The organism is Rubellimicrobium arenae, from assembly GCF_017916275.1.
Classification (GTDB): domain Bacteria; phylum Pseudomonadota; class Alphaproteobacteria; order Rhodobacterales; family Rhodobacteraceae; genus Rubellimicrobium; species Rubellimicrobium arenae.
Genome location: NZ_JAFMST010000003.1, coordinates 170,792 through 280,398, shown reverse-complemented (window position 1 = coordinate 280,398; position 109,607 = coordinate 170,792). Strand labels below are relative to the sequence as shown.

At 69.1% G+C, this 109,607-nt stretch carries 113 protein-coding genes and 2 tRNA genes (2 of these 115 running past the window's edge); 37 read left to right on the top strand and 78 right to left on the bottom strand.

Features of this window, described 5'->3' with window-relative positions; translation table 11 throughout:
• From J3P31_RS06125 to fabD, 20 genes are all read right to left on the bottom strand, one after another.
• On the bottom strand, window positions 1-269 hold the beginning of the coding sequence (locus tag J3P31_RS06125) for an RcGTA-type gene transfer agent tail tape measure protein (RefSeq protein ID WP_210527519.1). The gene continues 382 nt to the left of window position 1, outside the view; 269 of the gene's 651 nt are visible here — the first part of the coding sequence; its start codon is at window positions 267-269; the stop codon falls past the left edge of the window.
• A 2-nt stretch (window positions 270-271) separates the two neighbouring features.
• Window positions 272-472: a rcc01693 family protein gene (locus tag J3P31_RS06120; protein WP_210527518.1), complete on the bottom strand. Its 201-nt coding sequence runs from the start codon at window positions 470-472 to the stop codon at window positions 272-274.
• Window positions 469-783: a gene transfer agent family protein gene (locus tag J3P31_RS06115; RefSeq protein WP_210527683.1), complete on the bottom strand. Its 315-nt coding sequence runs from the start codon at window positions 781-783 to the stop codon at window positions 469-471. The genes J3P31_RS06120 and J3P31_RS06115 overlap by 4 nt, the downstream gene beginning before the upstream one ends.
• Window positions 783-1,199, bottom strand: a complete 417-nt coding sequence (locus tag J3P31_RS06110; RefSeq protein WP_210527517.1) for a phage major tail protein, TP901-1 family — start codon at window positions 1,197-1,199, stop codon at window positions 783-785. The genes J3P31_RS06115 and J3P31_RS06110 overlap by 1 nt, the downstream gene beginning before the upstream one ends.
• A 12-nt stretch (window positions 1,200-1,211) precedes the next feature.
• Window positions 1,212-1,637: a DUF3168 domain-containing protein gene (locus J3P31_RS06105; RefSeq protein WP_210527516.1), complete on the bottom strand. Its 426-nt coding sequence runs from the start codon at window positions 1,635-1,637 to the stop codon at window positions 1,212-1,214.
• Window positions 1,634-1,972 (bottom strand): head-tail adaptor protein, encoded by a 339-nt coding sequence (locus tag J3P31_RS06100; RefSeq protein ID WP_210527515.1) that lies wholly within the window; start codon window positions 1,970-1,972, stop codon window positions 1,634-1,636. Before J3P31_RS06100 ends, J3P31_RS06105 begins: the two co-directional genes overlap by 4 nt.
• Complete coding sequence (locus tag J3P31_RS06095) at window positions 1,969-2,565, bottom strand: head-tail connector protein (RefSeq protein ID WP_210527514.1); 597 nt, start codon at window positions 2,563-2,565, stop codon at window positions 1,969-1,971. Before J3P31_RS06095 ends, J3P31_RS06100 begins: the two co-directional genes overlap by 4 nt.
• 63 nt (window positions 2,566-2,628) lie before the next feature.
• Entirely contained in the window at window positions 2,629-3,813 is a 1,185-nt protein-coding gene (locus J3P31_RS06090) for a phage major capsid protein (protein WP_210527513.1), read from the bottom strand.
• A gap of 35 nt (window positions 3,814-3,848) precedes the next feature.
• Entirely contained in the window at window positions 3,849-4,394 is a 546-nt protein-coding gene (locus J3P31_RS06085) for an HK97 family phage prohead protease (protein ID WP_210527512.1), read from the bottom strand.
• Window positions 4,391-4,609, bottom strand: a complete 219-nt coding sequence (locus J3P31_RS06080; RefSeq protein WP_210527511.1) for a GTA head formation protein, RCAP_rcc01685 family — start codon at window positions 4,607-4,609, stop codon at window positions 4,391-4,393. The genes J3P31_RS06085 and J3P31_RS06080 overlap by 4 nt, the downstream gene beginning before the upstream one ends.
• Window positions 4,599-5,804, bottom strand: a complete 1,206-nt coding sequence (locus J3P31_RS06075; RefSeq protein WP_210527510.1) for a phage portal protein — start codon at window positions 5,802-5,804, stop codon at window positions 4,599-4,601. Before J3P31_RS06075 ends, J3P31_RS06080 begins: the two co-directional genes overlap by 11 nt.
• Window positions 5,805-5,918: 114 nt before the next feature.
• A complete protein-coding gene (locus J3P31_RS06070; RefSeq protein WP_210527509.1) occupies window positions 5,919-7,346 on the bottom strand; it encodes a DNA-packaging protein in 1,428 nt (475 codons plus the stop codon).
• Window positions 7,339-7,674 (bottom strand): hypothetical protein, encoded by a 336-nt coding sequence (locus J3P31_RS06065; RefSeq protein ID WP_210527508.1) that lies wholly within the window; start codon window positions 7,672-7,674, stop codon window positions 7,339-7,341. Before J3P31_RS06065 ends, J3P31_RS06070 begins: the two co-directional genes overlap by 8 nt.
• Before the next feature lie 221 nt (window positions 7,675-7,895).
• Window positions 7,896-9,101 (bottom strand): endolytic transglycosylase MltG, encoded by a 1,206-nt coding sequence (gene mltG / locus J3P31_RS06060; protein WP_210527507.1) that lies wholly within the window; start codon window positions 9,099-9,101, stop codon window positions 7,896-7,898.
• Between the two features lie 16 nt (window positions 9,102-9,117).
• Window positions 9,118-10,377 (bottom strand): beta-ketoacyl-ACP synthase II, encoded by a 1,260-nt coding sequence (gene fabF, locus J3P31_RS06055; RefSeq protein ID WP_210527506.1) that lies wholly within the window; start codon window positions 10,375-10,377, stop codon window positions 9,118-9,120.
• Between the two features lie 104 nt (window positions 10,378-10,481).
• Window positions 10,482-13,124: an AMP-binding protein gene (locus tag J3P31_RS06050; protein ID WP_210527505.1), complete on the bottom strand. Its 2,643-nt coding sequence runs from the start codon at window positions 13,122-13,124 to the stop codon at window positions 10,482-10,484.
• A gap of 202 nt (window positions 13,125-13,326) precedes the next feature.
• The gene (locus tag J3P31_RS06045) at window positions 13,327-14,241 is read right to left on the bottom strand and encodes an arginase family protein (protein WP_210527504.1); all 915 of its coding nucleotides are present in this window, start codon (window positions 14,239-14,241) and stop codon (window positions 13,327-13,329) included.
• A 159-nt stretch (window positions 14,242-14,400) separates the two neighbouring features.
• Window positions 14,401-14,634 (bottom strand): acyl carrier protein, encoded by a 234-nt coding sequence (locus J3P31_RS06040; RefSeq protein ID WP_086450334.1) that lies wholly within the window; start codon window positions 14,632-14,634, stop codon window positions 14,401-14,403.
• Window positions 14,635-14,839: 205 nt separating this feature from the next.
• Complete coding sequence (fabG, locus tag J3P31_RS06035) at window positions 14,840-15,577, bottom strand: 3-oxoacyl-[acyl-carrier-protein] reductase (RefSeq protein WP_210527503.1); 738 nt, start codon at window positions 15,575-15,577, stop codon at window positions 14,840-14,842.
• A 13-nt stretch (window positions 15,578-15,590) separates the two neighbouring features.
• Window positions 15,591-16,532 carry an ACP S-malonyltransferase gene (gene fabD / locus J3P31_RS06030; RefSeq protein ID WP_210527502.1) on the bottom strand — a complete coding sequence of 314 codons (942 nt, stop codon included), beginning with the start codon at window positions 16,530-16,532 and terminating at the stop codon, window positions 15,591-15,593.
• 223 nt (window positions 16,533-16,755) lie between these two features.
• Between fabD and rpsF the strand changes: the two genes are divergently transcribed.
• The 4 genes from rpsF to J3P31_RS06010 all read left to right on the top strand — a co-directional run bounded on the left by rpsF (window position 16,756) and on the right by J3P31_RS06010 (window position 20,149).
• Entirely contained in the window at window positions 16,756-17,181 is a 426-nt protein-coding gene (rpsF, locus tag J3P31_RS06025; RefSeq protein WP_210527501.1) for a 30S ribosomal protein S6, read from the top strand.
• Between the two features lie 20 nt (window positions 17,182-17,201).
• A complete protein-coding gene (rpsR, locus tag J3P31_RS06020) occupies window positions 17,202-17,429 on the top strand; it encodes a 30S ribosomal protein S18 (RefSeq protein ID WP_037279554.1) in 228 nt (75 codons plus the stop codon).
• Between the two features lie 10 nt (window positions 17,430-17,439).
• Window positions 17,440-18,009, top strand: coding sequence for a 50S ribosomal protein L9 (rplI, locus tag J3P31_RS06015; RefSeq protein WP_210527500.1), 570 nt, complete (start codon window positions 17,440-17,442; stop codon window positions 18,007-18,009).
• A gap of 181 nt (window positions 18,010-18,190) precedes the next feature.
• Window positions 18,191-20,149: a bifunctional 2',3'-cyclic-nucleotide 2'-phosphodiesterase/3'-nucleotidase gene (locus J3P31_RS06010; protein ID WP_210527499.1), complete on the top strand. Its 1,959-nt coding sequence runs from the start codon at window positions 18,191-18,193 to the stop codon at window positions 20,147-20,149.
• Window positions 20,150-20,187: 38 nt separating this feature from the next.
• On the opposite strand, the gene J3P31_RS06005 is transcribed toward J3P31_RS06010, so the two are convergent.
• The 4 genes from J3P31_RS06005 to J3P31_RS05990 form a co-directional block, all read right to left on the bottom strand.
• A complete protein-coding gene (locus tag J3P31_RS06005; RefSeq protein ID WP_210527498.1) occupies window positions 20,188-20,781 on the bottom strand; it encodes a GNAT family N-acetyltransferase in 594 nt (197 codons plus the stop codon).
• 134 nt (window positions 20,782-20,915) lie between these two features.
• A complete protein-coding gene (tig, locus tag J3P31_RS06000; protein ID WP_210527497.1) occupies window positions 20,916-22,241 on the bottom strand; it encodes a trigger factor in 1,326 nt (441 codons plus the stop codon).
• An 18-nt stretch (window positions 22,242-22,259) separates the two neighbouring features.
• A tRNA-Leu gene (locus J3P31_RS05995) sits at window positions 22,260-22,344 on the bottom strand.
• A 103-nt stretch (window positions 22,345-22,447) separates the two neighbouring features.
• Window positions 22,448-24,124: an NAD(P)H-hydrate dehydratase gene (locus J3P31_RS05990; RefSeq protein WP_368373031.1), complete on the bottom strand. Its 1,677-nt coding sequence runs from the start codon at window positions 24,122-24,124 to the stop codon at window positions 22,448-22,450.
• Between the two features lie 198 nt (window positions 24,125-24,322).
• On the opposite strand from J3P31_RS05990, the gene J3P31_RS05985 reads away from it, so the two are divergent.
• The 3 genes from J3P31_RS05985 (at window position 24,323) to J3P31_RS05975 (ending at window position 27,225) form a co-directional block, all read left to right on the top strand.
• Window positions 24,323-24,661, top strand: coding sequence for a P-II family nitrogen regulator (locus J3P31_RS05985; RefSeq protein WP_210527495.1), 339 nt, complete (start codon window positions 24,323-24,325; stop codon window positions 24,659-24,661).
• 88 nt (window positions 24,662-24,749) lie between these two features.
• The gene (gene glnA / locus J3P31_RS05980) at window positions 24,750-26,153 is read left to right on the top strand and encodes a type I glutamate--ammonia ligase (RefSeq protein WP_210527494.1); all 1,404 of its coding nucleotides are present in this window, start codon (window positions 24,750-24,752) and stop codon (window positions 26,151-26,153) included.
• 289 nt (window positions 26,154-26,442) lie between these two features.
• Window positions 26,443-27,225, top strand: coding sequence for a hypothetical protein (locus J3P31_RS05975; RefSeq protein WP_210527493.1), 783 nt, complete (start codon window positions 26,443-26,445; stop codon window positions 27,223-27,225).
• A gap of 178 nt (window positions 27,226-27,403) precedes the next feature.
• Here J3P31_RS05975 and J3P31_RS05970 read toward each other — a convergent pair whose 3' ends face one another.
• Window positions 27,404-28,051 (bottom strand): biotin transporter BioY, encoded by a 648-nt coding sequence (locus tag J3P31_RS05970; RefSeq protein ID WP_210527492.1) that lies wholly within the window; start codon window positions 28,049-28,051, stop codon window positions 27,404-27,406.
• A 51-nt stretch (window positions 28,052-28,102) separates the two neighbouring features.
• A complete protein-coding gene (locus tag J3P31_RS05965) occupies window positions 28,103-28,531 on the bottom strand; it encodes a DUF6314 family protein (protein ID WP_210527491.1) in 429 nt (142 codons plus the stop codon).
• An 89-nt stretch (window positions 28,532-28,620) separates the two neighbouring features.
• Here J3P31_RS05965 and purB point away from each other — a divergent pair, with 89 nt between their 5' ends.
• The 4 genes from purB to J3P31_RS05945 all read left to right on the top strand — a co-directional run bounded on the left by purB (window position 28,621) and on the right by J3P31_RS05945 (window position 32,423).
• The gene (gene purB / locus J3P31_RS05960) at window positions 28,621-29,928 is read left to right on the top strand and encodes an adenylosuccinate lyase (protein ID WP_210527490.1); all 1,308 of its coding nucleotides are present in this window, start codon (window positions 28,621-28,623) and stop codon (window positions 29,926-29,928) included.
• A gap of 225 nt (window positions 29,929-30,153) precedes the next feature.
• Entirely contained in the window at window positions 30,154-30,306 is a 153-nt protein-coding gene (locus tag J3P31_RS05955; protein WP_210527489.1) for a hypothetical protein, read from the top strand.
• Between the two features lie 74 nt (window positions 30,307-30,380).
• Window positions 30,381-31,430, top strand: coding sequence for a FliG C-terminal domain-containing protein (locus J3P31_RS05950; protein ID WP_246849306.1), 1,050 nt, complete (start codon window positions 30,381-30,383; stop codon window positions 31,428-31,430).
• 93 nt (window positions 31,431-31,523) lie between these two features.
• Window positions 31,524-32,423 (top strand): lysophospholipid acyltransferase family protein, encoded by a 900-nt coding sequence (locus tag J3P31_RS05945; RefSeq protein ID WP_210527487.1) that lies wholly within the window; start codon window positions 31,524-31,526, stop codon window positions 32,421-32,423.
• On the opposite strand, the gene J3P31_RS05940 is transcribed toward J3P31_RS05945, so the two are convergent.
• The gene (locus J3P31_RS05940; RefSeq protein ID WP_210527486.1) at window positions 32,420-33,124 is read right to left on the bottom strand and encodes a DUF1223 domain-containing protein; all 705 of its coding nucleotides are present in this window, start codon (window positions 33,122-33,124) and stop codon (window positions 32,420-32,422) included. The genes J3P31_RS05945 and J3P31_RS05940 overlap by 4 nt on opposite strands.
• A gap of 223 nt (window positions 33,125-33,347) precedes the next feature.
• Here J3P31_RS05940 and acnA point away from each other — a divergent pair, with 223 nt between their 5' ends.
• A complete protein-coding gene (gene acnA, locus J3P31_RS05935) occupies window positions 33,348-36,041 on the top strand; it encodes an aconitate hydratase AcnA (RefSeq protein WP_246849307.1) in 2,694 nt (897 codons plus the stop codon).
• A 376-nt stretch (window positions 36,042-36,417) separates the two neighbouring features.
• Here the strand turns inward: acnA and J3P31_RS05930 are convergent, their stop codons facing one another.
• The 10 genes from J3P31_RS05930 to yajC form a co-directional block, all read right to left on the bottom strand.
• A complete protein-coding gene (locus tag J3P31_RS05930; protein WP_210527485.1) occupies window positions 36,418-37,785 on the bottom strand; it encodes a phosphohexomutase domain-containing protein in 1,368 nt (455 codons plus the stop codon).
• A complete protein-coding gene (locus J3P31_RS05925) occupies window positions 37,782-38,327 on the bottom strand; it encodes a DsbE family thiol:disulfide interchange protein (protein WP_210527484.1) in 546 nt (181 codons plus the stop codon). Before J3P31_RS05925 ends, J3P31_RS05930 begins: the two co-directional genes overlap by 4 nt.
• On the bottom strand, window positions 38,320-38,472 hold the full coding sequence (gene ccmD / locus J3P31_RS05920) for a heme exporter protein CcmD (RefSeq protein ID WP_368373026.1): 153 nt from the start codon (window positions 38,470-38,472) through the stop codon (window positions 38,320-38,322). The genes J3P31_RS05925 and ccmD overlap by 8 nt, the downstream gene beginning before the upstream one ends.
• Window positions 38,469-39,203 (bottom strand): heme ABC transporter permease, encoded by a 735-nt coding sequence (locus J3P31_RS05915; protein ID WP_210527483.1) that lies wholly within the window; start codon window positions 39,201-39,203, stop codon window positions 38,469-38,471. Before J3P31_RS05915 ends, ccmD begins: the two co-directional genes overlap by 4 nt.
• A 43-nt stretch (window positions 39,204-39,246) precedes the next feature.
• On the bottom strand, window positions 39,247-39,903 hold the full coding sequence (ccmB, locus tag J3P31_RS05910; RefSeq protein WP_210527482.1) for a heme exporter protein CcmB: 657 nt from the start codon (window positions 39,901-39,903) through the stop codon (window positions 39,247-39,249).
• 79 nt (window positions 39,904-39,982) lie between these two features.
• Window positions 39,983-40,603, bottom strand: coding sequence for a heme ABC exporter ATP-binding protein CcmA (gene ccmA, locus J3P31_RS05905; protein WP_210527481.1), 621 nt, complete (start codon window positions 40,601-40,603; stop codon window positions 39,983-39,985).
• Window positions 40,600-40,956, bottom strand: a complete 357-nt coding sequence (locus J3P31_RS05900) for an Mth938-like domain-containing protein (RefSeq protein WP_210527480.1) — start codon at window positions 40,954-40,956, stop codon at window positions 40,600-40,602. Before J3P31_RS05900 ends, ccmA begins: the two co-directional genes overlap by 4 nt.
• Before the next feature lie 4 nt (window positions 40,957-40,960).
• Complete coding sequence (gene secF / locus J3P31_RS05895) at window positions 40,961-41,932, bottom strand: protein translocase subunit SecF (RefSeq protein ID WP_210527479.1); 972 nt, start codon at window positions 41,930-41,932, stop codon at window positions 40,961-40,963.
• A 12-nt stretch (window positions 41,933-41,944) separates the two neighbouring features.
• Window positions 41,945-43,606 (bottom strand): protein translocase subunit SecD, encoded by a 1,662-nt coding sequence (secD, locus tag J3P31_RS05890; protein WP_210527478.1) that lies wholly within the window; start codon window positions 43,604-43,606, stop codon window positions 41,945-41,947.
• 1 nt (window position 43,607) lies between these two features.
• Entirely contained in the window at window positions 43,608-43,892 is a 285-nt protein-coding gene (gene yajC / locus J3P31_RS05885) for a preprotein translocase subunit YajC (protein WP_210527477.1), read from the bottom strand.
• 208 nt (window positions 43,893-44,100) lie between these two features.
• On the opposite strand from yajC, the gene serS reads away from it, so the two are divergent.
• Complete coding sequence (serS, locus tag J3P31_RS05880; RefSeq protein WP_210527476.1) at window positions 44,101-45,393, top strand: serine--tRNA ligase; 1,293 nt, start codon at window positions 44,101-44,103, stop codon at window positions 45,391-45,393.
• Between the two features lie 303 nt (window positions 45,394-45,696).
• Here the strand turns inward: serS and der are convergent, their stop codons facing one another.
• From der to J3P31_RS05850, 6 genes are all read right to left on the bottom strand, one after another.
• A complete protein-coding gene (der, locus tag J3P31_RS05875; protein WP_210527475.1) occupies window positions 45,697-47,184 on the bottom strand; it encodes a ribosome biogenesis GTPase Der in 1,488 nt (495 codons plus the stop codon).
• Window positions 47,185-47,193: 9 nt separating this feature from the next.
• The gene (locus J3P31_RS05870; protein WP_210527474.1) at window positions 47,194-48,489 is read right to left on the bottom strand and encodes a PQQ-binding-like beta-propeller repeat protein; all 1,296 of its coding nucleotides are present in this window, start codon (window positions 48,487-48,489) and stop codon (window positions 47,194-47,196) included.
• 3 nt (window positions 48,490-48,492) lie between these two features.
• Complete coding sequence (locus J3P31_RS05865) at window positions 48,493-49,173, bottom strand: tetratricopeptide repeat protein (RefSeq protein ID WP_210527473.1); 681 nt, start codon at window positions 49,171-49,173, stop codon at window positions 48,493-48,495.
• A 108-nt stretch (window positions 49,174-49,281) separates the two neighbouring features.
• Window positions 49,282-50,487 (bottom strand): multidrug effflux MFS transporter, encoded by a 1,206-nt coding sequence (locus tag J3P31_RS05860; protein WP_210527472.1) that lies wholly within the window; start codon window positions 50,485-50,487, stop codon window positions 49,282-49,284.
• A 137-nt stretch (window positions 50,488-50,624) separates the two neighbouring features.
• A complete protein-coding gene (locus J3P31_RS05855) occupies window positions 50,625-52,451 on the bottom strand; it encodes an ABCB family ABC transporter ATP-binding protein/permease (RefSeq protein ID WP_210527471.1) in 1,827 nt (608 codons plus the stop codon).
• 93 nt (window positions 52,452-52,544) lie between these two features.
• Window positions 52,545-53,735 carry an Ig-like domain-containing protein gene (locus J3P31_RS05850; protein WP_210527470.1) on the bottom strand — a complete coding sequence of 397 codons (1,191 nt, stop codon included), beginning with the start codon at window positions 53,733-53,735 and terminating at the stop codon, window positions 52,545-52,547.
• A gap of 206 nt (window positions 53,736-53,941) precedes the next feature.
• Between J3P31_RS05850 and J3P31_RS05845 the strand changes: the two genes are divergently transcribed.
• The gene (locus J3P31_RS05845; RefSeq protein WP_210527469.1) at window positions 53,942-54,490 is read left to right on the top strand and encodes an LOG family protein; all 549 of its coding nucleotides are present in this window, start codon (window positions 53,942-53,944) and stop codon (window positions 54,488-54,490) included.
• On the opposite strand, the gene J3P31_RS05840 is transcribed toward J3P31_RS05845, so the two are convergent.
• The 7 genes from J3P31_RS05840 to J3P31_RS05810 form a co-directional block, all read right to left on the bottom strand.
• Window positions 54,491-54,922, bottom strand: a complete 432-nt coding sequence (locus J3P31_RS05840) for a host attachment family protein (RefSeq protein ID WP_210527468.1) — start codon at window positions 54,920-54,922, stop codon at window positions 54,491-54,493. It lies immediately after the preceding gene.
• Between the two features lie 113 nt (window positions 54,923-55,035).
• On the bottom strand, window positions 55,036-55,635 hold the full coding sequence (locus tag J3P31_RS05835) for a superoxide dismutase (RefSeq protein WP_210527467.1): 600 nt from the start codon (window positions 55,633-55,635) through the stop codon (window positions 55,036-55,038).
• Between the two features lie 333 nt (window positions 55,636-55,968).
• Entirely contained in the window at window positions 55,969-56,487 is a 519-nt protein-coding gene (locus J3P31_RS05830; protein ID WP_210527466.1) for a sarcosine oxidase subunit gamma, read from the bottom strand.
• Window positions 56,480-59,467, bottom strand: a complete 2,988-nt coding sequence (locus tag J3P31_RS05825) for a sarcosine oxidase subunit alpha family protein (protein ID WP_210527465.1) — start codon at window positions 59,465-59,467, stop codon at window positions 56,480-56,482. Before J3P31_RS05825 ends, J3P31_RS05830 begins: the two co-directional genes overlap by 8 nt.
• Window positions 59,464-59,802 (bottom strand): sarcosine oxidase subunit delta, encoded by a 339-nt coding sequence (locus tag J3P31_RS05820; protein WP_210527464.1) that lies wholly within the window; start codon window positions 59,800-59,802, stop codon window positions 59,464-59,466. Before J3P31_RS05820 ends, J3P31_RS05825 begins: the two co-directional genes overlap by 4 nt.
• Window positions 59,803-59,937: 135 nt before the next feature.
• Window positions 59,938-60,567 carry a hypothetical protein gene (locus J3P31_RS05815; RefSeq protein ID WP_210527463.1) on the bottom strand — a complete coding sequence of 210 codons (630 nt, stop codon included), beginning with the start codon at window positions 60,565-60,567 and terminating at the stop codon, window positions 59,938-59,940.
• 82 nt (window positions 60,568-60,649) lie between these two features.
• Complete coding sequence (locus tag J3P31_RS05810) at window positions 60,650-61,897, bottom strand: sarcosine oxidase subunit beta family protein (RefSeq protein ID WP_210527462.1); 1,248 nt, start codon at window positions 61,895-61,897, stop codon at window positions 60,650-60,652.
• A gap of 174 nt (window positions 61,898-62,071) precedes the next feature.
• On the opposite strand from J3P31_RS05810, the gene ccmI reads away from it, so the two are divergent.
• From ccmI to J3P31_RS05795, 3 genes are read left to right on the top strand one after another with little or no spacing between them, the layout of a single operon-like run.
• Window positions 62,072-63,289 carry a c-type cytochrome biogenesis protein CcmI gene (gene ccmI / locus J3P31_RS05805; protein WP_210527461.1) on the top strand — a complete coding sequence of 406 codons (1,218 nt, stop codon included), beginning with the start codon at window positions 62,072-62,074 and terminating at the stop codon, window positions 63,287-63,289.
• Entirely contained in the window at window positions 63,286-63,765 is a 480-nt protein-coding gene (ruvX, locus tag J3P31_RS05800) for a Holliday junction resolvase RuvX (protein WP_210527460.1), read from the top strand. Before ccmI ends, ruvX begins: the two co-directional genes overlap by 4 nt.
• Window positions 63,758-63,988: a DUF1289 domain-containing protein gene (locus J3P31_RS05795; RefSeq protein ID WP_210527459.1), complete on the top strand. Its 231-nt coding sequence runs from the start codon at window positions 63,758-63,760 to the stop codon at window positions 63,986-63,988. Before ruvX ends, J3P31_RS05795 begins: the two co-directional genes overlap by 8 nt.
• A 27-nt stretch (window positions 63,989-64,015) precedes the next feature.
• Here the strand turns inward: J3P31_RS05795 and J3P31_RS05790 are convergent, their stop codons facing one another.
• Window positions 64,016-64,318, bottom strand: a complete 303-nt coding sequence (locus J3P31_RS05790; RefSeq protein ID WP_210527458.1) for a hypothetical protein — start codon at window positions 64,316-64,318, stop codon at window positions 64,016-64,018.
• 111 nt (window positions 64,319-64,429) lie between these two features.
• On the opposite strand from J3P31_RS05790, the gene J3P31_RS05785 reads away from it, so the two are divergent.
• The 8 genes from J3P31_RS05785 (at window position 64,430) to J3P31_RS05750 (ending at window position 70,420) form a co-directional block, all read left to right on the top strand.
• Entirely contained in the window at window positions 64,430-65,011 is a 582-nt protein-coding gene (locus J3P31_RS05785; RefSeq protein ID WP_210527457.1) for an anthranilate synthase component II, read from the top strand.
• On the top strand, window positions 65,008-66,024 hold the full coding sequence (gene trpD / locus J3P31_RS05780) for an anthranilate phosphoribosyltransferase (RefSeq protein WP_210527456.1): 1,017 nt from the start codon (window positions 65,008-65,010) through the stop codon (window positions 66,022-66,024). Before J3P31_RS05785 ends, trpD begins: the two co-directional genes overlap by 4 nt.
• 55 nt (window positions 66,025-66,079) lie before the next feature.
• Window positions 66,080-66,772, top strand: coding sequence for a uracil-DNA glycosylase (locus tag J3P31_RS05775; RefSeq protein WP_210527455.1), 693 nt, complete (start codon window positions 66,080-66,082; stop codon window positions 66,770-66,772).
• A gap of 178 nt (window positions 66,773-66,950) precedes the next feature.
• Window positions 66,951-67,760 carry an indole-3-glycerol phosphate synthase TrpC gene (gene trpC, locus J3P31_RS05770; RefSeq protein ID WP_210527454.1) on the top strand — a complete coding sequence of 270 codons (810 nt, stop codon included), beginning with the start codon at window positions 66,951-66,953 and terminating at the stop codon, window positions 67,758-67,760.
• Window positions 67,757-68,230, top strand: coding sequence for a cyclic pyranopterin monophosphate synthase MoaC (gene moaC, locus J3P31_RS05765; RefSeq protein ID WP_210527453.1), 474 nt, complete (start codon window positions 67,757-67,759; stop codon window positions 68,228-68,230). Before trpC ends, moaC begins: the two co-directional genes overlap by 4 nt.
• Entirely contained in the window at window positions 68,227-69,405 is a 1,179-nt protein-coding gene (locus tag J3P31_RS05760; protein ID WP_210527452.1) for a molybdopterin molybdotransferase MoeA, read from the top strand. The genes moaC and J3P31_RS05760 overlap by 4 nt, the downstream gene beginning before the upstream one ends.
• Before the next feature lie 64 nt (window positions 69,406-69,469).
• The gene (lexA, locus tag J3P31_RS05755; protein WP_210527451.1) at window positions 69,470-70,171 is read left to right on the top strand and encodes a transcriptional repressor LexA; all 702 of its coding nucleotides are present in this window, start codon (window positions 69,470-69,472) and stop codon (window positions 70,169-70,171) included.
• Window positions 70,172-70,240: 69 nt separating this feature from the next.
• Window positions 70,241-70,420: a hypothetical protein gene (locus J3P31_RS05750; protein ID WP_210527450.1), complete on the top strand. Its 180-nt coding sequence runs from the start codon at window positions 70,241-70,243 to the stop codon at window positions 70,418-70,420.
• A 286-nt stretch (window positions 70,421-70,706) separates the two neighbouring features.
• Here J3P31_RS05750 and J3P31_RS05745 read toward each other — a convergent pair whose 3' ends face one another.
• On the bottom strand, window positions 70,707-71,648 hold the full coding sequence (locus J3P31_RS05745) for a substrate-binding domain-containing protein (protein WP_210527449.1): 942 nt from the start codon (window positions 71,646-71,648) through the stop codon (window positions 70,707-70,709).
• Window positions 71,649-72,799: 1,151 nt separating this feature from the next.
• Between J3P31_RS05745 and J3P31_RS05740 the strand changes: the two genes are divergently transcribed.
• The 3 genes from J3P31_RS05740 to J3P31_RS05730 all read left to right on the top strand — a co-directional run bounded on the left by J3P31_RS05740 (window position 72,800) and on the right by J3P31_RS05730 (window position 75,560).
• Window positions 72,800-73,576 carry a helix-turn-helix transcriptional regulator gene (locus J3P31_RS05740; protein ID WP_210527448.1) on the top strand — a complete coding sequence of 259 codons (777 nt, stop codon included), beginning with the start codon at window positions 72,800-72,802 and terminating at the stop codon, window positions 73,574-73,576.
• Window positions 73,577-73,610: 34 nt separating this feature from the next.
• On the top strand, window positions 73,611-74,543 hold the full coding sequence (locus tag J3P31_RS05735) for a DMT family transporter (RefSeq protein WP_210527447.1): 933 nt from the start codon (window positions 73,611-73,613) through the stop codon (window positions 74,541-74,543).
• Window positions 74,544-74,636: 93 nt separating this feature from the next.
• On the top strand, window positions 74,637-75,560 hold the full coding sequence (locus tag J3P31_RS05730) for a DMT family transporter (RefSeq protein WP_210527446.1): 924 nt from the start codon (window positions 74,637-74,639) through the stop codon (window positions 75,558-75,560).
• A gap of 99 nt (window positions 75,561-75,659) precedes the next feature.
• Here the strand turns inward: J3P31_RS05730 and J3P31_RS05725 are convergent, their stop codons facing one another.
• Window positions 75,660-77,384 carry a sensor histidine kinase gene (locus J3P31_RS05725; protein WP_210527445.1) on the bottom strand — a complete coding sequence of 575 codons (1,725 nt, stop codon included), beginning with the start codon at window positions 77,382-77,384 and terminating at the stop codon, window positions 75,660-75,662.
• Between the two features lie 762 nt (window positions 77,385-78,146).
• Window positions 78,147-79,769, bottom strand: coding sequence for a CHASE domain-containing protein (locus tag J3P31_RS05720; RefSeq protein WP_210527444.1), 1,623 nt, complete (start codon window positions 79,767-79,769; stop codon window positions 78,147-78,149).
• A gap of 336 nt (window positions 79,770-80,105) precedes the next feature.
• On the opposite strand from J3P31_RS05720, the gene J3P31_RS05715 reads away from it, so the two are divergent.
• Window positions 80,106-80,393 carry a hypothetical protein gene (locus J3P31_RS05715; protein WP_210527443.1) on the top strand — a complete coding sequence of 96 codons (288 nt, stop codon included), beginning with the start codon at window positions 80,106-80,108 and terminating at the stop codon, window positions 80,391-80,393.
• Between the two features lie 102 nt (window positions 80,394-80,495).
• On the opposite strand, the gene J3P31_RS05710 is transcribed toward J3P31_RS05715, so the two are convergent.
• From J3P31_RS05710 to J3P31_RS05670, 9 genes are all read right to left on the bottom strand, one after another.
• Complete coding sequence (locus J3P31_RS05710) at window positions 80,496-82,655, bottom strand: calcium-binding protein (RefSeq protein ID WP_210527442.1); 2,160 nt, start codon at window positions 82,653-82,655, stop codon at window positions 80,496-80,498.
• Window positions 82,656-82,888: 233 nt separating this feature from the next.
• Window positions 82,889-83,830, bottom strand: a complete 942-nt coding sequence (locus J3P31_RS05705) for an ABC transporter permease (RefSeq protein WP_210527441.1) — start codon at window positions 83,828-83,830, stop codon at window positions 82,889-82,891.
• Complete coding sequence (locus J3P31_RS05700) at window positions 83,827-84,750, bottom strand: ABC transporter permease (protein WP_210527440.1); 924 nt, start codon at window positions 84,748-84,750, stop codon at window positions 83,827-83,829. The genes J3P31_RS05705 and J3P31_RS05700 overlap by 4 nt, the downstream gene beginning before the upstream one ends.
• The gene (locus J3P31_RS05695; protein ID WP_246849308.1) at window positions 84,747-86,183 is read right to left on the bottom strand and encodes a sugar ABC transporter ATP-binding protein; all 1,437 of its coding nucleotides are present in this window, start codon (window positions 86,181-86,183) and stop codon (window positions 84,747-84,749) included. The genes J3P31_RS05700 and J3P31_RS05695 overlap by 4 nt, the downstream gene beginning before the upstream one ends.
• 23 nt (window positions 86,184-86,206) lie before the next feature.
• Window positions 86,207-87,208 carry an ABC transporter substrate-binding protein gene (locus J3P31_RS05690; RefSeq protein ID WP_246849309.1) on the bottom strand — a complete coding sequence of 334 codons (1,002 nt, stop codon included), beginning with the start codon at window positions 87,206-87,208 and terminating at the stop codon, window positions 86,207-86,209.
• 513 nt (window positions 87,209-87,721) lie between these two features.
• Window positions 87,722-87,797, bottom strand: a tRNA-Thr gene (locus J3P31_RS05685).
• 157 nt (window positions 87,798-87,954) lie between these two features.
• On the bottom strand, window positions 87,955-89,613 hold the full coding sequence (locus J3P31_RS05680; RefSeq protein WP_210527438.1) for an ABC transporter permease: 1,659 nt from the start codon (window positions 89,611-89,613) through the stop codon (window positions 87,955-87,957).
• 105 nt (window positions 89,614-89,718) lie between these two features.
• Window positions 89,719-90,039: a quaternary ammonium compound efflux SMR transporter SugE gene (gene sugE, locus J3P31_RS05675; protein WP_210527437.1), complete on the bottom strand. Its 321-nt coding sequence runs from the start codon at window positions 90,037-90,039 to the stop codon at window positions 89,719-89,721.
• 18 nt (window positions 90,040-90,057) lie between these two features.
• Window positions 90,058-90,318, bottom strand: a complete 261-nt coding sequence (locus tag J3P31_RS05670) for a DUF2312 domain-containing protein (protein ID WP_210527436.1) — start codon at window positions 90,316-90,318, stop codon at window positions 90,058-90,060.
• A gap of 129 nt (window positions 90,319-90,447) precedes the next feature.
• Between J3P31_RS05670 and J3P31_RS05665 the strand changes: the two genes are divergently transcribed.
• The 3 genes from J3P31_RS05665 to J3P31_RS05655 all read left to right on the top strand — a co-directional run bounded on the left by J3P31_RS05665 (window position 90,448) and on the right by J3P31_RS05655 (window position 91,751).
• Window positions 90,448-90,663, top strand: coding sequence for a hypothetical protein (locus tag J3P31_RS05665; protein ID WP_210527435.1), 216 nt, complete (start codon window positions 90,448-90,450; stop codon window positions 90,661-90,663).
• Window positions 90,664-90,704: 41 nt separating this feature from the next.
• Window positions 90,705-91,121, top strand: a complete 417-nt coding sequence (locus tag J3P31_RS05660; RefSeq protein WP_210527434.1) for a protein tyrosine phosphatase family protein — start codon at window positions 90,705-90,707, stop codon at window positions 91,119-91,121.
• A gap of 81 nt (window positions 91,122-91,202) precedes the next feature.
• Entirely contained in the window at window positions 91,203-91,751 is a 549-nt protein-coding gene (locus J3P31_RS05655; RefSeq protein ID WP_210527433.1) for a DUF892 family protein, read from the top strand.
• A gap of 62 nt (window positions 91,752-91,813) precedes the next feature.
• On the opposite strand, the gene J3P31_RS21830 is transcribed toward J3P31_RS05655, so the two are convergent.
• The 5 genes from J3P31_RS21830 to J3P31_RS05630 form a co-directional block, all read right to left on the bottom strand.
• Window positions 91,814-92,746, bottom strand: coding sequence for a FliM/FliN family flagellar motor switch protein (locus J3P31_RS21830; RefSeq protein WP_210527432.1), 933 nt, complete (start codon window positions 92,744-92,746; stop codon window positions 91,814-91,816).
• A gap of 82 nt (window positions 92,747-92,828) precedes the next feature.
• Window positions 92,829-95,513, bottom strand: a complete 2,685-nt coding sequence (locus J3P31_RS05645; RefSeq protein ID WP_210527679.1) for an ATP-binding protein — start codon at window positions 95,511-95,513, stop codon at window positions 92,829-92,831.
• Window positions 95,513-95,788 carry a hypothetical protein gene (locus tag J3P31_RS05640; RefSeq protein WP_210527431.1) on the bottom strand — a complete coding sequence of 92 codons (276 nt, stop codon included), beginning with the start codon at window positions 95,786-95,788 and terminating at the stop codon, window positions 95,513-95,515. The genes J3P31_RS05645 and J3P31_RS05640 overlap by 1 nt, the downstream gene beginning before the upstream one ends.
• A 1-nt stretch (window position 95,789) precedes the next feature.
• Entirely contained in the window at window positions 95,790-96,158 is a 369-nt protein-coding gene (locus tag J3P31_RS05635) for a response regulator transcription factor (RefSeq protein WP_210527430.1), read from the bottom strand.
• Between the two features lie 68 nt (window positions 96,159-96,226).
• Window positions 96,227-97,501, bottom strand: coding sequence for a helix-turn-helix domain-containing protein (locus tag J3P31_RS05630; RefSeq protein ID WP_210527429.1), 1,275 nt, complete (start codon window positions 97,499-97,501; stop codon window positions 96,227-96,229).
• Window positions 97,502-97,659: 158 nt separating this feature from the next.
• Between J3P31_RS05630 and J3P31_RS05625 the strand changes: the two genes are divergently transcribed.
• From J3P31_RS05625 to aat, 4 genes are all read left to right on the top strand, one after another.
• Window positions 97,660-98,070: a hypothetical protein gene (locus tag J3P31_RS05625; RefSeq protein ID WP_210527428.1), complete on the top strand. Its 411-nt coding sequence runs from the start codon at window positions 97,660-97,662 to the stop codon at window positions 98,068-98,070.
• Window positions 98,071-98,272: 202 nt separating this feature from the next.
• A complete protein-coding gene (gene accB / locus J3P31_RS05620) occupies window positions 98,273-98,779 on the top strand; it encodes an acetyl-CoA carboxylase biotin carboxyl carrier protein (protein ID WP_210527427.1) in 507 nt (168 codons plus the stop codon).
• A gap of 5 nt (window positions 98,780-98,784) precedes the next feature.
• The gene (gene accC / locus J3P31_RS05615; RefSeq protein ID WP_210527426.1) at window positions 98,785-100,140 is read left to right on the top strand and encodes an acetyl-CoA carboxylase biotin carboxylase subunit; all 1,356 of its coding nucleotides are present in this window, start codon (window positions 98,785-98,787) and stop codon (window positions 100,138-100,140) included.
• The gene (gene aat, locus J3P31_RS05610) at window positions 100,137-100,730 is read left to right on the top strand and encodes a leucyl/phenylalanyl-tRNA--protein transferase (protein ID WP_210527425.1); all 594 of its coding nucleotides are present in this window, start codon (window positions 100,137-100,139) and stop codon (window positions 100,728-100,730) included. The genes accC and aat overlap by 4 nt, the downstream gene beginning before the upstream one ends.
• Before the next feature lie 172 nt (window positions 100,731-100,902).
• On the opposite strand, the gene J3P31_RS21825 is transcribed toward aat, so the two are convergent.
• From J3P31_RS21825 to J3P31_RS05565, 9 genes are all read right to left on the bottom strand, one after another.
• Window positions 100,903-101,172, bottom strand: coding sequence for a DUF2155 domain-containing protein (locus J3P31_RS21825; protein ID WP_368373025.1), 270 nt, complete (start codon window positions 101,170-101,172; stop codon window positions 100,903-100,905).
• Window positions 101,173-101,324: 152 nt separating this feature from the next.
• Window positions 101,325-101,780, bottom strand: coding sequence for an outer membrane lipid asymmetry maintenance protein MlaD (gene mlaD / locus J3P31_RS05600; RefSeq protein ID WP_210527678.1), 456 nt, complete (start codon window positions 101,778-101,780; stop codon window positions 101,325-101,327).
• Window positions 101,780-102,163 (bottom strand): NADH:ubiquinone oxidoreductase subunit NDUFA12, encoded by a 384-nt coding sequence (locus J3P31_RS05595; protein ID WP_210527423.1) that lies wholly within the window; start codon window positions 102,161-102,163, stop codon window positions 101,780-101,782. Before J3P31_RS05595 ends, mlaD begins: the two co-directional genes overlap by 1 nt.
• A 212-nt stretch (window positions 102,164-102,375) precedes the next feature.
• The gene (locus J3P31_RS05590) at window positions 102,376-102,906 is read right to left on the bottom strand and encodes a VPLPA-CTERM sorting domain-containing protein (protein WP_210527422.1); all 531 of its coding nucleotides are present in this window, start codon (window positions 102,904-102,906) and stop codon (window positions 102,376-102,378) included.
• Between the two features lie 507 nt (window positions 102,907-103,413).
• Window positions 103,414-104,685, bottom strand: coding sequence for an ATP-dependent Clp protease ATP-binding subunit ClpX (gene clpX / locus J3P31_RS05585; RefSeq protein WP_210527421.1), 1,272 nt, complete (start codon window positions 104,683-104,685; stop codon window positions 103,414-103,416).
• Between the two features lie 158 nt (window positions 104,686-104,843).
• Window positions 104,844-105,482, bottom strand: a complete 639-nt coding sequence (locus J3P31_RS05580) for an ATP-dependent Clp protease proteolytic subunit (RefSeq protein ID WP_210527420.1) — start codon at window positions 105,480-105,482, stop codon at window positions 104,844-104,846.
• A gap of 116 nt (window positions 105,483-105,598) precedes the next feature.
• The gene (locus J3P31_RS21820; RefSeq protein ID WP_210527419.1) at window positions 105,599-107,341 is read right to left on the bottom strand and encodes a sensor histidine kinase; all 1,743 of its coding nucleotides are present in this window, start codon (window positions 107,339-107,341) and stop codon (window positions 105,599-105,601) included.
• The gene (locus J3P31_RS05570; RefSeq protein WP_368373024.1) at window positions 107,338-107,979 is read right to left on the bottom strand and encodes an RNA polymerase sigma factor; all 642 of its coding nucleotides are present in this window, start codon (window positions 107,977-107,979) and stop codon (window positions 107,338-107,340) included. Before J3P31_RS05570 ends, J3P31_RS21820 begins: the two co-directional genes overlap by 4 nt.
• An 8-nt stretch (window positions 107,980-107,987) precedes the next feature.
• Window positions 107,988-108,170 (bottom strand): hypothetical protein, encoded by a 183-nt coding sequence (locus J3P31_RS05565; RefSeq protein ID WP_210527417.1) that lies wholly within the window; start codon window positions 108,168-108,170, stop codon window positions 107,988-107,990.
• 90 nt (window positions 108,171-108,260) lie between these two features.
• Here J3P31_RS05565 and J3P31_RS05560 point away from each other — a divergent pair, with 90 nt between their 5' ends.
• Window positions 108,261-109,070 carry a response regulator gene (locus J3P31_RS05560; protein WP_210527416.1) on the top strand — a complete coding sequence of 270 codons (810 nt, stop codon included), beginning with the start codon at window positions 108,261-108,263 and terminating at the stop codon, window positions 109,068-109,070.
• Window positions 109,071-109,149: 79 nt separating this feature from the next.
• Here J3P31_RS05560 and J3P31_RS21815 read toward each other — a convergent pair whose 3' ends face one another.
• Window positions 109,150-109,607, bottom strand: partial view of a D-galactarate dehydratase gene (locus tag J3P31_RS21815; protein ID WP_210527415.1) — the 3' portion only. The gene runs 64 nt beyond the window's last position; 458 of the gene's 522 nt are visible here — the last part of the coding sequence; its start codon lies off the right edge, out of view — the gene reads right to left on this strand; it ends in the stop codon at window positions 109,150-109,152.

Genomic DNA, 109,607 nt, shown 5'->3' with positions numbered 1-109,607 from the left:
ATGGCGGAGCGGTAGACGGTGTCGACCATCGCCTTGCCGACGTGCCCCAGCGCCTGGGACAGGCGGTCGCCATCGATCACGAGGCCGTCGATGGCGCGGCGCAGCCCGCCGGCAAAGCCCCGTTCGATCGCACCGAAGTCGCGCGTCGTGTCCTCGAGCGAATCCCGGACGCGGGACAGCTCGGCCGAGAAGGCGGCGGCGACCCGGCCCGCGTCCCCGAGGCGGGTCTCGAGGCCGCCCACCTCCTCGTCGAAGTCGAACAGGCTCATGGTCATGCTCCGGTGGCAGGGGTGTCGGGATGCGCTGCGGCGAGCGCGAGGAAGCGGGCGCGGCCCATGGGCGCGGACTGGTCGCCAAGGCCCAGCATCAGCGACAGCTCGGCGGGGGTGAGATCCCAGAAGTCGCGCGGGAACAGGCGGAGGACCTGGAGCCCCGCGCGCAGCAGCGCGGGCCAGTCGAGGGCGGGGCTCATGCGGGCACCGCGAAGGCGCGGGCCAGGAGCTCGGCCGCGGTGCGGACGGCCCCCAGGGGACCGCCGGCTATCTCGGAGGCCAGGAGGTCGGCGGCGGTGATCCGCCAGCCGCCCCCGCGCAGGCCTGCAACAAGGAGGGCCATCACCTCGCGGGAGGAGATGTCGCCGGATTCGAAGCGGCCCACGAGCGCGACAAGGGTGTCGTCGCCCAGCCCCGCCTCCAGCTCGGCCAGCGCGCCGAGCGTCAGGCGGGCGGTCCGCGGGATGCCGTCGACCATGACCTCCACCTCTCCGGCATGGGGGTTCGCCATCATGCCAGCCCCGCGAAGCTGATGGCCCCCGCCGAAGCGAGCGAGACCTCGAAGGTCGCCTCGCCGTCATGGGTGCCCGCGTATTCGATCGAGCCGATCTGGAACGCGCCCTGGAGGATCCCGAAGCTCGGGATGACGACCTGGCACGAGGGATGCTCCCCCGCGAAGAAGAGCGCGCGCATCCGGGCGTCCGAGGCGGCGTCCTTGAAGACGCCGTTCCCCGAGAGCGCCGCCGACCGCAGGCCCGCGCCCGCCAGCAATTCGCGCCAGCCGCCGGGGGAGTCGAGGGAGGTCACGTCCACGGTCTCGGCGTTGAGCGAGATGCGCGTGGCGCGCAGGCCCGCGACGGTCTCGAACTGGCCTTGGCCGTTCATGTCGATCTTGATGAGGAGGTCCTTGCCGGCTTGGGCAGCCATGATGAGGGGTCCTTATGGGTTGGAGGTCGCGTCGTCCTCGACGCGGAGACGGAAGATGAGGTCGATCTGGCGCGTCTCGCCCGCACCCTTCCGGAGGGCCTGCGCCCGCAGGAAGCGGAGCCAGACGACCCGGCCACGGTCGAGCGCGAGATCAGGGCCGAGCATCGCGTCGGACACCGCGGCTGCGGCGGCCTTGGCGGCCGAGAAGCCCGCCCCGTCGCAGACGACGGACACGGCCACGTCGTGCTCGGTCCCACGCCCGGTCTGGTCCGAGCGGTCCCGGGCGACCTCGGGCCCCAGCGCGACATAGAGCGTCGGCAGGAAGCCCGGCGGCACCTGGTCGTAGACGTCGTCGCCGACCAGCGCCCGGAGCGCCGCGTCCGAGGTCAGGCGCCGGAAGATCGCGGCCTGGATTCCCTGAGCGAGGGCGTAGGTCACAGCGCGGCCTCCTCGTGGGACAGGCAGAGCAGGAAGCGGCCGCCGAGGTCGGATTCGTTGACCGAGTCGATCGCGTAGATCCGGGCTCCGTCGCGGAAGCGCTGGCCCGCCACGGGGCGGGACGGGGCGCCCACCGGCGCGCCGCGCAGCGTGATCCGCAACGGAAGACGCGCCTCGGCCAGCCCGGGCTGGGCCGTGACGCGGGGGGTCCCGGGCGCGACCTCGGCCCAAAGGGCGCCAAGGGCGGTCCAGCCGCGGGTGAAGCCGCCCGCGCCGTCCGGCTGCCGGGTCGGCGCCTTGAGGATGAGCCTGCGGCTGAGGCGCGGCGCGGTCATGGACGCTCTCCCGACAGGCGGATCGGCCGGTAGCGCTCGATGAGGGCGGTGACGCCGAAGGGCATGCAGCCGGCGCCGAATGCCGTCTCGTGGCGGTAGTCGTGGTAATGGGCGGCAAGCAGCATGACCGCCTGGGCCAGGTCGGCGGGGACCGCGTCCCACGACGGCCCGAAGCCGGCTTCGAAGGCGATGCGGGCCTGCCCCCCGGTCGGGATGGACGGCAGCAGGCCGCCCAGGGCGCCAAGGCAGGGGCGCTGGGCATCCTGGTCGAGCCGGAAGCCGGCCAGGGAGACCGGCGTCCCGGTCCCGTCGGGCGCGACCAGGGTGAACGAGGTGACCGCCGCCACCGGCGCGACCATCAGGGGCTGCCGGTCGGGGAAGCGCCAGCTCGCGACCGACAGGGCAAAGCCGCGCCGCAGCAGGGCCTTGCCGGTGCGCCCCTCGACCGCCGCGATGGCGGCCCGCAGGAAGCCGGCCAGAAGGGTGTCCTGCACGTCGTCGTCCGAGAACCCCGTCCCGAGGCGCAGGTGCTCCTTCAGGCGGGCGACAGGAAGCGCGGCGTCGGGCACCTCCGTCAATTCGACCAGATTCATCGCGAAACCTTTCGCTCACAGGGCTGGGTCGGGGCCGCCCGGATGGACGGCCCCGGCGGAGGCTCAGCTCGCCGCGAACTTGAGGAGCTTGATGGCCGCGAAGTCCGTGACGCCGCCGCCCACGCGCTTGGTCGCGTAGAAGAGGACGTGGGGCTTGGCGCTGTAGGGGTCGCGCAGGACGCGGAGGTCGGGGCGCTCGGCGATGGTGTAGCCGGACTCGAAGTCGCCGAAGGCGATCGAGAAGGAGCTGGCGGCGATGTCGGGCATGTCCTCGCAGATCAGGACCTTGTAGCCCATCAGCCGCGCCGGCTCGCCCGCCACCATGCCGTCCGACCACAGGAAGCGGCCGTCCGAGTCCTTGAGCTTGCGGAGCACGCCGGTAGTGCGCGAGTTCATCACGAAGGTGGCGCGGGCCCGGTACTGGGCGGGGAGCGCGTAGACCAGGTCCACGAGCGGGTCGATCGAGGTCAGCGCGCCGGCCCCGCCGCTTGCCACGTAGCCGAGGTTGCCCCAGGTCCAGCCGCTGTTGGCGACGGCCGGGTAGCTCAGGACGCCCTTGGGCTTGTCCACGCCGTTGCCCGACACGAAGGCCGCCGATTCGGAGCGGGCGAACTTCTCGGCGATGCGGCCGGCGAGCCAGGTCTCCACATCGAAGGCCGCGTCATCGAGGAGCCGCTGCGACGCCTTGGGCTGGGCGGCGAGCTCGTAGAGCGGGATGTTGATCTTCTCGAGGATGCCGGTCGAGGATTCGGCGGCGGCGCCCGTCTCGGTGGCCCATCCGGCGCTGACCTCGCCCCGGTCGATCAGGATGTCGAGGCTGCCGTTCTCGACGGCGACGACGCTGGCGATGGACCGGATCGAGGCGGTGGACACGAGGATCTGGCGGATGGATTCGGCCGCCTGGGGCGACACGAGCACGCCGCCGTCGGCGGCGACGGCGCTGGACATCGCCTTGCCCTCATAGGCCAGGGACCGGAAGCCCGCGTCGTCCCCCGAGCGGACATAGGCGTCGAAGGCCTTCTGGTGGGGCGCCTCGAGGCCGGCCTGGGCGGCGAGCATGGGGCGGTGGGCGGCGTGGGTCATCTTGCGGTCGAGCTTGGTCATGCGATCCTCGTGGTGTTGCAGCCGGGTGGAAACTTCGGCGGTGAAGGAATTGAACTCGTTCAGGAAAGCGCCCATGGCGGCCTTCACTTCGTGGGTCGGGGACAGATCTTCCCCGTCCCGGGAATAGATCTCGGGGTCGGTCATGGTTGGTCCTTTCGGTCGGGGTTGGAGGTTGGGCGTCAGCCCATGAGGCGGGCGCGGGCCTGGGCCATCGCCGCCGTCATGTCGTGCAAGAGCACGGCCGGCGCGCCCTTGGCCGCGAGGCGCGCCTCGCGGAGCATCGGGAAGGTCACGAGCGACACCTCCCAGAGATCGACCTCGGCCAGGTGCCGCCGGCCGCGGCTGTCCTTGGTCGAGCGGAGCGTCCGGTAGCCGATGGAAAGGCCATCGATGGCTCCGGCGCGGATCAGGGCAGCGGCCTCGCGGCCCCGGGCGACCTCGGGGAGGATGCGACCGCGCACCCAAAGGCCGCGGGAGTCCTCGTGAACCGTGTCCCAGATCCCGATGGGTTCGGACGGGTCGTGCTGCCAGAGCATCTTGACGGAGTTGCCGCCCTGGACGAGCCGCCTGAGGGACGCGGCGTAGGCGCCGGGCTCCACGATGTCGCCGCCCTGGTCCTCGGCGCCGAACAGCGAGGCATAGCCTTCGATGCGCGTGCCATCCGAGCCGACGGCGATCCCCGTCAGGGGCTGGGTGAACTTGCGTTCCATGGTCAGGTCCTTCATGGCAGGTGCCCCAGGATCGACTGGACCGTTTGGGCCAGGATCACGGCCACCACCCCGTAGACGGTGAGCCAGAGGCGTTTCTCGAGACGCTCCATCATGCTTTCGATCTTTTCGAGCGCGGTGTTGAGCTGGGCGAACTGGAGCTCGGCCAGCCGTTCCTGCGACTCGATCCGGAGACCGGGGGCGCAAAGGAAGGAGCGGGGTTCATGGCCCATCGGGGGCCTCCAGGCGCGGGAGCCCAAGAAGCTGCCGCTTCTCGGACTGGGTGAGGAAGGCCGCGGCGGCGATGCGGCGCCACTGGGCCTCGCGCTCGGCGGCGAGCGCCGGGATCTGGTCGAGGTCGGGCGACAGGGTGATCCGCTCGCCGGTGAAGTCGGACAGCCAGTCGCTGATCGCCGAGGCGACCCGCGTGGCAAGCGGCAGCACCGTGAGCCGGTAGAAGGCGCGGTTGGCCTCCTGGTAGTTGGCGTAGGTCGCGTCGCCGGGGATGCCGAGGATCATCGGCGGCACGCCGAAGGCGACGGCGATCTCGCGGGCGGCGGCCTCCTTGGTCTTCTGGAACTCCATGTCCGATGGCGAAAAGCCCATGGGCTTCCAGTCGAGGCCGCCCTCGAGCAGCATCGGGCGGCCGGCGTTGCGCGCGCCCTGATGCTGGGTTTCCATCTCGGCCAGGAGCCGGTCGAACTGGTCCTGCGACATCGTCGCGCCGTTCGGGCCATTGTAGACGATGGCGCCCGAGGGGCGGGCGGCGTTCTCGAGGAGCGCGAGGCTCCAGCGGGAGGCGCCGTTGTGCACCTCGATGGCGCTGGCGGCCGCCTGGAGCGCGCTCAGGCCGTAATGGTCGTCCTGCGGATGGAAGCTCTTGACGTGGCAGATGGCGGAGGTGTCGCCCACCGCGAACCGATGGCGGCGCGCGCCCACGATGTAGTCGTAGGCCACCGGCCAGCCGTCGTCGCCCGGGACCACGGCCATGCGGTCCGAGCGCAGGACGTGAAGCTCCTGCGGGAGACCCTCCTCGCCCACGGCTTCGACGAAGCCGTTGCCGGTCAGGAGAAGCTGGCCGTAGAGCGCCTCGAGCAGCTCCGCCCGGCCCTGGGCGGGGTTCGGGCGCGCCATGAGGTCGAGCACCGGATGCTCGCTGTAGCGCTGGCGCGCGTCCTGCAGGACCAGGGGCAGCGCGGCGGCGGCCTCGGCGATGAGGCGGACCGCGCGGAAGCCCACCGGGTTGCGGGCAAAGCCGGCCTGCGTGAGCTGGGCCGTGTCGCGGGGGGCGACGACCGCGCGGCCCGCCACCCCCGGCAGGGGGATCAGCCGACCCGCGGCCGAGGCCTTGACCTCGGGCACGGCGGCGGGGACCGGAACGGCCCCGGCTGGGGTCCCCATGTCCTTTCGTTTCAGGAAGTCGAACATCTGTTTCCTTCTCCTCGGGCCGGGTTCGCGGTCCGTGCGATTGAATTTGCCAAGAGTTGGTTAATGAGGTCCGACAGCACCGAACGGTGGGTGCGGCCGGACGCAACGCCCCTGTCAGAGGCCCCGAATCCGGGGATCCCGGCGCTGGGCCGAGGGGGCAAGGATGGAGTCGTGGACCGCCCAGACCAGCGCATCGAGGCGGTCGGGCGAGCCTTTCCCGCGATAGCCGGTCACGGTCATGCGGGTCATTTGGTCCTCGAGCAGGCGCAGGTCGGCGCCGGCCAGGTGATGGACGCGGCCCTGTTCATAAAGGGCGGCGACGGGTTCGGCGCGGATCCCCTTGCCTTCCCGCGCATGAACGCGCGTGACCGGGAGGTTGGGGTCGATCTGGCGCAGGATCGTCTCGACCATGGCGCCGCCCTGGTTGACCTCGGCGATCACACGGGACGCGCCGTGACGGCGGCTGGCCTGCACGACCGCACGGCCCCATTCGTCCGGCGAGGCGCCCTGGACGGTGGCATCCTCCAAGACGAAGGCGCGCCAGTCCTTCACCTCGCCCCGGGTGACGGCGCCGACGACGACGATCCCCGTCGAATCGGAGGACTTGCCGGTCGACACGGCCGGGTCCACGGCCACGACCACGCGGTCGAACCGGGGGGCGAAGGCCGCGCGCGCCGCGTCGATCAGGGCCGGGGTCCAGAGCGCCCCGTCCACGTCGTCCATCAGGACGCCATCGAGCTCCTGCCGTCCCAGGCGCGTGCCGCCGTAAAGGCGCTGCACCTCGTCGAGGAAGCCGGGGGCGAGGTTGGCCCGATTGGCACGGGTCGGCGCATGGGTCGTGACCGTGCCCGGCCGGTCGAGCAGCGCGAGCAGCGCGGGCGCGCTCCGGGGCGTGGTGGTGACGACGCAGCGCGGGTCCGTCCCGAGCCGGAGCGCGAACTGGAGCTGGTCCCAGGTCTCCTCGCCCTTCTTCCACTTGGCCAGCTCGTCCGCCCAGGCGGCGTCGAACTGCGGGCCGCGCAGCGCCTCGGGCTCGTGGGCCGAGAAGAGCTGGGCGGTGGCGCCGTTCGGCCATTCGAGCATCCGCCGCGTGGCGTGCCAGTGCGGGCGACGGTCGGGCGGGGAACAGGCCATGATGCCCGAATCCCCGAAGACCATGACCTCGCGCGCCTGGTCGAGCGTTTCGGCCAGCAGGGCCACGCGGCGGGCGCGGCCGGCGTCGCGGGGGCGCGGCCCCTCGACCATGGAGCGGACCCATTCCGAGCCCGCGCGCGTCTTGCCCGCGCCACGGCCGCCCAGGATCACCCAGGTCCGCCAGTCGCCCTGGGGCGGAAGCTGGTGGGGGTGCGCCCAGAAGTCGAACAGGAAGGGCAGGCCCGCGACCTCGCGGTCGGAAAAGCCCTGGAGCGTGTAGCGGACGAGGTCCGGGTCCTGCCGGGCCAGCCAGCCCGCGCCATAGGGCGTGGGCGCCGCGTCGCGGGGGTCCGGGGCGCCGGAGGTCGACGGCCCGGGGGAACAGGTGCGGTCGGGGGCGTCATGCATCCTCGCAGCACTCCCTCAGCCGGGCGAGCCGGCAGGCCAGCTCCTCCCGCAGGGTGTCGAAGTCGATCTCGCAGGCGTTCGTCACGCCCGAGTGCCGTTCGTGCCAGGCGTTGTACTTCTCCTCGGCCTCGAAGGCCCGCTTGAGGGCGGTCTCGAGCTCGGACTGCTTGAGGCCGATGTCCTTGAGGAGGCCCGGCTCGTCGTCGCTGACGCGGTCGAGGAGGTCCGACAGGGTGCGCCGGACGGACCGGAGCAGCGTGAGGGCGTCGCGGAAGTTGAGCTCGATATCCTCCTGCGTCAGGAGGGTGGAGCCGCGCGATCGGGTCATGGTGGGTGGCCTTTCCTGCTCTTGTTGTTGACGCGGCCGGGGAAGGTCCCGGTCGTGAACCCAAGGTGCAGGAAAAGAGCGAACGATTGGTTGGAGCACCGCGCGCCGGGGTTAAGGCCGGATGACGGCATCGGTCGGTGCGGGCCGGGTCCGCGCAACGGCGGAGCCCGGGCCGGGCCGTTGCCCCCACGCCTGGGAGGGGCCGGCGGGAGCCCTCCCCGTTACTGGGAGGTGTCGGCGGGCTCGCCCTCGCTGGCCTGGCGGGCCTCGATCTCGCGCCAGCGCGCGACGTTGGCGTTGTGCTCGTCGAGGGTGCTGGCGAAGGCGTGGCCGCCCGTGCCGTTCGCGACGAAGTACAGATAGTCCGTGTCGGCGGGCGCGAGCGCGGCCTCGATGGCGGCGCGGCCGGGGTTGGCGATGGGACCGGCGGGCAGCCCGTTCACGACATAAGTGTTGTAGAGCACGTCGCCGTGGAGCTGCCGTTCGGTGGCGCCGTCGATGTCGGACTGGCGGATCGGCCGATCGAGCAGCCCCGCCCCGCGCGTGATGCCGTAGATGATCGTCGGGTCGAACTGCAGCCGCATGCCGTCGCGCAGCCGGTTCACGAGCACCGAGGCCACGAGGGGCCGTTCCTCGGCGACGCCCGTCTCCTTTTCCACGATGGAGGCGAGGGTGAGCGCCTGCTCGGGCGTGTCGAAGGGGAGATCCTGGGCGCGGTTCGCCCAGGCCTCGGCCAGGATGCCCTCCTGCGCGGCGCGCATCTGCCCCAGGAGGCCGGCCACGTCGTCGCCGGGCGCCACGGCGTAGCTGTTGGGCGCGAGCATCCCTTCGGGCGGAATCTCGGCGACGTCGCCGTCGAGAACGTCGATGGCGTTCAGGGCCTGCACGACCTGCCAGCTCGTGACGCCCTCGGCGACGACGACGCGGTAGGTGGTGTCGGCCTCGGCGCGGACGGCGGCGTAGTCCTCGGGGATGGGGGCGCTGGCCAGCGGCTCGAACTCGGCGCGCTGGACGTAGTCGCCGGTCGCCGGGTCGAGGTCGCGGACCTGCGCCAGCGTGCGGTTCACGCCGATCCGGTAGACGACCTCGGTCCCGCAGGTGGACGCGCCGCCCCCGGTCACGATGTCGGTGATCTGGCGCATCGAGGCGCGTTCGGGGATCAGGAAGCTCCCCTGCTTCAGGTCACCGGCCCGGTCGGTGTAGTCCGCGCCCATGCGGAAGATCGAGGGCGAGGAGATCGCCCCCTTGTCCGCGAGATCCTGGCTGACGGCGCGCAGGCTCGCCCCCGAGGGAACCCGCAGGCAGATCGGTTCGGGCAGCGGCCCTTCGGCCGAGTATTCGTTGACCCCCCAGGTGATGAGGCCCGCGATCAGGAACAGCGCGACCGTGAAGAAGGTCAGCGCGTTCGCGGCGATGTGGCGCCACATCACGCGACCCCGAGGATCACGGAGCCGCCCCGAGCACGAGCGAGGCGTTGGTGCCGCCGAAGCCGAAGGAGTTGTTGACGGCGACCTTCACCTCGCGGTGGCGGGCCTGGTTCGGGGCGAGGTCCACCGGCGTCTCGACGGCGGGGGTGTCGAGGTTGATCGTCGGCGGGCAGATCTGGTCGCGCAGCGCCAGGATCGAGAAGATCGACTCGATCGCGCCCGCCGCCCCCAGGAGGTGCCCGGTCATCGACTTGGTCGAGGACATCGTGACTTTGGAGGCCGCGTTGCCCATGAGCCGCTCCACGGCGGCGAGCTCGATGACGTCGGCCATCGTGCTGGTGCCGTGGGCGTTGATGTAGTCGATGTCGGCGGGCGCCAGCCGGGCGTCCTCGAGCGCCATGCGCATCGCCCGCTCGGCCCCGTCGCCGTCCTCGGAGGGGGCGGTGATGTGGTGGGCGTCGCCGGACAGGCCGTAGCCCAGCACCTCGGCGTAGATCTTGGCGCCGCGGGCGCGGGCGTGCTCCAGCTCCTCGAGGACGACGATGCCCGAGCCTTCGCCCATCACGAAGCCGTCGCGGTCGATGTCATAGGGGCGGGACGCCCTGGTCGGGTCGTCCTTGCGCTTGGTGGACAGGGCCTTGCAGGCGTTGAAGCCGGCGATCCCGATCTCGCAGATGGCGGCCTCGGCCCCGCCGGCGACCATGACGTCCGCCGCGCCATACTTGATGAGACGGGCGGCGTCGCCCAGCGCATGCGCGCCCGTCGAGCAGGCCGTCACGACCGAGTGGTTCGGCCCCTTGAAGCCGTAGCGGATGGAGACCTGGCCCGAGATCAGGTTGATCAGCGCGCCCGGGATGAAGAAGGGAGAGACGCGGCGCGGCCCCTTTTCCTTGATGAGGAGGGTCGTGGCCTCGATGCTTTTCAGGCCGCCGATGCCGGACCCGATCAGGACGCCGGTGCGGGCGCGGTCCTCGTCGGTCTGGGGAACCCAGCCCGAATCCTCGACGGCCTGCTGCGCGGCGGCGATGCCGTACAGGATGAAGTCGTCGATCTTCCGCTGGTCCTTGGGCTCGAGGTACTTGTCGGGGTTGAACGTCCCCTGGGTCCCGTCGCCGCGCTTGACCTCGCAGGCGTAGTCGGTGGCGAGCTGGGAGGCGTCGAACTGCTTGATGGTGTCCGCCCCGGACTGGCCGGCCAGCAGACGCCGCCAGGTTTCCTCGACCCCATCGGCCAAGGGGGTCACGAGCCCGAGCCCGGTCACGACGACACGACGCATCCGCTGTCCTCCCGCAGATTGTGCGGGCTGGTCATACAGATGGGGCGAGGGCTGCGCAACGGGGGCGGGCGCCGAGGACGGCCCCCGTTGCGCCTTTGGACCGCTCAGGGGTGGCTGTGGCGCGGCGGCCGGGTCCAGACCGGCCGGGGCAGCCGTTCCAGCCAGTCGAAGCCGGCCTTGGCCAGGGCGCCCAGCGCAAAGGACAGGACCAGCGCGAACACCAGCCGCGGGAGGTCGCCCACCGGCAGCCGCGACGCCACGCTGACCACGATCACGTGGAGCAGGTAGACGAAGAGCGTGACCGAGGCGAGCTGCTGGAGCAGACGCGCCACGAGCCGGGGCGCCGGGATGGAGGGGCTCCAGGCCAGGAGGAGGATGGCCCCGGCAAGGACGATGCGCGGCCCCGGCGCGCCGTTCAGGCTTGCGACCGCCAGCCAGAGCGCCACCCCGGCCAGGAGCGTGGCGACCCGCTGCACGGGCGTCCGGGCGGATTGCAGCATCCAGCCCAGCAGGACCACCGGAAGGCAGACCAGGATGTCGCGGGCGGCGTGATGGGGCACGGGCAGGCTCTCCAGCCCCTGGCCGCCCAGGACGGCGATCCCGGTCCCGAGCACCCCGATCGCGACGGCGTAGGCCAGCCCCACCGAGGCCCAGGCCCGCCGCGCGAGCCCGCGCCGCACGGGCGGAAGAAGAGAGGCGAGCCCGACGACCAGCACGACCTGGGTGTAAAGGCTGACGAACCAGTAGGGCTCGAGCGCCGAGGATTCGGTCCAGACATGGTAGTTGCCCAGCAGGGCCATGTAGCTGTCCGGCACGCCGCCATGGAGCCCCGCATAGGCGGCTGTCAGGACGGCGTAGAGCGGCAGGATCGGATAAAGCATCCGTTGCCCGAAGCGCAGCGCCTCGCCGTTGCGGAGCAGGTCCGTCTGGAAGCGGCCCAGCGTGAAGCCCATCAGGAGGAGGAGCGCCCAGGTCCCGCCGAACAGCGGGTAGTCCGTGGCGTGCTGCCCCACGACCATCGAAATCGCCCCGAGCCGGAGCGGCACGTCGATGCCGATCCGGGACCGGCCCGGCTTGGGGGTTCCCTGCGTGGCGAGGCGTTCGAGATCCCCGAGCGGCATCCGCTCCCAGCCGTCCGGGGCCGCGCCCAGCCGCTGCTCGAGCTCGAGCTGCATCTCGAGGTAGCTGAGCGAGTCGCCCCCGAGCGAGACGAAGCTGTCCGCGGGTCCGACCTCGGGGGAACGGGTGGCCTGCCGCAGGACGTCGGCAAGGCTGGTGTCGGGCCGCTTCTGCGGGCGTGCCGCCTCGCGCGCCAGAAGGTCGGCCGCGTGACGCACGAGCGCCCGCTGGTCGACCTTGCCGGACGGCAGGAGCGGCGTCTCGGCAAGGTGGCCGGCATGGACCTGCGCGATCGGGATCCCATAGGTCCGCGCCACCGCCGAGCGGGCGGCCTGGCCCTGGTCGGCCCGGGCGTGGAGCAGCACGAGCCGGTCGTCGGACGCCACGGCGCGGGCGGCGATGCCCTCGCGTTCGAGCAGGGCCTCGATCTGGTCGAGGCTGAGGCGCAGGCCGAAGAGCTTCACGAAGCGCTTGCTGCGCCCCACGATGCGGAACAGCCCCGAGGCGGTCCGTTCGGCCAGGTCGCCGGTGCGAAGCTCGGTCACCTCCTTGCCGCGCGACAGGTCCTCGCGCCGCTCGGCGTAGCCCATCATGACGTTGGGGCCTTCGTAGACCAGCTCGCCCTGCCGGCCGGGGGCCGTGATCTCGGCGCCGTCCTCGCCCAGGATGCGGAGCCGCCCGCCGGGGATGGCCCGGCCGATGGTGTCGGCGGCCTCGGGCAGGAGCTCGGGCGGGACATAGGCGATGCGCGGGGCGGCCTCGGTCTGGCCGTACATGATGACCAGATCCCAGCCGGACTGGCGGCCCAGGTCGCGCACCCGCCGCGCGAGGTCGGGGCCGAGCCGCCCGCCCGCCTGCGTGACGTACCGCAGGCTGGGAAGGTGCAGCCGCGCGAAGTGGCCCGCGTCGAGCAGCTCGAACTGGTGGGGCACGAAGGCCAGGCTGGTGACGCCGGTCGCGCGGCAGGTGGCCCAGAACTCCGGCGCGGCGACGGAGTCCTCGGTGAGGACCAGCGCCGCCCCGGCCGCCAGATGCGAGTTCAGCACCGACAGCCCGTAGGAGTAGAAGAGCGGCAACGTGGTCGCGGCCCGGTCGGTGGCGCGGATGGCCAGGTAGTCCGCGATCGCCCGGGCGTTGGAGTCGATGTTGAGGGCGGACAGCCGCACGAGCTTGGGGTCGCCGGTGCTGCCCGAGGTGGACAGCAGCAGCTTGAGGTCGGGGTGCGCGGCAACGCCCGACGGCGTGCCTGCTGCCTGGAGGTCGAAGCGCCCGCCCCGGCGGCCCAGGACGATCTCGGGCGCGTAGATGCGCGAGATCGGGCCGGGCTGCGCGAGCTGGCCGGGTTCGATCACGAGGAGCGGGCAGCCGGAGCGCAGGGCCCCCACATAGGCGGCGATCGCCTCGACCGAGGTCTCGAATTCGAGGGCCACGAGGGCGGCGGATTCCGGCCCGGAGGCGGCAACGATCCGCTCGCGCCAGAGGTCGGCCCGGGCGGAAAGGTCATCGTAGGTGACGATCTCCGCGCCATCCACGCCGGGGACGATCAAGGCGCTCGATGCGGCGAAGGCGGCTGGGAACGTCCAGAAGGCAGCGTGCGGCGCCAGCCCTTCCGATGCCTGGTCCTGCATTTTGGTCCGCATTGTCCGTGCCTTACCTGCTGAAGTTCAGAAGGTGCGCAGCGGGCGGCTCGCAGAGCGTCGGGATGACAATCGTCAAAAGGAACCAGGCTGCACGTCGTATCCAAGGCTATGGCAGCGCCAAGCCGACCGGACAATCCCACGAACCGTGCGATATCGTGGTTAACTGTTTCTTAATAATGCACGGACGGGGCTAGGCGCGGGACAGCAGCCCCAGCACCGCGGCGACCAACTGCGCGGCGGTCATGGCGCCAAGTCCGTCCACGTCGCGGGACGGCATGAACTCCACCAGGTCCATGGCCCGCAGCCGCGCCTTGCGGTGAACCCCCCGCACGATCGCCAGCGCCTGGTTGTAGGACAGCCCGCCGGCCGTGCGGCCGATCACGCCGGGCATGATCGACGGGTCGAGCGCGTCGCAGTCGAAGCAGATCACCACCTGCGCGCCCGGGGGCACGAGGTCCAGCGCCTCGGCCACCGGGTCGGGGCGGGAGGCGGGAACGAACTGGACGCCCCAGCGCAGGGCATCCTCCACGTCGGAGGGCCGGGCCGAGCCCATGCCGCGCTGGCCGACCTGGATGATCCGTTCGACCTGCGGCATCTCGGAGGCGCGCCGCATGGTCGAGGACAGGCCCCAACGCTCGCCCTCGACCTCGTCGCGCCAGTCGATATGGGCGTCGATCTGGAGGATGGTCAGCGGCCCCTGCCCTTCGAACGCCTGGAGCATGGGAATCGGCAGGGAATCGTCGCCGCCCAGGAGCACCGGCACCGCGCCCTGCGCCAGCACCTGGGCCACCATGTCGCGGATCAAAACCCGGTTGCCCGTCGGATCATCCTCGCGCACGGGGAGGTCGCCCGCGTCGGCGGGATGGCGGTCCCCGAAGGCCGGGGCGTCGATGTCGAAGTTATGATGGGCCAGCGACCCCGCGAAGTCCCCCGAGGCCGCGCGGATCGCGGCGGGGCCGCCCGCGCAATAGAAGCCCACCGAGGGATAGGGGGTGCAGCCGTCCGCGCCGATCAGCACGGCCGGGGCGGCCCCCCGGTCCCAGCCGGGCAGCCCCATGAAGGTGGCGGCGTCCTTTGCCCCGAACATCGTGCCCAGCGTCGCCATCCCTGTCCCCCTGTCCTGAACCCGGGGGACAGTCGGGCCGCGAGGTCCGGAGCGCAAGGGGCCGAGTGACCTACGACGGCGGGACCGGCGGGGACAGCAGACAACGAAAAGGGCGGCGCCCCCGGAGGAGCGCCGCCCTTTCATGCACGTCCGAGCCGGTTACTGGGCTTCGGAGATGAACTTGACCGCGTCGCCGAAGGTTTGGATGGTTTCGGCGGCGTCGTCGGGGATCTCGATCCCGAACTCTTCTTCGAACGCCATGACCAGCTCGACGGTGTCGAGCGAGTCAGCGCCCAGGTCGTCGATGAAGGAGGCGTTCTCGGTCACCTTCTCCTCTTCGACACCAAGGTGCTCCACAACGATCTTGCGCACGCGATCGGCGACGTCGCTCATAGAAAGTCCTCTCGTCCTGGGCCGCGGCCCGTCTGTCAAACTGGTCAGCCCTGCAAATCCGGAACCCTTGTCCGGGTTCCCTTTGCCGAGCCACGGGCACGGCGCGCGAGGAGCGTACCGGCCAGTGTCGGGGCGGGTCATAGCAGAGATTTGAACGGTGGCAAACGCTTTCGCCCCGCCAGCGGGGACGCGATGCCGATCCGGTTCAGATCATCGCCATGCCGCCGTTCACGTGCAGCGTGGCCCCGGTGACGTAGCCCGCCTCGGGGCTGGCGAGGTACAGCACGGCGGCGGCGATCTCCTCCGGGGTGCCCATCCGGCCGGCGGGGACCTGGGTGAGGATGGCCGACTTCTGGTCGTCGTTGAGCTTGTCCGTCATCGCGGTGGTGATGAAGCCCGGGGCCACGCAGTTCACCGTGATGCCGCGGCCCGCGAATTCGGCGGCCAGGGCCTTGGACATCCCGACCATGCCCGCCTTGGCGGCGGCGTAGTTGGCCTGCCCCGCGTTGCCGGTCGCGCCCACGACCGAGGAGATGTTGACGACCCGGCCCCAGCGCGCCTTCATCATGCCGCGGATCACGCCCTTGGTCAGGCGGGCGACCGAGGTGAGGTTGACCGCGATGACCTTGTCCCAGTCGTCGTCCGACATGCGGATGAACAGGTTGTCGCGGGTGATGCCGGCGTTGTTCACCAGGATGTCGACCGAGCCCATCGCCGCCGCGGCCTGCCCAGGGAGCGCCGCCAGCGCCTCGCTGTTCGACAGGTCGCAGGGCAGGACATGGGCGCGGTCGCCCAGCTCGGCCGCGAGGGCCTCGAGCGGTTCGGTCCGGGTGCCGGACAGGCCGACCGTGGCCCCTGCCCCATGGAGCGCCTTGGCGATGGCGCCGCCCAGACCGCCCGAGGCGCCGGTGACGAGGGCGGTCTTGCCGGTGAGGTCGAACATGGCGGTGGGTCCTTTATGCATTGAGCGAGGCGGCCGCGGCGCGGGCCTCGTCGGGGGTGCCGATGTTGCGCACGGCGATGCCGGGCGCGGTGCGGCGGATCATCCCGGACAGCGCCTTGCCGGCGCCGATCTCCCAGGTCTCGGTGACGCCCGCCTCGGCGAGCCAGGCGACCGACTCGCGCCAGCGGACCGAGCCCGTGACCTGCCGCACCAGGAGGTCGCGGATCGCCGCGCCGTCCTGCACCGGGCCGGCGACCACGTTGGCGACCAGCGGCACCTGCGGGTCGCGGATCTCCACACCGGCAAGGGCCTGGGCCATGGCGTCGGCCGCGGGCTGCATGAGGGTGGAGTGGAAGGGGGCGCTCACCGGCAGGAGAAGGGCCCGCTTGGCCCCCCGCCCCTTGGCGATGGTCACGGCGCGCTCCACGGCCTTGCGGGTGCCGGACACGACGACCTGGGCGGGATCGTTGTCGTTGGCGGCCTGGCAGACGCCACCCTGGGCCTGCGCCTCCTCGGCGACGGCGATCGCCGCATCAAGGTCGAGCCCGAGCAGGGCGGCCATGGCCCCCTCGCCGACCGGCACGGCCGCCTGCATGGCCTCGCCCCGGAGGCGGAGGAGGCGCGCGGCGTCGGACAGTCCGATGGCTCCGGCGGCGCAAAGGGCGGAATACTCGCCCAGGCTGTGGCCCGCGACATAGGCGGCGGCGGTCACGCCGATCCCTTCGGATTCGAGGGCGCGGAGCGCTGCGAGGGAGGTCGCCATCAGCGCGGGCTGGGCGTTGCGGGTGAGCTGGAGCGTCTCGGCGTCGCCGTCCCAGATCAGGCCGGACAGGGATTCGCCCAGCGCCTCGTCCACCTCGGCGAAGACGGCGGCGGCGGCGGGGTAAGCCTCGGCCAGGGCCTTGCCCATGCCGATGGCCTGAGCCCCCTGCCCCGGAAACACGAAGGCGCGCATGGCCTTTCCCTCCCTCACGAAATCGCGCGCAGTCTTAGGCGGTGCGCCGCAGCGGGGCAAGGCGGGCGCTGCGGCGGCGCAGGCGGACCCTTGCGCCGGGGCGGCGCATCTGTATAAGGCCCCATCCTTCCGCGAAGCCCTTGAAACCGGCGCAGCCTCTCGTGGGACGGGCGCGGAAGGCAAGCCCCCTCCCTATGAAGTGCGCAGCTAGTCAGGAGTGAGCATGCCGCTTTACGAGCATGTGTTCATCGCCCGTCAGGACCTGTCGAACGCACAGGCCGAGGCGCTGATCGAGCATTTCGGGACCGTCCTCGCCGACAACGGCGGCAAGGTCGTGACCAACGAATACTGGGGCGTCAAGACGATGTCCTACAAGATCAACAAGAACCGCAAGGGCCACTACGCCTACCTGCGCTCGGACGCCCCCGCCGCGGCCGTCACGGAGATGGAGCGCCTGATGCGCCTCCATGAGGACGTGATGCGCGTGCTGACGGTCAAGGTCGAAAAGCACGACGACGGCCCCTCGGTGCAGATGCAGAAGCGCGACGAGCGTGAGCGTGATGGACGCGGCGACCGGGGTGACCGGGGCGACCGTCCGCGCGACGACCGCCCGCGTGAAGACCGCGGCTTCGGCCGCGAGCGTCGTTGATCTCCAGGAGGACATGACAGATGGCCACCAAGCCCTTCTTCCGCCGCCGCAAGTCCGATCCGTTCGAGGGCAAGGACGCCCCGGCGATCGACTACAAGGACACGCGCCTGCTGCAGCGCTACATCTCCGAGCGGGGCAAGATCGTCCCCTCGCGCATCACCGCCGTCGGCGCCAAGAACCAGCGCAAGCTCGCCCAGGCGATCAAGCGCGCGCGGTTCCTGGCCCTGCTGCCCTACGCCGTGAAGTGAGGCCACTCCGATGCAAGTGATCCTTCTGGAACGCGTGGCCAAGCTTGGCCAGATGGGCGAGGTCGTCCGCGTCAAGGACGGCTACGCCCGCAACTTCCTCCTGCCGCAGGGCAAGGCGATGCGCGCCTCGGACGCGAACATTGCCAAGTTCGACCAGCAGAAGGCCCAGCTCGAGGCCCGCAACCTCGAGACCCGCGCCGAAGCGCAGTCGGCCGCGGACCGCCTGAACGGGCAGACCTTCGTGGTCATCCGCTCGGCCTCGGACGCCGGCGCGCTCTACGGCTCGGTCGGTCCCCGTGACGTGGCCGAGGCCGCGACCAATGGCGGGTTCTCGGTCGACAAGCGTCAGGTCATCCTGAACGCCCCGATCAAGGACCTGGGCATCCACACGGTCACCGTGCGCCTCCACCCCGAGGTGGATTCGGAGATCCGCGTGAACGTCGCCCGTTCCCCCGAGGAAGCCGAGCTTCAGGCCTCGGGCAAGTCGGTGCAGGAGCTTGCCGCCGAGGCGGAAGCTGCCGCCGAGTACGAGATCGGCCAGCTCTTCGACGATATCGGCGGGGCCGCCTCGGACGAATAAGTCCGGGCACCGCGCTTGCCTTGGGGCCGCTCCTTCGGGGGCGGCCCTGTTCATTTGTGCGGAAGTCGGCCCGTCGAGCCCGTGACGCGACGGTATTGTCGCCAACTCGTCACCTGTTTGTCACCCTGCATCGCGCAAGGATCGCTCCAGTCGATCCGCCCCAGCTTGCAGGGAGCCCCGAATGCCCATCCGACTCAGCCGCCGCGGGTTCATGGCCGCCACCGGAAGCCTGATCGCGCTCCACCCCTTCTCGGCCCGCGCGCAGGAGGGGCAGGCGCATCTCCGCATCATGGAAACCACGGACATCCACGTCCACGTGTTTCCCTACGACTATTACGCGGACAAGCCTCTCGACACCGTGGGGCTGGCGCGCACCGCCTCGCTCATCAACGCGGTGCGGGCCGAGTCGACCAACTCGCTCCTCCTCGACAACGGGGATTTCCTGCAGGGCAACCCGCTCGGGGACTATGTCGCCTACGATCGCGGCATGAACCAGGGCGACCGGCACCCGGTCGTCACGGCGATGAACACGCTGGGCGTCGAGGGATCGACCTTCGGGAACCACGAGTTCAACTACGGGCTCGACTTCCTGATGCGCTCGGTCGAGGGGGCGGAGTACCCGATCGTCAGCGCCAACGTGGTCACCGCGCCGGGGGCGACGCCCGACGCGGACACGACGCTGGTGCCCCCCTACGTGATCCTTGACCGCATGGTGACCGATGGCGCGGGCCAGGAGCATCCGATCCGGATCGGGCTGATCGGCTTCGTGCCGCCGCAGATCATGGAATGGGACCGCAAGAACCTGGAAGGGCGGGTCACCACGCGCGACATCGTCGAAGCGGCGCAGGCCTGGGTGCCCCGGATGAAGGCCGAAGGGGCGCAGATCGTCGTCGCGCTCTGCCATTCCGGGATCGGGGACGCCCAGCCCACGCCGGGGATGGAGAACGCGGCGGTCCCGCTCGCCGCCGTGGAGGGGATCGACGTGATCCTGACGGGGCATTCCCACCTGGTGCTGCCTGGACCGGACTACGAGGGCTTCGAGGCCGTCGATGCCGCCCGCGGCACCATCCACGGCAAGCCGGCCGTGATGGCCGGGTTCTGGGGCAGCCATATGGGACTGGTGGACCTTCTGCTCGAGCGCGAGGGCGACGGCTGGCGCATCGCCTCGTTCGAGGTGGAGGCCCGGCCGATCTACCTCCGCGACGAAGAGGGCGCCACCACGCCCACCGTCGAGAGCGACCCCAAGGTCCTCGCGTCGGTCGAGGCCGAGCACGAGGCCACGCTGGAGTATGTGCGCCGGCCGGTCGGCAAGACCTCGGCGCCGCTCCACAGCTACTTCGCGCTGGTCGCCGATGATCCGTCGGTGCAGATCGTGTCGATCGCGCAGGCCTGGTACATCGCCCAGATGATGCAGGGCACGCCGCACGAGGGCCTCCCCATCCTGTCGGCGGCGGCGCCCTTCAAGGCGGGCGGGCGTGGCGGGCCCGAGTACTACACCGACGTGCCCGTGGGCGACGTCGCGATCCGCAACGTGGCAGACCTTTATCTTTACCCGAACACCGTGCGCGCGGTCCGGATCACCGGGGCGCAGGTCAAGGACTGGCTGGAGCGGTCAGCCGGAATGTTCAACCAGATCACGCCGGGCGGGCAGGATCAGGTGCTGCTGAACCCGGACTTCCGGTCCTACAACTTCGACGTCATCGACGGGGTGACCTACCGGATCGACCTGTCGCAGCCGTCCAGGTTCGACACGGACGGCAACCTCGTGAACGAGGGCGCGAACCGGATCGTGGACCTGGCCTACGACGGCCAGCCGATCGATCCGGCGCAGGAGTTCATCGTCGCGACGAACAACTACCGGGCCGAAGGCGGCGGCAGCTTTCCCGGCGCGGACGGCTCCACCATCGTCTTCGAGGCCCCGGACACCAACCGCGACGTGATCGTGCGCTATATCGTGGAGCAGGGGACCATCGACCCGGCGGCGGACGGCAACTGGCGCTTTGCCGCGATGCCCGGGACAACGGTGCTGTTCGACACCGGGCCGCGGGCGGCCGACTACCTGGACCAGGTTGCCGGGCTCAGCATCGAGCCGGCGGGCGAAGGGCCGGACGGCTTCGCCCGCTTCCGCATCGCGCTCTGACGCGGCGGGGGCGCGCGTCCGCCCCCTCGCGCTGCCGCTCAGTCGGTCCATTCCTTCATCATCAGGGTCCAGGTGGAGCCAGGATTGTCCCAGGTTTCCTTGACCATCGGACGGGACTCGATGGCCCGGAAGCCGCAGCGTTCGTAAAGGCGCCCCGCCCGGGGGTTGGCGTCGGAGACGATCATGCTGACCCCGCGCCGGCCCAGGCCGCGGGCCAGCCCCTCGGCGATGCCAAGGAGGGCCGTGCCGTGCCCTTGTCCGCGCTGGTCCGGGTAGGCGGCCAGCGCATTGACGTACCAGGTCCCGGCGGCGAGGTTCTCCAGCTCCTGCAAGGGCACGAACATGGGCGGAAAGTCGTCGGGGATCGGGTCGGGCACGTTGGCCAGGGGATATCCGATCAGGGCGGCGACCACGCCGCGCCCCTCGTCCGCGACCACCGCGTTGCGGAACGAGAAGGACCCCTCCTCGCGCAGCGCGCGGCGGCGGCCCACGTCCTGCGGCGTCTCGCCCTCCTGGACCTGCCTGGCCCAAAGATAGGAGGCGAGCCCCTCGCCCGCGATGTCCACGAGGTCGGTCAGGGCGGCCGCGTCGTCGGGGGTGGCGCGCCGGTACGGGAAGGAAAGGCTGTCCATCGAAGGGTCCATTGAGTCTCTTGCCGCGCGCAGGCTGCCATGCCGCATCGGGGGACCACAACGGCCGACTGCACCCCCGGCCGAAACGAAAAAGGCGCCCAAGGGGCGCCTTTCCGATCAGCGGGTCGGAGCCCTCATTCCTCGTCGAGCGCCTCGACGGCCTGCTGCAGCTCGTCCTTGGAGACCTCCTTCTCCTCGACCTTGGCCTGGCCGAAGATGTGGTCGATCACCTTGTCCTCGAAGATCGGGGCCTGGATCTGCTGGCGGGCGGCGGCGTTGTTCTGCACGTATTCGAAGAACTGCCGCTCCTGGCCACGGTACTGGCGGGCCTGCTGGAGCACGGCCTGGGTCAGCTCGGCGTCGGTGACCTTGACCTCGGCCTTCTGGCCCAGGTCGGCGAGCAGGAGGCCCAGCTTCACGCGGCGCTTGGCCAGGCGCTGATGCTCCTCGGTCGGCTCGATGTGGTCGTGGTTGTGCCCGTGGACGTGCGGGTTTTCCTCGTGCCAGAGCTGGTGGGCGATCTGGCTCGCCTCGGCGTCGACAAGACCCTGGGGCAGGTCGAAATCGACCAGCTTGTCGAGCTCGTCGAGGAGCGCGCGCTTGGCGACGGCGCGGGCCGCGCCCTGATACTCCTGCTCCAGACGCTCGCGGACCTGGGTGCGCAGGGCTTCGAGGTCATCGGCGCCGAAGCGCTTGGCCAGCTCGTCGTCGATGGTTGCGGGCTTGGCGGCCTTCACGGCCTTGACGGTGCAGGTGAAGACCGCGTCCTTGCCGGCGAGGTGCGAGGCGCCGTATTCGGCCGGGAAGGTGACGTTGACGTCCTTCTGCTCTCCGGCGGTGACGCCGACGAGCTGGTCCTCGAAGCCCGGGATGAACGAGTTCGAGCCGAGCACGAGCGGGTAGTCCTCGGCGGAGCCGCCTTCGAAGGCTTCGCCGTCGACCTTGCCGACGAAGTCGATGGTGACCTGGTCGCCGTTCTCGGCCGCGCCGTCCTTGTCCTCGAAGGTCTTGGCGGTGTCGGCGAGGTTCGACAGGGCCTCATCGACGGCAGCGTCGTCGGCCTTGACGTTCAGGCGGGTGAGGGCGACCGAGGACAGGTCCACGGCGGGCACGTCGGGCAGCTTCTCGTAGGCGACTTCCACGACGACGTCGTCGCCTTCCTTCCAGTCCTCGTTGGTCATCTTGACCTGAGGCTGCATGGCCGGCCGGTCGCCGCTGGATTCGAGGTGCGAGCTCACCGCGCCGTCGATGGTCTCCTGCATGGCTTCGCCCATCAGGCGGGGACCATGCTGCTTGCGCAGGAGCGCCATCGGGACCTTGCCCTGACGGAAGCCCTTCATGGCGACCTGGGGCTGGATCTCGGAGAGCTTGGCCTGGACCTTCTGGTCAAGCTCGGCGGCGGTGACGGTGACGGTGTAGCCGCGCTTCAGGCCCTCGTTCAGCGTCTCGGTGACTTGCATATCCTCATCCTCGCGTCCTGGTGCGGGTGAAGGGACTCGAACCCCCACGCCTTGCGGCGCCGGAACCTAAATCCGGTGCGTCTGCCAGTTCCGCCACACCCGCAAAGTCATGCGGGAGGCGGGCCGTCGCCCTCCCCCCCTGGCTGGCGCGCCTCCTAGCAGAGGGGGCGGTCGGGAGCGAGGGGAAAAATGCCGGAGCCGGGCGCTCAGAGCCCCAGCGCGCGAAAGACCTTGGGCAGCTCCTCGGGCAGGTCCTCGGCGATGAGGCCCGGACCGAAGCTGCGGGCGCATTCCACATGGAGCCAGGCGGCGGTGCAGGCGGCGTCGAAGGGCGCGAACCCGCGCGCAAGCAGCCCCGCCACGAAGCCCGCCAGCACGTCGCCCGAGCCTGCCGTGGCGAGCCAGGGGGCGGCGCGGTCGTAGACGGCGGCGTTGATGGCGGCACGGCCGGTCGGGTCGGCGATCACCGTGTCGGGCCCCTTGAGAAGGACGACCGCGCCGCATTCCTTCGCGGCGTCGCGGGTGGCGTCGACCTTGGAATAGGCGGGGCCGGTGGCGGCGGGCGCGTGCCACTTCTCGGCGATGGCCGGGAAGAGGCGCCCGAACTCACCCTCGTGGGGGGTAAGGACGCAGGCCGCGTGGAGCTTGGCGCGGAGGGCGTCGTCCCTGGACAGGAGCGTCAGGGCGTCGGCGTCGAGGACGACGGCGCGGAACCGTTCGCCCTCCCCGGTCGCGCGCGACGCGTCGAGGACGGCCGAAAGGAGCGCGGCCTCGCGGTCGGAGGTCCCGAGGCCGGGCCCGACGGCGAGCGCGTTGTAGCGGGCGTCGCTGAGCAGGTCGGTGAGGGCCTCGGCATCCTTGATGCTGCGAAGCATGATGGCGTCGAGGCGGGCGGCGTTCTCCTGCAACGCGGCCGGCGGGACGGCGAGGGTCACGAGCCCCGCGCCGATCCGGAGCGCCCCCCGGGCGGTCATGCGGGCCGCTCCGCCGTGGCCGGGGCGTCCGGAGAGGATGAGGGCGTGGCCGTGGGAGTATTTATGCGTTGGACGACCAAAACGATCGCCTTTCCCGAGTCCCCTCTTCGGACCGTCAATCAGTTCGCAAGGCTTAACGCTTCGATCGCGAGGCTCCGAAGGATAGAGAACCCATCCCCCAAGTCCCTGCCCTGTGGTCGAGAGAGTCGGGACACTGGTGGACCGTTCCCTTAGGCCGATGTCCTTGACCACAACTCGTCCGCACTGGAAGGGACCTTCGGCGAGGAAGTGACTACGTTTCGCGCGATGAAACGTCACGGTCAGATCGGCCCAGAGCGTATCGCCATCCAGTGACCGACCGCTGTCGGAACAGATGCCGGAAGGCACGTCCACGGCCACGACACGAGGGCGCGCAGGTTCGAACCGCAGGTCCCATGCAGGAAGGTAGGTGCCGAGCCCGTGGTCGAAGTCGATGGGCCGAGTCAATCCGGTACCGAAAACAGCATCAATGATGAGGCTGTAATCCCAGGGATCGTGCTGGGTTTCGAGAGACAACGGTTCGACAATCGTCAACGGTTTGGAGCCCCGAGCTACCACCCACTCCGGCAGCACCCCAGCCATGGCGACCCAACGGTCATAATTCGTTCGCGCATCTTGGGGGAGCTTCTCAGCGTCCCCCAAGAGGAAGACCCTGATCTTCCACCCCCGCTCCCTCAAGAGCCGCGCGACCACGAAGCCGTCGCCGCCGTTGTTGCCCGGGCCGCAGAGGACGACGGCGCGTCGCGGACCCTGCTCGATCGCCGGCCACTCGGCCAGGATGGCCTCGACCACCCCCCGGCCCGCGCGCTCCATGAGCTCGAGGCCCGTGACCTCGCCCCGGGCGATGGCCTCCTGTTCAAGCGCCCGCATCTCCGCTGCCGTCAGGATCGCCGTCATCGCTTGCTCCCCCAGCAGTTTCCAAACTGCCCGTTTTCGCGCCATCCAGCACATTCATGCCGCAAACCGCGCCGTTCCGCCCATGGTGCACGCAGGAGGCGATCAGGCCCGATTGTGGTCCCCCGCCCGTCCCGCCATACCCGCCACGGGACAGAGGAGCAGAACGCCGCCATGAAAAAGATCGAGGCGATCATCAAGCCGTTCAAGCTCGACGAGGTCAAGGAAGCGCTCCAGGACGTCGGCGTGCAGGGGCTCTCGGTCGTCGAGGTGAAGGGATTCGGTCGGCAGAAGGGCCACACGGAACTGTACCGCGGCGCCGAATATGTCGTGGATTTCCTGCCCAAGGTGAAGATCGAGGTGGTCCTGCCCGACGAGCAGGCCGAGAACGCGATCCAGGCGATCGTGCAGGCGGCCCGCACCGACAAGATCGGGGACGGCAAGATCTTCGTCTCGACCATCGAGCAGGCGATCCGGATCCGCACGGGCGAGTCGGGCGACGATGCCCTCTGAGGAGCAGGCCGGGCCCCGCCCAGCCTGACGCGCACAGCATATCGGGCGATGACGCCCGACGGGACAACGAAGGGAAAGCACAAGGGAAATGGCCAACAAGCTTCTCGACCTCATCGCGCAGGAGGAGGCGGAGTACGTCGATATCCGCTTCACCGATCCGCGCGGCAAGCTCCAGCACGTGACCGTGGTGGCCGATCTCGTGGATGCCGAGTTCCTTGAGGACGGCTTCATGTTCGACGGCTCGTCGATCGCCGGCTGGAAGTCCATCGACCAGTCCGACATGAAGCTGATGCCCGACGCGGACAGCGCCTATGTCGATCCGTTCTTCGCGGAAAAGACGATCTGCGTGCACTGCAACGTGGTCGAGCCCGACACCGGCGAGCCCTACTCCCGCGACCCGCGCGGCACGGCCCTGAAGGCCGAGGCCTATCTCAGGGCTTCGGGCATCGGCGACACCGCCTACATGGGTCCCGAAGCCGAGTTCTTCATTTTCGACGACGTGCGCTACAGCGTCTCGATGAACAAGGTGTCCTTCCAGGTCGATGGCGTGGACGCCGCCTGGAACTCGGACGCCGAGTTCGAATCGGGCAACACCGGCCACCGCCCGGGGATCAAGGGCGGCTACTTCCCGGTGCCGCCGATCGACGACGCGCAGGACCTGCGCTCGGAAATGCTCTCCACCATGAAGCGGATGGGCATGAAGGTGGACAAGCACCACCACGAGGTGGCCTCCACGCAGCACGAGCTGGGCATCATCTTCGGCACGCTGACCAAGCAGGCCGACGAGATCCTCAAGTACAAGTACGTCATCCACAACGTGGCCCAGGCCTACGGCAAGACGGCGACCTTCATGCCCAAGCCCATCGCGGGCGACAACGGCTCGGGCATGCACGTCAACATGTCGATCTGGAAGGACGGCAAGCCGCTCTTCGCGGGCGACAAGTACGCCGACCTTTCGCAGGAAGCGCTCTACTTCATCGGCGGCATCCTCAAGCACGCCAAGGCGCTGAACGCGATCACCAACCCCGGGACCAACAGCTACAAGCGCCTGATCCCCGGCTTCGAGGCCCCCGTGCTGCGCGCCTACTCCGCCCGCAACCGGTCCGGCTGCATCCGTATTCCGTGGGCCGAATCGCCCAAGGCCAAGCGCGTCGAAGCCCGCTTCCCCGATCCGTCGGCGAACCCCTACCTCGCCTTCGCGGCGCTTCTGATGGCCGGCCTCGATGGCATCAAGAACCGCATCGACCCGGGCCCGTCCTCGGACAAGGACCTGTACGACCTGCCGCCGGAAGAACTGGCGCAGATCCCGACCGTCTGCGGCTCGCTCCGCGAGGCGCTGCAGGAGCTGGAGAAGGACCACGAGTTCCTGCTCCAGGGCGACGTGTTCACCCGCGACCAGCTCGAGGGCTACATGGCGCTGAAGTGGGAGGAGGTTTACGCCTTCGAACACACGCCGCACCCGGTCGAATACAAGATGTACTACTCCTGCTGATCGGCGTCTGACGCGGATCGTCCCGCACGGGACAGGGAACAAGGGGCGCCTCCTCCGGGGCGCCCCTTCGTCGTTTCGGGCCCATGATCGGGCCGAATGGACCGTTCCAGACCCTCGAAAACAACGGCGCGGGCAGATTCCCGCTCAGGTTGCAAGATACTCGTTGTGTTTGTGTCGATACCGTCGCAAATGCTCCATAGGTGTGAATAGCGCAGTCGTATCCGTTAACAGATCCAGCCAGCCCCATAGGCCGTTCCGGCCAGACCGACCCATCCGCAGGGAGTACGAGATGACGACCACATCTCAGGCGAGGACCACGATCGGGCAGCTCGTGTACGCGCAACTTCCGGCGTTCAGCTTCGAGAAGCTGATGGCGGACCTGGACACCGCACTGTCGGTCGGCCGCATGGGCGAGCGGACCCTGGCCTGGGCCGGCGAGGAGGCTGCGCAGATCGACGTCGGATCGGCGCGCATCATGCTGGCCCTGGCGCGCGGGGCCGAACCCTCGCGGTCGGGCGTGGTGACGATCGCCGTGGGCTGCGGACCGGACGGGGATGCGGACCAGCGCCACGCGCAGCGGCGGGCCGTCCTGGCCCGGCTGATCGCCGACCGCATCACCGCACGGCATCCCCCGCGCGAAACGCTCTGGAGCACGAGCGACAGCGCGCCGACCCTGGAGCTCATCGCCAGCAGCACGGCGGAGATGTCGGTTCTGAGCAGCACGCGCCGGCAGATGAAGGCGGAGCGCGCCAGCGCCCAGCGGGCCACTCCACGCCACTTCGTCGGGCCGGACGACCTGCCCCGGATGCTGGCCCAGGTCGAATCGACCCTGGCGCAACGTCGCGAGGCCGGGGACGACGCGCTGCCGGCCCCCCAGCGGAAGGGGCTGCCGCTGTTCCGCTCGGTACGGCGGGGCGCCTCCGCAGGCAGGCCGGGACGCCTGGCCCCCGTGCGGCTGGCCGTGCACCTGGTCAATGCGGCCCTGATGCTGGTCGTGGTGCCGACCGGGACCACGACCAATGGCACGCCGGCGACGCGCAGCGCCAACGTGACCACGACCACCCGCAACTGAGCCCGGGCGAACCGGACGGCCATCCCGGCAGAGCATCCGTCCCTTGCCGCGGTGGTCGGCCTTGGCCAGGGCCGCCCGCAGGCGACTGCGTCCTGGCACGCGGCCCGCTGAACAAGAACGGCCGGGCGAAGGCCCGGCCGCGCGTGTCCTGAGGACGTGAAGGCGGACGGTCCGGCGACTAGCCCCGGGCCGACCCGACCAGCTTCCAGAGCGCGGGCGCCAGAAGCGCCGCCAGCGCGAGCTTGATCGCATCGCCGATCAGATAAGGGGTCAGGCCCCAGGCAAGGGTCTGCTGCCAGACGGTGCCGTACTTGGAGGCGTCGAAGGCGCCGTTCGCCACGACGTGGTGGAGCCAGGCCAGGCCCGGCAGGTAGATCACCGCATTGCCGAGCAGCAGGGCCAGGGCCATGCCCCCGACGCTCCGGTCCCAGCCCCGCCGCGCGAGCGCGCCGAGCAGCGCCGTGGCCAGGACATAGCCCAGGAGGTAGCCGCCGGACGCGCCCATCATGTAGGCCAGCCCGTTCTTGTCCGCCGAGGAGCTCGCGAAGACGTCGAACCCCAGGGCGCCGATCAGCATGTAGCCCAGGATGGTGGCGAGGCCGAGCCGGGGTCCGTAGGCCGAGCCGACGGCCAGCACCGCGAAGGTTCCCATCGTCACGGGCACCGGCGAGGGCCAGACGGGGACCTGCACCTTGGCCGACAACGCCAGCGCCGCGATGCCCAGCGTCACGAGGAGCGCCTGTCGGGCCAGTCCCGCCGCGCGCTGGTCGCGGCCTCCGACTTCGGCCAGGACGGGCCAGCCCGTCCGAGTCACTGCTTGGGCCATAGCGGGGCCTCCCTCCAAACTCTTTCGGCTCTTCTGACGCATGGGCCCGCGTCACGCAAGTTCCCTTGGTCCCCGCGCATAGGAAGACACCATCTCGTAGTCCTTGGCGGGGCCGGTCACCCACCAGGTCGCGGTCCAGACGGGCCAGGCGGTGAAGTCGTAGGTGACGCGATACAGGTCGCGCCCGCAGGGGTGATCCGTGCCTAGGGCACGACCCCAGGGCCGGAAGTTATGGAACGGACGCCCGTCCGGAAATCGCATCTCGATCAGGTCGCCGGCGGCGAGCCACAGGTAATCGCGATGAGCCGCGAAGGCGGGCCCCTGACCCAGCCGGAGCTGCCCCTCCTCGCGGTAGCGCAGGCCGTCCCCGTCCCGCCAGAGCCGGGCGTCGCCGTCAAAGCGGCCCGCCTGCCCCGACAGGTGGTCCGCGATCCGCCGCCCGAGCCGCCATTCACCGCGGAAATCGTCCAGATGGAGCATCGCCGAGCCGCCCGAGCCTACAATTTCGGTCTTGTGGGCGGATAGGCCCCGCCCTACGGAACCCCTACCCCACCCGGCCGAGGCTTTCCATGATCCCCCGCTATTCCCGCCCCGAGATGGTCGCCATCTGGTCCCCCGAGACCCGCTTCAAGATCTGGTTCGAGATCGAGGCCCATGCCTGCGACGCGCAGGCCGAGCTGGGCGTGATCCCCAAGGCCAACGCCGAGGCGGTGTGGAAGGCCCGCGATGCGACCTTCGACGTGGCCCGCATCGACGAGATCGAGGCGGTGACCAAGCACGACGTCATCGCTTTCCTGACCCACCTGGGCGAGATCATCGGCCAGGACGAGGCGCGCTTCGTCCACCAGGGCATGACCTCCTCGGACGTGCTGGACACCTGCCTGAACGTGCAGCTGGCCCGGGCGGCGGACCTGCTGCTCAAGGGCCTGGACCGGGTCTGCGACGCCCTGAGGACCCGCGCCTTCGAATACAAGGACACGCCGCGCATCGGCCGGTCCCACGGCATCCATGCCGAGCCCACGACCATGGGCCTCACCTTTGCCCGCTTCCATGCCGAAATGGACCGGAACCGGTCGCGCCTGCGCCGCGCCCGGGAGGAGATCGCGACCGGCGCCATCTCGGGCGCGGTGGGCACCTTCGCCAACATCGACCCCTTCGTCGAGGAACATGTCTGCCGGATGATGGGGCTCACGCCCGAGCCCATCTCGACGCAGGTCATCCCACGCGACCGCCACGCGATGTTCTTCGCGACGCTGGGCGTGATCGCCTCCTCGATCGAGAACGTCGCCATCGAGATCCGCCACATGCAGCGGACCGAGGTGCTGGAGGCGGAGGAGTTTTTCAGCCCCGGCCAGAAGGGCTCCTCGGCGATGCCGCACAAGCGGAACCCGGTCCTGACCGAGAACCTGACCGGCCTCGCCCGGCTGGTGCGCTCTGCCGTCACGCCGGCGCTGGAAAACGTCGCGCTCTGGCACGAGCGGGACATTAGCCATTCGTCCGTCGAGCGGGCCATCGGCCCGGACGCGACCGTGACGCTCGATTTCGCGCTGCACCGGCTGGCCGGGGTGATCGAGAAGCTGGTGGTCTATCCCGAGAACATGATGCGGAACATGAACCGGTTCCGGGGCCTGGTGATGAGCCAGCGGGTGCTGCTCGCTTTGACTCAGGCGGGCGTGAGCCGCGAGGACGCCTACCGCCTCGTGCAGCGCAACGCCATGAAGGTCTGGGAACAGGGCGCGGACTTCAAGACCGAGCTGCTGGCCGACCCCGAGGTCACGGCCGCATTGCCGCCCGCCGAGATCGAGGAGAAGTTCGACCTGGGCTACCACCTCAAGCACGTGGACACGATCTTTGCCCGGGTGTTCGGGTCCCGCTAGCCGGCGGCATCGCTCCGGGCGGGCGATCGGGCTGGTCCGGACCGCCTGGTCGGAGGGGCCGGTCGCCATGGCGTGCCTGGCACCTTGCCCCAGCCGTGCCGCCAGCCGCTCGACCGCCAGGCTGGCCCGGAGCAGCCCCCCGAGCGACGGGCCGGATGATTTGCGCTTGGCCAAGGCGCGGGACGCGCTAGAATCGCGTCAGTGGTTCATCAGGGAGTTCCTGCCATGAAGCGCCTTGTCCTTTCCATCGCCCTCCTGTCCTCCCCCCTCACGGCCTGGGCCGACTGCGCCTCGCGGCACCAGCAGGCCATGTCCTGCGCCGAAGGGATGCGCTGGGACGCCCAGGCCAACGCCTGCGTCCCGGTCAGCACGAGCTGACCGCGCTGGTCATAAACCGAATCCTAACCGAATCCGCCGCATCCTGACGGGGTCAACGCGCCAGGATGCCCTTCATGACCTTCGCTTTCGACTCCGCGCGGCTGGATCAGCGGCGCAAGGCGGCCATCATCGTGCGATTCCTCCTGGCGGACGGCCAGCGCCCGCCGCTGGCCAACCTGCCCGAGGACACGCAGGTCGAGCTCACGCGTGAGATGGCGCGGCTGAACGTCGTCGACCGCACCACGCTGGACGCCGTGATCTCGGAGTTCGCGGATGAGCTGGAGGGCGTGGGCCTTGCGGTGCCCGGGGGTGAGGACGCTGCCCTGGATGCCCTGTCCAGCCATATCAGCCCGGGCGCCGTGGCGCGGCTGAAGGCCGAGGCGGCGTTGCGCAACGGATCGGACCCCTGGGGGGCGGTGGCGGCCCTTGGCCTCACGGAACTGGCGCGCCTTTTGGCGCGGGAAAGCGTCGAGGTCGCGGCGGTCGCCCTGTCCAAGCTTCCCGTCCCCAAGGCGGCCGAGGTGCTGGGCAAGCTCCCGGGGGAGCAGGCCCGTCGCATCACCTTTGCCGTCTCCCGCACGAGCAGGATCTCTCCCGAGGCGGTCCTGCGGATCGGGCGCGCCCTGGCCGAGGAGTATTGCATGACCCCGGCCTCGGCCTTTCCGCAACCCGCGGGCGAGCGTCTGGGCGCCATTCTCAACAGTTCGCCCCCGGCCACCCGCGAGGATGTGCTGGGCGGCCTCGAGGTGGCCGACAAGGATTTCGCGGCCGAGGTGCGGCGCGCGATCTTCACGTTCACGCACCTGCCCCGACGGGTCAAGGCGGCCGACGTCCCCCGCCTGTTGCGCCTCGTCGAGCCTCGGGTCGCGGCCATCGCGCTGGCCGCCGCCGAGCGGAGCGGCAAGGCGGACGAGATGGAAGCCGCCGAGTTCCTGCTGGAAAGCCTGCCGCAGCGTCTGGCGGATACGATCCGGGAGGAGATGGCGACGCTGGAGCGGATCAAGCCGGTCGACGCCGAGTCCGCGCAGGCCGCCATCGTCAACACCGTCCGGGACCGGGCGGCCCTGGGCGAGATCGAACTCGTCGACCCGGAGGACGCACAGGCGGCGGCCGGGAAGCCCTGAGCGCGGTCCTGGCCCGAGGGCGCCCGCCGCGGGGCGGTCTTGGAAGTTCCGGCCCCGGGCTCTAAGGGGCGGGCATAGTCCTGGCAGGATCCGATGCCCGAACGCTCCGACACGCCCGCCGCCCCACAGGGGAGCCTTGCCGACCGCGCGGTCGATCTCGGCCTGCGCGGTCTCATCGGCTCGGTCATGGCCCTGCCCTACGACCGGCGCGTCGCAGCCATGGGGACGCTGACGCGGAACGTGCTTGGGCCGCTGGCCGGCTACCGACGTCGCGCCCTCGCCAACCTTGCCCGGATCCATGCCGACTGGCCCGAGGACCGCCGTCGCGCCGTGACGCGGGAGGTTCTGGACAACGTCGGCCGCACCCTGATCGAGAACTATTCCTGGCGCGAGTTCGGGGACCGTCTTGCGACGGTGACGCCGACCGGCGGTGGCCTGCCCCATCTGGCAGAGGCGCGCGCCCAGGGGCGTCCGGTGATCTTCGTGACCGGGCATTTCGGAAACCATGAGGCGCCGCGCCAGGTGCTTACCCGGCTGGGCTACCGGATCGGCGGGCTTTACCGCGAGATGGACAACGCCCTCGTGAATGCCCATTACGCCGCGACCATGGCCGAGGTATCGGGGCCGATCTTTCCCAAGGGGCGGCGGGGGACGCTGGGCTTCGTCCGCCATATCGCCGGGGGCGGCATGGCGACGATCCTGTTCGACCTCCACGCCTATGATGGCGTGGCGATCCCCTTTCTCGGGCGGCCGGCGATGACGGCGACCACGGCCGCCGACCTTGCGCTGCGCTACGACGCGCTGCTGCTGCCCTATTGGGGGATACGCCAGCCGGACGGACTGGGCTTCGAGATCGCGCTGGAGGATCCCATCGTCCATGGAACCCCGATCGCGATGATGGAGGAGGCGACCCGCCGGCTCGAGGCGCGGGTCAACGCCCATCCCGGCCAGTGGTTCTGGGTCCACCGCCGCTGGAAGCGCATCCGGACCTAATCGTCGATCTGCACGGCGGCGCGGATGCGTCCCGGGCCAGGCTCCTGGAGGAGCACCACGGCGGGCTCATCCCCTTCGACGGGCACGTCGAGGGACAGCGGCTCGGCCCCCGTCCAGGAGGCCACCGAGCGCCAGGATGTCACGATGTTATGGTAGTCCATCACCAGGCCCGCATTCTCGCCCCCGGTGATCGCGACCTCGTCCTTGGGACGGTAGCGGACCACCTGGACATCGAGCGGCTTGGGCAGCGGCACGGGACCGGCCTCGATCTTCAGGGTGTCGCCGTCGCGGGTCACCTGCAGGTCGATCGGGGTCGTGCCGTCGGCATGGGCGTGCAGCTTGGCCATGACGCCCATCGTGTCGCCGCCGACCATCCGGTCTTCGCCGTTGATGACGATCTGCGGCGTGTAGACCATCCGTTCCCCGACCGTGCGGGCGTAGGCCTCCTGCCGGGCGGAGTGCACCGGCGAGGCGAAGCTGTCCGGCCAGCCGATGTAATCCCAGTAATCCACATGGAGCGACAGGGCGATCACCCCGTCCATGCGGGAGATCTCGGCCAGAAGGGTGTCCGCCGGCGGGCACGAGGAACAGCCCTGCGAGGTGAAGAGTTCCACCACCACGGGAAGCTTGGCTTCGGCAGAGGTGAGGCTCGGTGCCAAGGTCGTCGCGAGGGCGAGGCACGTCGCCGGGAGTAGTCGCATTGGGGGTCCGCCTGCCCTCTGGGTGGTGCGCCTCGGGCTTACGGGAGGGCCCTGCGCCGCGCCAATCAATGAATTGCGAGAGCCCGGCGCGCAACCTTTGTTGACGCCCCGCCTGCGACCCGGGCGCCACGGGGAGGGGGTTCCCCCCGCCGGTGTGCAATGGTATACAAACCCGCGTCAGCGATGCCTATATGGTATCCGCCAGCCCAGAAGGATTCGCCCCATGACCATCATAGCAGGCCAAGACAGCGCCGGCGTGCGTCGCACGCTGACCGTCGGAGGACAAAGCTACGCCTATTACTCCATCCCGGCGGCCGAGGCTGCGGGTCTGGGCCAGTTCTCCCGCCTGCCCGCCGCTCTCAAGGTCGTGCTGGAGAACCTGCTGCGGTTCGAGGACGGGGGCTTCTCGGTCTCGGTGGACGACATCAAGGCGTTCGGCGAATGGGCGCAGAACGGCGGCACCTCCTCGCGCGAGATCAACTACCGGCCGGCCCGCGTGCTGATGCAGGACTTCACCGGCGTTCCGGCCGTGGTGGACCTGGCCGCCATGCGCGACGGCATCAAGGGCCTGGGCGGCGACGCGCAGAAGATCAACCCGCTGAACCCCGTGGACCTCGTCATCGACCATTCGGTCATGATCGACGAGTTCGGCAACCCCCGCGCCTTCCAGATGAACGTGGACCGGGAGTACGAGCGGAACCTGGAGCGTTACCAGTTCCTCAAGTGGGGGCAGACCGCCTTCAACAACTTCCGCGTGGTGCCGCCCGGGACCGGGATCTGCCACCAGGTGAACCTCGAATACCTCGCGCAGGTCGTCTGGACCGACACCGACCAGAACGGTGAGACGGTCGCCTACCCCGATACGCTCGTGGGGACCGACTCGCACACGACGATGGTGAACGGCGCCGCCGTGCTGGGCTGGGGCGTGGGCGGCATCGAGGCCGAGGCCGCGATGCTGGGCCAGCCCGTCTCCATGCTGATCCCCGAGGTCGTGGGCTTCAAGCTGACCGGCAAGCTCCGTGAAGGGACCACGGCCACCGACCTCGTGCTCAAGGTCGTGCAGATGCTCCGCAAGCATGGCGTGGTCGGCAAGTTCGTGGAGTTCTACGGCGAAGGCCTCGACCACCTGCCGCTCGCCGACCGGGCGACCATCGGCAACATGGCCCCGGAATACGGCGCGACCTGCGGCTTCTTCCCGATCGACCAGGAAACGCTGCGCTACCTGCACATGACCGGCCGCGACGAATCGCGGATCGCGCTGGTCGAGGCCTATGCCAAGGAGAACGGCTTCTGGCGCGGCGCCGACTACGAGCCGATCTACACCTCGACGCTCGAGCTCGACATGGGCGACGTGGTGCCCGCGATCTCGGGCCCCAAGCGCCCGCAGGACCACACGCCGCTGGACCAGGCTTCGGAGAGCTTCTTCAAGGTCGTGGCCGACTACCGCAAGGGCGCCGAGCCCAAGCAGGAGGTCGCCGTCGCGGGGCAGGACTACACGATCGGCGACGGCTCGGTCGTGATCGCCTCCATCACCTCCTGCACCAACACCTCGAACCCCTATGTGATGATCGGCGCGGGGCTCGTGGCGCGGAAGGCGCGGGCCCTGGGCCTCACCCGCAAGCCCTGGGTCAAGACCTCGCTCGCTCCCGGGTCGCAGGTGGTGTCCGCCTACCTTGAGGCGGCGGGCCTGCAGGAGGACCTCGATGCCATCGGCTTCAACCTCGTGGGCTACGGCTGCACGACCTGCATCGGCAACTCCGGCCCTCTCCAGCCCGAGATTTCCGACGCGATCCAGTCGAACGACCTCGTGGCGGTGTCGGTGCTGTCGGGCAACCGCAACTTCGAAGGGCGCATCTCGCCGGACGTGCGGGCCAACTACCTCGCCTCGCCGCCGCTGGTGGTCGTCTATGCGCTGGCGGGCGACATGGACATCGACGTGAGCAAGGACCCGATCGCCCAGACGCCGGACGGCCGCGACGTCTTCCTCGCCGACCTCTGGCCCAGCCAGGCCGAGATCGCCGAACTGGTGGAGCGGACGGTGACCCGCGAGGCGTTCCAGTCCAAGTACGCCGACGTCTTCAAGGGCGACCACCGCTGGCAGGCCGTCGAGGTCTCGGGCGGGGAAACCTACGACTGGCCGCCGACCTCGACCTACATCCAGAACCCGCCCTATTTCAGCGGCATGGGGCGCGAGAAGGGCACCATCGGCAACATCCTCCAGGCCCGCACACTCGCGATCCTGGGCGACATGGTGACCACCGACCACATCTCGCCTGCCGGGTCCTTCAAGGAATCCACCCCGGCCGGCCGCTACCTGGTCGAGCGTCAGGTGCCGGTGCGCGAGTTCAACTCCTACGGCTCGCGCCGCGGGAACCACGAAGTCATGATGCGCGGAACGTTCGCGAACATCCGCATCCGCAACGAGATGCTGGACGGCGTCGAGGGAGGCTACACCCTTGGCCCTGATGGGCAGCAGACCTCGATCTACGACGCGGCGATGGCCTACCAGCAGGCCGGGACGCCGCTGGTGATCTTTGCCGGGCAGGAGTACGGCGCAGGCTCGTCCCGCGACTGGGCGGCCAAGGGCACGGCGCTGCTGGGCGTGAAGGCGGTCATCGCCGAGTCCTTCGAGCGCATCCACCGTTCGAACCTCGTGGGCATGGGGGTCATCCCGTTCGAGTTCACCGAGGGCCTGACCCGCAAGGATCTGAACCTGAAGGGCGACGAGAAGGTGTCGATCGGCGGACTGGAATCCGTGACGCCGCGGATGCTGGTGCCGGCGATCATCGAGTACGCCGACGGCACGCGCCGCGATCTCACCCTGCGGTGCCGGATCGATACGGCCGTCGAGATCGAATACGTCGAGAACGGCGGCGTGCTGCACTACGTGCTGCGGAACCTGGCTCGGGCGGCCTGAGCTCGGGCTTTCCCAGAGGTTCAGGTCGATGGGCGCCGCCGCTGACGGCGCCCATTCCATGTCCGGCGCATGGTGACGGCTGCTGCTGGCTGTCGTGCAGAGCAGGCCCTCGCTGCCGTGCAGCGGCAAAGATCTGGCGCGGGCGTCGGGTCAGCAACCAGGCCGGGCGGCGATCGAAAGCGGGCGGATCGCGGTTCTTGGTCAGCCTTTGGCGCGGGCCGCGATGCCCGTCACACGCCTCAGAACGCCCCGCCCGGGTTCCTGATGAGAGCCAGCAACACGGAATCCGTGTCGCGGGCGCGATCCCGTCAAGCGTTTGGAACGAGAGATGGCCAGAGGCCCCGGAGCCATGGCAGCCGGGTGCGACCCGACAGGATCACTGACCCGACAGCAGCGCGCTGATCTCCAACACCTTGCGGTCCAGCAAAGTGCGATCGCCCCGGGTTTCGATGTTGAGCCTCAGGAGCGACTCGGTGTTCGACATACGGACATTCGCACGCCAGTCTCCCATGTCGAGCGACAGGCCGTCGAGACGATCGGCCGAGACCGCCGTGGGGCCGTAGGCCGCCTCGAAGCGCGCAATGGCCGCAGCCGGGTCGTCGATGGCGAAGTTGATCTCACCCGACGACGGAAACCGGGTCCGCAGGTCATCGACCAGAGCCGAGAGCGGCTTGTCCTGCCGCGCCAGCAGCCCGGCCACGAGCAGCCAGGGGATCATCCCGGAATCGCAATAGGCGAAGTCGCGGAAGTAATGGTGCGCCGACATCTCCCCCCCATAGGGGGCGTCATGCTCGCGCAGCGCGGCCTTGAGATGGGCGTGCCCGGTGCGGCAGATGATCGACCGGCCACCGGCCTCGGCGATCATGGCCTGCGTGGCCCAGACCACCCGAGGCTCGTGGACGATCGGGGCGCCCGGCTCCTTGGCCAGGAAGGCCTTGGCCAACAGGGCGACCACGTATTCGCCATCGATGAAGCCCCCCTTTTCGTCGAACAGGAAGCAGCGGTCGAAATCGCCGTCCCAGACGACCCCCATATCCGCGCCCGCCTCGCGCACGGCCTGTTCGGACCGGGCCCGGTTCTCGGGCAGGAGGGGATTCGGGATGCCTTGCGGGAAGGTCGGGTCGGGCTCGTGGTCGAAGCGCACGAAGTCGAAGGGCACGCCCCGTTCGGCGAGTTGCGCGGCGATGGCGTCGAAGGTCGGTCCCGCCGCGCCGTGCCCCGCGTTCACCAGGATGCGAAGGGGCCGCAGGCCCTCGGGGTCGAGGTAGGACGCCACGTGTCCCGCGTAGGAGGGCCGAAGGTCCAGGCCGGCCCAGGTGCCCTTCCCGCCCGGCGCGCCGAAGCTGTCGGCGACCACGAGGTCGTGGATCTCCTTGAGACCCGACTCCCAGGCAATCGGGCGCGCCCCTTCGCGCACGATCTTGAGCCCGTTGTAGTCGATCGGATTGTGCGAGGCGGTGACCATCAGCCCTCCGCCTGCGCCGGTATGCGCCGTGCCGAAATAGACCTCCTCGGTCCCGCAAAGGCCGAGATCGAGCACGTTCGTCCCTTCGTCCCGCAGACCCTCGACCAGCGCAGCCTGCAGCGACGGGCTTGTCGGGCGAACGTCGCGCCCGGTCACCACGGTCTGCGCCCGCGTCACCTGCGCGTAGGCCCGGCCGATCCGGTACATCAGCGCGTCGTCCAGATCGACGCCCAGCCGGCCCCGGACGTCATAGCTCTTGAAGCAGGACAGGCGCGTCATTCGTTCCTTTCCGCCTCGGCCAAAGCCGGGCGCAAGCGCGATTCGATGATGTCGGGGGTCAATGGGTTGGCCATGCGCGCGACGACGGTTCCGTCCCCCGCGACGACGAAGGTTTCGGGGACCCCGTAGACCCCCCAGTCGACCGCGAGCCGTCCGTCCGGATCCTGTCCCACGGCGGCATAGGGGTCGCCCAGTTCGTTGAGGAAGGCAACCGAGTGGTCCGGATCGTCCTTGTAGGCGATCCCGTATATGGGAATCCCCTCCTGGGCGAGGGCATCGAGGTTCGGCGCCTCGACGCGGCAGGGCGCGCACCAGGACGCGAAGAAGTTGACGAGCTTCACCTGTCCATCGGCCAGCACCGATGCATCGAGCGGCGTCAGCCCGGGCAAGGGCGCGCCCGAGAGGCCGGGTGCCGGTTGCCCCACGAGCGCAGACGGCAGCTCCTGCTCGCCGCTGCCGCTGAGCATCCCCGCGGCGAAAAGGCCAGCCATCGCGGCGAAGATGACGGGCGGAATCAGGACAAGGGGCGAGATCCTAGCCATCGCGACCTCGCTCGATCCGGTCCATCTCGGCCTTGAGCCGCCGCCAGCGCCGCCAGCTCAGCCCCGTGAGGCCCAAAAGGAGCACCAGCGTGACCCCATAGGCCGACAAGACCGTGACGGCGTACTTTCCCAGTTCCGGCATCATGCGAGCGCCCTTTGCGCCTGCCGCTCCAGCGCGCGCAGACGGCGGACCCGGATCTCGGTGCCCGTGCGCATCAGGACCAGCGCCACGAACAGCAGGATGAAGCCCGCGAGGCAGACCAGCAGCGGAAACCAGTATACGTCGGAGATGTTCTCCTTGGCGTCGAGCGACAGGGTGGCCCCCTGGTGGAGCCCCTGGTTCCAGAACAGGACCGCATAGCGGGACAGGATCGCGAAGACGGAGCCCACGAGGCACAGGACCGAGGTCAGGTCCGCGGCCTGATCCGGGTCCGGGATCGCCTCCCACAGCGCGATGTAGCCCAGATAGAAGAGGAACAGGATCAGGAAGGAGGTCAGGCGCGGATCCCAGGCCCACCATGTCCCCCACATCGGCTGCCCCCAGACCGCGCCGGTGAACAGGGCGATCAGCGTCATGGTCATCCCGACCGGGGCCGCGGCCTTGGCGGCCAAGGCGCTGACGTGATGGCGGCGGATCAGCCAGATCAGCGAGGCCACGAGCATCATCGCCCAGGCGTTGATGGCCATCATGGCCGACGGCACGTGGACGTAGATGATCTTGACCGTCGAGCCGAAGCGATCGGCCTGCGGCGTCAGGAAGAAGCCCCAGACCAGCCCGACCAGAAGGCACAGCATCGCCCCGCCGAAGGCCCACGGAATCACCGGGGTCGTCGTGGCGATGAACTTCTTGGGGTTGGCGTATTCCCAGATCGACATGGCCGTTCCAATAATCACTGACGGCCCTCGCCTCAATGCCTGATCAGCGTAGGTTGATCCTCAGCACCCCGCCTGCGGCGAAGGGCAGCAGCGCGAGGCTCCCGGCCGTGATGCCGGCCAGCATCAGCAGGGGCGTGGCGACCTCCAGGCCCTGGGCGCCGCGCCGCGCGGCCTCGGCCCCGAAGATGAGGGTCGGCACGTAGAGGGGCAGGACCAGGAGCGACAGAAGAAGGCCACCGCGCCGGATGCCCACGGTGAGGGCCGCCCCGAACGTGCCGATCACCGACAGGGCCGGCGTCCCCAGCCCAAGGGTGAGCACGATCCAGGGATAGGCCGCCGGGTCGAGGTTCAGCAGCACGCCCAGGGGCGCCGCAGCCAGGGTGAGCGGCAGCCCGGTGGTCAGCCAGTGCGCCAGGGCCTTGGCCAGGGCCACCGCCTCGAGAGGCAGGGGCGAGGTCGCGATCAGCGGCAGGGCCCCATCCTCGTGGTCCAGGGCGAACTGGCGGTCGAGCGACAGGAGCGTGGCGAGCAGCGCCGCCACCCACAGGATGCCTGGGCCGATCCGGGACAGGATGTCCGACTCAGGCCCGACGCCGAACGGGACCAGGACCACCACGATCAGGAAGAACGCCAGGGAGAGTCCGAACCCGCCCCCGGCCCGGATGGCCAGACGGAGATCGCGGAGCAGGAGAGCCTTCATCGGTCCGTCCCGCTTCGGCCAGGTCCAGGCACGTCGTGGCGCCCTTCGACCCACCGCCTGAGGCTGTCACACCCGGTCGTCATAGGAACGCGGCGTCCGTGCCATGGCTGACCGCCGCCGGATCGGCGCGAAACCACGCCAGGTCAAGCTCGGGCGCGTCGAGGCCCAGGGGAACATGCGTCGCGATCACGGCGATCCCACCTCTGCCGAGATGGCGCTCCCGCAGCCAGGCGGCAAACCGAGCCACCGATGCGGCATCGAGCGAGACGGTCGGCTCGTCCAGCAGCAGAACCTGCCGCCCGATCACGCCCAGCCGGGCCAGGCCGAGCCGCCGCGACTGCCCCGCCGACAGGGTTCCGGCCGGACGATCCTTGAGCGTTCGCAGGTCGAAGTCGTCCAGCACCTGATCGGCCCAGGGGCGGCCATACAGTGCGGCCCAGAAGCGCAGATTCTCGGTGACCGAGAGGGTGGCCTTGATGCCGTCGGCGTGGCTTGCATAAGCGGCGCTTTCGGGTGGCAGGTCGATCCGCCCCGCCAGCGGCGGCGCCAGGCCCGCCAGGACGCGCAGCAGCGTGGTCTTCCCTGCGCCGTTCGGTCCACGCAGCACAAGAGCATGGCCGGGGTCGACGGTGAAACCGAGATCCGTCAGGACAGGCACCCCGCCCCGGGCGACGGCGAGTCCCTGGACCCGAAGCGTCACACCGGGTTCAGCGCGATTCCGACGCGCCGACCTTCGGACAGCAGGACGTTGTAGGTCCGGCAGGCGGCGGGGGTGGGCATCGGCTCCACGGCGATCCCGGCATCCTCGACGACCGCCCGAAAGCCGACCGGAAGGTAGGCCATCTCGGCCCCCATCCCGACGAACAGGACATCGAGCCGCTTGCCCTCGGCGAGGATCAGGGCCGTGTCCTCGAAGCCGCGCCAGGTCCGGACGCCCGAGTCCGGCAGGATCAGCAGCGCCCCCTGGATCACCTGTCCGCCCACGCGGAAGAAACCGGGCCCGTAGCTGTCCACGGGCAAGGCATCGGGAAATCGCATCTCGTCGAACTGCATGGTCTCAGGCGTCGATGTCGGCGAATTTATTGCTCGAAACCTTCTTCGCCTGTTCGCCGCGCGGCAGGCCGATCCAGAGCACGATGTTCTTGGCGACATAGACCGAGGAGTAGGTGCCGATGAACACGCCGAAGGTCATCGCGAAGATGAAGCCACGGATCACGTCGCCGCCGAAGATCAGCAGCGGAATGAGCGCGAGCAGCGTCGTGCCGCTGGTGACGAGGGTCCGGCCCAGCGTCTCGTTGACGGACAGGTTCATCACGTCGCGGAGCGGCATCGTCTTGAACTTGAGAAGGTTCTCGCGAAGTCGGTCGAACACGACCACCGTGTCGTTCACGGAATAGCCCAGGATGGTCAGCAGCGCCGCCACGATGGTCAGGTCGAACTTCAGCTGGAAGAGCGAGAAGACCCCCGCCGTGACCAGCACGTCATGGATCAGCGCGACCACGGTCCCCAGCGAGTACTGCCATTCGAACCGCATCCAGATGTACAGTCCGATCCCGAAGCAGGCCCCCGCAACCGACAGGAAGGCGGTGCGGACCAGTTCGCCCGAGACCTTCGGCCCGACGGATTCGACCGAAGGGAAGGTGATCGCCGGATCGATGGCCTTGAGGGCGTTCTCGACCGTAGCGATCGTTTCGGGCGTCACGGCCTCGACCCCCTCCTGGGCGGCGATCCGCACCTGCGCCACGTGCTGGTCGGCGCGGAAGGTCGGGTCGAACACTTCGGTGATAGTGACGTCGCCCAGACCGAGACCATCGAGGGCGTCGCGATAGGCGGCCACGTCCACCGGAGCCGTCGATTCGGTGCGGATGGTGGTCCCGCCCTTGAAGTCGATCCCGAAGTTGAACCCCATCGTGGCGATCAGCACGATCGAGGCCACCATCATGACCGCGGACAGCCCGAAGGTGATCCACTGGAGGCGGAAGAAGTCGATATTGGTCTTTTCCGGCGCGAGCCGCAGTCGCCATGCCATGACAGGGCCTCCTTACACGACGATGGTCTTGGGTCTGGTCCGGGCGAACCAGAGGGCGATCAGGACGCGCGACACGTAGACGCCGGTGATCATGGTCGTCACCACGCCCATGGCAAGCGTCACCGCAAAGCCGCGCACCGTACCAGTGCCGACGAAGAACATGATGGCGGCGATGATGAAGGTGGTGACGTTGGCGTCCAGAATCGCGGAGAACGCCTTGTCGAAGCCTTCCTGGACCGCCTTGACCGGCGAGGCGCCGCGACGCAGTTCTTCCCGCATCCGTTCGTAGATCAGGACGTTGGCGTCCACCGCCTGCCCCATCGTCAGCACGATCCCCGCGATGCCGGGCAGCGTGAGCGTCGCGCCCAAAAGCGACAGCGAGGCGAAGATCATCACGATGTTGATGGCCAGCGCCACGCAGGCGATCGCGCCAAAGACGCCATAGGAGGCGATCATGAACAGGACCACCATCACGGCCGCGGCATAGGCCGCGTTCTTGCCGGCCTGGATCGAGTCGGCGCCCAGCTCGGGACCGATGGTCCGTTCCTCGAGGAAGGTCAGCTCGGCCGGAAGGGCGCCGGCCCGCAGGAGAACGGCCAGATCGGTCGATTCCTCGGGCGTGAACTGGCCGGTGATGATGCCGGACCCGCCGGGAATGGCGCTCTGGATGACCGGGGCCGAGATGACCTCGTTGTCGAGCACGATGGCGAAGGGCTCGCCGATATGGGCGCCGGTGTATTCGCCGAAGGCCCGCGCGCCCTGGGGATCGAAGCGGAAGCTCACGGCCGGACGGCCATTCTGGTCAAAGGTCGGCTGGGCGTCGGTCAGATCCTCGCCCGTGACGACGGCGGCGCGGTCGAGGATGTAGTAGACCCCGGGCTCGTCTACCGAGGGCACGAGGATGTTCCCCGCGCCGGGGTCGGCATCCTTGTTCGACGTGCGCTGCACCACGGGCTGGAAGGTCAGCTGCGCCGTGGTGCCGATGATGTCCTTGACCTCCTGCGCCGAGCCGACGCCCGGAACCTGGACCAGGATGCGGTCGGCCCCCTGGCGCAGGATCGTGGGCTCGCGGGTGCCGACCTCGTCGATCCGGCGGCGCACGATCTCGAGTGCCTGCTGCACCGTCCGGTCGTCCGTCGCGGCGCGTTCGGCCTCGGACAGGTTCACGATCAGCAGATCGTTCTGCGCCCGCACCTCGATGTCGGAGCTGCCGCCGCCCGACAGGCTGGCCACCGGTCGGGCGAGCCCGCGCACGATCTCGAGCGCGCGGGCGGCGCCCTCGGGCTTGGAGATGCGGACGTGAAGCTCGGAGGGGGGGCCATCCTCGCGGGTCACGAAGCCCACGGTGTCACGATCGGCCGCAAGGGCGTCGCGGATCACGGGCCAGAGCGAATCCATGCGCGAGGCGTAGACGTCGGACACCTGCACCTCGGCGAGAAGGTGCGCCCCGCCACGCAGGTCGAGGCCCAGGTTGATGAGGCCGGAGGGCAGCCAGGACGGCCAGAGCCCAGCGTCGGCTTCGAGTTCGGGGCTCGTCAGCCCTTGCGCGATCGAGGCCCTGGCGTCGTTCGCCACCTCGACACGGCCATAGAACATGTTGGGCAGCGCCAGGAGGATCGCCGCCACCGTGGCCAGGGCTACGAGCAGCCGCTGCCAAAGGGGGATGAAGATCATGTCAGGCTTTCGCCGGCTCGGTCTTGCTGAGCACGCTTTGGATGGTGTTGCGGACGACGCGGACGTTCACGCCGGGGGCGATCTCGACCTCGATCTCGTTCTCGGTGTCCTTGACCTTGGTGACGCGGCCGATCAGCCCGCCCGAGGTCACGATCTGGTCGCCCCGGCGCAGGGCCGCGACCATGGCCTGGTGATCCTTCAGCTTCTTCTGCTGCGGGCGGATCAGCAGGAAATACATGATAAGGAAGACGAGGATCAGCGGAACGAGGGATGCGATGCCTTCCATGGCGGTCCTTTGGATTGCGGACGGGGGAAGGGCCCCCCTGAAAAGTCGCGGCAACATAGGGGCGGACCCCCCGCTTGTCCACCGCACCAAGGCGTGAGGGGCCGGGTGGTGCGCCGATGGGACGCGGGGGGCGGTCCGCCGCGCCTCCCCTTCCCCCCATCTCCCCGATCCGGCATAGGGAGGCGGACCATCCGAGGGGACGAGGCCCATGCACGACATCCGCGCCATCCGTGAGAATCCGGCCGCCTTTGATGCGGCCCTGTCGCGTCGCGGCCTGTCCCCGGTATCTCCGGCGATCCTGGCCCTGGACGAGGCCCGCCGCGCCCGGATCCTGGAGGCCGAGACAGCGCAGGCCGACCAGAACCGCGCCTCCAAGGAGGTCGGAGCCGCCAAGGCCCGGGGTGACCAAGCCGAGTTCGAGCGGCTTCGCGCCCTCGTGGCCGAGAAGAAGGCCGAGGTCGCGCGTCTGACGGAGGACGCCAAGCAGAAGGACCGCGAGCTGGAGGACATGCTCCTGCTCGTGCCCAACCTGCCCTACCCCGACGTGCCCGATGGCGCCGACGAATCCGACAACGTCGAGATCCGCCGCTGGGGCACGCCGCGCGCGTTCTCCTTCGCCCCGCGGGAGCACTTCGATCTTCCCGCTGCGAAGCCCGGCATGGACTTCGAGACCGCGGCCAAGCTTTCGGGCACCCGATTCGTCCTGCTGTCGGGCGCAATGGCGCGGCTCCAGCGGGCGCTCGCGCAGTTCATGCTCGACCTCCATGTCGAGGAGCATGGGCTGGCCGAGACCTGGACACCGGTGCTCGTGAAGCCCGAGATGATGGTCGGGACCGGTCAGCTTCCGAAGTTCGGCGAGGATTCCTACCAGACCACCAACGGCTGGTGGCTGGTTCCCACGGCCGAGGTGACGCTGACCAACATCGTGAACGATTGCATCCTCGACGAAGGCGACCTGCCCCGCCGCTACGTCGCGCATACGCAGTGTTTCCGATCCGAGGCCGGCAGCGCCGGTCGGGACACATCGGGCATGCTCCGCCAGCACCAGTTCGAGAAGGTGGAGATGGTCTCGGTGACCCGGCCCGAGGAATCGGACGCCGAGCACGCCCGCATGACCCGGTGCGCGGAAACGGTGCTGGAGCGACTTGGGCTGCCCTATCGCACCGTCGTCCTTTGCGCCGGCGACATGGGCGCGGGCGCGCGCCGCACGCATGATCTGGAAGTCTGGCTACCGGGGCAGAACAAGTATCGCGAAATCAGTTCGGTTTCGACCTGCGGGGACTACCAGGCCCGTCGCATGAACGCCCGCTACCGCCCGCAGGACGGGGGCAAGCCGCAGTTCGTGCATACCCTGAACGGCTCGGGCCTTGCGGTCGGGCGCACGCTGATCGCCGTGCTCGAGAACGGGCAGGACGAGGATGGGTCCGTGTCCCTTCCCGAGGCGCTGTGGCCCTATCTGCGGGGTGCAACCCGGATCACGGCAACCGGCACGCTGGCCTGAGGGCGGGTCTTCGGCCCAAGGCGGCGGTCCGCGGGTGAGGCTCGGGCGCCCGGCTCGCGGGCGATGCTGGCCGGGGCGTGGTCCTTGACTGCGGCGATGCGCCCGGATGGCGGCGCGGGGCGCCAGATCCTTGGCGGTCTTGCCCCGGGCCGCGGGATTGGCCGACTCCCTAACGGATCGGGGTATCTCCCGACACCCACGGGCAGACCCCGCCGGAACGGCGTTGCTGATGCGACGTCGGGGCCGGCTGAGACGAACCTGTGCCCCAGACCCATCCTGTCGCCGCCGACGGCCGAGGCCCGATCAGGGCCGTTCGTTCTTCAGGTGCTTGGTCAGGGCCGTCACCCGCGGCGCCTTTCGGCCCTTGAACGGGTTCTTTTCGGACCGGTCCCGCAGCAACAGGCGGATCGGCGTTCCGTCCAGGTCGAAGGCGCCCCGCAACCCGTTGACCAAATAGCGTTCGTAGCTCGCCGGAACCTCGTCTGGATGGGTGGACATGATCACGAAGGCCGGCGGCCGGGTCTTCACCTGTGTCATGTAGCGCATCCGGATCCGGCGCCCGCCAGGGGCTGGCGGCGGGTGCGCTTCGGTCATGCCCATGAGCCAGCGGTTCAGCTGCGCGGTCGAGATGCGACGGTTCCATACTTCATGGGCGCGGAGGATCGCCGCGTGCAGACGGTCGAGCCCACGTCCGGTCCGGGCCGAGACGGTGACGAGAGGCGCCCCCCGGAGCTGGGGCAGCAACCGCTCGAACGCCTCCTTGAGCGCCTGGAGCCGGGCTTCGCGGTCGGATGCGAGATCCCATTTGTTCACCGCGATGACGACCGCCCGACCCTCCCGTTCGGCGAGGTCGGCAATGCGGAGATCCTGCTGCTCGAACGGGGTATCGACGTCCAGGAGGACCACGACGACCTCGGCAAAGCGCACGGCGCGGAGGCCGTCCGATACGGAGAGCTTCTCCAGCTTGTCCTGCACCTTCGCCCGCTTGCGCATGCCGGCGGTGTCGAAGATGCGGACCGGGGTTCCCTCCCAGGTGGTCGGGATCGAAATCGCGTCGCGGGTGATTCCGGCCTCGGGTCCCGTCAGGAGCCGCTCCTCGCCGAGGATCTGGTTGATCAGGGTGCTCTTGCCCGCGTTGGGCCGGCCGACCACGGCGATCTGGAGGGGCCGCTTCTCGGTCGGCCGCCAGTCCTCGGAAGGCGCACCCTCGTCCTCGTCGGTCTCCTCACCGGACCAGCCCAGGTCGACATCCGTCTCGGGGGCCAGCTCGGCGGCTTCGGCCTCGCGCGCCTCGAATTCGTCGGCGATCGGCATCAGGGCTGAAAGAAGGTCTTCCATGCCTTCGCCATGTTCGCCGGACAGGCGGATCGGCTCGCCCAGGCCCAAGGAGAAGGCTTCGAGGTAGCCCCCTTCGCCGGCCCGTCCTTCCGCCTTGTTGGCGGCGAGAATCACATGCGCGTTCTTGCGGCGCAGGATATCGGCGAACACCTCATCGGTCGGGGTGACGCCCTGGCGCGCGTCGATCAGGAACAGGCAGACGTCGGCCTCTTCCACGGCGCGCTCCGTCAGGCGGCGCATGCGCCCCTGGAGGGAGTCGTCGGTGGCCTGTTCCAGCCCGGCGCTGTCGATGACGGTGAAGCGCAGCGGCCCCAGCCGGGCCTGCCCTTCCCGCAGGTCGCGCGTGACCCCCGGCTGGTCGTCCACCAGCGCAAGCTTCTTGCCCACGAGGCGGTTGAACAGGGTGGACTTGCCCACGTTGGGGCGCCCGACGATGGCGAGCGTGAAACTCATGCGAGGTCCTTAGCGGAAGGCGTTGAGGCGCCCGTCCTCGGTGACGATGTAGAGCGTGGATCCCGCGACGACAGGGGCCGAAGCCGCGCCAGAGGGCAACGCAACATCGCCCAAGGCCGAGCCGGTGGTCGGATCGAACTGGCGGAGCGCGCCGTCCGTGCTGGCGACGATGAGCCGTCCGCCCGCGAGGACGGGGCCAAAGAAGGCGGTCACGCCCCGACGATGCTCCGCACGCGGCAGGGGCACGCGCCAGATCACGCCGCCGGTCGAAGCCTCCACGCGAAGAAGCTCGCCCAAGTCGTTGACCAAGAACACCGAGTCGCCGGCGGGCCAGACCGGGGACTGCGCGCCTTCCGGGATGGACCAGAAGGTCTCGCCGGTGGCCGTGTCCAGCGCGGCGAGACGGCCCGAGTAGTTGCCGACGTAAACGGTGGACCCCGCGAGCACCGGGTCGCCGCCGATCTCGGTGGCCGCGTAGCCGGCCGCCGAGCCGGGCCGCGTGCCGGACACGAGGCTTGTCCACCGGACAAGACCACCCTCCGGGAAGACCCCTCGGACCTCGCCCGACGGATGCGGCAGCACGACGATGTCGCCGCGTGCCGCGACCCCGGCGCCGCCAGCCCAGGTCGCCGTGGACGGGAGGCCCTGCACCTGCCAGCGGATCCGGCCGGTCGAGGTCTCGAGCGCCCAGGCGCGGCTGTCGCGTGCCACCATGAGGACCAGGTCACCAAGGACCGTGGGGGCCGAGGATCCCGGCGCGTCGAGATCCTGGGTCCAGCGGACGGCCCCCGTGGATGCGTCGATGGCGCTCAGACGACCGTAGCCCGTGCTGGCGTAGATGGTGGCCCCATCGGTCGCGAGACCGCCGCCCGACGCGTCGGCCCGCTCGTCCGATGGCGGACGGACGTCGCGCGTCCAAAGCAGGGCGCCGGACGTCGAGAAGGCGCTCACGACCGAGCGCGCGTCGAGCGTGAAGATGCGGCCACCTGCAACGACCGGCTCGGCGGTGATGCGGGAGCGGCGGGTGTCGCCTTCTCCGACCGGGACCGAGAAGGCCAGCGCCAGCGTAGCCGGCAGGGCCGGGTGGCCGCCGACATGCGCCGGCCCGCCGTTCCGGTGCGTCCAGTCCGCGTTCGCCGTAGCAGGTGGTAATGCGAGCCCGCGCGGCCCTGCGACCGGCACCGCGTTCGAGAACGTTCCAGCCCGCAGCGGCAGACGTTCGCCCGGCAGGATCTCATCGGGCGCGCCGCAGGCCGACAGCAAAAGCGCGCCAAGAAGGGTGGCACCCAGGCCCTTGTTCCGCATGTCTTATTCTCCGGTCGGCGCCGGAAGCTCAGCCGCGGGCGCGGCATCCTCCGGTGGGACACCCAGAGCGGTCAGAAGGGCTTCGACCCGCCCGAGTTGCGTCGAGGTGACGCCCGCATCCTCGCGGATCGTCTGCAGGTTGGCGATGGCGGCGTCCCGCTGATCCTGGTCGAGCTGGACCAGGGCGAGCTGTTCCAGCGCCAGCAGGCGGAACGGCGCGCCCGGCGCGGCCAGCGCCTCCAGGGCGGCGGGATCCGCCGAGTCGCCTTGGGCGATCAGCGCCTTGAGCGATGCGAGATCCCGGTAGAGCGGGGGCACGGTCCCATCGGCGGCCACGGCGTTCAACGTGGCAGCCGCAGCCTCGGCGTCGCCAGCCGCCTGCTGCTCGGAGGCGAGAAGCAGGGCGGTCACGACACCCTGGTCGCCCTGATGAGGAAGTTCGGACAACGCGGCCAGGCGATCCCCAGGCTCGCTGGTCTCGAGGGCCGTCAGGATCGCGTCGCCACGGAACTGCGCGGCGGCTTCGGTCCGGGACCGCTGCCATTCCATCCAGCCGGCCCCCCCGACGATCGCCAGGACGAGCAGCGCCGCGAGCCAGCCCCAGCGCCGGAACCACAGATTGATCCGGTCGCGACGTACGGCCTCGGAGACCTCGTCGATAAAGCTTTCGTTGGTGTTCGCCACTGCGGACCTCCCCTTGGCCCATGGTCTAGGGGCACCGTGGGCGGGCCCGAAGTCCCGCCCGTCATAGCCCGGCAATGTCGGGGCTGCCAAGCCCCCCGGGCCCCTGGATCACCCCTCGGCGGGCAGGGCCAGGGCCGGCACGCGTCGCAGGACGGCCAGCCCGATCACCAGCGCCATCACCGCGCAGAACGCGATGGTCGCCACCATCGGAAGCGGGGTGCCGTCGAAGAATGGCCCGGTCAGCGCCACGAGCAGCGCGCCCGTGACCATCTGGAACGTTCCCCCCAGCGAGGATGCGAGGCCCGCGATGTCGCCGTGCTCCTCGAGGGCCATGACGAAGGTCACCGGCATCACGAGCCCCATGAAGGCGTTCCCGACGAACAGGCAGGCCATCAGCGTCGCCAGCGTTCCCATCCCGGCCAGGGTGAGGCTGAGCAGCACGAGGTTCGCCGCCGCGAAGCCCCACAGCGCCGCCCTCATCACCGGCATCATCCCGAACCGCTGGCCCAAGGGTGCTGCCACCTGCGACGCAGCGAAGAAGCCCAGGGCGTTCAGCGCGAAGGCAAAGGAGAATTGCGTCGGCGTCAGGCCGAAGGTCTCGGTATAGACGAAGGAGGCCGAGGCGATGAAGACGAAGAAGCTCCCGAAGCCGAAGGCCCCCACCAGCGTCAGCCCCATGAAGCTGGCCGACCCGAGAAGGCGGCGGCAGCCGGACACCATGGAACGAAGGTTGACCGGGACGCGATGCTCGCGCGGGAGGGTTTCGGGCAGGCCGAACACCGTCACGAGGAGGCTCATCGCGGCCACAAGGACCAGCACCCCGAAGATCAGGCGCCAGCCGCCGAACTGGAGCACCAGGGATCCGGCCAGCGGGGCGAGCATGGGAGACACCGAGATGACGAGCATGACCAGAGCCATCAGGCGCGTCGCCTCGATCCCCGTGTAGCGGTCGCGGACCACGGCGCGCGGGACCACCCCGACCGAGGCGCCGCCCACCCCTTGGATGAACCGTGCCGCGACGAGCCACTCCACCGTCGGGGCCAGCGCGCAGCCGATGGATCCGATCGCGAAGAGCGAGATCCCCAAGATGAGCGGGAGCTTGCGGCCATAGGCGTCAGCCATCGGCCCCCAGACGAACTGGCTGATTCCGAAAGCCAGGAAATAAAGGGTGATCGTCATCTGCACCTCGGTCTCGGCGGCGCCAAGGCCAGCCCCGATCTCGGGCATCGCGGGCAGGTACATGTCGATCGAGAACGGCCCGATGGCCGAAAGAAGTCCAAGCACGAGCGCCGTGCGGAACAACGAGGAATGCATGGGGTGCTCCCCTGAAAAAGTCGTGAACAGAATGTGAACGGATGAGCGCTGAGTAACCGCTCACGACTTCGTTGGCAACCTGATTTCCACTTGGACCCGGGGGCGGTCGTCCACGGTGCAGGTCCTTGTTGGTGGACTCAGGCGGCAATGTCCTCGTCAAGGCTCTGCCGCGACCAGAGTTCCGCATAGCGGCCCCCTCGCGCGAGGAGCGCCTCGTGGCTGCCTTCCTCGATCACCCGCCCCTCCTCGAGCACGACGATGCGGTCGGCGTCGGCGATCGTGGACAGGCGGTGGGCGATGACAATGACGCTGCGGCCGCGGCCCATGGCGCGCAGTTCCTCCTGGATGTCGGCCTCGGTCGCGGTGTCGAGCGCGGAGGTCGCCTCGTCGAGGATCAGGATGGGCGGGTCCTTGAGGAGCGTGCGCGCGATGCCGACGCGCTGCTTCTCGCCGCCCGAGAGCTTGAGGCCGCGTTCGCCCACCTGGGTCTGATAGCCCTGCGGCAGGCGCTGGATGAAGTCGTGGATGCGGGCAGCCCTTGCCGCGGCCTCAATCTCGGCCTGGGTGGCGCCGTCCTTGCCATAGCCGATGTTATAGCCGATCGTGTCGTTGAACAGCACCGTGTCCTGCGGCACGACGCCGATGCTGGCGTGCAGCGAGTCCTGCGTCACGTCCCGCAGGTCCTGGCCGTCGATGCGGATGGCGCCGCCCGTCACGTCATAGAACCGGAACAGCAGGCGGCCGATGGTGCTCTTGCCCGCGCCGGACGATCCGACCACCGCGACCTTGTGGCCCGGCGGCACGCGGAGGTTCAGCCCCCTGAGGATCGGACGCTCGGGGTCGTAGCCGAACTCGACGCGGTCGAAGACGATCTCTCCGGCCGTGACCTGAAGCACCTGGGCGTTTGGGCGGTCCGTCACTTCGGCCGGCTGCTCGAGAAGGTTGAACATCTCGTCCATGTCCACGAGAGCCTGCCGGATGTCGCGGTACATCGACCCGAGGAAGTTCAGGGGCGTCGTGATCTGGATCATGTAGGTGTTGACCATGACGAAGTCGCCGACGGACAGCGTGCCGGCCTGCACCCCGCGCGCCGCGAGCACCATGACCGCGATCAGCCCGAGGTTGATGAGCAGCCCCTGCCCCAGGTTCAGGTAAGCCAGCGAGTTGCTGGTCTTGACCGCAGCCTCGGCATAGGCGGCCATCGCGACATCGTAGCGCCGCGCCTCCCGGTCCTCGGCCGAGAAGTACTTCACCGTCTCGTAGTTGAGGAGCGAGTCAATGGCCCGCTGGTTGGCGCGGGTGTCCTGTTCGTTCATCTCCTTGCGGATCTTCACGCGCCATTCGGTCACCGCAAAGGTGAACCAGACGTAGGCGACGATGGTGACCGCCACGATGAACAGGTACCAGGCATCGAACAGGAACCAGAGCATCCCGGCCGTGAGCGCCAGTTCCAGCACCAGCGGCCCAAGGGAGAAGACGAGCAGGCGCAGCACGAAGTCCACGCCCTTCACGCCCCGTTCGATGATCCGGCTCAGCCCGCCGGTCTTGCGGGTGATGTGGTAACGAAGCGAGAGCGCGTGGATGTGCCGGAAGGTTTCCAGCGCGATGAGGCGCAGGGCCCGCTGCCCGACCCGGGCAAAGACCACGTCACGGAACTGCTGGAACGCCACGGTCAGGACCCGCGCCATGCCATAAGCGAGCGTGAGCCCGATCGCGCCGAGCGCGAGCGCGCCGCCCGGCACGGTTCCCGCCTCGGACAGCGAATCGACCGCCCAGCCATAGACCACGGGCGTGAGCACCGTGATGATCTTGGCCAGCACGAGAAGGGCGACGGCCACGGTGACGCGGCGCTTCACCCAGGGGTGCCCCTCGGGCCAGAGATACGGGGCCGTCCGCTTCACCGTGCGCCAGTTGGTGGCGCGGTCGGCGCGGAGGGCTTCGTCGGTCACGGAAAGGCGGCGCATGGCTGGGTCCTGGCTTTGCAGCGGTGGACCCTAGCGCGCGAGTGCGGCAATGGCGAGGGGGGCGGTCGCGGCCTGCCCATCCGGGCAGGTCCCCTAGCGTTCGTTCGTCGTCGGAAGGACGAAGACCTGGCCCGGGTAGATCAGGTCGGGATCGCGGATGCGGTCGCGGTTCGCTTCGAAGACGCGCACGTACATCAGGGGCTCGCCATACCGTTCACGGGCGATGGCCCATAGCGTGTTGCCCGGCTGGACGGTCCGCATGGCCACCGAGGAGCCGACCACCTCGGCCTCGGCCATGACGGCGGCGATGTCGGCCCGCTCCTCGCGCTGGAAAGGGGTCTCGATCCGGCTTACGACCTGCCCTGCGGGGTTGAGCTGGTCGACGCGCAGGGTGTAGACGCCCGGCGCCGTGCCGGGGAGTCCCAGTTGCCATCCCCCGTCGGAGCCGATGGGCGCCTCGGCCACAGGCCGGTTGTCGAGATAGAGCCGCACAGCCCCATCCGCCGCGCCAGCCCCCCGCCCGGCGACGGTCACTTCGCCGGAGCCGTCGTAGGTGATGGCATCGAGCGCCACCGTCGCCAGAAGCTCGGCCCCCGCACCGGGCGCGAGGGCAGGCTGAAGGACGCGTACGCCGTCCTCGTCCGAAAGGAGCACCGGAGGCTGCGCCGCGGCCTCCACCGAAGGAGCCGCGAGCCCGGGATCAACGGCGGGCGGCGGAGCCATCGCCCCCGTCGGGCCGAAGGCATCGGCGCCATCGCTGGACGCGATCGCGGGGGCCTGTGCGCGGCCCGCATCAAGCGCGCGTTCCGTCGCAGCGTTCCCGGTCTCTCCGTCGACATCCGGGGGAGGCTCGGGCTCTGCAGAAGGTGGCGCCTGTCCGTCCGTCGTAAGAGGTGCCGCTGTTCTTGCGGTGGCCTCCATCCCGACCATGGGCCCGGCGGTCGGGCCGGGCGCGGCGTTGCGCGGCGTCGGCGCGACGATCACCGTCTGCTCGGAGTCTTGGCCCGCCTCGTCGCGGAGCGAGAGGGTGCGGGGAAGGTCCGACGGGGCGAGGTCCACGAAAGCGACGAACCGCCCGTCCTGGTCGGCCGTCGCCTCGGCGGCAACATCGTCATCGGACAGAATGACGATCCGACCCCCAGGCTCGGCCTGCCCGGCGACAAGGCCGCGTCCATCCGGATCGACCCGTACGGTGTCGAAGCTTGGCCCCAGGGTCGCAGGGACGGGATCGATTTCCGGAACGGCGGCGCGGCCTTCCCCGAGGCCGGGCATGGCGGCGTTCATGGCTTCCTCATGGGGGAGCAATCGAGGCAGCCCGAAAATGACCGCGACCGAGAGGAGGCAGGCGCCCCCCAGGGTCGCAAGCCCGACTCGCAGCCCGCTGCCGTCCACCACGGCGCCGTCCTCCTGACCTCACGGGAACGCCCCGATTGGACGGGACCATAGCACTCGGCTACATACGGTCAAAATTTCTGTGCAGGAGTCCGGACTTGCCCGCTTCCGTCTGTGTCTATTGCGGCTCGCGCGACGGGCGCGATCCGGTCTACGCCCATGCTGCCGAAGCGACGGGCCGGATGCTCGCCACCCATGGCTGGGGCCTGGTCTACGGGGCGGGCGACGTCGGTCTCATGGGCCGGGTGGCGCGCGCGCACCAGGCCGCCGGGGGCCGGGCGCTGGGCGTGATCCCTGGCCACCTTTTTCCGCGCGAGGTGGCCCGGCAGGACCTGGATCGGCTCGTCGTCACCGAGACGATGCACGAGCGCAAGAAGGTCATGTTCATGAACGCCGACGCGATCGTCGTGCTCCCGGGCGGGGCCGGGTCGCTGGACGAATTCTTCGAGGTGCTCACCTGGCGCCAGATCGGGCTGCACGCCAAGCCCATCTACCTCCTGAATGTGGGTGGCTACTGGGAGCCGCTCCGCGCCCTCCTCGACCATGTGGTGGCCGAGTCGTTCGCGGAGCCGTCGCTGAACAGTTTCGTGACCTTCGTCCCGGACGTGGAGGCCCTGGGCGCCGCCCTGCGGACCAGCCTATCCTGATCAGGCGCTGGTCAGCTCCTGGGAGACGATCCGCTCGATCTGGTCCACGGGATGTCCGGTCAGCGTCTTGTGGATCTCGCCGACCACGCGGTCGGTGACCTCCTTGTGGAGCTTGGCGCGCAGGGTGCCGATATGGTTCGGCCCGGCGACGAGCACGAGCTTGTCGAACTTGCCCTGATGGGCGGACTTGTAGAGCTGCGCGGCCAGATCCTCGACGAACCGATGCTCGTCCGACCGATGGGTGTCCGACGTCGATCCCGTTGCGGGCTCGGTCCGCTTCACCCCGCGGGCCACATCCTCGTCGGGGGTCTCGGCGTTCTCCTCCTTGCGGACGATCCGGAGGTTCGGGTCCTGCCCGTCGGTGATGTTCTCGAAGATCAGGGCCTTCGTCCCGTCCAGGACCAGGACCCAGGTGCCGTTCTCAAGCTGCATCTCGCTTCCTCCGTTAGACGGAAGCAAAACTGGCCCCGAAAGCGCTGGGTTCCGAACGGCGAACGGCCCGGCGGTTCCCCACCGGGCCGTCGGACCTGCAAGGCCAGAGGCTCCTACATGCGCGAGGCGACGTTTTCCCAGTTCACCAGCTTGTCGAGGAAGTTGGTGAGGTAGACCGGGCGCTTGTTGCGGAAGTCGATGTAGTAGGAGTGTTCCCATACGTCGCAGCCCAGCAGCGCCGTCTGCCCGAAGCAGAGCGGGTTCACCCCGTTCTCGGTCTTGGTGATCTTGAGGCTGCCGTCCTTGTCCTTGACCAGCCACACCCAGCCCGAGCCGAACTGGCCCACGCCCGCGGCGTTGAACTGGGTCTTGAAGTCCTCGACCGAGCCGAAGGACTCGGTGATGGCGCGCTCAAGCTCGCCGGGGATGCGCGATTCGCCGGGGGTCATCCACTGCCAGAACTGGTTGTGGTTCCAGTGCTGGGACGCGTTGTTGAAGATGCCGTTCTGCGCGACGGCGCCGGGCTGGTAGGTGCCGGCGACGATCTCCTCGAGCGACTTGTTCTCCCACTCGGTGCCGGCGATCAGCTTGTTGCCGTTGTCCACATAGGCCTTGTGGTGAAGGTCGTGGTGGAACTCGAGGGTTTCGCGGGACATGCCCTTCGATTCAAGCGCATCGTGCGGATAGGGCAGATCGGGAAGGCTGAAGGCCATGGCGCGGCTCCTTGTTGTTCGGGCGCCGGTACGGCGCGCGACATAACAAGGCCCACGACGCCGTGAGGTCAAGGCCCAGGTGGCCGGTCGGGCGCACGGGGTCCTGTGCGCGGATGACGACCGATCCTCGCAAACGAAGTGGCCCTCGCGGCCGCATGGAGACGGACGGCGAGGGCCGGCCCGGTCCGCGCCGGGCCTGTAGGGCCGGTTCGCCACCGGCCGGGTTCGATGCTTTGCGAGTGCTCCTATAGATAGCAGAAGCACCCGAATCAGACAACTGGACACCTCGGGGACTCGGCCAAAAATGGCCGATCCGGACCTACTCTGGCCTACTCAGAAGTAGCCGACCGCCCCGTCCGCCGCCGACTGCCTGAGGAGCGCCAGGGCGTAATCCGCGACGGACCGGAAGCAGATCACCCGGGCGCCCTGGCCTTCGAGCCAGAAGCCAGCTGCGAACTGACCCAGGCGGCTGCGGCGGAACACGCCGGGACCGAAGGCCTCGGGATGCAGGTCGGCGGGAGTGAGCTTGGCCAGCACCTCACGCGCGCCGGGGCCATCGATGCGAAGGCACACCCGCATGTCCGACACGTCCGCCACGAGGTGATGAACCCCCTCCAGGTCCCCGGAAAGGCGCGCGACCGCGGCCCCGGCCTCCTGGCGCGGGACGAAGATCAGGAGCTCGTCCGGGGACATCCAGGCCAGGCCGCGTTCGGAGGTGCCCTCGATCCGCAGCCGCTCGGGGAAGGCGGTCCCTGTGAGCGAGGTCACGGCCGATCGCAGCCGTTCCCCGTCGTGGTCGCCGCGCAGGCTTATCATGCCCAGCGGCTCGGCCATGGTCACGACATCAGCCATTCAGCTTCTCCCCCGACTTGTCATAGAGCACCGGATCGACGATCCGCGCCGCGATGGGCTGCCCGGCCCTGTTCGATACCTGGACGACCTGCCCCATCCGCTCGGGCCCCTTCTCGATGATCGCCATGGCGATCCCGCGGTCGAAGGTGGGGGAGAAGTAGGTCGAGGTGACCCGTCCTTCGGTGTTGCGCTGGCCGTTCGCATTCCGGCCCTGCCCGATCACATAGGCCCCCTCGGGCAGCACCGACTTGTCGAGGCTTTCCAGCCCGACGAGCTTCCAGCGGTCCGGGGAGGACATGAAGGACCGCTCCTGGGCGCGCTTGCCCAGGTAGTCGGCCTTCTTCTTCGAGATGGCCCAGCCCAGGCCGAGGTCCTGCGGAATGACCGTCCCGTCGGTTTCCTCGCCGATCATGATGTAGCCCTTCTCGGCCCGCAGGACGTGCATCGCCTCGGTGCCATAGGGCGTGATGCCCCATTCGGCCCCCGCCTGCATTAGCGCCTCCCAGAGCGCGAGGCCCTGGTTCGCGGGCACCGCAACCTCGTAGGACAGCTCGCCCGAGAAGCTGATCCGGTGCACGCGGGCGTCGAAGCCGCCAAGCTGGCCTTCCACGAAGGTCATGAACGGCAGAGCCTCCCTGGACAGGTCGATGCCGCCCAGCTTGGCCAGGACCTCGCGGGCGCGGGGACCGGCCACGGCGATCTGCGTCCATTCCTCGGTGAGATTGGCGGTGTAGACCTTCCACTGGTGCCACTCGGTCTGGAGCCAGTCCTCCATATGGGCGTGGATGCGGTCGGCGCCGCCGGTGGTGGTGTGGCAGAGCCAGGTATCCTCGGACAGCCGGATCACGACGCCGTCGTCGATCAGGAACCCGTTCTCGCTGCACATGATCCCGTAGCGGCACTTGCCGATGGGAAGCGTGCTCATCACGCCGGTGTACATCATGTCGAGGAAGCGGCCCGCGTCCGGCCCCTTCACGACGATCTTGCCGAGCGTGGAGGCATCCAGGAGCCCCACGCCGTTCCGGACCGCGAGAACCTCGCGGGTCACGGCGGCATGGACGTCCTCGCCCGGCCGGAGATAGGCGAAGGGCCGACGCCAGAGGCCCACCGGCTCCCAGGTCGCGCCATGACGCTGGTGCCATTCATGGATGGCGGTCCGCCGGACCGGCTGGAACAGCGACTCCCGGGCGACGCCCGCGAGGGTGCCGAAGGTGATCGGCGTGTAGGGCGGACGGAAGGTCGTGGTGCCCACCTGCGGGATCGGCACGTGAAGCGCCGAGGACAGGACGGCGAGGCCGTTCAGGTTCGAGGTCTTTCCCTGGTCCGTGGCCATGCCGAGCGTCGTGTAGCGCTTGGTGTGTTCGACCGACTGGAAGCCCTCACGGGCCGCCAGTTCCACGTCGGACACCTTCACGTCGTTCTGGAAGTCGAGCCACATCTTCCGCTTGAGCGCCGTCTTGGCGCCTTGCGGCATGACCCAGACGGGCAGCAGCGGTCCCTCCTCGGCGTCGTGGGCCGATACGGTGGCGGGGGCCTCTTCGCCCAGCGCAGCGGCCCCGGCCCGCGCGCCGGAGGCGATGACGGCGCCGGTGCGAAGCTCGCCCTCGACCGAGCCGGCCGGGTGGACGAACGCCTGACCGTCCGGCCCGCGCGGAGCACGGCGGGGATCGGGCAGGAACATCGCCCGCGCGTCGTCCCAGGTGAGGCCGCCGCCGCAATGCGACCACAGGTGGACCGAGGGGGTCCAGCCACCGGACATCGCGACCGCATCGCACGGGATCTCCTCGATCGCGGCGCCTTCGCCGGCGAGGGCGCAAAGCTTCACGCCGGTCACGCTCCGCCGGCCCGTGACCTTGGCGATCCCCCGCCCGGCCTCGATCCGGAGGCCGAGATCGCGGGCCTGCCGCACGAGCTCTCCGTCCGGCCGGGATCGCGCATCGACGATCACCGGGACGATCAGCCCCGCGCGATGCAGCGCGAGCGCCGTGCGATAGGCATCGTCGTTGTTGGTCACGACCACGACGCGATCGCCGACGCTCACCCCCCAGTTGACGAGGTAGTCGCGCATGGCCGAGGCCAGCATCACCCCCGGAACGTCGTTTCCGGCAAAGGCGATGGGACGCTCGATCGCGCCGTTCGCGGCCACCACCCGACCGGCCCGGATGCGCCAGAGCCGCTGCCGCGGTCCGCCGTTCTCGGCCAGATGCTCGCAGGCGAGGACGTAGCCGTGGTCGTGGACGCCGCTCACCTGGGTGTTCAGGCGCAGGCGCACGTTCGGGAGGGCTTCCAGCGTCCGGACGGCCTGGTCGATCCAGTAGCCCGCCGGGGTGCCGTCGATCTCGGGGTCGTCGATGACCGCGCGACCGCCCCACCAGCCGTTCTGCTCGAGCACGAGCACCCGCTTGCCGGACCGCGCCGCCGCAAGGGCCGCAGCCAGCCCCGCCACGCCGCCCCCGGCGATCAGCACGTCCACGTGCACGTTGAAGTGCTCGTAGGTGTCGGGGTCACGCCCTTCCGGCACGCGGCCCAGGCCAGCGGACCGGCGGATGAACGGCTCGTAGACGTGCTTCCAGAAGGCACGCGGCCACATGAACGTCTTGTAGTAGAAGCCCGCCGGAATGAACCGCGCCAGCAAGGTGTCGTTCACGGCCCCGACATCGAGGTCGAGGTTGGGGAAGCGGTTCTGGCTGAGCGCCGTGAGCCCGTCGCGCAGGGGCGTCACGGTCGCGCGGTGGTTGGGCTCCATCCGCTCGCCGGCGCCGAGGTTGACGAGCCCGTTGGGCTCCTCGTGGCCCGAGGCCACCAGTCCGCGCGGTCGGTGATACTTGAAGCTCCGCCCGACGAGCATCTGGCCATTGGCCAGGAGCGCCGACGCCAGGGTGTCGCCGGCGAAGCCCTGGTAGCGGTGGCCGTCGAAGGTGAAGCGCAGGGGACGGGTGCGGTCGATCAGCCGGCCGCCGCGGCTCAGACGCGTGCTCATGCCTCACCTCCGAAGTCGCGCCACATCCAGCCCGGCCGCGAGGCGGTCACGAGGTCGCGCAGGGTGTCCGCCGGCTGGGCCTCGGACGCCGGGTAGGTGCCGAACACCTGGTTCGTCGCGGTGTCGCGGGCGGCGAGGAACCACTTGCCGCAGCCATAGGCATGTCGCCACCGCTCGAAGTGAGGGCCTTTGGGGTTCTCGCGGGCAAAGAGATAGCCCTCCAGCTCCTCCTCGGAGGAGCCAGGGCCGAAGCGCTTGAGATGCGCCTCGCCACCGGCCGAAAGTTCGGTCTCGTCGGCTTGGACCCCGCAATGGGGGCAGGTGAGGGTCAGCACGGCATTTCCTCGGAGTGATCGGAAACGAAGAAAGGCTGCCCCCCGTCCGGGAAGCAGCCCGCCCGTCCCCCGGGGGACGGAATGATGAAGAGGCGGCGCAAAGCGCCGCCCCGGGTCGGAGCGTCGAACGTGACCTTACTGGTCGGCCGGCTCGGTGCCGCCTTGGGCCGGAGCGGCGTCACCCTCGGTGGGAGAGGCCTCGGTCGCCGGAGTTTCGGTGATGCCGCCCGTGTCGGACGTCTCATCGGAGCCGGTCGCCGCGTCGGCTGCGGTGTCGGCCGCGGCATCGGCCGCATCGGTCGCAGCGCCGCCAGCCGCGCCAGTGGCCGCATCGCCCGTGGTGCCGCCCGTCGTGCCCGTCGCGCCGGTGCCGGTCGCGTCAGTGCCCGAGGTGCCCGTCGCACCGGTGCCCGTCGCATCGGTGCCGCCAGTGGCGCCCGCCGTTCCCGTCGCACCCGTCGTGCCGGTCGCGTCGGTTCCGCCAGTCGTGGCGCCTCCGGTCGTGGCGGCCGTATCGCCGGTCGCGGCGTCGCTGGCCGCGCCGCCAGCGGTGTCGGTCGTGCCCTCAGCCGCCGTGCCCTCGGTGGTCGACTCGGTTGCGGTGACGTTGGCGTCCTCGGTGCCGGTCGTCGCGACGGTGTTGTCGCCGGCCGACATGAACCACCACAGCAGGAGCAGCACCACCACGATGGCGCCGATGATGAAGGCGATCGTGCTGCCCGAGCTCCGCGGGGGCGGCGGAGAGGAGAAATTTGGGTCGGACATGAAGAAAGCTCCGTGGCTGTGTCGTGCGACACGGCAACGAGACCCGTTTCCGGCGGGTTCCCTTCTTCGTGAACAATAAGCGTCAATGCGCCACCCCTGCAGCGACGCTTTCGTCGATGAAGCGTCCCTCGCGGAAGCGATCCAGACCGAAGGCCGCGGCAAGCGGTCCGGGCTCGCCCTTGGCGACCAGCTCGGCCATGGCCCAGCCCGAGCCCGGAATGGCCTTGAACCCGCCGGTGCCCCAGCCGCAGTTGACGAAGCAGTTGCCAAGCGGGGTCTTGGACAGGATGGGCGAGCGGTCCCCGGTCATGTCCACGATCCCGCCCCACTGCCGCAGCATCTTGAGCCGCGAGATGATCGGGAAGGTTTCGATCAGGGCGCGAACCGTTTCCTCGATATGGTGGAAGGAGCCGCGCTGGGTGTAGGCGTTGTAGCTGTCGGTGCCGCCGCCGATCACCATCTCGCCCTTGTCGGACTGGCTCATGTAGCCGTGGACGGTGTTGGCCATCACCACCACGTCCATGCAGGGCTTGATCGGTTCGGACACCAGCGCCTGGAGCGGCATGGACTCAATGGGGAGGCGGAAGCCGGCCATCTGCGCCAGCACCGAGGAATGCCCCGCCACGACGATGGCGAGCTTGTCGCAGCCGATCGTGCCCTTGGTGGTCTCGACGCCGGTGACGTGGCCGTTGGCCGAATGGACGCCCTTCACCTCGCACTGCTCGATGATGTCCATGCCCATGGCGGTGCAGGCGCGGGCATAGCCCCAGGCCACGGCGTCGTGCCGCGCCGTGCCGCCGCGCGGCTGCCAGAGCGCGCCCAGCACCGGATACCGGGGTCCCTCGATGTGGATGATGGGGCACAACTCCTTGACGCGCTCGGGCCCGATGAACTCGGTCTCGACGCCCTGGAGCGCGTTCGCCTCGGCGGTGCGCTTGTAGCCGCGGACCTCGTGCGGGGTCTGGGCCAGCATCATGACGCCGCGGGGGCTGAACATCACGTTGTAGTTCAGGTCCTGGCTCAGGTCCTCGTACAGGCTGCGCGCCTTCTCGTAGATCGCGGCCGAGGGGTCCTGGAGGTAATTCGACCGTATGATGGTCGTGTTCCGCCCGGTGTTGCCACCGCCCAGCCATCCTTTCTCGATCACCGCGACGTTGGTGATGCCGAAGTTCTTGCCAAGATAGTAGGCTGTGGCGAGGCCGTGCCCTCCGGCCCCGACGACGACCACGTCATAGCGCGACTTCGGGGCGGGCGAGGACCACGCGCGGTCCCAGCCCGAGTGCTGCCGGAACCCTTCACGTGCGAGGGCAAAGACGGAATAGCGACGCATTTCGAGAGACTCATCCCTTGGGAGCCTGGGCGGCCCGCGGGCCGTGTCCTACTAGAGCGCTCGCGCGCTGAAAAGCGGTGCGGCCTGCGGCGCAACGCCTCGCGATTGCGACCTTTCGCGACAATCGCCACGCGGCTAGATAGGCGGCGCGCCCGGGGGCGCGGGGGAATTGAGATGCTCTTCTGGATCGTCGCGGGAACGCTGTCGGCCCTGGTCGCGGTGATGGTGGCGCGGCCCCTGCTCGCTCCGGTTCCGGGAGAAAGCGAGACCTCGCCCGACCAGGACATCTACCGCGACCAGCTGGCCGAGGTGGACCGCGACCTCGCCCGCGGCGTCCTGGCCCCGGCCGAGGCCGAGCGCGCCCGGACCGAGATCGCCCGCCGCCTCCTGGCCGCCGACCGGGCTGGCCCGCTGGCGCTGCGGGCCGCGCCCCGCCTGGCGAGCCTGGCGGCCGCGGTGCTCGCCGCTGTCCTCGTGGTGATGGGCAGCCTCGTGCTGTACGCCAGCATCGGCCACCCCGGGTCGCCGGACGACCCCCGCGCCGCCCGCCTGGCCGACGCCCAGCGGCTGCGCGACGACCGTCCGTCCCAGGCTGACGCCGAGGCGCAGGCGGCGAGCCTTCTGGCCACGCCGCCCCCCGACGTGCCTGCGGACTACCTCGAGATGGTGGACGAGCTGCGCCGGGTCGTGCCGACCCGCCCCGACGACCTCCAGGGCTGGGAGCTCCTGTCGCTGCACGAGGCGCGCCTGGGCCGCTACAAGGAGGCAAAGGAAGCGCAGCAGCACGTCGTCACCCTCAAGGGCGACAGCGTGACGCCGGACGATTACGTGGCGCTGGTGGACCGGATGGTCGCCGCCGCCGGCGGCGTCGTCACCCCCGAGGCCGAAGCCGTGCTGGCCAAGATCAATTACGGCGACCCGGACAACTTCGGCGTCCTTTACTACCTTGGCCTCCTCGAGGCGCAGACCGGCCGCCCGGATCGCGCCTTTCCGGTCTGGCGCAAGCTCGTGGAGGACGCGCCCGCCGACAACCTGCATCGCCGCCTCGCCGAGGGCGACATCGAGCAGGTCGCCTGGCTGGCCGGGGTCGACTACGAGGTGCCGGCCGCGCAGCCCGTCCCGTCCGGGGCCGAGGTCGCGGCGGCACAGGACATGACGCCGGAGCAGCGCCAGGAGATGATCCAGGGCATGGTGGACGGTCTGCGCCAGCGCCTCGACTCCGAAGGCGGCCCGGCCGAGGACTGGGCGCGGCTCGTGACCTCGCTCGTGGTGCTGGGCGACACGGACGGCGCCCGGGATGCGCTCGTCCAGGCCAAGGCAGCCCACCAGGGCGATGCGGCGGCTCAGGCGGTCCTGGACGACGCCGGACGCTCTGCGGGACTGACGCCGTGATCTGCCCGGACGCCGCAAGCTTCCGCGCCGCCCTCCCGCGCGACGGAGCGGTGGCGGGCCTCGACCTCGGGACGGTGACGATCGGCGTGGCGCTGTCCGACCTGCGGCGTCGGGTGGCGACCCCGCTGGAAACCCTGCGGCGGAAGAAGTTCACGCTCGATGCCGCGCGGCTTCTGGAGATTGCGGCGTCCCGCGACCTCAAGGGGTTCGTCCTCGGGCTTCCGATCAACATGGACGGCAGCGAGGGGCCGCGGGCCCAGAGCACACGCGCCTTCGCGCGCAACCTCGAACGGCTCACCGACCTCCCGATCATGTTCTGGGACGAACGGCTGAGCACGGTCGCCGCCGAGCGGGCGCTGCTCGAGGCGGATACGTCCCGAAGGCGTCGCGCCGAGATCATCGACAGCGTCGCGGCCGGGTTCATTCTCCAGGGGCTGCTGGACCGGCTGGGCTATCTGGAGGATCACGATGACTGACGAGGTGTGGCAACGCCCCGAGCCGCAGAGCCCGTGCCGGAAGATCTGCGTGATCCACCCCGAGGCCGGCCTTTGCGTCGGCTGCCTGCGCACGGCGGCGGAGATCGCCGCCTGGCCGACCATGACGGCCGAAACGCGGCGGCAGCTGATGGAGGAGCTTCCGGCCCGCCAGGGCCAGCTCACCCGGCGGCGCGGCGGGCGGGCGGCCCGGCTCGGGTCCTAGCGACGGCCCGGGATCGGGAGGGGACGGTCAGTTCCGGCCCGCGCCAGCCTCCGGCACCCGCGCCATCGAGGCCCCGGGATCGGCGGCAGGGTCCGCCTCCGTCCCGGGATCGGCTGACGCGGCTGGGGCAACAGCCTGGGCATCGTTGGCGGAGAGGCCGGGGGCGTCGGGCCGGGACGGGTCGCCCTGCGGCACGTTGGCCGGTGACGCGGAGGGGACAGCCCCGGATTGGGGATCGCCGGGCCGCTGGGAGTCCAGGACCGACAGGACCGCCAGGATCACGGCCCCGACCAGCAGACCCGACAGCGCGCCGCCTACAAATCCTCGCACAGCCCATCCCCCTTGCTTGACGCGGCCCGGTCCCCGGCCGCAGGGTTGCGTCCGTCCTTAGCGCAGGCTACGCGACCTCTGAAACCCCCTTGGACGCCGGGAGGTGCGGCCATGCTCCTGCTGATCGACAACTACGACAGCTTCACCTACAACCTGGTCCACTACTTCGGCGAACTTGGGGCCGAGATCGTCGTCCGCCGCAACGACGCCCTGAACGTGCAGGAGGCGATGGGGCTGAGGCCCGATGGGATCGTCCTGTCCCCAGGGCCCTGCGACCCCGCCCAGGCGGGCATCTGCCTTCCGCTCATCCAGGCCGCCGCCGAGACGAGGACGCCGCTGCTTGGCGTCTGCCTCGGCCATCAGGCGATCGGCGAGGCGATGGGCGGTCGCGTGGTCCGCTGCCACGAGATCGTGCACGGCAAGATGGGCACCATCCATCACAACGGCACGGGCGTCTTCCGCGGCTTGCCCTCGCCCTTCCAGGCGACCCGCTACCATTCCCTGATCGTGGAACGGGAGACCCTGCCCGACTGCCTCGAGGTCACAGCCTGGCTCGAGGACGGCACCATCATGGGCCTCCGTCACAGGTCCCTGCCCCTCGAAGGCGTGCAGTTCCACCCCGAGAGCATCGCCTCCGAACATGGCCATGCGCTGCTGCGGAACTTCCTCGACACGCTCCCGGTGACTGCATGAGCGAGGCGCTCAAGCCCCTGATCGCCACGGCCGTGGAACGTCCCCTCACCCGCGCCGAGGCCGAGCGGGCCTTTTCCATCCTGTTCGAAGGCGACGCGACGCCCAGCCAGGTCGGCGGCTTTTTGATGACCCTGCGCACCCGCGGCGAAACGGTCGAGGAGATCGCCGCCGCCGCCGCGCAGATGCGCGCGCGCTGCCACCGGGTCCGCGCCCCCGAAGGCGCGATCGACATCGTGGGCACCGGGGGCGACGGCAAGGGTACGCTGAACATCTCGACCGCGACGGCCTTCGTGGTCGCCGGCGCGGGCGTCCCCGTCGCCAAGCATGGCAACCGGAACCTGTCCTCCAAGTCCGGCGCGGCCGACGCGCTCACCCAGCTGGGCATCAACGTCATGGTCGGCCCCGCCACGGTGGAGCTGGCCCTTCAGGAGGCCGGGATCGGCTTCATGATGGCCCCCATGCATCATCCGGCCATGAAGCACGTCATGCCGTCCCGCGCCGAGCTGGGCACCCGCACCATCTTCAACATTCTGGGACCGCTCACCAACCCGGCGGGGGTGGACCGGCAGCTGACCGGAGCCTACGCCCCCCACCTGCTCCGCCCCATGGCCGAGACCCTGGGACAACTCGGGAGCACCCGCGCCTGGCTCGTCCACGGCTCGGACGGGACCGATGAGCTGTCCATCGCCGGCCCCTCCTTCGTGGCCGAGCTGAACCATGGCGAGGTGACGGAGCACGAGGTCCACCCGGAGGACGCGGGGCTCTCCCCCCATCCCTTCGAGGCCATTCTCGGCGGCTCGCCCGAGCATAACGCCGGAGCCTTCCGCGCCCTCCTCGACGGCGCGCCGGGGGCGTACAGGGACGCGGTCCTGCTCAACGCCGCCGCGGCGCTGGTCGTGGCCGGCCATGCGGCAAGCCTGCGGGAAGGTGTCGACCTTGCACGCGACAGCCTCGACAGCGGCGCGGCCCGGCGCCGGGTGGAGATCCTGGCCAGCGTGAGCCCGCTGCCCTGACGGAGCCTTTCCGCCCCGTCGCGCGTTGGCCCCGCATTCCGTAGCGGAGCCCGCCATGGCCAGCCAGCCCGATCTCTTCGCATCCTCCGCGACGCCGAACCTCAGCCCGATTCCCGACGCATGGGCCAACCTGCCCTTCTTTTCGGAGGACTGGCCCCGCATCGCCGAGGCCCTGGCCCGCGACCCGCGTCCGATCCTGCCGTCGCATGAACGGCGCTTCCATGCCCTCGCGCTGACTCCGCCCGACGCGGTCAAGGTCGTCATCCTGGGCCAGGACCCCTATCCGACGCCCGGCCATGCGATGGGCCTTGCCTTCTCGGTGAACCCGGATGTGCGTCCCCTGCCCAAGTCGCTGGCCAACATCTTCCGCGAACTCAAGGAGGACACCGGCGACACGCGTCCCGACGGCGACCTCACGCCCTGGGCCCGGCAGGGGGTCCTCCTGCTCAACACGCACCTGTCCGTGCCCGCCGGCGTCATCGGCGGCCATGCCAAGCTTGGCTGGGAGGCCTTGACAGGCCAAGTCCTGGCCCGCATCTCACAACGGCCAACGGCGTTCGTCCTTTGGGGCAAGCCCGCTCAGGCCCAGGCCAAGCATATCCGGGCGGGCGATCACCTCGTGCTCGCAAGCGCCCATCCCTCGCCCTTGTCGGCCAGCCGGGGCTTTTTCGGCTCGCGGCCATTCAGCCGCGTGAATGCCTGGCTGGCGGAGCAGGGCCAGGCCGCCGTGGACTGGGGCGCGACCTGACGGGCCGGAAGGAGCAGGGAAAGACCCGGGACGGATGCTCCACCCCAGCGGCCGACGCCTGCCGCAAAGAACGGCAAGCCGCCCGCGGCCTGCCCCAGCTTGTGGCCCCACGACCGCATTCCGGACGAACTGGCCCCCAATCCTTCCCAAGCCTTGCCGTCGCCGCTATCTCTGCGGCATGGACACACTCGATCGCATCAAGGCTTACAAGCTCGAGGAGATCGCCGCACGCAAGGCTGCGATCCCGCTCCCGGACCTCGAAGCCGAAGCGCGCGCCGCCTCTGCTCCCCGGGGCTTTGCCAAGGCTCTCCAGGAAGCAGCCCGCAAGGGATATGGCCTGATCGCGGAGATCAAGAAGGCCTCGCCGTCCAAGGGGCTCATCCGGGCGGACTTCGATCCGCCGGCCCTGGCCCGGGCCTATGCCGAGGGGGGCGCGACCTGCCTGTCCGTCCTGACCGACGCGCCGTCGTTCCAGGGGGCCGACGCCTATCTGATCGCCGCCCGCGCCGCCGTGTCCTTGCCGGTCCTCCGCAAGGATTTCCTCTACGACCCCTGGCAAGTGACCGAGTCCCGGAGCCTGGGCGCCGACTGCGTCCTGCTGATCCTGGCCAGCCTGTCGGACAGCCAGGCCGCCGAGCTCGAAGCCGCCGCCCGGGACTGGGGCATGGACGTCCTGATCGAGGTTCATGACGAGGCCGAGCTCGAACGCGCCTCGCATCTCAAGTCCCCCCTGATCGGCATCAACAACCGCGATCTCAAGACCTTCGAGGTGTCGCTCGACGTGACGCGGAAGCTTGCGCGCAGGGTGCCCGCCGACCGCCTGATCGTGGCGGAAAGCGGCCTTTCCACCTCGGCGGACCTGGCGGATCTCGCTCGGTACGGGGCCAGGGCCTTCCTCGTCGGCGAAAGCCTCATGCGCGAGGAGGACGTGGCCGCAGCGACCCGGCGCCTCCTGGCGACACCGATGTCGGCGGCGGGCGGGCTGTGACCCTCACCCATTTCGGCGAGGATGGGCAGGCGCGCATGGTCGATGTCTCGGCCAAGCCCGAGACTGCGCGCGTCGCCGTCGCCGAGGGGACGCTGACCATGGCACCAGCGACGCTGTCGCTCGTGCAGGAAGGACGGGTCGGCAAGGGGGACGCGCTGGGCGTGGCCCGGATCGCCGGCATCATGGGGGCCAAGCGCACCTCGGACCTGATCCCGCTCTGCCATCCCCTGCCCCTGTCGCAGGTCGCGCTCGACCTCGAATGCGAGGAGGATCTTCCGGGCGTCCGCATCACGGCGACGGTTCGGACCACCGGGCGCACGGGCGTCGAGATGGAGGCGCTCACTGCGGTCTCGGTGGCGGCCCTGACCCTCTACGACATGCTCAAGGCCGCCGACAAAGGCATGGTGATCGGCGCGATCCGGGTCCGGCTCAAGGATGGTGGCAAATCGGGCCGCCACGAGGCTCCATGATCTCCGTGGCGGAGGCGTTGGAGCGCCTCTTCGATCTCGCGCCGCCTCCCGCGCTCGAAGACGTCGCCCTGATCGAGGCCGCTGGTCGCGTGCTCCTGCGCCCGGTCCGGGCCCTGCGCCCGCAACCGCCGTTCACCGCGTCGGCCATGGACGGCTACGCGCTGCGGTCGGACGAGGCACAGCCGGGCCGTCGCTTCCGTCTCGTCGGCGAGTCGGCAGCGGGCCATCACTATGCTGGTCGCGTCGGCCCGGGGGAGGCCGTTCGCATCCTGACAGGCGCGCCCCTGCCCGATGGCGCGGACGCCGTGGTCATCCAGGAGGAGGTCACGGCTGACGGGTCGAGCATCGTCCTGTCGGACGGCGCAGTGGCCGCGCACACCCGCCCCGAAGGAAACGATTTCCCTGCGGGCGCCGAGTTGGCCGCCCCCCGACGGTTAACGCCTGCCGACATCGCGCTGCTGGCGTCTTTCGGGCGGCCCACCGTGCCCGTCGCGCGTCGTCCCACCGTCGCGATCCTGTCCACCGGCGATGAATTGGTGATGCCCGGCGGGACACCCCGGTCCGATCAGGTCTTTGCCGCCAACGCCTTCGGGCTGCACGCGATGCTGGTCGGAGACGGTGCCCGGCCGCGGCTCCTCCCCATCGCGGCAGACACGCCCGACGCCCTCGCCTTCGCGTTCGATACGGCTCGCGGAGCGGACCTGATCGTCACGATCGGCGGTGCCTCGGTCGGGGACCATGACCTCGTGGCCCCTGCAGCCCGCGCGGCGGGCGCCGAGATTGATTTCCACAAGGTTGCGATGCGCCCCGGCAAGCCGCTGCTGGCCGGCCGGTTCCCCGACGGGACCATGCTTCTGGGTCTCCCGGGAAACCCGGTGTCCGCCATGGTGTGCGGCCAGATCTTCCTGCGACCTGTGGTGCGGGCCATGCTGGGCCTCGAACGGGCCCCGGCCCCTCGAATGCTCGCCCCCCTCGCTGCCCCATTGGGCGCCGGAGGGCCGCGCGAGCATTACCTTCGCGCCATGCGCGAGCCCGACGGTCATGTACGCGCCTTCGACCATCAGGATTCCTCGCTGTTGTCCGTGCTCGCCCAAGCGGACTGCCTGATCGTGCAACCCCCCGGTTCCGGAGCCAAGAATGCGGGGGAAATGGTCGAGATCGTCCCTTTTTCATAGAACGTCTTGACACAAAACGAGAACGGCCCCAGAACATAGAGAAATCATGCGCGGGGTTGCGGCCATGTTGACCAAGAAACAGCTCGACCTGCTGGAGTTCATCGACCGGCGCCTCCAGCGCGATGGCGTGCCGCCCTCATTCGATGAGATGAAGGAAGCCTTGGATCTTCGGTCGAAATCCGGCATTCACCGCCTCATCACCGCCTTGGAGGAGCGTGGCTTCATTCGCCGGCTTCCCCACCGCGCCCGGGCACTCGAGATCGTGAGGATGCCAGACGCCCTGTCCGATCGGGGCGGCCGGTCGACCGGCTTCACGCCGCGGGTCATCGCGGGCGACAAGCCGGCCGCGCAGCCACGTGGGGCCATCGCCGTCGAAAGCGGCGGGGCCCAGGACATCCCGCTGATGGGTCGCATCGCAGCCGGTGTGCCGATCGCTGCGATCAGCGAAGTGGCCCGCCATGTCGCTGTGCCCCAGGCCATGCTGGCCCATGGAGAGCATTACGCCCTTGAAGTCCGTGGGGACTCGATGCGGGATGCGGGAATCAACGACGGTGACGTCGTCGTCATCCGGGAAACCACGACCGCCGATACCGGCGATATCGTGGTGGCTCTGGTCGACGGGCAAGAAGCTACCCTGAAGCGCTTCCGTCGGGAAAAGGGAATGATCGCTCTCGAAGCGGCAAACCCGGCCTATGAGACCCGGATCTACACGGAAAGCCGGGTAAAGGTCCAAGGTCGGCTGGTCGGCCTGATCCGGACGTATTGAGTCGCGGTCAGGGCCTACGGGCCCTGCCCTTTGTCCAAGAGCTTCCCAGAAGGGAAAGGGATGGAACAAATGGCGAACTCCAAGTTTTCACTGCACATGGAGCACGAGGAACAGGACGAGGGCCGGACGGCTTGGCGTTCGATTGGTGCCCTTACGTCTCAGTGGGTCACCTTGGCCGAGAAGCAGCAGGCCGAAGCGCGCCGCTCCGATGATTTCGTCTTTGAACCGACAGCTTGGGCGGCGGAGTAGCCCAGCGGAACGAGGCTGCCCGAGGCATGGGCCGCCGCCGTGGGCGGCGCACCCACAACGGCGTCAGAGCATGCCAGTTTATCTGGATGTTTAGGTCTTTGATCGTTCCTTGACGGCTGGACGGAGTGCCGCCGCTGCCAGATCGGACGGTCCGGAAGGTTTCTGGGGTTCATCTGAGGCGTGATAAGCTGGGCTCATCCACCTTGCCGGTTATCTTGGGGAGGACTTCAGGCTCCCCCCCGTCCATCCTGGCCGGTTCATCTCGCTGGGCTTACCGCCCGGTCGCTCAGTTCATGCCGATGAAGCTGGACATGTTGTCGGGCGTGACAGCCTCGAAGGGGATGTAGATGACCTGCTCGACAGGCTCGCCGCGCGCCAGCGCCAAGGCAGCATCCAGCCCGCCCTGCCCCTGCCCCTTGGCGTTCTGGAAAACGGTGACGTCCAGTTCGCCGGCCTGCATCGCCTGAAGCGCATCCTGCGTGGCATCGACGCCAACCACCACCACGTCGGCCATGTCGATCCCGGACGCCTTCATCGCTTGGATCGCACCGATCGCCATCTCGTCATTGTTTGCGAACACGACGTCCGGAATGTCGCCGGTCGACAGCCAGTTGGTCATGAGGTTCTGCGCCTGATCCCGCGACCAGCCCGCGCTTTGCTCGTCGTTCAGCGATATGAACTTGCACATGTCGGTGCCGATGACGTCATGAACGTCCTTGGTCCGCTGCACGGCGGCCTGATGGGCGAGGTCGCCCATAAGCATGTAGCCCATCGCTCCGGCCGCCTTTCCTGCCGCGCGCAACATCTTGCAGGCTTCGAATGCGCCCAGGGTGCCGGACTCGATCTCGTTGGAGCCGACGTAGGCCTGATTGTCCGGCATTGAAGACAGATCAGCCGGCTCGAGATTGACAAAGACGAGCGGGATCCCGGCCGAGGTTGCCGCCTGCGAAATGGCTGGCGCGGCGGCGCTGTCCACCAGCGTCACGATGATGGCATCCACTCCGGAGGCGATGAAGTTGTTCACCTGATCGAGCTGCCGGGCCACGTCGTTCTGCGCGTCCTCGACCTGCACGTCGACCCCATCGAGGGTGTCGGCATATTCCGAGATGCCATTCCGCAGCAGGGTTTGGAAGTTGTTGTCGAAGTTGACGATGCTAACGCCGATGGACTCGGCCGAGGCTCCGCTGGCGAGGACCAGCATGGTCGTGGCGAGAAGGCTTGTTTTCATGAATGTTCCTCCCTGATGGACGCCGGCTCGCCCGTGCTCTTGTCAGCCGGAACTTTAGGGCTCGGCGTCAAGTCGTGCCGAATGTCGAGGCAGCCGTCTGTCCGTCCATTGGGCGCGCGCGATAGTGGCCCGGTAGACATCTTCGGCCCAGCAATCTCTTCATTATGCGGCATCGGATTGCAACAATATGTTCCTGTCGTCTCGAAAATGCAGTTCACTTGATTTATTTTGAGGCTTTTTAGTCGCCGCCGCGAGCAGTCCAAAGAACGACCTTGTGGGATTTTTGAGGACTGATGCAAGTTGAAGCACCCGGAAAGCTTACTTGGGAGTTGGGCCGCTGCGGCGGGTCAGGGTGCCGAATCGGACGCGTCTGCACATGACCTGAAATGGACCTCATCGGCACCGACCTTCGGTCCGGCGACACAGGAACGCATGGCCGAGGTCGGGGCTATGCAGAGCGACGAGCCTACCAAGACGGGACTGGCGGAGGCCAGTGCAGACTTCGGGCTGACGCAAGGCAGTGTCACGGAGCTATCGTTACTGGATCTGAGCGGCTCGTCGAAAACGTGGAACTCGTCTAACCGCCGGGCGACGTGCCATCGTGTCTCTGTGGTCTCGCAACCGAGACGTTGGACCGTTCTACCTTGGCCCCGTCGCGCCCTCCGCTCCTTCAGACCGCAGTGAGTCCCTGACCTCTGATACCCGGGATCGCGCATGGCTGAACGATCGGCTGAAGCTGACTGACCGACCCTGTCCCGTGCGCTTTCGCTCGTGCGGTCGCTGGCGCTGGCGTCCGTGATCGAACTCAGTTGCGCCGTGGGATACCACCAGCCCTACGTCCGCGTTCCGGCATGGCGGTGAACCCTTCCGCACTCAGGATGCATTCTGACGAGACGCATCCCGACCATGTGACCCCCTTACGAGGATTACCGGGATGCAGTCCGCGGCCCCAAACGGCTGACCCGTAAGGAACGCTGCGGATGGATCGCAACCCGGGGCGACGGCCGGCGCTGAAGGGGGCCGGTGGTGTGGCCCACCTCGCACGGCGCCCCGTGCGCGCGGGCGTGGGATCGGGTATACGGCGGCCATCCGAAGGGGCGCGCGCCGCTCCTTGCTATGTGACGCCCGCCGCGCTCTCCAGAGGTCGCCCCATGTCCGCCGCTCTTCATGTACGCAGCTATGACGGAACCGGCGTGCTCCATTCGCATGACTTCGTGCAGGTCGTGATCCCTTTGCAGGGGGAACTGGAGATCGAGATCGCCGGACAGGGGGCGCGGCTGTCATCCACTCTGTCGGCCTTCGTCGCTCCGGGCGAGGCCCATACCCAAGCTGGCCACGGCGAGAATCTGTCGCTGGTGCTGGATCTGTCGGACGCCGGCATGTCGGGGACCTTGCAGGACAGGATGCAGCGTCAGCGTTACTTCGCTCCGCCCCGCTCGGTCCGGGGGCTGATGGACTTCGCTTCGCTGCGCATGGCCTCCGCCCACCTCGCGGAGGGTGACCGCGCGGCGTTGGCGCATCTCCTGACCTCGGCACTGGGCGAGCCAGATCCGACGCGCAGGACGCTCGAAGTGCTGCGGGATGCCGTTCGATCCGAGCCAGCCGCGGACTGGTCCGTGTCGCGCCTCGCACGGGAAGCCGGACTCAGCCGGTCGGGGCTGTATCGTGTCCTGGCCGATCAGGATGAGCAAAGCCCCGGCCGCTTCATCACGCGCGTCCGGCTGGACATGGCCCGCCGCCTCTTGGCGGACCGCTGCCTTTCGCTGGCGGACATCGCGCTGACCTGCGGCTTTTCCGATCAGGCTGCCCTGACCCGGGCCATGCGACGCCAGACTGGTCGCACGCCCGGGGCATGGCGCCGCCTGGCTGGCACGCACGGCCCACGAAATGGAACGATCGGGCAAGATCAGGGCTCCGGTGCACGATAGGTCGGGCGGGACGCTAATCCGTACGAGGCATGAGATGCGGGCAACTTCCCGATTGCTGGGCGTAGGGGCCATCCTGGCGGCGGCGCTGCTTTGGGGGACCACGGGCACGGTCCAGACCTTCCTCCCTGAAGGACGCGATCCCTTGGCCGTGGGTGCTCTTCGACTATTGGTCGGGGCTGCGACGCTCGGTTTACTGGCCATGGCCCGCACCGAAAGCCGCAGCGGCTTTGCCCGTCTGCCCTGGGGCGGCATCATCCCCGCAGGACTGGCCATTGGCGGCTACAACCTGCTGTTCTTCCGCGCGGTGACCGAGACGGGGGTCGGCATCGGCACGGCCATTGCCATCGGAAGCGCTCCACTCTGGGCGACGGCCTTCGAGATCGCCGTGGACCGGCAACGGCCCGCCGCGCTCCGGCTCCTGGGGCAGGCCGTGTCGATCCTGGGCGTGGGTCTCCTGGCCCTGGCCGGAGGACATCAGGGCGGCTCGATCCTTGGCGCGGCGCTCGCGGCCGGAGCGGCGGCCTGCTACGCGACCTATTCCATGATCACGAGCCGGGTCGGACATCGGGCGCCGCCCGTCACGATCGCAGCGGCGACCTTCGGCGTTGCCACCCTCCTGACCTTTCCGGTCCTGTTCGTGACCCCTCTGGACTGGATGGCCGCTCCGCGAAGCTGGTTCTGGATCGGCTTCCTGGGCGTGGGCGTCACGGGCCTGTCCTATGCGCTCTATACCTGGGGGCTGACCCGCGTGGCGGCTTCGACGGCGGTCACACTGGCCCTGGCCGAGCCCGTTACGGCGTGGCTCCTGGCCAGCGCGGTGGTGGGCGAGGTCGTGACGGGGCAGAAGATCCTTGGCGCCCTGCTCGTGCTCGGGGGTCTGGCGGTCATCACGCTGCTTCCGGCGCCGCGTGGTCCACGGGCGTCCGACGATCGCCATGGGAGGCAGGCCGTTCATCCCGCCGCTTGACGATAGCGCGACCCTACCGACAGTAACGGCCACAGGATGGGCGGCCCGCCTTCCAAGTTCCGCCGATCCCGGCCCAGTCGAAAGCGATCCGCGATGACGCACGCCTCTTCACTCGTTCGACCGAGGAGCAGGCTCGCGGTCGCGGCCACGCTTGTCGTGCTCGAGGCTGCCCTGGTCGTCTCCTGGAGTGCCGGCTTCGTGGGCATCCGCTTCGCGAGCGACCATGCCCCCATCTTCCTGATCCTGCTATGGCGCAGCCTCGTTTCGGGGCTGCTCCTGTTGCCCTTCGCCCTTCTGGTCGGCCCGCGGCTGCGGTGGCGCGATGTTCCTCCTCAGATGCTGTTCGGGGCCTTGGCCATGGCCGGCTACCTGTCCGGCTTTGCCCTCGCCATCGGACAGGGGGTGCCGACCGGCCTTGTGGCCCTAATCGCGGATCTGCTGCCGCTCATGGTGGCCCTGCTGTCCTGGCCCATCCTGGGTCAGGCGCTGACGCGACGCCAATGGCTGGGGTCGATCATCGGCTTAGCGGGCGTTCTCATCGCCTCCGGCCGATCCCTCAGCTTGGGGGACGTGGCGCTCTGGGCCTATGGCCTGCCGGTCCTTGGGACGCTGTCCTTCGCGCTCGCCACGCTCCTCCAGAAGCGCAGCGCCGCAGGCGCGCTGCCCGTGCACCAGAGCCTTTGCCTTCAATGCCTGTCGGCGGCGGCCCTCCTGGCCGGACCGGCCTGGATCGAGGGGGGCGTCGCTCCGGTGCTGGATGCCGGGTTCATCGGCGGCATTCTCTGGCTCGTGGTGATCGCCACATTCGGGGCCTGGAGCCTGTACTACCTTGCGCTCCGGAGATCCTCGCCCGCGAGGGTCACCGCCGTTCTCTACCTGAGCCCGCCGGTCACGATGATCTGGGCGTGGGTCATGTTCGGCGAGCCTCTGTCCTGGGCCATGGTGGTCGGGCTGGCCGTGTCGCTGGCCGGTATCCTCATCGCCGGGGCGTCCCATGGCGCAGATCGGCGGGATTGAGGTCCGGTCCGCCTGCTCCATCGCCGGCAGCTACCCGGAGCGTCGCGCCCGGACCGCGCCGGCCGCAGGCAGGGGCCTCACGCCGGTGGATCGCGCGGCCTAGCTGACGGTGGCCTGAAGGTTCTCGACCGGGGCTTCGATCGTGCAGACAAGGCCCTCGGGGAGGAAGTCCTGGCTGACCGGACCGCCCAGCTCTCGGACCAGACCCTCCCGGATCAGGCGCGACCCGAAGCCGGAGCGTTTCGGAAGCGTCACCTCCGGGCCGCCGCGCTCCTGCCAGACGAGGCGGAACATCGGACGATCCGGCCCGGATATGGTCCAGGACAGGCCCACGACCCCCGTCTTGTTGGACAGGGCCCCATATTTGGCGGCGTTGGTCGCAAGCTCGTGCAGTGCCAGCGTGAGGCTCACCGCCGCCTGAGGTCGGAGTCGTAGATCAGGTCCCGAAACCTCGATGCGATGCTCCAGATCGAAGGGCCGGAGGGTTGCCTCGACCACGGACCTGAGCTGCGCGGCCTCCCAGCTTTCCTGGGTCAGGAGGTCGTGCGCCCCCGCGAGTGCCATGAGGCGCCCCTCGAACGCTTCCCGTGCATCCGGGGGCACGCGGGAATCGCGCAGCGAGCGGGCGGCGATGGACTGGACTACGGCCAGCGTGTTCTTGACCCGGTGGTTCAGTTCGTGAATCAGCAGCTCGCGCTGGCGCTCCTGCACCTTGCGAAGGGTGACGTCCGAGAAGGCGACGGCAAGTCCGCCCCCTTCCTTGGGCGAGACGCGCATCTCGATGTAGCGGTCGGGAAAAACCACCGATGGCGCCTCGAAGGTCACGGGAACGGCGCTCTGCATGACCTGCTGGAGCTGCTTCTCGAAGACCGAGCCCAAGTGGGCGGGAAAGACCTCCCAGAGCTTCCGCCCGAGCACGGCGTCCTGATCGAGCCCGTAGTAACGCTCGGCCGCGCGATTGAAGACGGTGATGCGCCAATCCCGGTCCACGGCGTAGAAGCAGTCGGTCACGCTGTCCAGGACGGCGCGCAGGTGACGTTCCCGCTGGGCCAGGAGCTCGGCCTGGCTCTTGGCTTCGGTGATGTCCTGGACGAAGCCGAAATAGCCCTCGACCTGACCGTCCGCCCCCAGGTTCGGCACGTAGGTGGCCCGCACGTCGTGCAGCTCTCCGCTGGCGTTGGGCACCTTTGCCTCGAAGGACGTGCTCTGGCCCGAAAGGACGAGGTCGAAATGCGTTCTTGCCTGGGCGTAGGCGTCGGGGCCGATGACGTCCTCGACGCGTTGTCCGTTGATCGCGTGGCGGCTCACCCCGAACCATTCCTCGTAGGCCCGGTTCACGAACTGGAACCGGGCGTCCCGGCCCACCTGCGAGATGAACACCGGCAGGGCGTCCGTGACCTGTTCGAGCCGCCTCTCCGCCGCGCCGCGTGCGACCGCCAGCTCGGCCATCTCCAGCTTGGCCCGCAGCACGCTTTCGCGGGCGGCGGCATTGGCCTCCGCGGCGTCGACGGCCTTGGCAGCCAACTTCGAGGCCCGGTGGGCGGCCGAGATGAGGATGGCGCAAACGGTGGCATAGGTGGCGAACCCCACCCAGATCCCCTGGCTGCCCGGCCCGAAGGGCGACGGCACCGAGAGGTAGCCAAGGCCAAGGACGCCGGACACGATCGAGGCCAGCAGCGCGACCCCGGTTCCTCCGACGACCGCAAGAAGGGCCACGGTTGGAATGAAGAAGACGAACGGCAGGCCCGGGATGTATTCCCAGAACAGCAGGCGCAGGAACAGGGTGCCGATCGGGAGCGCAACCGCAGCCCCATAGGCCAACACCCTGCGATTCCCCATCGCTCCGGCCGGGGAGGACGGGATCGGATGACCTGCCGAGCTGCTCACACGCCAACCTCCCTCATCCTTGTCGTCGAATGCACGAGCATGGCGGTTCGTGACAGCGGCAAGTCAAGCGACCTTCGTGAACGCTGCGACATCTGTGGCACAGGGGCCGTTCGCCCGCCCGATGATCATGCCTCGCACCGCGGGATTAGCTCGGCATCGGGCCCCCGAACCTGTCGAGCCGGGGGCATGGCCCTCGTCCGGCCCGGAAGCGGACAGGAGTTTCGAGGCACATAGAACCAAGACGAGCGGCAGGGGTTGAGTCAGTAGCCGCCGCTGCCCATGAGCCATCATGCCCCCTCCATCCTACGACCACCCTCACGCCTTCGTGCCGAATGGCTCCAGCGAAGGCAGTGCCTCCACGACCGAGAGTGTCCGGCCTTGCCTGCTCCAGGCGTTCCCCCTGCCGAGGGACCCGGGCGACGCCAGATTCCAACTCGTGCTGGAGGCCCTGGCCGGCTCCAGGTCGGCGCCGGGCCGGTCCCGGTTCGAGTAGCCCGCCTGCATCTGCCCTGCGCCAAGGGGCGGCCTCGACAGGCTGGGGGATCAATCTCCCTGCGGCCCGGGGACGCCCTTCGACATGGGCCAAGTCGGCCACAGGCCGTCCGTGGACCGCCGGGCGTGGCACGTGCCCGGCTGCCGGTGTTGCCCGGACGGGCCGTCCATGCGCGCCGCAGTCCCAAGTGCTTCGATCGCCCGCGCTCAGGGCTCCAGGACCTGAACGGCGGAGGCGAGCGGAAAGTGGATCTCGATGATCACCCCGTCCGGCTGTGGCCGTCGGGCGAACCGCCCACCCAACTCCCCGACTACCAGGGTTTCAAGGAGCCGCGTCCCGAACCCGGACCCGGGACCTGATGCGGCCGGGACCGGCTGCCTGGTCCGCTCCTCCCAGGTCAGCCGGAGTTCGTCGCCTGACGCCTGCGGTTCGACCGACCAGTCGACGCGAAGCTCGCCGCCGGCCTGTGCCCCTGCCCCGTACTTCAGGCTGTTGGTCCCGAGCTCATGGAACACCAAGGCCAAGGCATGGGTCTGCCGCTCGTCCAGGCGCACCGCAGGCCCCGCGAGATGTCCCTGGTTCGCCGCCGCGCCCGAGATCTGGTCGATCTCCGATCGCAGCAACTCCTCGAGGTCGGCACTGTCGGTGCCCGAGAGCATCAACAGGTCCTGGGCCGCCGACATGGCCTGCAAACGGGCGTTGAGACGCGCGACAAGGTCCTCTTTGCTCGTCGTCTCCCGGGCGGTCGCCCGCGCGATGGCGCTGACCCGGGTCAGCGCGTTCTTCAGGCGGTGGGCCATCTCTCGCAGGAGCAGGTCCTTCTGCTCGGCGTTGCGCTGCACGGTCTCGCCGAGCGTGCGGGCCCGTCGGATGGCCATGCCCTGCCAATGGACGGCGTAGCTGGTGCTCAGGACCAGAAGGGCAAAGGCGATCCCGCTCAGGAGCGTGTGCCGGAGGGGCTCGCCCGTGTCGAAGCGCGGCGTGGGCCGGGCGGCCAGGTCCCACTCGCGCCCTCCGACGGTCAGGCGGGCGTGGCTGGACAGGCCGCCTCGGACGTCCGCCGACTCGTAGCCCGACGTCACGAAGAGAGGCAGGTCCGGCGCATCCGCGTCCGCCGCCCTGATCTCGACCGGAAGCTCGTCCCCGGTGAGCGCGGCGGTGAACAGGTCGCCGATGCGCACCGGGGCGTAGGCGAAACCCTCCATGCCGGGGGCGGCGGAACGGCGCAGGGGCAGATAGATCAGGATCCCGGCCTGAACGTCCCCGCTGATCTCCTGCACGAGCCGCAAGGGGGCGGTGGCCGCCGCCTCGCCGCCCTGGAGCGCCTCGATCATCGCCGCCCGGCGGCGTTCCTCGGTGGCCATGTCGAACCCGATAGCGGCACGGTTCCGGTCATTATCCGGTTCCAGGAGGACGATGGCGGTTCGAAGGCCAGGGAGCGGCTCGGGCCAGATCCGGGCCCCGACGCCATAGTCGCGAAGCAGGTGGGCTTGGACTTCGGCTTCGTCCTGGGGACCGACCACCCGGGCCAGGCCGATGCCCTGGATTCCGGAATAGCGGCCCTCGAGCCCCAGGCTTTGCACGAACGCGGCAAAGACGTCCCGGTCGCCCGGATCGTGGTGGACCTCAAGGAAGGCGCGGGTGGCGGCAAGGAGCGCGATATGCTGCTCGATGCGGGTCTCGACGCGGGTCGCGGCCCGCTGAACCAGCACGTCGAAGGCCGATTGCTGTCCCGCCAGTTCGGTCCTGTAAACAGACCACGTGAGCCCGGCCCCCACAAGGGACAGGGCCGTGGCAACGGCAAGGGACAGGCGCGACAGGCGGAGCATCGACTGTCCATAAGGCTTGGCCGAACGAAGGTCCAACAGCGAGGTTCTTCGACCCCCCGTGCGAGGCCCATCTTGGGATGCGGTGGAACGTCGCTGCCCAAGGGAGATCGGCTAGATCCGGGGCCGTTCCCATGGTGGCCTCGGCGCGCCCGGGGTCAGGCGGCCTGCCCTGACCCGTCAACCGACTGGAGCCCATGTTCCAGAAGCCGGATCGCCGGCACGGATGGCGTGTCGTCCCTTCAAGCGACGTTGCGTCACAATGCCCTCTGGCCTAGAGCAGCCTTGGCCGAATAAGGGATCGGCCAAGGCATTGTTTCCAATTCGTGGCTGTTTCCCATGACACTGTTTCTGCACAACCCCGCGAACCCGGCCCACCTCGAGGATCTGCGCAGCCGCATGACGGCGCAGCTGACAGGTCCCCACGGGCTGTCCGGTCGCGACCAGACCCGGATCGAGCGATTGATCGAGGTAGTTCGTGCCATGGATGAAGGCGCCATCACCTCGGGGCAGGCGCTGGAGGCCTTCGGACAGGCCGCCATCCCGGGCTTCAGCTTCGGCCGCTGGCTCGTCGACATGGTCGACGAGGGCGTCTACCTTGAAGCCGTCTACGACGACGCCGCCTGACCCGAACGGCGGCCCCGGCCAAGCTGCGGCTGAGGCGACTGGACGTTCCATCGGCCGTCCAGGTCAGATACCGACAGGATGGTCCGTGGCCGAAATCCTTCCTCAGACGAGGAGGATGTCGCTGCTGGTCAGATGAGCCCCGGCCTGCAGGTCAGCCACGAGGCTGAGCCCGCCCGTCGCGTGACCGTTGCTGTCGAACCAGAGCGTCCGGTCCGTGGTGCGGAAGATGAAGCGGTCGTTGCTGTCCTGGGCCTGGTTGTCCGCGCGCACCCGGAACTGCGACGCCGCCAGCGTGGTCCCCTCAGGGAGCCGCCCGCCGAAATTCGACGCGTCGATCCGGATCAGGTCGTTGTCGCCGGGCACATTGTGGAAATCGGTGATCCTGTCCCCGGCTTCGGCCAGAGTGGCGAAGACGAACTGGTCGTCCGCCGCGCCGCCGGTCAGGACATCGCGCCCGGTGCCGCCCCGCAGGAGGTCCCGGTCCGAACCTCCGAACAGCCGATCCGCCCCGTCCTCGCCAAAGAGCCGGTCGGCTGCGGACCCGCCATAGAGGGCGTCCGACCCGCCCAGTCCCTTGAGGTGATCCCGGCCTTCGAGGCCGAACAGCCGATCGGTCCCGGCGCCGCCCAGAAGCGATCCGACCCCGGCCCGGTCCACGAGCGTTCGGACCCCGTCGAAGGTCGAGGCTGGACGCGCGTCTTGCCACCATGCGTCGACCGTGTCCCGGAACTGTTCGACGGCGATGGAGCGGGGCGTGTCCGGGCCGTCGACGCTGTCCCACAACCCCCAGCTTCCGTAGCGGTCCGCCGGCCCGAAATCCGAGAATTGCGCGAGCAGCCCACCGCCTGAATCGCGCCACGTCTCGAAGTAGTCCTGGTAGAAGTCCTGCATCCGCGGATGGGCGACCAGCTTCAGGAAAAAGGCCGTTCGCGCCGGGTCTTCCTCTCCGCCGAACAGCCCCGCGAGATCGACGATGTGCTGCCCCCCCTCGTAGCCCTCGAGCTGCCATCCAAGCGACTGGGCTACCCCGGCATGGTAGGCGATGGTCGCCCCGATATTCGCGAGGCTGTCGCCGGCCGGCCCGGATTCGATGTAGTCGAGAGCGGCGCGGATGCCGGCCTTGCCCTGCGCGATCCAGGTGTCGACCTGCGCGGCCATCTCCTCGCTCCCGAGGGAGCCGCCGAAATATGGCGCGATGGCATAGACATGGAACGGCGCGTCCCGGGGCGGCCGTCCCCCATGGGCCACGAAATCGGGCGCATCCAGAGCGTAGCTCTCAAGTCCCTGCCACCCGGCCTGCGTGGAGAAGACGTTCAAGGCGCGGGTGCCCGTCTCGTCCCCGAACACCTGGGCCACGATCCGCGCCACCTCGGCCGAACGCTTGCCGTACCACTGCATCCACGCGCCATCGACGTCGCCCCAGAGCGCGCGGCCCTGCGCCTGGGCGTAGTCGGCCTGGTCGAAGCCCCAGTTCCAGACCTCGTTCGAATACTCGAACCGCGCGTGCAGACCTGGGGCCAGATGATCCCGCGCATAGGTGGCAAGAGCCCGGACGTACCCGTCCGTCGCAGCGTGCGGGATGTTGAACCATGGATCCGCACGCACCTCGTTGGCGAGCTGCACCATCACGTCGATGGAGGCGCCTCCTGTACCCTCCAACAGGCTCTGCCGTGGCGAGCCGAGCACCGGCGCCTGCGCCCATGTGCTGATGTCGGAGTTGTTGGTCCCCATCCAGTCCATGAACCGGAGCACGCGGAAATCCTCGATGCGATGCAGGAAGTCGGGATTGAACACCACCCCCGCCTCGAGCAGCGGCGCATCCTTCTCATGATACATCCTCAGATCGCGGATGTAGTTTCCCGTTCCGGCCGGATCGGTGGCATGGATCTGGATCTCGACGGCCGAACTTCCGGGATCGATGACGATGCGATTGGCGGAGCGGCTGACGATCTGGACATCGCCGCCGATCTCGATCCGGCCCTGCCCTTTCCAGTCGATGACGTAATGGCCCTCGCGAAGGTAATCCCCGGCCGTGTTCAGGATCGTGGACACACGGTCGAAGGGCGCCGCCGATCCGTCGCGGGTGAATCCGCGAACCCAGCCCTTCGCGTCGAGATCAAGCATCCCGGCCTGCCCGGTATCGAACACGTCGTCGCTCTGCGTGTACCAGGGCCGGGACATCCTGAAGAGATCCACGAACGGAAATGCGGTGGACCAGTCGACGATGCCGGAGAGGTTCGTGCCAAGGGAGGGACCAGCCATCGATAACTCCAACCAACAAGCCAGCATCGCTGTCGAGCGAAGCCTACAATAGAACTCCCCGTCCGAGGAGGTACGATGGATCACCTCGGCAAGGACCTGCGGAAGACCCTTTCCCGAAGGATCATGGGCTCAGCGTTGAACCACTGGGATCGTGTCGCCGCGCGGTCCTGCCGTGGCCCGGCCCGGCTGGATCCCGCAACGGAAGCGGAGGAAGCTTCGTGCGGGACGGGACGTCACCCGGGCAGCCGGCGACCACTGGCGGCCGTGACGATGCCGATGATGATGACCCCCGTGAGGACGAGGCGAACGCCCGCCCCCAGGCCATAGGAGTTGAGCATCGACACGATCAGGAACATGAACATCGCTGCGCCCCAGATGCCCGGGACGTTGGAGTTGCCCCCAGCGATCGAGGAGCCTCCGATGACCACCACCGCGATGGACATCAGGAGGTATTCCGCTCCCATGTTGAGCGCCGCCCCGCCCGAAAAGCAGGACAGCAGGAATCCGGCCAGCGCCGCCATTGCCGCCGAAAGGACGTAGGTTCCAGCCCGGACCCCTTCCACCGGGATCCCGGCCAGCCGCGCGGCACGAAGATTCTGACCGATGGCCGAAAGCCGCCGCCCATAGGCCGACCTCTCGATCAGGAGCCAGAACGCCATGGCCGCCACGAGAGCGATCCAGGCGAGATTGGGCAGGCCCAGGCTCGCGCCGGTCGAAAAGCCGGCGAGGGAGTCGGGCGGCTTGATTCGCAGGCCCCGGTTCGACCAGATCGCCAGCGACTGGAACACGAAGGACGCGGACAGCGTGGCGATGATCGGCGGGATGCGGAGGAGGAAGATGAGCGCGTAATTGCCCGCCCCAGCCGCCACCCCGATGGCCAGAGCGGCCAGAAGGCCCCAGATCTCCATGCCTGCCGCGCCGTTCATGAGCTTGAGCGACAGAGTCCCCGCCAGCGTCATCACCGCCGGGATGGACAGGTCGACGTTGCCCGGCCCCATGGTGATGACCGCCATCTGGCCCAGTCCCACGAGCACCGAGAAGGAGGCAAAGGTCAGGGTTGCCATGAGGAGCTCCACGCCCCCCTGGCTTCCTGTCAGCGCCACGGTCGCGGCAAAGGTCACGGCCGCCGCGGCGAACGCCCAGAACCAGGGCCGGGTCACCGTCGGGCCGATCATGCCGTCCGCCTCCGCCGCACCAAGAGCCGGGCCGCCAGCACCAGGATGAGGATCACCCCTTGGGCCCCGATCTGCCAGTCGGGCGACAGCCGGATGAAGGTGAGGAAGCTTCCTGCCAAGGTCAGGGTGAGCGCCCCGATCACCGCGCCGACGGGCGAGACCCGGCCCCCCGTGAACTCGCCACCTCCAAGGATGACGCCGGCGATGGACAGAAGCGTGTAGCGCAGCGCGATGTTGGCGTCCGCCGAGGTGGCGAGCCCGACCAGCGCCATCCCGGACAGCACGCCGAACACGCCGGCCAGGCCATAGGCCAGTGCCCTGAGACGCACGACCGACCAGCCCGCCCGCGCGACCGAGCGGGCGTTGCCTCCGACGCCGCGCAACAGCGTTCCCATCGCGGAACGGGTCACCAGCAGGTGCGACGCCAGCGCCAGGAGGATGCAGGCGACGATGGCCATGGGCATGAGCGGCGGACGCGCCTTCATGATCGTGGTGATCCAGTCGGGCGAAGCACCGCCGGGCGCGGGCAGGAGCAGCACCGCAAGCCCCCCCCACACAAAGGACATCCCAAGCGTGACCACGATCGCCGGCAGCTTCTGCAGCTCGATCAGGGCGCCCAGGGCCGCGTAGACGCCCACCCCGGCGGCCAGCACCAGGATCCCCACCACGGGCGTGTCATGCAGGAGGGTCGCCGTCACGCAGGCGCAGAAGCTGACGTAGGTCCCGATCGACAGGTCGATGTCGTCCACCATGATGACCAGCATCTGTGCGATCGTCGCCAGCGCGATCGGGACCGCCAGATTGAACAGGAGGTTCAGCCCCGTGTAGCTCATGGCACGCGGCTGCATCCAGAACACCGCCCCGAGCAGGACGGCAAGGGACAGCACCGGCAAGGCCAGCCGGAGGTCGATTCCCTTCATGCCTCGCCCTCTCCCATCTCGAACGAGGCGGCGAGAATGCGCTCCTCGGTGATCTGCTCCCGCCCGAGTTCGGCCGCGATGCGGCCGTTGCGAAAGACATAGACCCGATCGCAGAGCGTCATCTCTTCGGTCTCCGTCGAATACCACAGGAAGGTGCGCCCCTGTGCCGCCTCGGCCCGGATCATGTCGTAGACGTCCGATTTCGTGCCGATATCCACGCCGCGCATGGGGTCGTCCATGACGACAAGAGGAGCGCCGGTGGCCAGGGCGCGGGCAAAAAGGACCTTCTGCTGGTTGCCGCCCGACAGGGACAGGATGGGGTTCGCCACATCATCGGTCCTGATGCCGATCCGCTCGCGCCAGCCTTGGGCGAGTCCGGCCTCGGCCCGGCGGTCCACGAGACCCGCGCGGGTGAGATGGGACAGCCCGGCCACCGACAGGTTCCGGGCGATGGACCAGAGCGGCATCACGCCGTCCCTCGCCCGGTCTCCCGCGACGAAGGCCGCGGGCACCGGGCCACGCCCGCGCCAGTTCGAGGTCCGCGACAGATATAGCCGGGCCAGTGCCTCGGCCTGCCCGTGCCCCGCCAACCCGGCGAGTCCCAGGATCTCACCGGCCCTGGCGCGCAGCCCCTCTGGGGTGGCAACGATCTCGGGCGCCCCCGAAGGCCCGAGCATCGTCCGCGCGGTGGCGGCACGGGCCACATGGCCCATGGCCTCGACCAGACCGGCGCGCGTGAAGCTCCCATTCGGACGGTCCTCCACGATCTGCCCGTCGCGCATGACGACGATCCGGGTCGCGACGGCGAAGACCTCTCCCAGGATGTGCGAGATGAAGACCACCGCGCCGCCAGCCGCCCGGAACCGCCGGACATAGGCGATGAGCTGCTCGGCCCGGCTTGCGTCCAGGGACGAGGTCGGCTCATCCAGGATCACCAGCCGCGCCGGAACCTCCCCTTCGGCGAAAGCCATGGCGATCTCGACCATCTGCCGTTCGGCCAAGGTCAGGTCGGCCACGGTGGCCGCGGCGTCGATGCCGTGGCCCGGGAAGACCTCGTCCAAGGCGGTCCGGATGCGGAGCCCCGCCCGCCCCCGCCAGAACAGGCCCCGAAGGTCCCGCTGAGGGATCCGCAAATTTTCGGCCACCGTGAGGTTGGGGGCCAGCGACAGCTCCTGGGCCACGGACCGGATGCCGCTGGAGCGCGCATCGCCCCCGATCCGGCGCACTGCGCCGTCGCTCGGGCCAAGTGCGCCGGTGATGAGGTTCACGAGCGTGGACTTGCCGGCCCCGTTGTGGCCCACGAGGCTGACGCATTCGCCCGCGCCGATCGAAAGGTTTACCTCCGACAGCGCCCGGACGGCTCCGAAGGAGCGGCCAGCGCCGGTAAGCTCCACGATCGGGCCGGAGGCACCGGGGACGGCCCTCATATCCATGCGGGTCGCCCCCTGCCTTCGGTTCAGTTCGCGCTTCCGCCCTTGGCGATCACGGCCTTGGCATCGTCCAAGGTGTACTCCACGTTGGCCACTCCTCCGGCGGGCGTCGTCTCGAGCGCGGCGTCGAGACCGTCCTGATTGATCTCCAGGAACGGAACGATCAGGTCCTGGGGCACCTGCTGCCCGTCGAGCACCTGCTGCGCCACCCAGAACGCCAACGTCGAGACACCCGGCGCGATCGACACAGACATGGTTTCGTAGCCGTTCGCGTCCCGCTGCTCCTTCCACCACTGGAGCTCGTCCTGGCGGTTGCCCATGATGATGACGGGCATCGTTCGTCCTGCGGCGGCGAAGGCCTGCGCGGCGCCATAGCCGTCGCCGCCCTGGGTCACGACGCCCACGATGTCGTCAGGCAGGCTTGGCAGGATGCCCGCGACAGCCCTCTGGGCCACGTCCTGCGCCCAGTCCCCATGAACCGAACCCGCGATGCTGAACTGCGGGAACTGCTCCACGCCCGCGTGAATCCCGGCGCTGATCTCGTCGTCCACGAAGACCCCCGCAAGGCCGCGGATCTCGAGCAGGTTGCCGCCCTCAGGCATCCGGCCCGAAAGGTACTCCACCTGCTTGCGGCCCATCTCCTTGAAGTCCACGGCGATCCGGTAGGCGCAGGGCTCGGTCACGATGCCGTCGAAGGACACGACCACGATCCCGGCATCGCAGGCTTCCCGGACCGCGCCATTGAGCGCCGTGGGCGAGGCCGCGTTCAGCACGATGGCGTCATAGCCTTCCAGGATCATGTTCTGGATCTGGGCCGCCTGTTCGGTGGCCTGGTTCTCGGCCGTGGTGAAGGCATCGGCAGCGGCGACGACTCCGTCCGTCACCGCCTGTCCGGTCACCTTGGTCCAGCTTTCGAGCATGGCCTGCCGCCACGAGTTGCCGGCGTAGTTGTTGGACAGCGCGATGCGGCGCTCTGAAGTGTCCGCGAAGGCTGGCGCCGCGAGTGCGAGCACGGCGGTAGCTGCCATCAGTCTGGTCGTCGTTGTCATGGTTCCTCCCCTGGCGATCGGCGGACGGGAGCTTTGCGCACCCGTACATGTTTTGAGGCCAGTTTGTCAGCAGGTTCGGGAAATGCAACGGCTCGTTTGACGAGGCCACGGGCACCGCCCCTGTTGGTCCTCCCGTTCCTGCGAGGCGTCAGCAGGAGCCGAAGGCCCGCGACAAGTCCCGGACGGCATGGCGGCGTCGGCGGAAGGTGGGACAGCGTCCGACCCGACGTCGGCAAACTGCGCCGCGGCCCACCTCGTGCCACGGGCATCCAGCCCCAGATCGCTGCTGTGGTGGGACGGTCTTGCCGCTCCCTGGGCCGGCGGACCTGCGCCGCGTCCGGATGGGGATGACGCTACGGCCTGTGATGCCCCACGGCTGACGATCACCGGCCTTTGCGCAGACTGCCCCGCCCGGCGCGCCTCCAGGGCCAAGATCCGGACGTCCACGGCGAGCACAGGTCCACTGAATGGCGAGAATCCCGAGCAGAGGAATGGTGCCCCCAGACGGACTTGAACCGCCGACCTTCTGATTACAAATCAGCTGCTCTACCAGCTGAGCTATGGGGGCACGGCTCGGCATTACGCGGACCGGGCAAGCCTTGCAACCCTCTCGATAATTCGGATCGGATCGGCCCAGCGCGCGGTCTGGGGAGGCGCGGTTTCATCCTGCGGCCAGGGACCGCCGCTGACCCGGCGGGCGCATGGGGTCCTGCCGGGGCCGAAGGTCAGCGGCTTGCCCGTGCCAGCAGGGCCGTCGCGATCAGGCCCACGAGCGTGATGGTCAGCGCGGCTGGCGCCGCCTCGGACAGGTTCTCGAGGCTGGCCTTGGCCTGGACCCGTGTGGCCAAGGTGTCGAAGCTGAAGGGGCGCAGCAGCAGCGTGGCCGGCAGCTCCTTCACGCAGTCGACGAAGACCAGCAGTAGCGCAGACCCGAGCGAGGCGCGCGCCAGGGGCAGGTGGACCGCGGTCAGGGTCTGCCCGGCCGATCGGCCGAGCGAGCGTGCCGCCATCGGGAGTGACGGCGAGATCCGCGCCAGCGCCGCATCCGCCGAACCCTGCGCCACGGCAAAGAACCTGACGACATAAGCGAGCGTGAGCGCCCCGGCGGTCCCCGTGAGGATCAGGCCAGGATCCACCCCGGTCAGCCGCAGTACCAGATCGGCCAAGGAATTGTCGAACGCGGCCAGCGGGATCAACGTGCCGATGCCGAGCACAGCTCCGGGGACTGCATAGCCGATCGCCGTGATGGGCAGCAGGAGCACCGGGAGCCTGCGGCGGGACAGACGCGCTCCGTACACCATCACGAGGCCGAGCGAGACGCAAAGGAAGGCCGCCGCTCCCCCCGTCGCGAGCGAATGGACGAGAGCCCGCGCCAGACCGGGCTCGACCCACTGCGCGGCGTTCAGGGAATGCGAGGCCAGCACCGCGACGGGCAGGACAAAGCCGCCCAGGAAGGGCAGGAGGCAGGCCAGCGACGCCGCCCAGCCTTTGACTCCCTGCAGATCCTGGGGTGCGATCGGCCGCATCGCCCGGGCGGACGCATGGGTCCTGGCGCGGCGGCGGCTCGCCTTCTCCAGGGTCACGAGGAGGACGATGATGACCAGCACGCAGGCCGACAATTGGGCGGCGCCGGCCAGGTTCCCGGCCTGGAGCCAGACCGAGAAGATGCCCGTCGTCAGCGTCTGCACCGCAAAATAGTCCACCGCGCCGAAATCGTTCACGGTTTCCATCATCACGACGGCCGCACCCGCCGCGATGGCCGGGCGCGCCAGCGGGATCCCGACCCGGAAGAACCGGGACCAGGCCCCGGCGCCAAGAGCGCGCGCGACCTCGAAGACGGCGCCGGACTGTTCGCGGAACGCGGCGCAGGCCAGCAGGTAAACGTAAGGATAGAACGAGCCGGACAGCACCAGGATGGCGGCCCCGCGGGTCCGGATCTCGGGGAACCAGTAGTCGCGGGCGGTTTCCCAGCCGAACAGGGCCCGCAGGGCGCGCTGGACCGGACCCGCGTATTCCAGGAAGTCCACCAGCGCATAGGCGCCGACATAGGCCGGGACGGCCAAGGGCAGGAGCAGGGCCCATTGCAGCCAGTTGCGGCCCGGAAACCTGTAAAGGGTCACGAGCCAGGCCGCCCCCGTCCCCACCGCCGCGGTCAGAAGCCCCACGCCCGCCATCAGGACCACGGTATTGCTCACGTAGCGGGGAAGCGTGGTGGACAGCAGATGGGGCCAGATCTCCCAGCCGCCCTGCAGCGCGATCCACAGCACGGCGGCCACGGGCAGCAGCACCACGCCGGCGATAAGCACGGCCATAATCGACCAGCCGTCCAGGCGAAGCCGTGACAGGGCCCGGGCGGGTGCATCCTGACCGATCTGCTCAATCATGCGCGGAGCCGTACTTCAGCCGACCGATCTTGTCGACTCGGGCCGTCTCAAGACCTTGGCAGGCGTTCCCGGCAGCGCAGGGCCCGATCGGCCCGGCCAGCCGGATCAATGCGGCGCCACCAGCTTCAGCCCCACGATGCCCGCGACGATCAGGCCGATGCAGACGAGCCGGAGCACGTCCGCCGATTCCCCAAACAGCCAGATGCCCAGGATGGCGGTGCCGACCGTGCCGACGCCGGTCCAGACGGCGTAGGCCGTCCCGAGCGGCAGGGTCCGCAGCGCGAGGCCCAGGAGCACGAGGCTCAGGGCCATGGCGGCGGCGGTCCCCAAGGTCGGCCACAACCGGGTGAAACCTTCCGTGTACTTGAGGCCCACGGCCCAACCCACCTCGAAGAGGCCGGCGATGAGAAGGATGATCCAGGCCATGGGCTCCCGTCCTTCGGCTCACATGCCGAGAGCTTCCTTGTAGAGTTCGAGGATCGCTTCCTCTTCGGCGATGTCGTCCTTGTCGCGCTTGCGGATCGCAATGATCTTCTTGAGGATCTTCGTGTCGTAGCCGCGCCCCTTGGCCTCGGCCATCACTTCCTTCATCTCTTCCGCAAGGTCCTTCTTCTGGGCCTCGAGCGACTCGTACCGTTCGATGAAGGCGCGGATTTCCTCGCCCGGAAGGGGGTTCGTCTCGACCACGGACAGGTGAGGCGGCATTGCACGATTCCTTCTTTTGGGACTGCTCGTGTGGATGGGGTAGCCCCGGGAGCCCGCACGCCGCAAGCACGCTTGCACGGCCCCCCTGCGCGGGGTAGGCGCGGAGGGCACAGCGGCGGAGGATCGCGCATGGACATCCTGATCTGGATCGGCGTTGCGGTCGCGCTTCTCGGTCTCGTGGGGATCGTCTGGAGCGGGATCATCGCGCTCCAGGCCCGGCGTGCCCGGCTGGACGACGCGGCGCTGCGGGCACGGCTCCAGAAGGCGCTGCCGATCAACCTGGGGGCGCTGCTCCTTTCCATCCTGGGTTGCCTTTTGGTGATCCTTGGGGTCGTGTTCGCGTAGGGCGCTGGACGCGCACCGGGGCTGGGCCTAAGGATGATCCCATGGACATCCGCCGCATCACCCCCGACTACGCCGTATCGCCGCAGATCGCGCCCGAGGACGTGCCGGAGATTGCCGCGCAAGGGTTCAGGACGATCATCTGCAACCGTCCGGATGTCGAGGTTCCTGTCGAACTCTCCGCCGACGTCCTGCGCATCGCCGCCGAGGCGGCGGGCCTGAACTTCGTCGAGAACCCGGTGACCCATCCGACGATGACGCCGAATCGGATCGCCGCCCAATCCGACGCGATGGCCAGCGGGCCGACGCTGGCCTATTGCGCGTCGGGCACCCGGTCGTCGATCCTCTGGTCCCTTGCGCAGGCGGGCCGCATGCCGACGGACGAAATCCTTTCGGCCACTGGGCGGGCGGGCTACGACCTTTCGGCCCTGCGCCAGCGGCTCGACCTCGCGCGAGGTTGATCGCCCCTGCGGCAATGTTTCCCTGAACCCCTTTCCGATCCCGGCGTTTGGTCCTCGAAACCAAACCGCAGGAGACGGTTCATGGCATACGATCAAGGCGCGTCCTCCGGGTCGCTGATGAACTCGGACCAGGCCAAGCAGGACTACATCATGGGCATCCAGAGCGCCCATGCCCTCGAGAAGCAGGCTACCCAGCTCATCAACAGGCAGCTCGAGAGGATCGAGAACTATCCCGAGGTCGCGGCGGTGCTGCGCCAGCACGGGGCCGAGACCGAAGCCCAGATCCAGCGGCTCGACGGAATCCTGCAGGAGTTCGGGACCAGCCCATCCACGGTCAAGGATCTCGCGACCATGTTCTCGGGGAACATGGCGGCCATCGCCCATACGGCGATGTCGGACGAGATCATGAAGAACCACTTCGCGAACGTGGCCTTCGAAGCCTTCGAGCAGGCCACCTACCGGTCGCTGATCGCCATGGCGCAGGCCACCGGCCACCAGCACCATATCGCGATCTACGAAGCGACCCTGCGGGAGGAGGAAAAGACCTTCGCTACCCTGCTGGGCATGACGGATCAGCTGACCACCAAGTTCATGGCGCTTTCCGCCTCTGGCGAGACGTCCAAGCGCTGACCGGCGACTCTGTCGTAACGGCGTCTTCGGCACGGGGTCCCAGATGGGGCCCCGTTGCCGCATCAGAGGTTCCAGTCCTCCTCCGGCCCCAGGAGCGGCGGCTCGACGGAAGGCTCCTGGGCGACGGGGATGTCCTGTAGGCACGGAGTCAGCGGCTCCTCGATCCGGATCGCGCGCATGCCCGCGACCTGACCCAAGCGCGCGGGTCCCAGGTCGATTCCGCCGCCTTCGACCCGCACGGACGCCACGGTGACGCCTGGGAGGGGCACGATCTGCCCAACCTGCAACCCCTCGGCGTCGGCCAGAGAAAGCTGCAGCCGGTGAAGCACGGCCACGAGGGTTGCCTGAGCGCCAAGCACCTGCGGCGCCACGGTCGGCGGATCGGCGGTCCGAGGGTCCGCCGCGGCGGGCTTGGGAGCCTCCTGCCGGATCAGGAGCAGGATCAGGCCCTGTCGCTCTCCCGCGCCAAGATCCAGTGTCAGACGGACGACCCGGTACGCCGTATCGGCCAGGATCATCATCGCTTCCCGGGGACCGGGAATCCGTGCCGTCGCGCGGGGCCCACGCACCCATCCGGCCAGGACCGTACCCGCCGTCGCGTCCTCCACCTCCCGAAGGAAGGCGGTCAGGAGAGGCCGAGCCAGCGCGACGTCGGCGGCCGTCACCTCCCGCGGCTCGGGCGGGACGGGGGGAACGCGCCCCAGCGTCTGGACCTCGATGACGGCCGAGCGGGCCTCGGCGTCCAGAGCGACAAGGCCGACCGGATCATCCCCCTCGTAAAGGGCGACCAGCATCAGTCCGTCCTCCAGCCGCGACAGGAGGTCGTCCAAGGGCCCCTCATCGACGCTGACGCCCAGCACGGCGACATGCAGGCCAACCGACTCCTCGGCCGCGCGGGTCATCGCCAGCCGCAAGGCGCGGGCCGGGGTCAGGGCCGAAGGTGGCGGGGGGCGCCGCACCATGCGACGCATAAGGCTCGTGGTCGTCGGCTCCACGGGGTCAGGTCCCTTCTAAGACCGGACCAGCATACCGGCCGAGTCATTGAGACTTGGTAAACGGCAGCACCGATGAACCCGTTCACTCGGCGGCGGCGGCATGGCCCTGCGGGAAGGCGACCCGGAACGCGGCCCCTCCCTGCCCCGGCAGGTAGGCGATCGATCCGCCCAGCCGGGCCATGACCTCCCGGCAGATCGCCAGGCCAAGCCCGGCCCCGGTCGGCTCCGACTGGCCGGCGCGGCGGCCGGACAGCCGGGCGAAGGACTCGAAGATGACCTCGCGTTCGGGGGCCGGGATGCCGCTGCCGTTGTCGGCGAAATCCACGATCACCTGACCTCGCCGGCGCCGGACCGAGATGCGCAACTCGGGCCGTTCCGCATCGCAGTACTTGCGGGCGTTCGACACGAGATTGATGAAGACCTGGGCCAGCCGGTCCAGATCGGTCACCACCGGCACCGCCTCGGATGCGGGCTCCCTGACGATCCGCAGGCTCCCATGCATGGCACCGGCGGACAGGATCGCCCGATCGATGACCTCGGACAGCAGTCCTTCCCGCCGCTTGAGCGACACCTGCCCGTCCCGCAACACCGACAGGTCGAGCAGGTCGTCGAGCAGCCGGGTCATGCGCTGCGCCTCGGCCTCGACGATGCGGGCGAACCGGCGCGCGTCATCCTCGCCCAGACCTTCCTCGCCCAAGAGCGAGGAGAAGGACCGGATGGATGTCATCGGCGTGCGCAGTTCATGGCTGATGCGGCTCAGGAAGGCGTCCTTTTGCCGGGCCAGCTGGGTCAGCTTGTCGTTGGCTTCCCGCAGCGCCCGGGCGGTGCGGTCCTGCTCGGCGGACTTGGCCTCGAGCCTTGCGCTGTATTCGAGGATCTGCGCCGCCTCGTCGGCCACCGCCATCAGGTCCTCGACCGACACCCCCGGTCCCTGCACGAGCTGTCCGACCAGGGCATGAGCCGCCGCCGCGCCGACCGAACCGGCGAGTTCGCGTTCCAGGCGCTGGAGAAAGGCCGGCGTCGGGTCCGGAAGGTGGCCGGACTTGCCCTGCCCCTCGGCCTCGCTCTGGAAAAGGCCGAGCGCCGCTTCGCCCCCAAGGACCCGCTGCGCGAGCACGAGCAGGTCCTCGACCTCGGCGCCGCTGCGCGACCAGGTCCGCGCCGGGCCGGACTGCTCGAAGACGTTGACGAACTGCACCCCCTGAAGCCGTTCGAGGGGCTTGGGAAAGGTGAGCAGCGACACCAGCGTGAAGGACCCCGCATTGAGCAGCAGCGACCAGATGACCGCGTGCAGGAGGGGGTCGACCCCTTCGATGCCGAACAGCGCGTCGGGTCGGAGCCATCCGATCCCGAACGGTCCCCGGGCCATGACCTCGGCCGGGATCACGGCGGTTCCGAACGACGGCAGGAACAGCGTCCAGATCCAGACCGCCGCGCCAAGGAGAAGGCCCGTCCCCGCCCCGATCGCCGTGCCTCCGCGCCAGAAGATGCCGCCCAGCATAGCGGGGAGGATCTGCGCCACCCCGGCGAAGGCGATGAGCCCGATGGCCGACAGCGCCACCCCCGCCCCGGTGAGCTGGAAGTACACGTAGCCCAGGCCGAGCACACCCACCACCGAGGCCCGGCGCGCGAGCAGGATCGTCCCGCGAAGGTCGCGCGCCACCTCGACCGGCCCCCGGACCGACAGCCAGAGCGGCGCGACGATGTGGTTGGAGACCATCGTGGCGAGGGCGATGGTCGCCACCATCACCATGGAGGTGGCGGACGAGAACCCCCCCAGGAACGCCAGCAAGGCCAGGCCGCCGTGCCCTTCCGAGATCGGCAGCGCCAGGACGAACAGGTCCGGGTTCGACCCCCCGGGGAGCCGCTCGAGCCCGACCACCGCGATGGGCACGACGAAGAGGCTGATGACCAGCACGTAGAGAGGGAAGGCCCAGCTTGCGACGGCAAGATGGCGGTCGTCGTCGTTCTCGACGACGAGCACGTGGAACATCCGCGGCAGGGTGAGGAACGCGGCCGCCGAAAGGAACAGGAGGCCGACCCAGCGCCCTCCGTCGCCCGACCACATCGGGATCGGGGCCGCGTCGATCCGGCGAAGGATGCCCGGCACCCCTCCCCCCAGCCCCCAGACGACGAAGACCCCGACGGCAAGCAGCGCGACGAGCTTGACGACCGCCTCGACGGCGATGGCCATGACGATGCCGTGGTGACGTTCGGACGGGTCGAGGTTGCGTGTGCCGAAGACGATGGTGAAGACGGCCAGCCCCAGGGCCGTCCAGAGCGCCACGTAATCCACATCCGCTGGCCCGCCGCCCAGCCCTTCGGTGAAGGCGGCGAAGGTCAGTGCGATGGACTGGAGCTGGAGCGCGATGTAGGGCGTGACCCCCGCCACCGCGATCAGGGTGACGATCGCGCCGATGACCGAGGACTTCCCGAAGCGGGACGACACGAGGTCGGCGATGGAGGTGATCCGCTGCGTGCGCCCGATCCGGACGAGCTTGCGAAGGATCCACCACCAGCCCACGACCACGAGGCTCGGCCCCAGGTAGATCGTCAGGTACTCCAGCCCGGACCGGGCCGCGTAGCCCACCGCGCCGTAGAACGTCCAGGCCGTGCAATAGATGGACAGCGACAGCGTGTACACGAGCGGGGAGCGCAGCCATCGCTCCTGGCCCGTCCTGGCCCGGCGGTCGGCGGCGAAGGCCACGGCGAAGAGCATCGCGACATAGCCCAGCGACACTCCGATCAGGACGTTGAAGGTCAGGATCACGGAAGGTCGTCCCTGGTCTCCGCCCCTTCCGCATTTGGCCCGAGCACGAGCGACAGCACGAAGGCCAGTGCGATCAGGCCGGCCCAGACGCCGAAGACGAACAGCAGCGATGCCGCGTTCCCGACGCCTCCGACATCGTCCGACGGGGTCCAGAGCAGCGGGATCAGGAGCAGGACCACCCCAAGGAGCGGCAGCAGGTAGGCGGCATCGCGCAGCCTCTTGCGCCGGTAGCCGGCGGGCGCCAGGAAGACCGGACGTGGCGGGCGCTTCACGTCAGCCCCCGGCGAGGCGGCGCACCTCGGCCACGACCTCGGCGTTGGCGAAGGGTTTCGTCATGTACTGCGTGGCGCCCAGCCGCAGGGCCAGGTCGCGGTCCTTGTCCTGTCCCCGCGCCGTCAGCATCAGGACCGGAACCTGCGCCGTTGCCGGATCCGCCCGCAGGTCGCGCAGGATGTCGAAGCCCGACCGCCCCGGCAGCATCGCGTCCAGCACCACCACCTCCGGCGCGCCGGATTTGACCCGCGCGGCCGCCGTGGCCCCGTCGGCGTGCGTGTGCACGGTCCAGCCATCGCGCGTGAGGATGAAGCTCAGCGCCTCGATGATGTTGGGCTCATCCTCGATGAGCAGCAGGCGGCGTCCCACAGGTTCCTCCCCAGGCCCGGGTGACCCGACTATCACGGTCGGCGGCAGCGCTGTCAAAGAGTCTGAACCTACCCGAGGATCGAGGGCTCCCGCCGGGCCGGGCACGCCTGACGCGGGCAGATCCGGCAGGTCGGCCCCACCAGCCGGTCCCCTACCGAAGGTCCGGGCGGGGCCGACATGACCAGCATTGTCCCTTCCATCAACGGCGGCATGTCAGGGTCCGGCTCCTCGCGCGGGACGGCGACGGCATGGCAGATCAGCCGGGGCGCCCCCTGGCCCGGCAGCGCCGCGAAGGCTCGCACGGCCCGTCCCGGCTGGGCGAAGGCCTCGTGCAGCGGCCAGAGCGGGCAACCGCCCGACCGTGGCAGGTCAAGCCCATCGAAAGCCCGCAGGTGCGTCACCGTCCCGCTGGAATCGCAGATCACGAGCCCCATGGCGGGCCAGCCCTCCCCCCCTGGCATCGAAGCCAAACGGCGCAGGACACGGGCGAAGGGCTCGTCGAGGGCCCGGGCCAGGATCGCGGGATCATAGCCGGCCTCCCGCGCTGCGGCGGCGAAGGGCTCCAGGGGCAGGCGTGCCGCATCCGCGGCGTAACGGCGAGACCAGGCCAGGACCGCAGAGCCCGCCGGCCCGTCCGGAAGCCCGGATGGCCAGCCGCCGACCTCCACCTCGGGCAGGTGATGGTCGCGGGCGTCCAGCCAGCGCTCGGCCTCCTCCTGGGGCGAGCGGCTCGCGGCCGTCGCGCGCTCCGGCGCCTCGAGGAAGCGGACTAGGGCACGGCTGGCCTCGGCCAAAGTCTCGCTGTCGGTGCGGATGTTCTGGAGGAACCGGCCCTGCCAGTCCCGATCGAGATCCGGGTTCTCGGCCAGGATGTCCGACGCGGCCCGAATGGCCGTCACGCCCGAGATGACCTGATGAAGCGCCTGCGCAAGGTCGTGGTCATGCGTGAGCCGGCCCGCAAGCTCGGCCACCCGCCGCTCGAGCACCTCGATGCGCGCCCCCTGGCGCGCCAGGAGCGCGGCCCAGCCCGGAAAGCGGTCGGCCAGCTCCTGGGCCCGCGCCAGCTCCGGAGCGGGGCGCAGCGGCTCGACGGCCCCGGCCGCCGCCACACGAAGCGCCTGGACGCGACCACCGTCAGGTCCCTCGCCCAAGGCGACCGGATCGAGATCCAGGGCCCGGGCGATGTCCGCCAGCAGCTTGCCGCCGATGCGGCGGTGGCCATGTTCGATCAGGTTCAGGTAGGACGGCGAGATGCCGACGCTCTGGGCCAGCTCCGCCTGGCGCAGGCCCCGCTCCTGGCGTCGCTCGCGGATGCGCGTGCCGGTGGGCTGTCGCTCGGCCATGGGTCCTCCTGGCCAGAGGCTAGGACCGGCGGTCCGCCTTGGCAACATGTGGGCTCGAGCCACCGCGGTCGGGCAGCCCCGGCCGGCGTTTACCAGGTGTTAGGACAATCATGGTATCGCGCGCATGGGGAGAGCTAATCCTGAGTGGGGGATCAATCATGGACATCACAACGATCTCGCCCGTTCCGCGCGTCGTGATGGACGCCCGGCCCTCGGCGGATGCGGCTGCGACCACCCGGATCGCCGTGCCGCCCCTTGCCACGGCCCAAGGGCCGGTGGTGGCTCCGGCATCCCGGAGCCAAGGCGGCCTCGTGGTGAAGGGGCTCATCACGCTCGCGGGCATCCAGCCACCAGGGAGCTTGGACGGCACGTCGCCGGAGTTCGGACCCCAGCGGGTGCTCAAGCCGTGGGGCGTGCGGATGCTGCCCTCCGACGAGCCCGATGCACAGGCGGATCGGACCGCCGGCCGGGACGCGGCCGGGGTGAACCCCGAAACGCCGACCAGTTCGACGGCGGCACTCGATGGCGGGGACGCGCCCTCCCCCGCAGCCAGATCAGGCGTGGCCTGACAGGTCAGCCCTGCAGGACGGCACCGGCCGCAAGGCTTCTCCACGGGTCGAAAAGGCCGTGTCGTCGCGACTTTCCACACAGGATCGCTTGCCGTATAAGCCGCGGACAACCGGCCCCTGGCCATCCGGCCTGCCCGGACCACCTGGGGCGAGAATGGACCGGACGACGGCCGACGAGCAAGGATGAGGCGAAAGGCACTTCATGAGCGACAAGACCACCCATGACGGCGATGTGAGCTTCATCCGGGCCTTGGCCGAACTTCTTCGGGCCAACGACCTGACCGAACTCGAGGTCAAACGCGAATATGGTGACAATGATCGCCTGAACGTCCGCGTCGCGCGGGGCAGCCTCGTGGTCGCAGCCCCGGCGGCTCCGGCCGCGCCCGCTGCGATGCCGGCGGCGATCCAGGCGGCTTCCCCGTCGGCGCCCATCGCGTCCGAGGCTCCGGCCATGTCGGGCGACCCGGCGGCGCATCCCGGTGCGGTGACCTCGCCGATGGTCGGGACGGTCTACCTCCAGGCGGAACCCGGCTCGACGCCCTTCGTCTCGGTCGGTCAGGCCGTCAAGGTGGGCGATACCCTGCTCATCATCGAAGCCATGAAGACCATGAACCAGATCCCGGCGCCGCATGCCGGGGTCGTGAAGCGCATCCTCGTCGAGGATGGGGCGCCCGTGGAATACGGCGCACCCCTCGTGATCATCGAGTAAGCGCGATGTTCGACAAGATCCTGATCGCCAACCGGGGCGAGATCGCGCTCCGGGTCGTGCGCGCCTGCCGCGAGATGGGAATCCAGTCGGTTGCGGTGCATTCCACCGCCGACGCCGATGCCATGCATGTGCGCATGGCGGATGAGGCCATCTGCATCGGCCCGCCCCCGTCCTCGCAGAGCTACCTGAGCTTTCCGTCCATCATCTCGGCCTGCGAGATCACGGGCGCGCAGGCCATCCACCCGGGCTACGGCTTTTTGAGCGAGAACGCCGCCTTCGTGCAGGCCGTCGAGGATCACGGCATCACCTTCATCGGCCCCACGGCCGAGCATATCCGCATCATGGGCGACAAGATCACCGCCAAGGAGACGGCGAAGGCCCTGGGCATCCCGGTCGTCCCGGGCTCGGACGGTGGCGTGGCGACCATCGCGGACGCCAAGCGGGTCGCCGAGAGCATCGGCTATCCCGTCATCATCAAGGCCACGGCAGGTGGCGGCGGGCGCGGCATGAAGGTCGCCCGCGACGAAGGGGAGCTGGAGGTCGCATTCCAGACGGCGCGTTCCGAGGCCAAGGCGGCCTTCGGGAACGACGAGGTCTACATGGAGAAGTACCTCACCACCCCGCGTCATATCGAGATCCAGGTTTTCGGTGACGGCAAGGGAAACGCTGTTCACCTGGGCGAGCGGGACTGCTCGCTCCAGCGTCGCCACCAGAAGGTCCTGGAGGAAGCGCCCGGCCCCATCATCACGCCCGAGCAGCGTGCCCGCATCGGCAAGATCTGCGCCGACGCCGTGGCCAAGATCAACTACATCGGCGCCGGCACCATCGAGTTCCTGTTCGAGAACGGCGAGTTCTACTTCATCGAGATGAACACCCGCCTGCAGGTGGAGCATCCGGTGACCGAGGCGATCTTCGGCGTGGACCTCGTGCGCGAGCAGATCCGGGTGGCTTGCGGGCTCCCCATGTCGTTCACCCAGGACGACCTCCGGATCGACGGCCACGCGATCGAGGTGCGGATCAACGCGGAGCGTCTACCGAACTTTTCGCCATCCCCTGGGAAGATCACCCAGTATCATGCGCCCGGAGGCCTGGGCGTGCGAATGGATTCGGCGCTGTATGATGGCTACCGCATTCCGCCCTACTACGATTCGCTGATCGCCAAGCTCATCGTGCATGGGCGGGACCGGTCTGAGGCCTTGGCCCGTCTGAGCCGGGCTCTTGGCGAACTGATCGTGGATGGAGTGGACACGACGATTCCCCTGTTCCACGAGCTCACCCAGGATCCCTCGATTCAGGCGGGGGACTACGACATCCATTGGCTCGAGCGTTGGCTCAAGGAGAACATGGCAGCTCCGGCGTGAGAGGAGACGATCTGACGCCAGAACTGCTTCTCTCGGCCTACCGCCAGGGCATCTTTCCCATGGCCGAGAGTCGGAGCGACCCAGACGTGTTCTGGGTCGATCCGAGGCAGCGCGGGATTTTTCCCTTGGATGGGTTTCGAGTCTCCCGCAGCCTCGCGCGGACGCTGAAGCGAGGGACATATCGCGTCAGCTTCGACACGGCCTTCGACGCTGTCGTGCAAGGCTGCGCCGACCGGGCGGAAACCTGGATCAGTGGGACTATCGCTGCCCTTTACTCGGCGCTGTTCGCCCATGGTCGTGCTCACTCCGCCGAAGTCTGGCAGGAGCGTGACCTCGTTGGTGGTGTCTACGGCGTCGCCATCGGCGCGGCCTTCTTCGGGGAAAGCATGTTTTCCCGAAGGACCGACGCCTCGAAGGTCGCGCTGTTTCACCTGATCGAGCATCTGCGTGCGGGTGGGTTCAAGCTTTTCGATACCCAGTTCCTGACCCCTCATCTCGCAAGCCTGGGGGCCATCGAAGTCAGTCGGGGAACTTACCGCGCCCTGCTGGCCGAGGCGCTGAGGCAGCAGGCGACCTTTCCGGTGTCATAGGACTCGGCGCACCCTCCACGGCAAGTCGCGCCGGAGAAGCAAAGCCTAAATGTCTGACCGTGCCTTCGGCCGGCTGACCTGCGGCGCGGAGTGTCATACCCAGAGTGGGGCCGCAGGACGACACAGGGCAACGATACTATCTTCATACCTCCGTCCGCGTGGCGGGGTCGCCTCAATCCACACCGATGCAGCGCAACGCCCAGACATCGTATCGGGGGTGATCGAGCGCGCTCAACGCCGGGGCCGAGGCCACCATCCAGCCTTCGAACACAGCGGCATCGTCCTGCTTGGTCCGGATGCTGAGAAGGATGTAAGCGTCACCTGCGGGGTTGTCGGTCGGGTACCGGCAATCGCCCATCGTCACGGTCAAGGCCCCGATGTCAGCGGTCTCACCGTTTCGGAGTTGGAGGTCCGAGGTCGTTCCGTTGATCTTGTCCAACACCCGGACAATCCCGCCCACAGCCGACGCCGCAGCCCCAGAGGGCGCCTGGATCCGTTCAGAAGGCTCCTGCCCCCGGGAGGGCGGAACAATGGACAGGCTGTCCTGCGCCGCCACGGGCGCTGCAAAGAGCACAGCCGCGAGCACGCTCCGCTTCATGATCCCTGATCGTTGCCGCCGGAGATGTACTGAAGCAGAAGTTGCAGCAGGCTGACCGCGCCTTGGGTGTCCACGATCTCGCCGCCGTCGGCGAGGGTCGTGAGAGAAGCACCCGGCACGATCTCGATGTAGTTGCCGCCAAGCAGGCCCTCGCTGGCGACGACTGCAGAGGAGTCGTCGGGGATCGGGACCTGCGCGTCGAGCGTGAGTTCGGTCGTGGCCCGATAAGTCTCGGGGTCCAGGGCCATGTCGGTGACCGTCCCGATCTTTACGCCAGCCAGTCGTACATCCGTGCCCAGCGACACGCCTTCGATGGATCGAAAGCTCGCGCTCAGTTCAAGGCCGTCGGACGGTCCGCCGTACCCCGTCACCTGTGCCGAATACAGGAGAAAACCGCCCGCGATGAGCACCACGGCAGCTCCGGTTACGATCTCGACCGGGGATTCCCGCATCACTCAGGGGACCAGGCTTCGTAATCCTCGCGCTTCACGGGTTCGGCTCGCAGAAGCGAACCCGATGGAGCATAGGCGTATGGCGTGCCCGTCAGGTTGGGCAGGGACGGCTTCTCCCAGAACTTGCGGACCGGCGGGCGGACCGTGGGAGGCTCGTCCCAGGTGCGGTGCAGCCAGCCGAACCACTCAGTCGGGACACGGGACGCTTCGGCTTCGCCGTTGTAGATGACCCAGCGGCTCGAGTCGTCAGCAGTCCGGTAATACACGTTCCCCAGAGCATCCTCCCCGACCTTCTGCCCGTGGCGCGCAGTCCAGAGCTGCGTGCCGAAGGTCTGGCTGTTCCACCACGTAAAGGTGCGCTTCAGAATGTCAGAAAGTGCCATGAGATGACTCCGCCGCTCTGCGCCTCAATGCCCCGGATGACCGGAAGGGTCAATGTAGGCCGGCGTGGTCGAAAGCGATCACGGGTGCCCCAGCTTCCGTATCCCTGGCCCCTCACAGGGATTCGAGACGAGCGCCCCCGGGGGCCACTGCGGGCGGTGACCCGACCTGCGGGCCGGGCTCCTTGGGCCGTTGCGAAGCCCGGCCACCCTCGTCAGGACAGGGCCAGGTTTGGCGGCGGCCCTGCTGAGCGGGAGCGTCGCCGCAGAAGGCCACATCCCGCGATGGCAGAGAGAAGCAGGCCTCCGGTCGCGGGGAGCGGGGCCGGAACCACGGATGCCGCGAAGGTGATCGTGGCTTGGCCAGAGGGCTGTACGGCCCGAACCCTCCCGAAGCTGATCGTCAAAGTCTGGCTTTCCCGGGCAGCCAGGGTCAGGTCCGTCCCTTGGGAGGTGGTCCAGTCCGGATGCTTGGTCGTATCAAGCAGATACCCGCCCAGCTTGATCTTGACGCCTCCGGCGAATCGGGCGGCCACCTGGTTCACGGTTGCCCCGAAGCTCAACGTCTTCCTGGTGTCGGACGCGTTTCGGAACACGAAGCTGTAAGTTCCGGACCTGTTGTCGGCATCGGCCGGGCTGAACGTCGCCACGAAGTTCCAAGCCTTTCCCTCCAGAAGAGTGACGCTCTGCCCGGACCTGATCGTATTGGTGGCGCCAAGCGTGACGGCTTTGGCAGCCAGCGGCATGAGGGCCAGTGCAGCGGCAAGGCAAGCCGAATGCAGCCGCCTCACGAAGAGACGCTTTCGATTGTCATAGGGTTACATCCCGTTGTTCAGTTATGGCCAGGCCGCACCGAACCGGGCGCGCTCCGACTTTGGGATGGGGCGCGATAACTGGTTCTGGTCAGCCGTGAGCCGCAGGTCTTCTGCCTCACCGGGATACAGCAGTTTGGTAAACAATCGCTTTAGGGCGATGATTTTGCACGAAGGGAGTACCGCCGCCGTTCACAGCGGCTGGATTGGAGGCCCCAAGAGCCCCGCTTGAGTGCGCGTGAAGGGCAAAGCCGGTTGGGCAAGCGCACGACCCCGCCAAGGGAACAGCGCAGCCGGATGCCGACGACGACACGAGCTTGGTTTCAGGGCTCCAGCACCCGGATCGGACAAAGATCTTCCGATGACCAAGTTGGCCGACCCATCACGAAAAAGGCGGCAGGACATTGCCCTGCCGCCCCAACAACCTTGCCGTGCCGCCGATCAGCGGGCTGCAGCGACTTCCTTCTTGGCCGCGGGGTCCGTGTGGATCATCAGCGGCTTCCCGTTCGGCTGAACAGCCTCTTCGTTCACGACCACCTCGCGAACCGATGTCAGACCGGGCAGATCGAACATCGTGTCGAGGAGGATGTCCTCCATGATGGACCGAAGGCCGCGCGCGCCGGTCTTCCGTTCGATCGCACGCTTGGCGATGGCCTTGAGCGCGTCATCCGTGAAGGTCAGCTTGGTGTCCTCAAGCTCGAACAGGCGCTGGTACTGCTTGACCAGAGCGTTCTTGGGCTCGGTCAGGATCTTCACGAGAGCCGCCTCGTCGAGGTCGGTCAGCGTGGCGATGACCGGAAGACGGCCGACAAACTCGGGGATCAGACCGAACTTGAGCAGGTCCTCGGGCTCCAGATCCTTGAAGATCTCGCCGACGCCACGCTCGTCCACGTCACGGACCTTCGCATTGAAGCCCATGCCTTGGCCCTTGGCCCGCTGACCTATGATCTTTTCCAGTCCCGCGAAGGCCCCGCCGCAGATGAACAGGATGTTCGTGGTATCCACCTGCAGGAACTCCTGCTGCGGATGCTTGCGCCCGCCCTGCGGCGGCACGGACGCGACGGTGCCCTCCATGATCTTGAGAAGGGCCTGCTGCACCCCCTCGCCCGACACGTCCCGCGTGATGCTGGGGTTGTCGGACTTGCGGGTGATCTTGTCGACTTCGTCGATGTAGACGATGCCGCGCTGCGCCCGCTCCACGTTGTATTCCGAGGCCTGGAGCAGCTTGAGGATGATGTTCTCGACATCCTCGCCGACGTAGCCGGCCTCGGTCAGGGTGGTCGCGTCGGCCATCGTGAAGGGCACGTCGAGGATGCGGGCCAGCGTCTGCGCGAGCAGCGTCTTGCCGCAGCCGGTCGGGCCGATCAGCAGGATGTTGGATTTGGCCAGCTCGATGTCGGACGCCTTCTGGGCGTGGGACAGGCGCTTGTAGTGGTTGTGGACGGCCACGGACAGCACGCGCTTGGCGTGGATCTGCCCGATGACATAATCGTCGAGAACGTCGCAGATCTCGCGCGGGGTGGGCACGCCGTCGGTGGACTTCAGGCCGGAGCTCTTGGTCTCCTCCCGGATAATGTCCATGCAGAGCTCGACACATTCATCGCAGATGAACACGGTCGGGCCTGCGATGAGCTTGCGCACCTCGTGCTGGCTCTTTCCGCAGAAGGAGCAGTAGAGCGTGTTCTTGCCGTCGCTGCCGGATGCGTTCGCCATGTGACTCCTCTGGCCCACGGGCCTCAGCTTGCCCCCGTGGGGCTCGTCGGGAGCGGCGCCCGGCTCAGGCGCCGCCCATCGTGCAGACTAGGGCAGGTGCCCTGGGTCCACAACGCCAAAATCCCGCCCCGAGGTCCACCTCGCGGCGGCGTGTTGCCTCAGGCGGCCGCGGCATCCGCGCCCTGCGCCGGATCGCGCGAGGTCAGGATGTCGTCGATCAGGCCCCAGGCCTTGGCTTCCTCGGGATCCATGAAGTTGTCGCGCTCCAGCGCGGCCTCGACCTCTTCCATCGTGCGGCCGGTGTGCTTCACGTAGATCTCGTTGAGGCGCTTCTTGAGAGCCTCGGTCCGGCGGGCATGGATCAGGATGTCCGTCGCCTGGCCCTGGTAGCCGCCCGACGGCTGGTGGACCATGATCTCGCTGTTGGGCAGCGAGAAGCGCATCCCCTTCTCGCCCGCGGTGAGCAGGAGCGAGCCCATGGACGCGGCCTGTCCGACGACCAGCGTCGACACCTTGGGACGGATGTACTGCATGGTGTCGTAGATCGAGAGGCCCGACGTCACCACCCCGCCGGGGGAGTTGATGTACATCGAGATCTCCTTCTTGGGGTTCTCGGCCTCGAGGTGGAGGAGCTGGGCCACGATGAGCTGCGCCATCACGTCGTGGACGGGACCGGAGACGAAGATCACCCGCTCCTTCAGCAGGCGGGAGAAGATGTCGTAGGCCCGTTCCCCCCGGCTCGTCTGCTCGACGACCATGGGGACGAGGTTCATGTAATGGGAAACGGGATCTTGCATGGACGAACCTCTGCTGGGGACGTTCCATATCTACGGCCCGCACCGGGGGGCCGCAAGGGCGGGTCGGGTTGGCGATTGCGTGAAGACCCCGCCCCCGCGCCGCCCCAGTCGAGCGCTCAGGCCGCGGCGGGCTCGTCCACGGGCTGGGGATCGACGGGGAAGGTCACGGACAGGCGGTACACCCCGTCGCGCACTTCGGTTTCCACGGGTCCGCCGATCTGTGCGGCGAAGGCCTGGATGAGGTGATGGCCCAGCCCGCGCCCCGCGCTTTCCTCCGGCGTGGGCTGGGCGATGTAGCTGTTGGCGATCCGCAGCGTGGCCCGCTCGCCCTCCCGGTGGAGCGTGACCGACAGGCTGGGCCGCCCCTCGGGCGCGACGGCCCGCGCGAGGGCGTTGGACACGGCCTCGGCCGCAAGGAAGGCCAGCGGAACGACCTTGTCGGGATCGAGCGCCATGTCCTCGATGTCGAGGACGGCTTCGATGCGATCGGGGGACGACCGCAGCTCCTGCTCCACGATGGCGCGGAGCACCGGCGCGGCGTTCACGTCCCCCATGTCCGGGCTCGTGTACAGGCTGCGGTAGATGGAGGCGAGCGTGAGGACACGGTCCTGAAGACGGCGGAGGATGCCGCGCACGCGCGGATCGGGCATCCGGCGCATCTGCATGGACACGATGGACGAGATGAGCTGGAGGTTGTTCTTCACGCGGTGGTGGACCTCGCGAAGGAGGACGCCCCGTTCGCGGAACGCATTCTCCATGCGGGCCTCGTCCTGGAGGATCGACTGGGCCATCTGGCGGAAGGCGCCCTCGATCTCCCGCAGCTCGAAGGGCGCCGAGGGCGACGGCGGACGGCCGGGCAGGCTGCGGTCGCGCCCGAACCGACGCATCCGGGCGCCGAGGTCGGTGACCCGCCGGATCACGAGCCGGTGGATCGCCCAGAACGCCACGATGAGGCTGGTCGCCCACATCAGCAGCGGGAACAGGAGCGGCGAGTCGATCGCACGCCCGATCCCCTGCCCGGCCTGCTCGGGCGACCAGATCGCCATGGCGTAGGCCACGTTCGGGATCAGCGGCGTGACGGTATAGACGCGGTCCTCGCCGCGGGCGTTCTGCCCCTGGAAGACCTGGGGCCGCTGCACCGTTTCCGCCGATAGCGCCCGCCCCTGCGCGAGAAGGTCCGCCAGCGGCACGTCCTCCTGGCCCGCGACCTGCGTGGTCAGCACCTCGCCCCTGGCGTTGTAGGTGATGAGACGAAGGGGCCGAAGGGCCGAGACGCCGAACGGGGCGGTCATGATCCGGTCCCGGGGGATGGAGATGGCCAGGTAGCCCGGAAAGCCGCCCTCCTCGCCCGGCTCGGGCATGATGGGCAGCATGACGATCATGACATCCTGGCCCGAAAGCCCGCCGCCCGCCCGCGTCCGCACGGTGACGCGCGGGTTCGCCATGAGCTCCGGCATGTCGATGGTGTCCGCGACCTCGAAGCTGCGCCCCGCCGAGGAACAGGTGACCGGGCCTTCGGCCGGGAACAGGCCGATGAAGCTGTAAAGCTCCCGGTCCTGCACGAAGCGGTTCAGGTAGCCCGAGCAGGTCTCGGGATCGTCGAGGAGATCCGCGACGACGCCCAGCGCCTCGCCGGCCCCCAGCGCCTGCTCGACGGCCTGCCCGACCCCGGCGGCGCCCTGCTCGGTCAGGGCCAGAAGGGACAGCTCGGTCCGCCGCAGTGTTTCGCGCTGGAACTCACGCGTCTGCCACAGCGCAATCAGGCCAAGCGGCAGGAGCGCGATCGTGAGGAACGCCGCCACGCGCGGGGCCAGCCCATCCAGCCGTGGGCGGTACCAGGGCCGGGGCGCCCCCGTCACAGATGTGGCCCGCCCTGGGAGGCGATCACCGCCAGGGTCGCTCCGTCGGTGAGCTCGAGGCTGTCGGCGTCATTGAGTTGCAGGAGCTGGGCGAGACGCGCCCGCGCCCGGTTGGCGCGGCTTTTCACCGTCCCCACCGCGACGCCCGTCATCTCGGCCGCCTCCTCGTAGGAAAAGCCCGACGCGCCCACGAGGGCCAGGGCCTCGCGCTGCTCGTCGGGAAGCTGTTGGAAGGCGCGGATGAAGTCGGCCATCTGCAGCCGCCCGTCATGGGCCGGCTTTTCGGCCAGGGTCGCCACCAGCGCGCCGTCGCTGTCGCTCACCTCCCGCACGGTACGCCGGCGGGTCGAATAGAAGGTGTTGCGCAGGATGGTGAACAGCCAGGCGCGCAGGTTCGTGCCGGGGGCAAAGCGGTCGAAATGCGACCAGGCCTTGACCACCGTGTCCTGCACGAGATCGTCCGCCTGCGACGCGTTCCGCGTCAGGCTAAGCGCGAAGGCCCGCATCGCCGGCAGGTGGGTCACCAGCTCGTCGCGGGGGTTCGGCGGCGTCGTGGAGACGTCGGGCGCCCTGCGCTGGGCCGCGCGCTCCGTCCCTTCGGCGGAACGGATCGGGGGCCGGCTGCTCCGACCGGACACCCGCGGCATCACGCGCCCAGTCGCGGCGAGTCGCGACGTTCCGGAGCGGGAGGAGGGGCAACCTCGCTCAGGCGCTTAAGAAGGTGCGAGAATTCGGTCGGCAGCTGGCCTTCGACCGGCGCCCCGAAGGCGCGGCGCAGATTGCCGGCGAAGGCCGCTCCGCGCAGCTCAAAGGTCGAAAGCTCGTCCATATCGGGCAGAAACCTTTCCCTCTTCCCTTTCCGAACCTAAATCTCGGGCCTAATGTTTGGTTCCACCGCAATGCAGGGACGCTTCATCACATGAGCACGAATGCCGCACCCGACCTGTCCGCGCTGATCGGGTCGGAGCTACCCTATCTTCGCCGCTATGCCCGAGCCCTGACCGGGAGCCAGTCCAGCGGGGACGCCTATGCGCTCGCCACGCTCGAGGCGATCCTGGAGGAGCCCGAACTGTTCGAGGTCGGCGTCAACCCGCGGGTGGCGCTGTTCACGGTCTTCCACACCATCTGGCAAAGCTCGGGCGCGCCGGTTTCGGAAGGGGAAACGGGCCTCGCCCTTGCGGCGCAGCAGCACCTCGCCCGGCTCACGCCCAACACCCGCGAGGCTCTGCTCCTGGCGACCATCGAGGATTTCAAGCCCGAGGAGATCGCCACCATCATGCGGACGGACGTGGACGAGGTCATGCACCTCATCAACCGCGCCCGCGCCGACATGGAGGACAGCGTGTCGGGCCGCGTCATGATCATCGAGGACGAGGCGATCATCGCGCTCGACCTCCAGAGCATCGTGGCGGACATGGGTCATGCCATCACCGGCGTGGCGCGGACCCGCGACGCGGCCGTGGCCCTGGCCGGGATCGAACGGCCTGACCTCATCCTCGCGGACATCCAGCTGGCCGACAAGTCGTCGGGGATCGATGCGGTCAACGACATCCTCAGGGCGGGCGGCAACATCCCGGTGATCTTCATCACCGCCTTCCCGGAACGGCTCCTGACCGGGGAGCGGCCCGAGCCCGCCTTCCTGATCTCCAAGCCCTACCGCGAGGATCAGGTGAGGTCCGCCATCAGCCAGGCGATGTTCTTCTCGTCGACCGAGACGCTTCACGCCTGACGCGAAACCGGCCCGGCAGCGGCGCCCGGCCATCCAAGGATGCCAAGCGGCCCGGGGGCGACCCCGGGCCGTTGCGTTGTCAGCCTCCGAAGACGGTGAGTTCCGGCAGGCCGGTGAGGGGCGCCCCCAGGGCGCGCATGGCCTCCAGGCTGATCTGGCTGCCCGAGCCCGGCTCTCCGCCCGAAGGCCGGAGCTCCAGGGCGACGGACTGGCCGTTGTATTCGACGCGGCCCTGCGTCGGTTCGCTGACCAAGGGCGTCTCGAGCCAAAGGCCCGGATTCGCCGGGGATCCCAGGGACGCCACGGTCGTGCCCAGCTGCCCGGCCGGCCGGGGGGTGGCGGAGACCGCCGTCGGGGCGGGCTCGCCCACGGCGATGCCTTCGACGGCAGGCGGCGGAGCCAGCGGGTCGAGCGGCTGCGTTTCGACCGTCACGGGGGCCGGAAAGGCAGCGGGCGTCGGCGCGGTGAGATCCGCGGGCCGCACGGCCGGGGACGTGACCTGGGTCACGGCCGGCGCGGTGGGGACTCCGGGGCCGG

What these genes read in the sequence shown, in the direction of transcription:
- J3P31_RS05975 (WP_210527493.1), top strand. Translation starts at nt 26,443, where the DNA reads ATGACGACCACATCTCAGGCGAGGACCACGATCGGGCAGCTCGTGTAC.
- tig (WP_210527497.1), bottom strand. Translation starts at nt 22,241, where the DNA reads ATGCAAGTCACCGAGACGCTGAACGAGGGCCTGAAGCGCGGCTACACC.
- J3P31_RS05795 (WP_210527459.1), top strand. Translation starts at nt 63,758, where the DNA reads ATGACTGACGAGGTGTGGCAACGCCCCGAGCCGCAGAGCCCGTGCCGG.
- J3P31_RS05915 (WP_210527483.1), bottom strand. Translation starts at nt 39,203, where the DNA reads ATGTCGATCTGGGAATACGCCAACCCCAAGAAGTTCATCGCCACGACG.
- accB (WP_210527427.1), top strand. Translation starts at nt 98,273, where the DNA reads ATGAGCGACAAGACCACCCATGACGGCGATGTGAGCTTCATCCGGGCC.
- secF (WP_210527479.1), bottom strand. Translation starts at nt 41,932, where the DNA reads ATGGCATGGCGACTGCGGCTCGCGCCGGAAAAGACCAATATCGACTTC.
- trpC (WP_210527454.1), top strand. Translation starts at nt 66,951, where the DNA reads ATGGACACACTCGATCGCATCAAGGCTTACAAGCTCGAGGAGATCGCC.
- J3P31_RS05985 (WP_210527495.1), top strand. Translation starts at nt 24,323, where the DNA reads ATGAAAAAGATCGAGGCGATCATCAAGCCGTTCAAGCTCGACGAGGTC.
- J3P31_RS06045 (WP_210527504.1), bottom strand. Translation starts at nt 14,241, where the DNA reads ATGGCGACGCTGGGCACGATGTTCGGGGCAAAGGACGCCGCCACCTTC.
- J3P31_RS05565 (WP_210527417.1), bottom strand. Translation starts at nt 108,170, where the DNA reads ATGGACGAGCTTTCGACCTTTGAGCTGCGCGGAGCGGCCTTCGCCGGC.
- J3P31_RS05870 (WP_210527474.1), bottom strand. Translation starts at nt 48,489, where the DNA reads ATGCGGAACAAGGGCCTGGGTGCCACCCTTCTTGGCGCGCTTTTGCTG.
- J3P31_RS06110 (WP_210527517.1), bottom strand. Translation starts at nt 1,199, where the DNA reads ATGGCTGCCCAAGCCGGCAAGGACCTCCTCATCAAGATCGACATGAAC.
- J3P31_RS05760 (WP_210527452.1), top strand. Translation starts at nt 68,227, where the DNA reads ATGATCTCCGTGGCGGAGGCGTTGGAGCGCCTCTTCGATCTCGCGCCG.
- J3P31_RS05630 (WP_210527429.1), bottom strand. Translation starts at nt 97,501, where the DNA reads ATGGCCGAGCGACAGCCCACCGGCACGCGCATCCGCGAGCGACGCCAG.
- fabF (WP_210527506.1), bottom strand. Translation starts at nt 10,377, where the DNA reads ATGCGTCGTGTCGTCGTGACCGGGCTCGGGCTCGTGACCCCCTTGGCC.
- fabD (WP_210527502.1), bottom strand. Translation starts at nt 16,532, where the DNA reads ATGCGCGCCTTCGTGTTTCCGGGGCAGGGGGCTCAGGCCATCGGCATG.
- J3P31_RS05720 (WP_210527444.1), bottom strand. Translation starts at nt 79,769, where the DNA reads ATGCTCCGCCTGTCGCGCCTGTCCCTTGCCGTTGCCACGGCCCTGTCC.
- J3P31_RS05735 (WP_210527447.1), top strand. Translation starts at nt 73,611, where the DNA reads ATGCGGGCAACTTCCCGATTGCTGGGCGTAGGGGCCATCCTGGCGGCG.
- J3P31_RS05680 (WP_210527438.1), bottom strand. Translation starts at nt 89,613, where the DNA reads ATGATTGAGCAGATCGGTCAGGATGCACCCGCCCGGGCCCTGTCACGG.
- J3P31_RS05970 (WP_210527492.1), bottom strand. Translation starts at nt 28,051, where the DNA reads ATGGCCCAAGCAGTGACTCGGACGGGCTGGCCCGTCCTGGCCGAAGTC.
- accC (WP_210527426.1), top strand. Translation starts at nt 98,785, where the DNA reads ATGTTCGACAAGATCCTGATCGCCAACCGGGGCGAGATCGCGCTCCGG.
- J3P31_RS05740 (WP_210527448.1), top strand. Translation starts at nt 72,800, where the DNA reads ATGTCCGCCGCTCTTCATGTACGCAGCTATGACGGAACCGGCGTGCTC.
- secD (WP_210527478.1), bottom strand. Translation starts at nt 43,606, where the DNA reads ATGATCTTCATCCCCCTTTGGCAGCGGCTGCTCGTAGCCCTGGCCACG.
- J3P31_RS05940 (WP_210527486.1), bottom strand. Translation starts at nt 33,124, where the DNA reads ATGCGACTACTCCCGGCGACGTGCCTCGCCCTCGCGACGACCTTGGCA.
- J3P31_RS05655 (WP_210527433.1), top strand. Translation starts at nt 91,203, where the DNA reads ATGGCATACGATCAAGGCGCGTCCTCCGGGTCGCTGATGAACTCGGAC.
- J3P31_RS05660 (WP_210527434.1), top strand. Translation starts at nt 90,705, where the DNA reads ATGGACATCCGCCGCATCACCCCCGACTACGCCGTATCGCCGCAGATC.
- sugE (WP_210527437.1), bottom strand. Translation starts at nt 90,039, where the DNA reads ATGGCCTGGATCATCCTTCTCATCGCCGGCCTCTTCGAGGTGGGTTGG.
- serS (WP_210527476.1), top strand. Translation starts at nt 44,101, where the DNA reads ATGCACGACATCCGCGCCATCCGTGAGAATCCGGCCGCCTTTGATGCG.
- J3P31_RS05745 (WP_210527449.1), bottom strand. Translation starts at nt 71,648, where the DNA reads ATGAAAACAAGCCTTCTCGCCACGACCATGCTGGTCCTCGCCAGCGGA.
- J3P31_RS05950 (WP_246849306.1), top strand. Translation starts at nt 30,381, where the DNA reads ATGACCTTCGCTTTCGACTCCGCGCGGCTGGATCAGCGGCGCAAGGCG.
- glnA (WP_210527494.1), top strand. Translation starts at nt 24,750, where the DNA reads ATGGCCAACAAGCTTCTCGACCTCATCGCGCAGGAGGAGGCGGAGTAC.
- J3P31_RS05710 (WP_210527442.1), bottom strand. Translation starts at nt 82,655, where the DNA reads ATGGCTGGTCCCTCCCTTGGCACGAACCTCTCCGGCATCGTCGACTGG.
- J3P31_RS05825 (WP_210527465.1), bottom strand. Translation starts at nt 59,467, where the DNA reads ATGAGCACGCGTCTGAGCCGCGGCGGCCGGCTGATCGACCGCACCCGT.
- J3P31_RS05860 (WP_210527472.1), bottom strand. Translation starts at nt 50,487, where the DNA reads ATGCATTCCTCGTTGTTCCGCACGGCGCTCGTGCTTGGACTTCTTTCG.
- J3P31_RS06010 (WP_210527499.1), top strand. Translation starts at nt 18,191, where the DNA reads ATGCCCATCCGACTCAGCCGCCGCGGGTTCATGGCCGCCACCGGAAGC.
- clpX (WP_210527421.1), bottom strand. Translation starts at nt 104,685, where the DNA reads ATGGCGAACGCATCCGGCAGCGACGGCAAGAACACGCTCTACTGCTCC.
- J3P31_RS05945 (WP_210527487.1), top strand. Translation starts at nt 31,524, where the DNA reads ATGCCCGAACGCTCCGACACGCCCGCCGCCCCACAGGGGAGCCTTGCC.
- rpsR (WP_037279554.1), top strand. Translation starts at nt 17,202, where the DNA reads ATGGCCACCAAGCCCTTCTTCCGCCGCCGCAAGTCCGATCCGTTCGAG.
- J3P31_RS05850 (WP_210527470.1), bottom strand. Translation starts at nt 53,735, where the DNA reads ATGAACGCCGCCATGCCCGGCCTCGGGGAAGGCCGCGCCGCCGTTCCG.
- J3P31_RS06100 (WP_210527515.1), bottom strand. Translation starts at nt 1,972, where the DNA reads ATGACCGCGCCGCGCCTCAGCCGCAGGCTCATCCTCAAGGCGCCGACC.
- J3P31_RS05830 (WP_210527466.1), bottom strand. Translation starts at nt 56,487, where the DNA reads ATGGCTGATGTCGTGACCATGGCCGAGCCGCTGGGCATGATAAGCCTG.
- der (WP_210527475.1), bottom strand. Translation starts at nt 47,184, where the DNA reads ATGAGTTTCACGCTCGCCATCGTCGGGCGCCCCAACGTGGGCAAGTCC.
- J3P31_RS05625 (WP_210527428.1), top strand. Translation starts at nt 97,660, where the DNA reads ATGGACATCACAACGATCTCGCCCGTTCCGCGCGTCGTGATGGACGCC.
- J3P31_RS06120 (WP_210527518.1), bottom strand. Translation starts at nt 472, where the DNA reads ATGAGCCCCGCCCTCGACTGGCCCGCGCTGCTGCGCGCGGGGCTCCAG.
- J3P31_RS06095 (WP_210527514.1), bottom strand. Translation starts at nt 2,565, where the DNA reads ATGAATCTGGTCGAATTGACGGAGGTGCCCGACGCCGCGCTTCCTGTC.
- J3P31_RS05670 (WP_210527436.1), bottom strand. Translation starts at nt 90,318, where the DNA reads ATGCCGCCTCACCTGTCCGTGGTCGAGACGAACCCCCTTCCGGGCGAG.
- J3P31_RS06090 (WP_210527513.1), bottom strand. Translation starts at nt 3,813, where the DNA reads ATGACCGACCCCGAGATCTATTCCCGGGACGGGGAAGATCTGTCCCCG.
- J3P31_RS06075 (WP_210527510.1), bottom strand. Translation starts at nt 5,804, where the DNA reads ATGTTCGACTTCCTGAAACGAAAGGACATGGGGACCCCAGCCGGGGCC.
- J3P31_RS05965 (WP_210527491.1), bottom strand. Translation starts at nt 28,531, where the DNA reads ATGCTCCATCTGGACGATTTCCGCGGTGAATGGCGGCTCGGGCGGCGG.
- J3P31_RS06050 (WP_210527505.1), bottom strand. Translation starts at nt 13,124, where the DNA reads ATGCAGGACCAGGCATCGGAAGGGCTGGCGCCGCACGCTGCCTTCTGG.
- J3P31_RS06115 (WP_210527683.1), bottom strand. Translation starts at nt 783, where the DNA reads ATGGCGAACCCCCATGCCGGAGAGGTGGAGGTCATGGTCGACGGCATC.
- J3P31_RS05840 (WP_210527468.1), bottom strand. Translation starts at nt 54,922, where the DNA reads ATGCAGCTTGAGAACGGCACCTGGGTCCTGGTCCTGGACGGGACGAAG.
- ccmI (WP_210527461.1), top strand. Translation starts at nt 62,072, where the DNA reads ATGCTCTTCTGGATCGTCGCGGGAACGCTGTCGGCCCTGGTCGCGGTG.
- J3P31_RS05700 (WP_210527440.1), bottom strand. Translation starts at nt 84,750, where the DNA reads ATGAAGGGAATCGACCTCCGGCTGGCCTTGCCGGTGCTGTCCCTTGCC.
- lexA (WP_210527451.1), top strand. Translation starts at nt 69,470, where the DNA reads ATGTTGACCAAGAAACAGCTCGACCTGCTGGAGTTCATCGACCGGCGC.
- J3P31_RS06080 (WP_210527511.1), bottom strand. Translation starts at nt 4,609, where the DNA reads ATGGGCCATGAACCCCGCTCCTTCCTTTGCGCCCCCGGTCTCCGGATC.
- J3P31_RS05730 (WP_210527446.1), top strand. Translation starts at nt 74,637, where the DNA reads ATGACGCACGCCTCTTCACTCGTTCGACCGAGGAGCAGGCTCGCGGTC.
- J3P31_RS05810 (WP_210527462.1), bottom strand. Translation starts at nt 61,897, where the DNA reads ATGCGTCGCTATTCCGTCTTTGCCCTCGCACGTGAAGGGTTCCGGCAG.
- ccmD (WP_368373026.1), bottom strand. Translation starts at nt 38,472, where the DNA reads ATGATGCCGGAACTGGGAAAGTACGCCGTCACGGTCTTGTCGGCCTAT.
- J3P31_RS05990 (WP_368373031.1), bottom strand. Translation starts at nt 24,124, where the DNA reads ATGCGGGCGCTTGAACAGGAGGCCATCGCCCGGGGCGAGGTCACGGGC.
- J3P31_RS05590 (WP_210527422.1), bottom strand. Translation starts at nt 102,906, where the DNA reads ATGCCGCTGGCTGCCAAAGCCGTCACGCTTGGCGCCACCAATACGATC.
- J3P31_RS05930 (WP_210527485.1), bottom strand. Translation starts at nt 37,785, where the DNA reads ATGACGCGCCTGTCCTGCTTCAAGAGCTATGACGTCCGGGGCCGGCTG.
- J3P31_RS06005 (WP_210527498.1), bottom strand. Translation starts at nt 20,781, where the DNA reads ATGGACAGCCTTTCCTTCCCGTACCGGCGCGCCACCCCCGACGACGCG.
- J3P31_RS06040 (WP_086450334.1), bottom strand. Translation starts at nt 14,634, where the DNA reads ATGAGCGACGTCGCCGATCGCGTGCGCAAGATCGTTGTGGAGCACCTT.
- J3P31_RS05925 (WP_210527484.1), bottom strand. Translation starts at nt 38,327, where the DNA reads ATGGCTAGGATCTCGCCCCTTGTCCTGATTCCGCCCGTCATCTTCGCC.
- fabG (WP_210527503.1), bottom strand. Translation starts at nt 15,577, where the DNA reads ATGTTCGACCTCACCGGCAAGACCGCCCTCGTCACCGGCGCCTCGGGC.
- J3P31_RS05955 (WP_210527489.1), top strand. Translation starts at nt 30,154, where the DNA reads ATGAAGCGCCTTGTCCTTTCCATCGCCCTCCTGTCCTCCCCCCTCACG.
- J3P31_RS06065 (WP_210527508.1), bottom strand. Translation starts at nt 7,674, where the DNA reads ATGACCCGATCGCGCGGCTCCACCCTCCTGACGCAGGAGGATATCGAG.
- J3P31_RS05785 (WP_210527457.1), top strand. Translation starts at nt 64,430, where the DNA reads ATGCTCCTGCTGATCGACAACTACGACAGCTTCACCTACAACCTGGTC.
- J3P31_RS05695 (WP_246849308.1), bottom strand. Translation starts at nt 86,183, where the DNA reads ATGGATATGAGGGCCGTCCCCGGTGCCTCCGGCCCGATCGTGGAGCTT.
- J3P31_RS05855 (WP_210527471.1), bottom strand. Translation starts at nt 52,451, where the DNA reads ATGCGCCGCCTTTCCGTGACCGACGAAGCCCTCCGCGCCGACCGCGCC.
- J3P31_RS05900 (WP_210527480.1), bottom strand. Translation starts at nt 40,956, where the DNA reads ATGCAGTTCGACGAGATGCGATTTCCCGATGCCTTGCCCGTGGACAGC.
- yajC (WP_210527477.1), bottom strand. Translation starts at nt 43,892, where the DNA reads ATGGAAGGCATCGCATCCCTCGTTCCGCTGATCCTCGTCTTCCTTATC.
- J3P31_RS05595 (WP_210527423.1), bottom strand. Translation starts at nt 102,163, where the DNA reads ATGGCACTTTCTGACATTCTGAAGCGCACCTTTACGTGGTGGAACAGC.
- mltG (WP_210527507.1), bottom strand. Translation starts at nt 9,101, where the DNA reads ATGTGGCGCCACATCGCCGCGAACGCGCTGACCTTCTTCACGGTCGCG.
- J3P31_RS05835 (WP_210527467.1), bottom strand. Translation starts at nt 55,635, where the DNA reads ATGGCCTTCAGCCTTCCCGATCTGCCCTATCCGCACGATGCGCTTGAA.
- acnA (WP_246849307.1), top strand. Translation starts at nt 33,348, where the DNA reads ATGACCATCATAGCAGGCCAAGACAGCGCCGGCGTGCGTCGCACGCTG.
- J3P31_RS05715 (WP_210527443.1), top strand. Translation starts at nt 80,106, where the DNA reads ATGACACTGTTTCTGCACAACCCCGCGAACCCGGCCCACCTCGAGGAT.
- J3P31_RS05665 (WP_210527435.1), top strand. Translation starts at nt 90,448, where the DNA reads ATGGACATCCTGATCTGGATCGGCGTTGCGGTCGCGCTTCTCGGTCTC.
- J3P31_RS05560 (WP_210527416.1), top strand. Translation starts at nt 108,261, where the DNA reads ATGAGCACGAATGCCGCACCCGACCTGTCCGCGCTGATCGGGTCGGAG.
- J3P31_RS05690 (WP_246849309.1), bottom strand. Translation starts at nt 87,208, where the DNA reads ATGGCAGCTACCGCCGTGCTCGCACTCGCGGCGCCAGCCTTCGCGGAC.
- J3P31_RS06085 (WP_210527512.1), bottom strand. Translation starts at nt 4,394, where the DNA reads ATGAAGGACCTGACCATGGAACGCAAGTTCACCCAGCCCCTGACGGGG.
- trpD (WP_210527456.1), top strand. Translation starts at nt 65,008, where the DNA reads ATGAGCGAGGCGCTCAAGCCCCTGATCGCCACGGCCGTGGAACGTCCC.
- rpsF (WP_210527501.1), top strand. Translation starts at nt 16,756, where the DNA reads ATGCCGCTTTACGAGCATGTGTTCATCGCCCGTCAGGACCTGTCGAAC.
- J3P31_RS05815 (WP_210527463.1), bottom strand. Translation starts at nt 60,567, where the DNA reads ATGTCCGACCCAAATTTCTCCTCTCCGCCGCCCCCGCGGAGCTCGGGC.
- J3P31_RS05705 (WP_210527441.1), bottom strand. Translation starts at nt 83,830, where the DNA reads ATGATCGGCCCGACGGTGACCCGGCCCTGGTTCTGGGCGTTCGCCGCG.
- J3P31_RS06070 (WP_210527509.1), bottom strand. Translation starts at nt 7,346, where the DNA reads ATGCATGACGCCCCCGACCGCACCTGTTCCCCCGGGCCGTCGACCTCC.
- J3P31_RS05580 (WP_210527420.1), bottom strand. Translation starts at nt 105,482, where the DNA reads ATGCAAGATCCCGTTTCCCATTACATGAACCTCGTCCCCATGGTCGTC.
- J3P31_RS05750 (WP_210527450.1), top strand. Translation starts at nt 70,241, where the DNA reads ATGGCGAACTCCAAGTTTTCACTGCACATGGAGCACGAGGAACAGGAC.
- J3P31_RS05775 (WP_210527455.1), top strand. Translation starts at nt 66,080, where the DNA reads ATGGCCAGCCAGCCCGATCTCTTCGCATCCTCCGCGACGCCGAACCTC.
- rplI (WP_210527500.1), top strand. Translation starts at nt 17,440, where the DNA reads ATGCAAGTGATCCTTCTGGAACGCGTGGCCAAGCTTGGCCAGATGGGC.
- mlaD (WP_210527678.1), bottom strand. Translation starts at nt 101,780, where the DNA reads ATGCGGGAATCCCCGGTCGAGATCGTAACCGGAGCTGCCGTGGTGCTC.
- ccmB (WP_210527482.1), bottom strand. Translation starts at nt 39,903, where the DNA reads ATGAAGGCTCTCCTGCTCCGCGATCTCCGTCTGGCCATCCGGGCCGGG.
- purB (WP_210527490.1), top strand. Translation starts at nt 28,621, where the DNA reads ATGATCCCCCGCTATTCCCGCCCCGAGATGGTCGCCATCTGGTCCCCC.